The organism is Paenibacillus sp. UMB7766-LJ446 (assembly GCF_030226665.1).
GTDB classification, from domain to species: domain Bacteria; phylum Bacillota; class Bacilli; order Paenibacillales; family Paenibacillaceae; genus Paenibacillus; species Paenibacillus vandeheii.
Map to the genome: position 1 here is coordinate 115,344 of NZ_JASOYM010000007.1, position 115,343 is coordinate 230,686.

Consider the following 115,343-nt stretch of genomic DNA (forward strand, 5'->3'; position numbering starts at 1 on the left):
AAAAGCGATAACCGGTTTGGCGAAATAAAGCCCCTCCAGCGCGGTCATGCCGAAGCCTTCTTTGACCATGCTCGGAATAACCACCATATCCATGGCCGTATAGGCCAGTGATACGTTCTCTTCAAACGGCGTAAAGGTAAATCTGCGATAATAACCGGATTTTTTCACCCGTGATACACATTCGTCATAATACTTTTTGTCCGCTGATGTACCAATGATCCAGAAACGGCAGCGTGGATGGGTTTCACACAATTGCAGAGCCATATCTACAAAAGGTTTCAGACCTTTGGCATCATATATGAAGGAAGAGATGTAACCGATACAGATCTGCGATGACTTGAAACCAAGCTCTTTGCGCTTGCGTTCTCTCAAATGAACCCATCGTTCCGGAGCCGGCAAGGCCGGGTCCCAAGTTGGGGAAATCACGGTCAATTTGGAACTCATGCCTGCTTGCTTGAATGGCGCTACGGCACTTTCGGATATACCTATGATCCAGTCCGAGTAACGCCCAATCATCTGTACGGCTTCGTTTGTATGCTCATTCAACTCAATAATTTCGGTAATCTTCCAAATCACCGGAATTTGCAGAGACTTCGCTGCTACGGCAGGCATCACATTGACACAGGTATTCGTTAACACCAGATCAGGTGCAGTCTCCCGGATAAGGGAGACCACGTCCTGGTAAGCTGGCTTATGACGAAGCTGTTCTGCATCCGTTGCAATCCCCCGGTAAGGTGTGTACACACCGTGAAGCATCGGCAGGAAGCATACTTTGACCTGAATATCGAATCTCCGTGCAAGTCCGGCAAGCTTACCTTCCTGAGGAACCACGAGTACACAATCGAAGATGGAACCCATCTCTCTCATAAAATGAAGCAACAGCTTCTCCGCCCCCGTAATGCTGCGGGTGTTGCACACATGGGAAAACAACATGAGTTTGGGTTTAGTCGCCATGGCTGCACGGACCCTGAACACGAATATCCAGGGTTCTGTGCACACCTCCTTCCGGACAGGATTAAGGGAATATAATACTCAGCAGTTCGTTGATTCTTTTGCCATACGTGTGATCCTTCAATGTCCGTTCCAGTCCTCGAAGTGCAATCTCACGACGCTCTTTCTCATGATGGAGATAGTATTCAACCTTATCGAGCAGCTCCTGAGGGGAAGAGTAGGTCTCGATTTCCACACCCGGTTTATAGAAACGTGCCAGGTCATCCCGCGCATCGGTCAATTGAAGGGTTGTGGAAGCTGCGATTTCAAAAGTTCTCGGATTCGGGGAGGCTGGTGGAATTTTAACATGGTTGTTATTGACGGAATCGTCTTCGTGGGAGCGGTGAAGGTTGATGACAATTTTGGTGCCGTTATAGACATCGTTCGTTTCCTGCGGACTCATCCAGCGACCCAGTTCAATCTTCTCGCCGTAAGCAGCATAGTCAGGCAAGCGATCCCACCAGATGCCATTAAATACGGTATTGTGCGACATCAACTGTGCCATGATCGGATTGAAGAAATACACCCGGTTCCAGTAAGCCGAACCGATAAAGCTGACATCCCGGTGCAATGGAGATGGAGTAGTGATCGGGAAGTAATGGTTGGTGAATGCAGCAAAGGGCAGGTAGTGAACAGAAGGGCAGCCATTTTGTCGATACAACTCGACACAGTTCAGCTCCAATGTGAACACATGGTCAAAATGCTGTACTGTCTCAAGTGTCATATCCGTATAGTACGGATCATCCGTGAGCCAAATTGCTGTCCTAATGCCTGCTTGACGAATCGCATCCAGATGTTCCAACGGAATATCCATGCCATCCAGTACAAGCACCAGGTCAGGGTGGGTTTGCAGCGCAATTTCAGATACAGGCTGACGCGGGTCGGAAAGAGTTACCTGGGCAACCATGCCCTGCAATGTTGCCATGATGGCTTCATCCAGTGGGGAATATGGGAATCCTTTGCCCGAAGATACATACAGCACGTGAAGCTGCCGGAACGGCAATGGCTCCTGTGCACAATTGACAATATAGTTGGCACGGCCGCGCAGATATCCTTCTTCCTTGCCCGCATCATATCCGGCATGTTGCCCGTTTTTGCGTGCTTGGTCAGCCAGACTGAGCACTGGTGCATGAAACTTTCTCGTTTTACGGTGTTTGAGAGACATACCGCCACTCCTTTTATTTTTGGGATAGGGTTCTCTAACTCTGCTGTCCTGCAGAAAGAGATTTACACGTGCTCCAGCATCTGAGCGATACGACGGGTGAACGTATGCTGGTTCAACGTGGTGAGCAGCCCACGCCAGGCTAACGCTTGCCGTTCCTTTTCATGGTGCAGATAATATTTGATTTTATGCTGAAGTTCTGCCGCCGTTGTAAAGGTTTCGATGTCATACCCGGGCCGGTAGTAGCGTGGCAGATCTTGGCGTGCATCCGTAATCTGCATCGTGCCACAGGCGCTGATTTCATACGTGCGTGGATTAATGGAATGACCTTCAAGATGATGTGTATTGCGATTGTCTTCCCCGTTCTCGCAAGTCCGATGAACGTTAATGACGATTTTGGCTCCATTGTAATAATCCACTGTCGCTCCAGGATCAATCCAGCCTTCATGGATAAAATTGCCCAGGATGTCGAAGCGTTTCAGCCGGTTCCACTGGCTGCCGGCAATGAATACCTTTTTGTCCGCCAAAAAAGGAGCCAGCTCGTCGAACAGTGCAATTCGGTTCCAGAATCCGGTGCCGATAAAACAAATGTCATACTGATGCTGTGGTGCCGTACGTCTGGGTTGAAACATGCCCGGGTTCACTGCAAGGGGCATATAGATCACTCGACCCGCTCCATGTGCAGTATAGAACGGCACGGCCGCTTCCTCATGCGTGAACACGACATCATAATGCTGACAGATGGTTGTCGTATCTTCAGTAAAGTACGGGTCATCCACAAACCATACCGCTGTTCGAATTCCCAGTGCCCTTATGCCATTCACCTGCTCCAGATGATCGGGTGGGAATACGTGTAGTCCATTCATGACCAGTACCAGATCGGGCCTGTGCTGGCTGGCTTCCTGCAGCATGTTTGCCGGCGATCCGACAACACACTCACGAACCGATTGCTGCAGAGCTCCAATGACGCCTTCATCGATGGCATCGAATCCCTGTGGAATATACAGCACTTTCATATTTCGCACGGTCGGCTCAAACATCTGCACTCGCTCCATCATGGCCTGACAGCCGCCAAATCTGCGGCCTTCTACATATCCGCCACGGTAAGCCGTCGCCGCTTCTGTGGGCGGTCGGTGTCTTCGTTTTGCCACATCCTTCACCCTGTCTTCCTTCAGGAGATCCCATTGTCAGATTCTCCCCGAGATTGGTGTTCCCTCTAAAGGATATGCCCCGGGGTCAGATGCATCATGGACGGGTGTCCTGCAAGGCGCAAAATTGGCGTCTGCCCTCCACATCCGCCTGCACGGGCATGTCCGCTTTTGAGGCGATACAAATAACCCGGAGGGATCTGTCCCCCCGGGCAATCGTCATACACTGGGATGCATCTATCACTATTTAGAAAATGCACACCTATTCGGTTATTGCGCTTTGTAAGCCAGCTGATGTCCGTCCTCGAATCCCTTGGCGAAACCCGCGTTGAATCCCTCGTTGTACGCCTCGTTGTACCCCTGGCTGTAGGCGCTGTCCGGGTTCGGATCGGTAGGGGTAGCCGGGACGAACGGTTGTGCAGGTTTCACACTCCGGTGCCGTCGTACCGTACGTTTCTTTTTTTTGAGCCACGCACTGCGTCCTTTGAGAGTACGTTTATGCAGTACACGTTTGCCTTTGACCGCACGCAGTTTACGGATTTTGCGCAGACGGGCCCCCCGAGTAAGCAGAGCTCTTTTGGTTCTCAGACGTATTTTTTTCTTCTTTAACATGTCAACATTCCTCCTGTAGGTTCCGGACCATGCGTATCGCATATCCAGGGTCTTTGAGCCATGGCTCTCCAGGCTCCCCATGCTGGATTTGGGCCAGCCTTATCCCCGTAACCATCCGGGACATCTCCTCTTGATAACGGCTAAGTAGACGAATGTTCTCAGCCAGACTGCGGGCGGATACTTCCGAGTGGGCAGACACGCTGGCCACACTGTCCAGAATGCGGGCGAGCGCCTGCTGACTGTGTGCAATGGACTCAATGAGGGACAGTTTCGCTTCCTGCTCACGCCGCAACAGACTCATTTTCCGAGATCCCCCATATCCATACCGCCAAACATGCCACCGTCCATGCCGCCTTCTTCACCATCGCTCTGGACCAAAATGGCCTTCAGGTTGTTGCATAATCCGGTTTCCATTCGGGTCAGTCCTTCCAGTATTTCCACCAGCTGATCATGCATCTTGAGTGGCTCCGCCACCTGATCGCTATGCGTCAGAAAAGCTTCACCATTCAGATGATTAAGCGCCCAGTTCCTTACCTTCTCGGCTTCAATCGCCTTGGCCTCCAAAATCAGGGCAATATTCCACTGCATTTTGGCGGCTGCATCCAGCATCAGGATGAGGCTTTGTTCTCTGCTCATGTCCATTCACCCGCCTTTCGGGCTTATTCTTCCTCTTGATCCGCCATCTCCCGCATCACCTGGGTCAGTGTTTCGGCTACGGCTTCTTCCAGATCTGCCAGGCCTCCCAAATAGGAGATGATGCTTTTGTTGATTTGTCCTGAGCTGTCCAGCAGACCGTCAACGCCATCCAGCTCCGGTTCGATATCCGGCAAATGATTAATGATTTCAGACATGCGCACTGCGACTTGACGTTTGGCATCCAGTACACGTGCAACCTGCTGGTGAGAATGTGCAATATGTGTGAGTATTTCATCGATCTTGCTCTGCATGGTCCTCCTCCTTACCGTCACGGCCTGCTTTCACCCATAGAAAAACCCGGCCTATCAGCATTTGCCTGCTACAGCATATGCCGGGCCGGGATCGTCAGTTACTCCAGCTTGCGCCTATATCGTCAGATGACATAACTCCAATCGGATGAGTATCGGCTGAGGAATTGGCGGGTACGCTCCTGTTTGGGACGCACGAATACCTCCTCCGGTGTTCCTTCTTCCACGACGGAACCCCCATCCATGAATACAACTCGATTCGCCACCTCGCGGGCAAAGCCCATTTCATGGGTGACAACAATCATGGTGATGCCTTCCTTGGCAATGGATCGAATGACGGACAGCACCTCACCTACCAACTCGGGATCAAGCGCCGAGGTAGGTTCATCGAACAGAATCACTTCTGGATTCAATGCCAGCGCCCGAGCAATACCAACCCGCTGCTGCTGTCCACCTGACAGCATGCTGGGATACTCATTGATCTTGGCGGACAGTCCCACTTGTTCAAGCACACGTAAGGCTCGTTCACGAGCATCTGTTTTGGACATCTTCTGGGCAATAATTAACCCTTCGGTAACGTTGTCCAGCACTGTTTTATGTTTGAACAGATTATAATGCTGGAACACCATCGCCGTTTTTCGTCGTAACTGCACAATGTCATGTTTGCGCGCATGCTTGCAGTCTACGGTTAACCCGCTGATCTGTACCTTGCCCTCATCGGCACGTTCAAGAAAATTCACACAACGCAGTAATGTCGTTTTACCTGACCCGCTTGGTCCAAGAATGGCAACAACATCCCCCTGTTCCACAGTCAGATCAATGCCTTTCAACACTTCCTGGTGGCCAAAAGATTTGTGTATATTCGTCAGTGATATCATGACACCCCTCCTTTGCTGTACACGGCAACCCTGCGTTCCAGCAAAGCTGTAATTCGTTCGGCAATTACTGTCAGACCCCAATAGATTAATGCAGCAGCAATGAAAGCCTCCAGAAATTTCAGACTGACCGAAGCGACCACATCCGCTTTGCCGAGAATATCCATCTGAGACACGGTGAACGCCAGGGTTGATCCGTGCAGGAAACCAACAAACATGCTGCACAGATTCGGCAGAACTGCACCAACTGCCTGCGGTAAAATAATGCGTCTTATGGCCTGAGAGGTACTCATGCCCACAGCATGGGCAGCTTCCATCTGCCCGGTATCCACCGCCAGAATACCGGAACGGATAATCTCAGACATATAGGCTCCCGCAGTTAACGAGAAGGCAAACAGCACAAATACCAGAATCGGAATGGAAGACGATTGAAAAGCCCAACCGTACCGGGCAGCAAGCTTGTCGATGATCAGCGGAATTCCGTAATAGATTAGAAACAAGTGCATCAGCATCGGTGTACCACGGAAAAACGAAACATAGAAATCAGCGATTCGGTAGACCCATGGTACCTTATAGATACGCACCAAAGCAGTAACCAGACCCATGCCAAAGCCTGCGATCAACGGTACAATCGTAATGACGAGTGTCAGTGGCAATGCCTTTAGAATCTGGAAAAAAGAGGTGTAGATAAAGTTAAAATCAATAGACATTCGCTCACCCCGCTATTCGTTTCAGGCGTTCAGCTCTTATCGCTGGCCCACGGACTTCTTTTTTGCGTTCGTGACGCTGGAGTCTGCGTTCTGCGAGCGCAAATCCCTTTTCAAGTACAAGCACGATAACATAGTAGACGATCGATAGACTAATATACACTTCAAGTGCATGCGATGTAGCCGAGATCAGCGTTTGCCCCCTGCCCACCATATCCATGACCCCAATGGAAAAAGCCAGAGACGTATCCTTTAACGAACCAATCAACGTATTCGCCATATTCGGAAAAGCAACAATGAGCGCCTGCGGTACCACAATGCGTCGAAATGACTGAAACGTGGTCAAGCCCGCAGCATAAGCTGCTTCCGTCTGGCCCTTGTCCACACTGCGTACAGCTCCGCGAAAGATTTCCGCAAAGGACGCTGCATCACTGAGCGCATAAGTCACGATGACAAATACCAGCGGATCAGTTCTGGACAAATCCATACCTATGGGCTTGAGTAATTCAGGTAATCCGTAATAGACCAGAAACAATTTGATGAGAATCGGTGTGCCCCGCATAAAAGAGATGTACAGGGTCGCGAGCTGGCTCAGCACCGGAATCCGGTATAATCTCGGAACCGCCAGAAGCACACCGCCCGCAAGGCCAAGCACAATGGAACCACCCAGTACAATCAGTGTAATATGCAAATATCGCAGCAGTTCGGGGACAAAATCCAGAACCAATGACAGATCGAATGATTTACCCATAACCGTCGTTCACCTTTCTCAACACTATTCCTCAACCGTGTAATCGGCTCCCAGCCACTCTGTGCTCAATTTGCTTAATGTGCCATCTTCCTTGATTGATTTGAGCGCTTCATCAATTTTTGTTTTGAGCTCCTGCTCATCCTTATTCAGAATAAAATAGACTTTGGAATTGGACAGCGCTTCACCAACTGTTTTCAATTGGGCATCCACTACTTTATTCTGATAATCGATGGCAAACTGTGTACTGATGGTTGCATCCACCCGGCCTGTTTTGATCTGGGTATTCGTATCTTCCCCTGCTCCGGAATACACAATATCAATGACTTTGCCATTCGCTGCATTCCATTTTTCAGCCAATACAGCTGCATTACTTGTTGCGCCAACAATCAGCTTCTTCCCTTTCAGATCCTCGATGGATTTTACATCCTGGTTTTTCTCGCTGACTACGATTTTATTAGGAAAAATATTATACGCCTCGTCGTTAAAGAGGAACTTGGCCTGCCTCTCTTCATTCACTTCCATCTGGTGAGCGATCAGGTCTATTTTCTTCGTTTCAAGACTGAGCAGCAGATTTTTGAATTCCATCGTACTGAACTCAAATTCATATTCAGGCAATCGTTTATCAATCTCGCGAATCAGCTCTACATCGTATCCGGTCAGCTTGCCATTCTCATCAATAAAGCAAACATTCGGGAATTGAGTGCCTGTACCCACGATAATCTTCTTCACTTTATCTTGACCGGACGCAGATGCGGTATCCGATTCATTCGCTGCATTGCCTGAGCTGCAACCCGCCAGTACCACCAACATCGTAATGAACAGCAATGCTGTCCGGATTTTCCGAATCCCCCATTGATTAACCATTCCCGATCTCCTCCACAGGCTGTCATTTCAGCCAATATGATGTGTACTCCCATTCCTCATCTTTGATTTAACTAACCATTCACACTTGTATAGTCGGAGTTAGGTTGAACAAAGAATAGCACCCTATGTCATATCCAGGCAATATATATGTTAATAGGACATCCTGATAACGTTATAGAACTTCTCTATGCTTCACCAGCGATATGATCTAAAAGTAAAGCAAAAGAAGCGATTCACCAACCAGGTTGGGGATCGCTTCTACAATTCCAGATCACTTCATTTCAATTACGCATCTATCTGCGACTGGCCCATTTAATTTTACGAGCCACTTCTATACGCTGCAATTGCAACAATCCGATTCGTTCTTCAAACTTCTTGCGTTCATCCGTTGAATGGGTCGCGTGAATCTGGTGGCGGAGACCTGTCAGTTTACTGTTGATATAGTCAAATCTCATCCATAATTCTTCTTCAGGTGTGCGCTGCTCCGCTTCCGGCTGAAATATTTTGAGCTGGTGGATAAGGGACTGCTGCCATTCCTGGTCCTCGATTTGGATGGCAAAATGCAAAAGATCCAGATAGTCGTCAATTTGCAACGATATACCGCAATCAGATTTCGTATTCATTAGTCGTCTCTCCTTATTTCAGTTCTTGGCTGGAATCAGTCATTTCTATTTTACAGGATGGAGCATGCTTTAGGCGAGTCCTGAAACGAGTAAAATTGGAAAAAGTTTTGTCATTTTTACATATAGAAGCTTTCGATGGACTTATAGACAGATCTGATTCGAGAATTATATTCCAACCATCAATTTCATGATAAAATAACACCAAAATATTAAACCAACTTAACAGGTTGGAATAGATGATTTCCATAGAAGGGATTGATCGACCATGACCGAACAATACCGATTGGCTACGCTTGAAGATGCCGAACAATTGCAGGCGGTTACCGTGGATGCCTATGAGTCGATTCGGGCCCTGAACATTCCTTTTCCAGCCGGACACGCTACACTGGAAGTCATCCAGAATAATATTGTACAGCATGAATGCTATATTCTTGAAAAAGGGGGAGAGATCATTGCCACGGTTACCCTTGACCGAGCAGAAGATCCACAGCGGCAAGCCATCAGCCCTTATCCCTTCATCCGCTGGTTCGCGGTAAGCCCAGCGCACAAAAGCCAGGGTTACGGCTCCAAGCTGCTGGATTGGGTGGAGCAGCATATCATTCTGCAAAAGCTTGATGCTCCTGCCGTGTTTCTGGCAACGGCGACCCGACACCCCTGGCTTGCACCCATGTATGAACGGAGGGGGTACGAACCTTTTCACATCAAAACGGTACAGACACCTGAACGGCAGGAAGAGATTGTATTTATGGTCAAAACGCTGGACCCTTCGCGTTATAAGTCCCCTTCTGTACAAACCGGATAAGTAAAAAGCGTCTTGGATGAACGAAACCATACATGATATACGCGACTATCCCCGGCACAAATCATTCAAAAACCCGCTCCGAGGAAAGATTCCTCGAGCGGGTTTTGTCTTATTCACATGGATGGCTCAAATCATGCCTTGCCGTCACGCGGCTGTCTGGTTAATAGCAGCATGATAAACGAAATGATAATAATGGAGCCTGTCCAGGCCCAGGCCATCGTCTGATTGCCCGAATCGACAGCAACATAGATCGCAGTGGGTACGGTTTGCGTTCTGCCCGGAATGTTACCTGCAATCATGAGCGTAGCTCCGAATTCCCCTAGTGCACGAGCGAAACCCAGGATGAAAGCCGTCATCAATGCTCTCCCCGCAAGCGGAAGCGAGATATAACGGAATACCTGCCATTCATTCGCTCCTATGGAGCGGCCTGCATCTTCCAGATCCCGATCAATCCCGCTAAATCCGGATTTCATCGTCTGATATACCAATGGGAAAGCAACCACCACGGAGGCAATCACGGCAGCCCACCAGGAGAAAATGACAGGCGCGGAGAATATCGCTTCGATCCACTGTCCCAGCAGACTCTTACGACCCAATAACACGAGTAATATAAACCCGACCACGGTCGGCGGAAGCACGAGCGGAAGCATAAATACAGTTTCTAGAAAAATTTTTCCACGGAACGTAGTACGCGACATCTTCCAGGCCACAGCGATACCCGCCACTGCTGCAATTACGCTGGACAGCAGGGCAACCTGAAGGGAAAGACGAACCGGTGGCCAGAATACCGCCCAGTCTATTGCGCTCACATTCATTCCGGAATAGAGAATCCGTATTTGGCAAATACATCGAGCACTTCAGGGGTTTGCAAATACGTGTAGAATTGTTCCGCTTCTGTCCGGTGCTTCGTACCTTCAATAATCCCAACTGGATAATTGGCAGGTGTATAGCTGTTCTTGTCCACTTCAAATGCAACTTTCACCTGATCCGAAGTGAGCGCGTCCGTTTTGTACACAAAACCCGCATCCGCATTGCCTGTCTCTACATATTGCAGAACCTGTCTGACATCCTTGCCCTGCACAAGCTTGCCTTCCAGCTGATCCCATAGTTTGGCATTGGTCAGTGCTTCCTTGGCGTAGGTTCCTGCAGGTACACTATCAGGTATACCAATTGCGACTGTCTTGATGGAATCGGCCGTCAGATCCTTCTCACTTGTTACGGTATTCGAGTTATCCGCTGGAATAATGGCTACCAATGAATTTTGCAGCAAATTCTTCTGATCACCGGATGCAATCAACTTCTCGTCCACGAGCGCGTTCATATTTTTGGTCGCAGCCGATACAAAAACATCTGCTGGCGCACCTTGTTCAATCTGCTGTTGCAATGCACCTGATGCACCAAAGTTAAAGTTGAGTTCAATGTAGGGATGAGACTTCTCATAATTCGCCTCAATCTCCTTCATCGCATCGGTCAAACTGGCTGCTGCCGAGATCGTCAATTCCACTGTTTCCTGCGGATCGGTACTTTCAGTTGATGTACCCTCGCCTGATGCTGCTGGAGTTGACCCCGTTTGTTGTGTTGCTGTGGATGTATCTGTACTCTCCGTGCTTGCACCACAACCGGCCAATACGAGAGCCAGTCCAAGTGACATACTCCCCAACACATATCCAATACTCTTTTTCATCTACTTCTCCCCCGATGTTATGTTTAGTTATAACTAGATATAATTAATTATATTTCATTATACATAAGATCATTGAAATAGGAAGGTCGTCTTTGATGAACCCGTTGAAGAGCACGCCATATATACTGAATTCCGGTGGGTGAGTTTATACCCTCTGGCTGTTAATGGTATAGTACAAGAGACCACAGCGTTTATCAGTCATATAGGGATCAAAGAAATCTGGGGATAACAGCGATCGGAAGATTGTTCTGTCATCGAAGTGCCAGTGTAAATATTCATTAGTTGAGGTTATATAGTTATGATCTGCACCTTGAAGGAGGATCTTCACTGATGACGGAGGAGCAATCCTATACCACCGAAGAAATATCCAAGCTGCTCAAAATATCCAAACTGACGGTCTACGATCTGATCAAAAAGGGAGACCTCGTCGCTTATCGCGTCGGCAAACAAATGCGTGTTGACGCCACCGATCTGGAAGCGTATAAACAGCGCTCCAAGCAGCTGCAATCGCCAGCACACCGGGCCGCTTTGGATTCAGGTCAATCTCTTGAATCTGATTACGCGACAGGAACCAATCCATCTAATCCTGCCGTTCACTCCGCTGCAAATGTTGTTTCCTCTCCATCCAGAGGCACATTCGCCGCTTCATCTTCCATGACGGGCAACACTTCGTCAGCCCATTCGACTCGCCATCTGGTCATTACTGGACAGGATGTGAGCCTTGATATTCTCATGCGATATATGGAGAAACAAACACAGGATATTCGACCACTGCGTTCCTTCATGGGCAGTCTGGACGGCCTGATCTCCATGTACCGCGGAGAGTCTGATCTGGTCAGTACCCATCTGCTTGATGGAGATACAGGAGAATATAATCTGCCTTATATACGCAAAATCCTGATTGGCTGGTCTTATGTCGTCGTCAATCTGCTGACACGACCTGCCGGGCTGTACGTCCAACGCGGTAACCCGCGCGGCTTGCAGAACTGGACCGATCTGAAGCAGCCCGAGCTGCGATTGGCGAACCGGGAGAAAGGTTCGGGTGCACGTGTACTCCTGGATGAACAATTGCGTCTGCACGGTATCCCTACATCTCATCTGATCGGGTATAACGTGGAAGAAACCAGTCATATGGGCGTAGCCGCAAAGGTCAGTTCTGGCGAAGCCGATGTCGGAATCGGCAGCGAGAAAGCTGCACGACTTGTCGGTCAGGTTGATTTCATTCCACTTGTCCAGGAACGTTATGACCTGGTAATGCTGAAGAAACCGGGAAACGAAGCGTGGACCGAATCGGTATTACGTATTCTTCAATCAACGGAGTTCCGGCATGAACTGCAATCGTTTGAGGGATATGATGTATCTCGAACAGGTGAAATTTTATACGAGGTTTAGCGCGATTATACGTGGATTTCTCATGGGAATTAGGAAGTACAGAAAAAAAAACAAAAGAAACGCCTCTGATCTCTCTGACGGCGTTTCTTCTGTTTTCTTTCATATATATAAAATGAATTCCGTAGCCATCAGGCATGCTATCTCGACTTATCATATACGATGCGGGCCACCGCATCATGCTGATGGATGGACTCTTCATTCCTGCAATCCACCTTAAATTTGCGTACCCAATGCTTCTCATACAGATCTGCCGCCACCAGCCTGACGATATCTTCCACAAACCGCGGGTTCTCATATGCACGTTCCGTGACACGTTTCTCATCAGGTCTTTTGAGAACGGGATATAGGCAGCTGCTTGCATTGGATTCAGCCACATTCAGCAGCTCTTCCTTCCAATAGCCCGGCAAGGCTTCTTCCGGGTCGCCCTGCACCTGGATACGCAGTAAACCTCGCTGATTGTGCGCACTATATTCGCTGATTTCTTTCGAGCAAGGACATAACGTCGTGATCTGTATATGTAAACCCGTTCTTAGAACGGGGGATTTGCCAGCTTCCCAGAGGACATGAACCGTAGCCAAAGAATGATTTAGTCCAGACATACCGGTTACGGGCGCGGATCGCTCGTAGAACCAGGGATAGGTTACTTTCAGCTCTGCCTTCGGTTGATTCATCTGTTCGGCCAACTGTTGCGTCAGCGCAATCAGATCCGGAATCCGGTCACTCAATCCTTCACCGCGACTTTTCTGAAGCTGCTCCATCAAGCGGCTCATGTTAATGCCTTTGGATTCTCGATCCAGCGAAGTCGTCAGCCGAAAATTTCCGATGCTGGACAATTTCTCGGGATCTTTGGCGGAAATGACATCCAGAGGATACTTCACCTGATCAATACCGACTTGTTGCAGCTCAAACAGAAAATTGTTTTTGCTGTTCTGCAAATCCTGCATCTCTTCTTTTCGTACAGGCTTATCTCCCTGTATCGGGTCAACAGAGCCGAATAACCGCAAGCGCTCGGCTTTGTCCGGCATGATCAAAGCATCGCTCGCCACTCGGTTACTCCTGTTAACCAGCTGTCCCTTTTGCATTTTTCAAATCCCTCCCTCCATTACATATTTCCGTTACCGCTGCACCTTCATCGCCAGAACAAACCTGCCTCGTCCCGCTCAACCTGCTCCAGGATAACTTCAAAATCAGGACAAGGCTCAATGACGTCGACCACATTCCAGCTACTGTGATCACCTTTCGCATATACCTTCCACTGATTCGCTTCCCAGTAAAATCGGGCAATGGGCAGCTTGTCCCACTGATAGCGTTCCTCAGCAGGCCTTTCCTCGGTCAAAATCAGTTCATTGTTATTCAACTCATACGTTAATTTCACCATTGTTCGCAGGGGAGCCGGCACCTTCTCGTGAATATAACCGTCCAGCACCGACTGAATTCTCCGAATGGTAAACGAGTCCAGCATGGTGATCCCCCCTTTCCTCCACATCGTTACGCCATCCAGTTCCACACCCATGCAAGTACAAGTGCACTGCCCAGTGACGTTAGCAGCTGTCTGCCTGTCAGTTGTGCAGCAAAGGCTGCACCCAATTCCTTGCGTACGGTCCACATGGTCACCAGACATGCCGTTAACGTGGAAGCCAGATACACCAGGATAAATAACTGTCCGCCGCTCAAGTCTGCAATAAAGGAACCCTGATCCTGATTCAGTACCAACAACCCGTCTTTTCTTAAAATGGAAAATAAAATGCCGCCCGCGGCATCGCCCGGCAGATGAAAGATCGCGAGCAGCGGCGTAAGCGTGCCGGTCAGAACAGACAATACTCCTGTCTGCTCCAGTAGTGAGGCTACCACACAAATACCGATGAAAATGGGCATTGCCTGTATGAGAAACTGTTTCATCACAGATCTTACGCGCCAGCTTACGGAACGCCATGAAGGCTTTTGCACAAATGTCCGGTTCGCATGTAACGGGAGCGTATCATCCAGCCGATTTCGATTCCACAGACGGGTATGAAGTGCGCCCACAAGGACCAGGACAAGCATATAAGGAAAAAACAGCCATGGCTTGCCACCGGAACTGAATATCGATAGAGAAGCCCCAATCTGGTAGCTGCACGCCGAAGCGAAGGAGATCATTGAAACACAGGCCTTTCGAGTGCAGGAACTGCATGTACGACTCTGGAACACTGCCACAACATTGCAGCCAAAACCACTGAGGACCGGAATCAGATCCTTACCGTTCAGGCCGATTTTGCGCATCCACCCATCCAGCGAGTCGGTAATGCGATCCTTCAGTCCAGTCTCCTCCGTCACCGCAACACTGACGCCAATCAGGAATACGACCGGAAAAGCCCAGATAAAGGAATACAAGCCCAGACTGATCATGCCGTAATCTCCGAGCATCATCGCTTGTAGCGGATTCCATAATCCCACAGTCATCCGATCGAGTGGTTCAAGAATCCAGACATCCGCGAGTGGTTGTACCCAGCCGGAGAACAGATAAGCCACATATACCGGAACTGCAAATAATAAGATGAGTGCTGCCAAAGCCGCAAAACGCCCCCAAACCGTGTGTTCAAACATCGTTGTTTGCGGTTCGATCACAGGGGAGGCAGGCGGTGATTCCAACTGTGGATGCCTCTTCATCGGTCTGGCGGCAACGATCGCGCGGCATAACAGGCCTTGGGCGTTCCCGTCCATTTCCCTTGTATTGAAGGGCAGGACGGAAATCCCCAGGCCTTTACGGTAATAGTCAACCTGAGCCGTTAAACCCGGTCCGCATTTGTCAGCAAACGTAAGCACCAGCACAGCATTTTTGCCTGGGACATCCAGCATGCCGAGCAGTAAAGGCAGCTCCTGCACGACATCTGTGCCGCGTACCACCATGACAACCGTATCACCTGCTGCGAGTTGTTTTAGGGCCAGCATAGTCGTGACACTGTCATCCTTCAACCGGATTCCAGGCGTATCGACCAGCTCAAGCTGCTGTTCAGGCAGTTCTGCCCTGCGGACAGTCACCGTGGAGCCTCGAACATTGGATTCTTCGCCTGTATCTCTGCCCGTGAGGCCCCGAAACAGAGCCGATTTACCTGCAGATTCGAAACCGACCAGCACCACTTGACGAAGTTCTTCCGGCTGTTCCAGAACCGAATTCAGCATGTGCAATCTTCACCACAGCAAGACAGATCATCAAGAAACATGCCTTCTTTGCGATAGGTTTCCAGCGGAGTCAGATTGAGCCCGAGTCTCTCACCCATGGCCCCGGCCACAACTGCAAAGCGCTGTCTAAATTTATAAATGAAACAAAATTGGAGGTGCGCATGCATGACCTGTGGTCCGGTAATGAATAGTCCAGGGGCAATCGTCGATTCATCCGCTACTCCTAGTTGCAGCTGTCCCTCCTTGTTGCGCTCGACCAGGTTCTCAATCAGGTGTAAACTGCTGCGGAACCCCGTCGCCAGAACAGGAGCCTGAGCGGTCTTAAGCAAGTGTGATTCCCCGGAATCATTCTCACAATAGAGGACATAACCGCCCCGTTCATCCGGCTCAATCCACTTGACCTCATAGCCTTGCATCATTTGTATCCGCTGATCCATCATCGCCGTGCGCAGACGATCCTTCGTATAGGGGCTCAGCTCCACACTTGGATCACTGCTGCCCTTGGCAAGCCCGCGTCCGTTCCGATCGATTACCGTTACATTTTTCCCTAGTTTACACAGGTGAATGGCTGCATCCACGCCGCTCTCATAGCCGCCAACGATGACACATTCTTCTCCCTGAACTGCCGTCCAGCTGGAAAATAAACTGCTGTGCACACCATATTCGGCGCCAGGGAACGGGTCCAGTCTCGGGTACTGGAATTCACCGGCTGCCCAGACGACAAAGCGTGTGCGCAGTTGACCATTGGATGTCACAACCCGAAAGCCATTCTCTTCAGGAATCACTTCCGAAACGTCTACACCCGTCTGCACAGGCAATTTCTTAAACTGGCTCACCACCTGCAAATACTTCGCATACTCCACCCCTGTCGGATGTTCTGTTCCCAACGTATACGCTGGAGACGTATGCAGCGCTACGGCGTTCAGATCCATCATGCCATAGGCGTTGCTTGTAAACGAAGGGGTGATCAGACGCATTTCCTCCGGCCACGCGAGAAAAGTGGCCCCCACTTCACTCCGTTCCAGCACGGTAAAGCGGGACAGCCCCAGATCCTGCAGGACAGAGGCCATGCCGATTCCGGCTGGCCCCCCTCCAACAATCACGCAATCATAATCAAAAGGATCATTCATGCGTCTTACCAGCTGGACTTCGTGACGCCCGGAATTTGCCCTTGATGAGCCAACTCACGGAACACGATCCGCGAAACCTTGAACTTGCGCAAATACCCTCTCGGGCGGCCCGTCAGTTCACAGCGATTTTTCAATCGGGTCGGTGAAGCGTTGCGCGGCAATTTCTGCAGCGCTTCATAATCCCCTTTTTCTTTCAGTTCTAGGCGTATTTCTGCATACTTGGCGACGATGGCCTGACGTTGTTTTTCGCGTACTACTTTTGATTTCTTAGCCATGGATTCCAGCTCCTTAACGAATTTAATTTATACAACTTCAACGGGCCAAGGCAGCGGATTGTCGAAATGGCCCCAGTCGGCCTTCATTTCCTCATCGCTGAGCAGGCATTGGTCCAGTTCTTCTTCAATGATGGCACGTTCCATTTCAATCCCGATCATGACAAGCTCAGTCTGGCGGTCTCCCCATTGTGCATCCCACTTCTCCAGCACATCAGGCTCCGTACGCAAAATCTCTTCCTTGTCCGCTTCCGGCAGCGCCGCGACCCAATGACCTGCTGGACCGAACTGAATGGATGAACCCGCCTGACTCAGGCTTGCAGCCACATCCCCTTCAGCAGCCAGCCAGACCAGCCCTTTGGCACGAACCACTTCTTCCGGCCAGTAGCTCATGAATTCAGCCAGACGAGAAGGATGGAATGGTTTTCGGCGACGGTACACGAAGGAACCAATACCGTATTCCTCCGTCTCGGGTGTATGTGATTCTTTCTCCAGCTCTTGAATCCATCCGGCGGACATGCTTGCTTTCTCGAAGTCGAAGAGACCTGTATTCAAAATTTCAGACGGGTTGACCTGTCCGTTCACGGTCCGAATAATTTTGGCGTTGGGCTGAAGCTTGCGAATGATACCTTCAAGCTTGTTCAGCTCCACGTCTTCGACCAGATCACACTTGTTAAGCAACAGCACATCGCAGGTCTCAATCTGGTCAATCAGCAGGTCCACCACGTCACGGGTATCTTCGTCCCCTGTAGCCTGATTCCGATCCAGAAGGCTCTGTCCTGAAGCAAAATCCTGCCAGAAACGATTCGCATCCACGACCGTTACCAGACAATCCAGCTTCGCCAGACTTGTCAGATCAATACCCGACTCCTCGTCGGCATATGTAAAGGTCTGCGCTACCGGAACAGGTTCACTGATTCCTGTCGATTCAATCAGGATATAATCAAACCTGCCTTCATTCACCAGTTTTTCAATTTCCTGCATCAGATCATCCCGCAGCGTGCAGCAGATGCAACCATTGGACAGCTCCACCAGCTTTTCTTCAGTGCGCGATAAGGTCGCTTCCCCTTTTACCAGTGCAGCATCAATGTTTACCTCGCTCATGTCATTGACAATGACAGCGACCTTGAGCCCCTGCCGATTGTGCAGCACGTGATTCAGAACCGTCGTTTTACCTGAGCCAAGGTAACCGCTAAGAACAGTTACCGGAACTTGCTTTTGTGTCATGTGTATCTACTCCTTATAGTTGTGGTCATACGCCTCTGACCTTAATAGTAATTATTACGATTAACAACAATGACTATAATCCTGTTGAACGATGTTGTCAAATCATTTTTGTTTTTCTCGTGTGAGGTGGCCGCTTTGGTCACGGATCGTCTTCCGATCGCTGTTGTTTCCAAATTTCCTTAATTTAGTCTACTAAAGGTTAGAAATTCGGAGACAGCGTATGCTTTCGAAGCAGCTTTCTTACAGAAAGCTTTCAGGCGAACGCTACCGCTTCTTCAGATCGATTCCGTCCCCACCGCTACTGCCGCAAACCCCCGTCAAAAAAAGGCCTATGGCCTGTTTCCTGTAGCTTCGAATCATAATGATACGATTCCAGAAAAGTCAGTCCATACGCCTTTAATTCTTGTTTTTATATGTGCCATACAATCGTTACTATTAATCAGTTCGCCACCACAGATCTGGCCCTATTGCCTGCTTCCATTCGTTGCCTGAAAGTTACAACGAGAATCATGGCTGCAACGGATAACAGCGTACAGATCGTAAACATGGTGGAATATGAGCTTATTTGTACAATCAGTCCCATCGCAAGACCGCCCAGGGAGAAGCCCAGATCATACGAGGACATGAAAATACCCATGAGCACATATCTGGAATCGGCAGGCAGCACAAATGACAAATACGTGGTTAATGTCGGGTACAGCAATGCTACGGCAAAACCGCTGAACACCGCGGACAGGTACACTAATGAACCAACCGTCTCCAACATTGCGAGCAACAGGGTTCCCAGAGCTGCACACAGCAGCAAACCCGCCATCAGCCACGTATTCCAGCTACCGTCAGACGGTATTTTTTTGCGCAAAATGAATCTGCACAGAATGACCACCAGCCCCTGGATCGTTAAGAACACCCCTGCACTCGCCATTCCGGTCGATACCATATACAACGGAAGAAAGGTCGCCGTGGCTCCAAATACACAGGAAGCAAACAGCATGACCACACTGCTAATCAGCAGTGGTGTACTGCGCCAGATGCCGCCGAATGATCGCATCATATCACCCAGCGTATACGATTTATTCTGCACCGTGCTTCGGGGCAGATCCACGTTATAGCCAATCAGGAGTGGAAAAGCTGCCAACCCGATCATCAGCAAAGTAAACCAGATATCGCTGGCATTTTCCCAGATTTGGATGGCGAGTATGGGAATGACCAAGGACGGAACCATCGTGAAAAGGGTATACATGGACAGTCCCTGAGCCCGGTCCTTGTCCTCAAGCTTTTCCACAATGCCAGCCTGCATCGTCATGGAAAAGAACGCCGTCGCTACACCTTGCAGCGCCCGCAGCCACAAATACGTTTCCACACCAAACACAACAAACAACAGTAATGTTGCGGCATGCAAAATCAACAGCCACTTCATTACACGCAGCGGACCATAACGCCCCAGAAGCTGCGCCGCAAAAGGCCGTAGAAGCATACACGTAAACATGTACGCGCCCATCATCAGACCAATCTCAGCCTGGTTCAACCCTGCTGCTTCACTCCGCAAAGGGAGAATAATCGTCAAAGCCGAATTGGCGGCAAAAAATAAAAAGGCCAACAGATAAAACCGGATAAACGAAAAGGATACCGGATTTAATGTACCGCTGGTCGTGACAGAAGACTTCAAAACATGTCCCCACTTTCTAGTTGCGTTAACCCACAGACATATCTGTGACTGGTTTTCTTCGTTCATAGGCAAAAGCAATCATTACCGCTCCTAGGATAGCACAAATCATGTACATAAATGAATAGGAGGACAGATCAGCGATCGGTCCCATCAACACACCACCCAGAGATACACCCAGATCTGCTGTCGCAATAAATAAACCGATCAATACATTCCGATTCAGCTGTGGCAGCACAAAGGATAAATAGGTCGTTAACGTTGGATAGAGGATGGATTGAGCAATGCCCATCAAGATTGCCCCCACATACAGCAAGGCAGCCCCTCCAGTAATAGCCAGGCTGACACATTGTGCGGCTACTGCCAGCAGCAGCATTGTTCCCATGATAAAAGGGGCATGCCACCTGCCATCGGAAGGGATTTTTTTGCGTAACATGATCCGGGTCAACACAACCGTTCCCGCCTGAAGCATCAGATAGACACCTGCATTGCCGCTTGGCAATTGACTGGCGTAGAGGGGAATAAAGGTCGTAATTGCACCGAACACAACGGAAGCACTTAACATGAGTACACTGCATCTAAACAAGAATCGATTTTGCACTAACTGACGAAAAGAATGAAACATGCTTACGTTCTGTTCGGACGAATTCCCAGGAGGCTGCTCCTTGCTCTTGTCCATTTTGGCCGTATATCCGAAGACGCCTGTGCAGACGGCAATACCGATCAGGACAACTGTAAAATAATCCATACCGCCAGTTTGCCAGATCCCCAACGCAAGAACAGGACCCACAATGCCGGGGATATAGCTGAATAATGAATAATATGAAATACCCTGGGAACGGTCCTTCTCCGGCAAGGCATCAATAATGCCAATCTGCAAAGCCATCGAGAAGAAAGCCGTCGATACCCCCTGTAAAATACGAGCCACCAGATAGCCCCCGAGACCCGTAAACGTGTATAAAATCAGGGCAAAACCATTGATAATCAGAATAAAACGCAGCACTTTAATCGGCCCGCGCTTTTGAATGATCCGCCCGGCCCATGGCCTGAAAAACATGGTCGTAAACATATAAGCGCCCATAATCAGCCCAATGGTTGTACTGCTCGCTCCCAAGGATTCACCCTGCAAAGGAATAATCACATTAAGAATGGCATTTGCACTAAAATACAGAAGAACCAGGATGTACAAACGCAGAAAAGGCCAAGACATCGCTCCACTCATCTTTGGTCCTCCCTCTGGAAAGTAATTAAATAGGTTAATAATTTTCTGGCATAATCAGACTGAACATCCTTCAACTGCTTAATAGGTACCATTTCCTCAATCTGACCGTCCCTGAAAATAATAATCCTGTCACAAATATAGGCTGCCGCCTGAATATCATGCGTAATAAACACATAGCTCATCTGATAGAATTGCTTTAATTCCTTTAACAATCGCAGCACCTGAATTTGCACAGACACATCCAGCGAACTGATGGCTTCATCAAATACAATGCATCGGGGTTCTGTGGATATGGCTCTTGCGATACATACTCTTTGGGCCTCTCCACCGGACAGTTCATGTGCATATTTAAGCCTGTAGGAAGAATTCAACCCCACCTGATGCAGCAACCGATCCACCTTGCTTTTCATATCCGCTTCCACTTTTTTTTGAGCCTTCAGGGGCTCCATAATGGCTTCCTCCACCGTGAGAAATGGATTAATGGAGGACGCATAATTTTGAAATACGGCACTGATGCTGCCCATTCGCACACGGCGATTGTTCACGTTTTTTCCATCAAATAAAATACGACCGCGATCAGGCTTTTCAATGCCCAGGATCAAACGTCCCAATGTGGACTTGCCGCTTCCACTTTCGCCGATAATGCCGAGACATTCGCCTTGGTAGCATTCAAATGCCACGTTTTTCAAAACCTGCTGCTTTTGTTTGGAGAACAATCCGCCTTGTTTATAGGATTTTTCTATCCCATCCACCTTGAGCATCTGTATCCCCTCCCTGCATCAATTTCCTGAAATGATTGCTCAGCTCCAACCGGGTGGAAACCAAATATTGAGTATAGGCATGCTTCGGCTTCGTAAAAACAGACCGAATATCGCCGCTTTCGACAATGGCTCCGTCTTTCATAACCATCACTTCATCCCCAATTTTCTGAACCACACCGAGATCATGGGATATAAACAGCATGGAACACCCCATTCGTTCACGCAGTTGAATCAATTGTTCAACCACTTCATATTGAGAGATCGTATCCAGCGCCGTTGTCGGTTCATCCGCAATGATCAGATCCGGCTCCAACACGAGTGCCAATGCAATCATGATTCGCTGCAGCATGCCACCCGATAGCTGATGTGGATATTGATTCAGGATTTCCTGCGGATGCTTTAACATGACACTTTCCATAGCGCTAATGATCTTCCGTTCGCTGTCTCTGTTATTCCAGTCAAAATGCGTCTGGAGCGTCTCTCGAATATGGACGCCTATTACGGAAGACGGGTCAAAAGCGCTCATACCATTTTGCAGAATCATGCATATGTTTTTGCCTCTTCTTCGTCTCATTTCTTGTTCAGAAAGCTGGTTCAAGTCCTCGCCTTGGAAGAGAATCGTTCCGGATTGGCGAATCCAGGGTTTATTCAAACGCATAATGGACCTGCAGGTGACGGACTTGCCACTTCCGCTTTCCCCGACTATGGCCAGACAGCTTCCTTGTTTGACCTGAAATGAACTGTTATGAATAATGACCTTGTCCGTATTGGCATCCCAGACCTTCAAATGTTTAACCTCTACTGTATTCATAAACGTTCTTTCCCACCTCTTTTTTACGAAGCTTACCTTGGGAAGTCATTAATTTGGGGTCCAAAGCGACCTGAAGTGCATCCGATAAAAAATTAAAGGCCGAGACCACAATGACAATGGCTATTCCAGGTGCCAACATTAACTCCGGTCTGGAGAACATGACTTGCCTTGCCTCATTCAGCATCATCCCCCATTCGGCATGAGGAGCCTGGATTCCCAAACCCAGAAAGGAAAGCCCCGAGATCTGCAGCATCATCGAACACATGGAGCCGCTCGCAATCACTGCTATATCGGCAAAGGTAACCGGAACAATATGCTTGGTGATAATGCTAAGGCTGGCAATACCAGAGGCTTTGGCAAATTTCACATACTCCATCTCGGAGAACTGCATCACGGATGTCCGAATGACGCGGGCAAACCACGCCCATTTCATGACCACGAACGCTATCAGAATATGTTCAAGTCCTGGACCCAGAATACCGACTACAGCCAGTGTCATGACGTATCCCGGGAATGAAAGCATCACATCGCAAACTCTCATGATCCAGGCATCTGTCTTCCCCTTGAAATAACCTGCGATAAATCCGACGACAGCTCCGACCAGAACAGACATCATCAAGGCAACCAGCACCCATAGCACACTGGGACGAATGCCATAAATGAGTCTGGATAACACACATCTGCCGAGATGATCATTTCCTAGCCAATAGGTCCAGGAGGAGGAAGCATATCGAAGCTTCATGTTCACTTCCTCCGGGTCATGGGGTGCACACCAAGGGGCAAATATGCCCGCAACAATAATGATTACAATGAAAGCGAGCGATGTCATCGCGAGCTTGTCTTTGCTCAAATTTCTTAATAATCGCATCAGAGATCCTTTCTTAACCTGGGATTCATCGCCGCATTGATCACGTCAGAAATCGTATTAAACAGCACAAAGGTTACGGCCAATATAAGAACATACGCCTGAATAATCGGGAAATCCCGGCTGAGGATCGACCTCACACTCAACCTCCCAAGTCCCGGCCACGCAAACACATTTTCAATCACGACAGTGCTGCCGAGCACGATGGGGATCGCCATACAAAATATGGATACCGCCACTTGCAGCGAATTTCGCAAAATATGCAGGGTCACCTTCCGCTCACTTAAGCCGCTTGCCCTTCCGTAGAGCACGTAATCCTCATTCATGTTGCTTAACATCGAACTCCGAACCGTTCTGAAATAAATGCCTGTATAACTCACCGTAATCACGATGACCGGCAGAATGTAGCTCTTCCATGAGTCCATCCCGCTCGTAGGCAACAAGTCCAGCTTGACGGAAAAATACCAGATCAGGATGGCTGCAAGCCAGTAGGAAGGCATCGCGGTCAGGACAAACGAAATGCCTCTGACCGATTTATCAATCACTTTCCCTTCTCTCATGGCACAGATCACACCCAGAAGAATGGACAACCCGATAATGAACACCGAGGATACCAGCGTTAATTTTAATGTGTTCAGGAAAGCCGGACCGACCAGGGACCATACCGCTTCACCGGATACATACGAGCTGCCAAAATCAAACTGCATACAGGCCATCAACCAATTCACATACTGGATGACGAACGGCTTATCGAACCCCAATGCTTCATTGGTTTTCGCAATTAATTCATCCGTAATCTGAGGAACATCCTGTGCCTGTAATACAACTACAGCAGGGTCCAGAGGCGACAGATTAATGAGTACAAACGTTATAAATGAAATAACGAACAGCAAGGGTATGGCGAGCAATATCCGTTTAACTATATAACTTCCCATATCCATCCCCGTTCTATTTAAAATTCATTTGCTCAAATGGCAATTCATATTGAGTCTGTTTGAATGAGATTCCGTCCAAATTTTTGGGAGCAATGACAGTAACCCGCCCATTCGTAATTGGAATAAACACGGCTTCATCATGAACGATTCTCATAATATCAGCGTACAGGGACTGGCGAGATACCTCGTCTGTGGACACCATCACTTCATCAATTTTCTTGTACAGCTCATCCGCTTGGGCAAGGCCACTTGTTGTATGCTTGTAGGCGGAATCCGAAGTAAAGGCAGAGATGGTGCTCTGTGGATCGTACGCCAGTCCCCAGGTTTGGTTGAATAACAGATCATATTCCCCGGTTGCTCTTCTGTTCGCGATGGATGTGGATTCCTCTCCGACAATCTCCAATTGAATGCCCAATCCTTTTAAGGCATGCTGGATTAATTCTGCCTGTGTTTTTTGGGAAGACGAGTTGCTGTCATAATACAGGGTCATGGCTAGTTGCTGGCCGTTCTTTGTCCTCACTGCTTCCGTGTTTGACAGGGTCCAGCCTGCTTTTTCCAAAAGCTTCTTTGCCGTCTCCGGATTATACTCCCGCTTCTTCAACTCGACATCGGCATAATTGACGTTTGATGAGAATAAGGTATCCGCTACAGTCTGTGTTCCATTAAAAATATCATTGCTGATCGTTTCCCGATCAATCGCAACCCATATCGCTTCACGAACAGCCGTCTCGTGCACAGGGTTATCCTTTTTGCTGCTATTGGCGACGATCATATTTGTATTCATCGCTTCACTTCGGACCACCTGATAATCACCCGAGTCAGCCAATTGATTCATGGCTTCAACATCTATGCTGTCCGCGCCCCGGTCATCCGTGAACACAAAGTTGATTTCGCCCTTCTGTAATGCCAATAATGTCGTTTCTCCTGCTGGCAGAACCTTGGACGTAATTTTTTGAATCTCAGGTGCGCCCCCCCAGTACTCTTCATTGGCTTCAAACGTTGCATTCTCGTCGATTTTATGTCCGGTTAGCTTGTAGGGTCCTGTGCCGTGGTAGCCACTCACCCCGTCCTTTGTGCCCCCATTCTTGAAATCCTTCGGTGATATAAATACATAAGGTCTGGTCATGGACAGCTCTACCAGAGCTGGGTAATAGGGCTCGGAAAGTACCAGTTCGAATGTGTATTCATCTATGACGGTTGTGCTTACGATTTTGGTGGACAGCTTGATCCAGGCATGTTTTTCGGCATTCGCCTGAACCGCATCGATATTTTGTTTGACCGCCTCGGCGTTAAATGGCTCACCATCATGGAATTTCACATCCTGTCGCAAATGGAACGTATACGTTTTCCCGTCTTCGGCAATATCCCAGGATTCCGCCAGTAATGGCTTGATTCCATCGACCGTGTTTTCAACCAAAGATTCGTAAACCATCCCTTGTGCGGGCATGGAACCAGTGTACAGATGGGGATTCATATCATTAATATCCTTGGCGGATGCATATATGAGTTCAGACTTAACTTCGCTATTCGCTGACTCGGTTTGGGTGTTGGCACCCTCTTTTTGGCCGCATCCCCCAAGCACGGTAATAACAGATAATAGAAGCAATATAAAACGAAAACCACTACCCTTTTTCACAACATTTCCCCCTGATGATGAAAGATATATACAAGTTCACTTAGAAAATGTTACATCGTGCTACTCCGATTGCAGTACCATCTTCCGATCGCTCTTATCCCCAGATTTTTTTTGATTCCCTTATATAAAAGGAAAAATCCGGGGATAAAGGCGCACGCTTCGCTTCTTCAGATTGGTTCTGCACTCTCCGTTATGATGTAAAATTCAGGTTCACTTGTATAGATTGACATGTAATTAAACCTTGCTGTTCGCCAGTCCTAAGCAGATCATCCGAATGTCTTCATCGAAGGATTGAACGGTAAAGGCATCCGATAGATTCTGTTCGGGGTGAGCGCGAGCGACTTCTTGAATCTTCGCCTCATATGTGGCAATAAATGTATCAATGGTTGGGCAGCTTACCTGCAAATGTCTCGCAATGCCCTGAATGATTTTGATACGGTAATAATCCTCCTTGGGCATTCTGGGAATGTCCAAAGCTCCATCCTGATTGATGAACATCTTCCTGAAAGGAACGGCCGAAAAGTCAAAATACTTGCCCTCTGGACTCGGTTCCGAAAAGGGATCAATCAATAGCGAGGTGTATCGTATGTATAATAAATACTCTTGATGAAGGTCCTGCAATTGATTGAAATTATCGATATCCTGACGCGACAAACTCCCTAATCGTATCGGATAATTATCATCCGTCATGAATTGCAGCAGATTGACACCCTGGATACGAAGTCGATCCGTAATTGTCATAATTTCGTTCCACTGCGTCCGCATGTCCCGAATCAAATATTGGGTTACCGGACCTTCGGGATAGATTTTGTATACATATTTCCGAATGTCTGACGCTCCGAAAATGGCATCCAATGAAAAGTCATTCATGAACAGCGGCGGATGCACATATAAAGAAATATTTCTCGTTTCCGCCTCAATTGCAGATGGCATGACTTCCAGTACAATGCCCAATTGCTCGTACATCTTGCACAGTCTGTCCACATGTTCGGAAGGTGTTGAAGTAGAACCAATGTAGACCTTTTTCTTGACGCCTGTTGTAATCACATGATTGGACGGTTGGTCGTGCATCCAGCGGGTGTCCCCCAAATAGGTAGAGAAGCTGACAACTTCCGTGTCCGCATGTAGCTGTCTCACATAATGCTTTACCAGCAGGTTGGAACCAAAGGTGGGGGAGACCAAAATAATGCATTTCACTTGTTTGATGAAGTTGTCATTCATTTGTTTCAGTACATCGATGTAAGCATCAGTTGTCACGGCCAAAATAAGTGTATCCCATTCTCCTTCTATGCTCTCATATCCCCTAAACACCCGGTCAATGAAGCATTCACCCGCCAACGGTCGATGCTTTTCATTTTGAATGCTTGCCCCAATGAATCCGTCCGTTTGCCGAATGGCCTCAAAAAAAGATTCTGAACGCACCGATTCTCTTCCCACGATGCCTAAGGTGCAGCTGAATTGCTTTTTGAGCGTTACCGCCAGCTGAATGGATGCCGAACCTGTTCCAAGCAACAAGATTTTCTGAAATCCGCTCATATAAGCCTCCCTTTTCACAAGCTCAACCGAGCTATGCTTTTTGGTATAACGCAATATCGAACACATCATCCGGTCGCAGAATATTGTCGATCATATTCCATTTGCTGCTGTCAGTCTCTCTCATCGGATAGTTGAACAACGACTTTAACTGATTACCGTATCTCATGGCCACCACTACATGTTCATTCGTCAATGCATGCAATTGATCCAGCAGCTCATATTTATTGGCAACCGTGGAACTGAAAATGATATGCGTGGCTTCTTTTGTAAAAGCTAGGTCCTGCACTAATGTCCGCTGCAAATGAATGTTCAAGCCCGCACCCAGCTTCTCCACAACCTGCTTCCCGAGTGTAATGGCTTCATCGTCAATATCGATGCCGACTACCTTCGCTCCTGTTCGCTTGGCGATAAACAAAGGCGTCATCGGAAATGCCCCGGAGCCGATCAGCAGTACTTTGGAATCCGAAGTGACATAAGAGCTGCCAAACTCTTTTTCAATACATTCTTCGATGTTTCTGAAATAATCCGCGATTTCCACATCTCCGTCTTGCAGCTTCAATGCCCGATATTTCTCCATAATCGCCACACATCGTGCAGACTTGTCTCTCAGATCAAGGACAAGCTGATGCATGCTGCCAGATTCCTGACGATCGAGCTGTTCCCAGATTCGTTCATTTTGCTTGTCTGTTATAAACGTGGAGTAGTCATCGATTAAAGCCTCCAGCTCGGAGCTATGCTGAACCGTATGATCATATCTGCCTGCCAACTCATCGAATTTCCCGGAAAATTCACTCAAGCATGCTTGAAAATCAATCAATGTCTCCATTCCTTTTCCTCCTGTAACTTGTCATGGTCATGCATCTATAAATGCTTTGCCCTGTGCTACAATTCCAACAGATCCTTCGATCGTAATTCGTTCAAGCTCTGCTCCATTCCACTCAGCCATTACTTTAATCGCACCACCGGGCTGCTTGATATGCTGAACGATCTCCCCTTGCCTGCTCCATGCCAGATAGGCTCCCACGGAGGCTGTACCTGAACCGCACCCCCTTTCCCAGATCAGACTATCCAGCTGCGGGACAAAGATGAGCGGTGCCAGTTCTTCGGATCGGGAGTTGTATAATAAAATGCCAATCAGCTTATCCCCCAAGGTTAATCCGAGTAATCGCGCCAGCGCTTGTGCCCTCTTTCTCATCACTTCATCAAACGCTTCCACTTCAATAACGATATGAATGAACTCCCGATACCTCACGATCACCATATCCATGTCTGTTCCCTCATACTTGATCGTTCGCTGTTCAATCTGCTGAGGGACCGGCATCGTTACCTGACAGAAATACTCATTCTGTTGCTGTTTCTTCACCTGACAGCGGATTAATTGGTCTGTTCCCGAGACTTCCAACATGATTTCTGTAAACTCATACGATTCCAGCTCTTCTTCGGACGCGATGTACGCAGCCAAGGCCATGCAGGCATTCCCGCAGAACTCTCCCCCGGCCATTTCCAAATGGGCAGCCGCCTCCTGTTTTTTTGCTCCCCCAATGAACCCCACTTGTTCAGCGTACACATTGTCATAGGACATAATTTGGGCGGCAATGTGTGGATATGTCTCAGCCGGATGATCCGTTTTCACCAGAACCGTCATATTTTGCGTGGGATTGAACTTGATAAAATCGATCTCCTGTTTCATCGCAACCGCTACTCCTATTCTTGATATGGAATTAAGCCTGAGTTCACATTGCTATATAAATTGAACTAAAGAATATTTACACTTGCCACTCCGATGACAGAACAACCTTCCGATCGCTGTTATCCCCAGATTTTTTTGGATTCCCTTTTTAAAGGGAAAAATCCGGGGATAAAGGCGAACGCGCCGCTTCTTCAGGTTATTTCTGTCCTCTACGTTCATGTGTAAATGTTTAGTTAATTTATATAAAATAATATTAATAGTAATGATTACGATTATCAGTCGAGAAAAATATAGCACATCCCACTTGGGAGCGTCAACAAATATTTCCATATCAAAAAGAGAGCGTCACGACTGTCATTTTATGTTCAAACAGGAACAGAGCTGACGCATTTGCGTCAACCCTGTTTAGCCAAACGTATACAATTGGAGGTTCATCAGCGACTTCTAAAAGGCATAACGGATGCCAGCAATGCTTTTGCATAATCATTGGTAGCATCCGAGAGACGATTTCGTTCAAGCTCCTCCACAATCGTTCCCCGATAGAGAAAGAGTACCCGGTCACACAGATTCGCCACAGCCTGAAGATCATGTGCTACAAAGAGATAGGTCATGTTCATTTCATGCTGCAAAGTGCGCAGCAACTCCAGGATTTGCGCCTGGACGGAGACATCCAAAGAACTAAGTGCTTCGTCCAACACCAGAAATTTCGGGCGGGTTGAGATTGCGCGGGCGATACACACCCGCTGTAATTGCCCGCCACTCAGTTCATGAGCATACTTGTGCATCACCGCATGAGGAAGCCCCACCTTCGCAAGCAGGTCATTGACCCGGTCATCCAGATCCACAATATTACCAAGTGCAACCAAGGGTTCAGCTATGATATCCCGCACGATGAATTTGCCATTGACTGAAGACGTATAATCCTGAAAAACAACGCTTATTTTCCCTTTATTCTTCTTCATCCATTGGGAAACGGCCATCCCCTCAATCCGAACTTCACCTTGTGTTGGTTTCTCCAATCCAAGAATCAGGCGGCTTAACGTGCTTTTCCCACTTCCACTCTCACCAATCAGACCCAGGCATTCACCTTCACGGATCTCAAAATGAATATCTTTCAGAATTTCTGTTGTCTCTTTCCGAAAGAAACCACCCGATTTGGGATAGCTTTTGGACAGATGATTCACTTCGACCAGCATTACTGCACACCTGCTTCCATGGAAGCCTGAAAAGGCTCGGACAGCTTGATTCGGGTCTGGATCAGAAACTGTGTAAATTCATGCTGAGGATTCGAAAATACATCATTCGCCTTTCCTTGCTCGACGCATTCCCCATCCCGCATAACGATAAGATCATCCGCCAAATACTGCACGACACCCAAATCATGCGATATGAAAATGATGGACATACCCATCGTTTCGCGAAGCTGCTTGAATTGCTCAACAATCGCACGCTGGTTAATGGAATCCAGTGCGGTTGTCGGCTCATCGGCGATGATTATATCAGGTTCCAGCATCATGGCAATGGAGATCATTACTCTTTGCAGCATGCCCCCTGATAGTTGATGCGGATACTTTTGCAGCACCTGCTCAGGCTGAAGAATATGAACACGATGCAAAGCATCCGACGCCAGTTGTCTGGCTTCTTTTTTGGAGATTCGAAGGTTCTCTCGAAAGGTCTCCATCATTTGTTTCCCAATCGGTTCGAGCGGGTTAAACGCCGTCATTGCATCCTGTAAAATCATGCAAATACGCTGACCGCGGATCTTTCGAAGCTCTTCCCCGGTTTGCTGTAATAGATCCTTCCCCTGGTAAAGGGCTGTTCCACTAATTTCAAGCCAGGGAGAGGTCAATCCCAGAATGGCTTTGGTGGATAAGGACTTGCCGCTGCCACTCTCGCCCACAATGCCCAGGCAGGTATTGGTCTGCAACGCAAAGCTTAGATTTTGCACAATGGGCAGACCGGTTCTGGAATCAGTGATGGACAGATTTTTTACTTCTAACAAAGACATTCAACCGGCCTCCCTTCTTATGCATATAACTTTTCGGATTCATCGCCGCGTGCAGGCTGTCTCCCAAAAAGTTGAACGCAGCCACGACCAGCAAAATCGCCAATCCAGGCGCAAGCATTTGCGTTGGATGTGTAATCATTACATTTTTTGCATCATTCAGCATCATACCCCACTCCGGCGTAGGGGCCTGTACACCCAGACCAAGGAAGGACAACGCCGATATATTGAGGATGACCCAGCCCGTATCCAGAGTCGCAAAGACAGCGACTTCGCCTGAAACGCCAGGCAGCACATGTTTTCTCATAATATGACCCGTCCCGCATCCCGAGACTTTGGCAAAACGAATATAGTTCTTGTCCGTGTATTGAATAACTGTTGTACGAATCATCCGGGTGTACCATGCCCATTTGGCGATAATATTGGCGACGACGACATTTAGCAGGCCTGGACCGAGAATGCCGACAATCGCCAGAATCATCACTTCTGCTGGAAAGGAGAGCATCATATCACAGATTCGCATAATGACTTCATCCACCTTGCCGCGAAAATAACCCGATATGATCCCCAGCAGGGTTCCGATCGTAATTGTAATCGCGGTTGTAATTACTGCAAACAGGATCGTTGTACGAATGCCATAAAGAAGACGTGACAGATTACAGCGGCCGAGTTGATCTGTACCCAATGGATACTCCAGACTGATCCCTGCATATTTGTTCATAATGTCTAAACTCGTGGGATCATGCGGTGCGAACCAGGGTGCACCAACACCAGCGACGACCACAAGTGCGATCGTAATCATGCATAACACTGCCATTTTATCGGACACCAGGCGCTTCCAGAACATCATGTTACCCCTCCCTTCTTATCCGGGGATCCAGAGCTGAATTCAGAAGATCCACGAGTAGATTACAGACGACAAACATCACACCCATAATCAGAATATAGGCTTGAATAATCGGAAAATCCGAATTAAAAATCGCGGTGACGCACAAACGCCCAATGCCTGGCCATGCATAAATATTTTCCACAATGACCGTACCCGCGATTAACTTCGGGATCGACATCCCCAGCGCCGTAATCGATAATTGAAGGGAATTACGGAATACTTTCCAGATAATCGTCCGTTCCTTCAATCCTCTGACACGAGCGTATAACACGTAGTTTTCGGTTTTGTTTTGCACCATATTGTTGCGGATCAGCCTGACGTAGGTAGAGATGAATACCAGGGACAGCGTTACTGCCGGCAGGATAACTGAACTTGCCTGCTCCATGCCACTCGTGGGGAACCAATTCAGCTTGACGGCAAATAACCACATCAGCAGAATGCCAATCCAGAAACTCGGCATGGCTGTGCCAATAAAGACCAATGCACGCATCAAACGATCCACTAACCTATTTTCATAAATGGCACTGAGCACACCAATCAGAATACTTATCGTCAGAATGATAACGAGGGCAACAGCCGATAGCTTTAATGTGGCTGGAAGGGCTCGTGCAATCTGCTCTCCAACCGATTGTTGGTTGACATAACTAATGCCGAAATCCCCCTGAATGCTGCTGCTAATCCAGTCCACGTAACGGGTCAGAAACGGTTTATCCAAACCTAGTGTTTCCCTCATGGCATCCACCATTTCCGGTGTCGGCGTAACTTGATTCACCCGCAGCGCCACTTCAGCCGGATCACTGGTTCGCAAATGGATCAGAATAAATGCTAAAAATGAAATACCGATCAGCACGGGAATAATGGCTAATATTCGTTTTATGACGTACCTGCCCAAGGTGATCCTCCTCTCTACTTCATCCATATATAAGGAAACCTCGCTTCACAACTTCGCAAATGGAAGAGGATGAGCGAGGCTTCCTGACTTTCCTAATGAATTTTAAAAATTCCTGATTACTCTTCGAAGTACATCTTCTCAAACGGAATTTCGTATTGGGAAACGTTAAAGCCCACACCCTGAAGCGCCTTGATATGAACGGCTTTGGTAACCGAATAGGTCAGTGGAATATATACATTTTCATGATGAATATACGTTAGAACCTCTTTGTACATGTTTTGGCGCTGTTCCTCATTCTGCTCGACCATCAGGTCCGTAATCGTGTGATCCAGCCACTCTTTTTTCTCCAGCCCCAATTGGGCTTGATAATCGGCGTGGGATGGCACCCTCCAGGAAGAGACATACGTTTGCGGATCATACGGCAATCCCCAGGAGAGGGAGTACATCAGATCAAATTCACCCGTTTTCTGACGATCCAGATAAGCCTGCTTTTCCTCGCCAACAATGTTCAACGCTACGCCGACCTGCTTCAGATCGTTTTGCATCGATTCACTAATGGTCCGCTCCTGTGCATTATCCGAGTTGTAATAGATCGTTAGTTCAAGCTTGTTCCCATCCTTGTACCGATAGCCATCCGAGCCCGCAACCCAGCCAGCCGCCGTAAGCAGATCGCTTGCTTTGTTCATGTCATATTGCACGCCTTCAAGGCCCACATCAGCGTACGGAACCGAAGTGGAGAGCAACGTATCTGCTACTTGTTCCGTACCGTTCAGTATGCCTTCCGCGATGATTTGTTTATTAATGGCATACATCAGCGCTTCACGCACTTGGGGCTCCTGAGTTGCTGAGCGGTTGGTATTAAGAACGATCGCACGTGAGCCAACCGGATGACTGATGACCGTGCTGTATTTCCCTTGATCCGTCAACACTTTGAACGATTCATTGTCCACCATATCACCGTCCGAACCGAATAACAGGTCTACTTCTCCCTTTTCCAGGGCAAGCAGAATCGTTTGATGGTCAGGCATGACTTTCCACTTAATCATTTGGATCTGCGGTTTGTCTCCCCAGTAATTTTCATTGACCGTAAATGTCGCGTACTGGTCCTGCTTGTGCTCCGTTAAAATGTATGGCCCTGTTCCGGCATAGCTGCTGACTCCATTCGCAGTTGTACCGTCAACAAAGCTTTTTGGTGAGATGAAGCGAAACGGACGAGTTAACCCCAATTCCTCCAATGTCGGGTAATACGGGTGTTTCAGTACAATCTGGAACGTGGCGTCATCGATCACTTTCGTCTCCTTGATCTCGGCGACCAGATTCAGCCATGAGTTCTTCTCGACATTTTCCAGAACTGCATCGATATTCAGCTTCACGGCTTCGGCATTAAACGGTTCTCCATCCGAAAACTGAACATCCTTATGTAGATAAAATGTATATGTGGTGCCATCTTCTGATATATCCCACTTCTCTGCGAGTGCAGGCTTAATGCCTTCCGGCGTATTGATCACAAGGGATTCAAATACCATATTCTGTGCCGGCATCTCTCCCGCGTATAGATGGGGATTAATATCTCGGATATCCTTGGTGCTGGCAAAGACCAATTCGTCGTTGGAAGCTTTCGTGTTTTGTTGCGCCGTTCCTGCTTCTGTCCCGGAGCAAGCGGATAATACTAGCAGGAGCGAAATTAATAAAGCCAATGTGTAAACCTTGCGTGATGTATGCATGATTCCCTTCCTTTTCCCTCGTGAAGTAGATAAGTTGAAACCATAAACATTACACTTGGCCACTCCGAGTGCAGAATCATCTTCTGATCGCTGTTATCCCCAGATTTTTTTTGATTCCCTTCTCCAAAGGGAAAAATCCGGTGATAAAGGCGAACGCTTCGCTTCTTCTGATTGATCCCGCTCTCTTCGTTCTTGTGTAAATTGTTCAGTTCATCTTATAAAGTGATTTTAGTAATATCTTATATAAATGTAATGATTACGAATTATAATAGTAATAATTACGATTAGAATCGTAGCATACAATGTGAAGAACTACAACTACTAAATTAAAAATACGGAAATAGCAAAAAACGGTCACCTGATTGAGGTCACCGTTTTTTGCGTCCATTCGCGACTATATTGTATAAGTTAAAACTACTTACACTGCCACTCCAATAACAGAACAACCGTCCGATTGCTGTCATCGGTTATCCTCCGTTCAACTGCAACTTTTGCAGTGCCTTTTCAGCCAGCGCTGCCAAAAGATGTGCACCTAGCGGCAGCGCTCGTTCGTCCACATCGAATGCAGGATGATGCCACTCATGCGGACCTGACGTTCCGAGGAAGAGGAACAGACCCGGGACCTCCTTTTGGTAAAAGGAAAAATCTTCGCCCGCCGGAGATGGTATCGGTCGGATACTGTTCAGACCAATTTCACCTGCCACCTGCTCAGCCGCAGCAGCCAATGACGCATCATTGACCACGGCAGGTGGTCCCTGAATCCAGCGCACCGTAGCGCGTGTCCCGTAGGCTGCTGCAACACCGGCAACCACCTGGTTGAAGCGCTCACGAATCCGGGCACGCACCTTCTCGTCAAAGGTACGCACGGTGCCGTCCAAGATGGCTTCTTCGGGAATGACGTTCCAGGCGGTGCCACTGTTAATTTTGGTCACACTAATTACAGCGCTCTCCTGTGCTCCGACATTACGACTCACGATGGCCTGTAATGCAGTCACAATATGAGATGCAACCACAATCGGGTCAATGCCCGCTTCCGGCACTGCCGCATGAGTTCCGACACCCTCCACTTTAACCACAAAACCATCTGCCGCTGCGAGCAGCGCCCCTTCACGGATACCTACCGTACCAACCTGCAGATCCGGTTTGTTATGCAAACCAAAAACAGCCCGCACTTCAGATAGCGCTCCGCTCTGAATCACCTGCCGTGCCCCCGTCGCTTTCTCCTCCGAGGGCTGGAAAATCAAACGAACCTTTCCCGGCAGCCGCGACTCCCGCTGTTTCAACAATCGTGCAGCACCGATCAGAATGGCGGTGTGCGCATCATGACCGCAGGCATGCATCCGACCCGCCACTTGCGAAGCATACTCCAGCTTCGTTTCTTCCTGGATCGGCAGGGCATCAATATCTGCGCGCAATGCCACTACCGGGCCATCATCCTGCCCAATTTCAGCGATTAGGCCTGTTCGCAGCGAGTATTCATCAGCAATCCGCACGCCTTCCTTAACCAGCCAGCCCCGAATGGCTTCTGTCGTTTCGCGTTCCTCTCCGGATAGCTCGGGGTTACGATGCAAATGTCGCCGAATCGCGGTTAAGTGCTCTGCGAATTCTTCATCCTGCCCAACGTAAAGTTCATGCTTGCGGCTCTGTTCTGCTTGCGCTGCCTGTTTCTCAGGCTGTTTCAGATCATTGCTCACGACATTGCCTCCTTTTATCATCGTATGTGCCATGTAAGATGGATGAATATAATACACGGGTCACTTCGTTCAGCAAGTATGCTCTCTACCATAGTTATGCCTAACTAATCACCGCTTGCGCAGGTGTCGATTCAGTTGCGAATTCGCCCAGTCCCTGCTCATCCAGTGCCTCACGCAACAATTCAAATGAACGAATACGCTTGGCAAAATCACGTGTGGCTGTGGTAACCATCAGTTCATCCACGGCAAAATCCTGCTGAAACTTCGCCAGTGCCTGACCGACCGTTTCCTTTGTACCTCTCGTCACACTTGGCTCCAAAATCTCGATCCGATATTTCTCGTTCGATTGCCGCCCGAATTCTTCCGCCTGTTCTACGGAACCAACGGTTAATGCATTGCCATTCTCCAGATGGATCTTGACCAGCATATGTTCACTTGCCAGTCCTTCGGCTTCTTCCGCACTCTCCGCCACAATTAATGAGATAGCGAGGATGGCATAAGGCTCCCGCCCATGTGAGTGGTCGAATTGTTCCCGATAAGTACGCAAAGCCTCCTGAGCGACCTCCGTATTGCTATTAATAAACAATGAAAATACATACGGCAGTCCCAGTGCTGCCGCCATGCCTGCGCTATCTACACTTGCCCCAAGCACGTAAAGCTCGGCCGGGATTGCGGATACCGGTGCAGCGCTCAAGCCTGCCAAAGGATGTGTTTCGTCTTCATGCGGTTCATTATGAATGAACTGCTTAACCTGATTGATTTTATCTTTTAGGGAAGCGGCCTCCTGAATTCCTTGCTGTAGTGCCTGTGTGGAGCGAGGCAATCCCCCTGGTGCACGTCCAATACCAAGATCGATTCTCCCCGGGCCAAGCGCAGAGAGCACATTGAAGTTCTCGGCCACTTTGTAAGGACTATAATGTTGGAGCATTACCCCGCCAGAACCGAGACGAATCCGCTCCGTATGTGCCAGCAAATGGGAAATGAGCACTTCCGGTGAGGAGCCTGCGACATGGCCTGAATCATGATGTTCCGATACCCAGAAACGATGAAAGCCAAGCTGTTCTGCCCGCTGTACCAATTCAATCGTATGCCGAAACGCATCAATCGGCGTCTCCCCTTCGTAGATCGGAGTTTGATCCAATATGCCAACACGAATACCCATCACATTCTCCTCCTTCGATCATACCGAGCCTGACTTATTAAATCCATCCTGCTTCCTTAAACGACGCTCTATAGCTGCCGCAGCAGCTCCCCGAAAGGCTCTGCAAAAGGCGAATGTTCTTCTTTTAACGTAACGACGCTGATCTGCAGCGATACACCTGCAACCTCGTGCACCTGAATGGGAAACAGTTCCCGCTCCCGTACTTCCTTCTGCACCGTTAACCCAGGCAGAAATGCAATGCCTGCCCCCTGCATAACCAGTTTCTTCGCCGTTTCCGAATGATCGACATGATATGTAATATCCGGCGGATGTTCCAGCGAGTCAAAGGCCCGGTGAATGCGCAGCCAGTCCAGTGACCCACATTCGAAAAAGACGAGTCGTTCATTCCGGATGGCTTCCATACTGACATGCCCACGTTCTATAAATGGATGCCCTTTGTAAACGTAAAGCTGAATGGGGTCTTCATAAAAGGCAACCGTACGGATCGCCGGGTGCATGACCTTGCGTACAAACGCCAGATCAATCTCCTGACTGAGCAGCTTGGCGACCAATTGGTCTGTCGTTGCTGTCGTCAGCTTTATACTGACCTCAGGATAAGCTTCCTTGATTTTGGGCAGAAAGTCTGGAATGACATAGTTGGATACGGATACCGTACTGCCGAGTCTTAGTGCATCGGGCGTCGTACGGCGTTGCTGGATCTTCTGTCTGCCCTTCTGAATCACTTGCAGCACCTGCTGGGCGTAGGGAAGGAATTTTCTCCCTTCTTCCGTGAGCACAATCTGTTTACCCAGACGGTCAAACAATTTGCAGCCGAGTTCACGTTCAAGGGACTGAATACGAGCGGTGACAGAAGGTTGGGACAAAAAGAGTACCTCGGCAGCCTTATTGAAGCTTCCGTAATGATTGATATATACAAATGCTTCAATGTTCTCAATATTCATAAGCGCCCCCCGAATCCAGTTTATATACAAATTGAACAAAGAATATTTACGGTTTTTTCTGTCCTTTACGTTCTTGTGTAAATGTATAGTTCAATTTCTATATCTATTTATCCAATGAATTTACTTGGTTTTAGGATATCGTAATCCCATTCTTTTCCAGAGTCAATATCAATTCTTCCAGGGAACGATCCAATCGTGTCGTGATGTCTGCTGAAAGCACATATTTTCCGTCATCCAGTCGATCAATTCCCTGATCAACCGCATATACTCCGCCGAGAATATGTCTGCCGCCAAGTGCTGCCAGAACAGGCTTCAATGCATAATCGATAGCGAGCAGATGGGCGATTGAGCCGCCGATGACCAATGGAAGAGTCAGCTTGCCCCGCAGCCCTTCCTGTGGAATCAGATCCAGGAACAGCTTCAGCACGCCTGAGTACGATGCCTTGTATACTGGCGTTGCCACGATGACTGCATCCGAGGCTTCAACAACAGCGAGTGCATCGCGAATGAATGAGCTATCAAACTTGGCCTGCACCAGATCCTCCGCTGGCAGGTCAGCCACATGAATCACCTCAACGGTAATGCCCGCCTCTCTTAATTTATTGCTGCTGTACTCCGTAAGGCCTGTCAGACGTGAACGTTTGGAAGGCGCTCCGGCAATAATAACGACATGTGACATCATGATTCCTCCTTGGAATAGCGGTCAAGCCGCTCCTTTTATTTTGGGGTCAAGCCGATCGCGAATATCGTCTCCAATCAGATTAACCGCCAGTACAAACATGGTAATTGCGAGTCCCGGGAACGTACAGATCCACCAGGCAACCGTCAGATAACCTCTTCCTTGCGAGAGCAGCGCTCCCCAATCCGGAATCTCTTTCAACACGCCAAGTCCGAGAAAACTGAGCCCGGAGCCTGTCAGAATAGAGGTGCCCACGCCGAGCGTCGCCATAACCAGCAATGGTGACAACGAATGAGGCAGTACATGTTTCCAGAAAATACGGGCATTGGAGCCCCCAAGTGAACGTGTAGCTGTAATAAAAGGCAAACCTTTAACGGACATGACCTGCCCACGCATCACCCGTGCATACCCCGGAATGGAGGATACCGCAACAGCCAGTGCAATGTTTAGCAGTCCAGGTCCCAGTGCTGCAGCGACGGACAATGCCAGTAACACGCCTGGAACAGCCATCAGAATATCGACGGCCCGCATGGTGATGGTGTCCAAAACCCCTCCTGCATAGCCGGCAATAATGCCAAGGGCACTGCCCACAAGACCACCCACCAGCACCGAGGCAAATCCAATCAGCAGTGAATCCCTGCTCCCATACACAACTACACTGAAGATATCCCTGCCAAAATAATCGGTTCCAAACAGGTGCGCAGCAGAGGGAGCCTGCAGAATGGCATCCGTCATCATCTGAGTAGGATCATAGGGGGCAATCCAGCCCGGCACAATTGCACAAGTGACGGTAAATACCACAACCAGCACCGCTGCATAAAAGAATAAACGGGATACCGCGAATGAGACGCGGTGACGCAGGGGACGGCGACTCCACAGGCGTAAACGCCCTGTTCTGCCGGTCCAACCTTTTTTGTCACTCACCAATGGTTTCATGCTCATAAGACTCCTCCTTCCTCACTCGCGTCCAAATGTTTCAGACTGTTCCATCCGCCATCACGTTCATTACGTTCGGACTGCACGCCTAACTCTGGGATCAATGTACGCATAAGAGATATCCACCAGTAAATTCAACACGACATAGATCATCGCTGTGAAAAAGACTACGCCCTGCACGACAGGCAGGTCTTTGGCCATCAATGCATCCGCAATGATTCTGCCGATGCCCTGTCTGGAAAAGACTGTTTCCACCACGACGGTTCCGGCAAGCAGATCACCAATCAACATGCCGATGACCGTTACCGCAGGAATCAGCGCATTACGCAGCGCATGACCGTACATAATAGCTCGCTGTGAAAGACCTTTCGCTCGCAATGCTACGATAAACGGTTCGTTCACCACTTCCAGCATGCTGTTACGCACCATTCGTACGATGAAACCCGCACCGACGAGGCCCAGTGTTGCAGCAGGCAGCACCAATGAACTGAATCCGTCGGAACCCATCGCCGGGAACCAGCCGAGCTGGACCGAGAATAACAAAATCAACAGAATGCCGGTCCAGAAGGTTGGCATGGAGATGCCGAACAATCCAACGAGGCGGGCGATGAAATCAATCACGCCATTACGATGAATGGCAGACAGTACACCGAGCGTAATGCCGATGGTTATCGCTATGATTGAGCTGAGCGCGGTCAGCGCCAGTGTGGCAGGGAAATGCTCCAGTATTTTGGGCAGAACCGGGTCGGAATTGATCATGGATTTGCCGAAATCCCCACGCAGCATGTCTCCGAAATAGTTGGCAAACTGAATGTAAAACGGCTGATCCAGACCAAGCTGAACCCGCAGGTTCTCAATCATCTCGGGTGTTGCCGATGACGGGTCCAGCATGAGCAGGACCGGATCACCCGGCAGCAGATACATGATGCAGTACACCAGCACCGAAGCTCCAAAAATAACCAGAAGCGATGTAGCAAGTCTTGTCAGTATCGTTTGAACCATACCGGGTCGTCTCCTTCCTGTCTACATCATTGATGGTACGTGTTAGGGCTGAATCCGAACATCGTTAAAGAGCGGATAACCTAGTGAATCAAACTTGATGCCCTGCACCGATTTGGAAGCAGCCACCGTATAAGGGAACACATAGATCGGCAGAACAACAGCCTGATCGATCAGATACTGCTGAATCTGATTATAGATATCCACCCGTTTATCGGGATCAGTCTCCACCGCTCCTTGTTCCAGCAGCTTATCGATCTTCGGATCGGATAAGCCGGAAAGCGTCGGACGTTCACCTTCTGCACTCGTATGATAGAAAGCGTAAAGTGCATTCGGATCAGAGTTGACCTGGCTGTTGCCGTAGAGATCATAATCCCAGTTCTGATAGACGACCGTAGCAATGTCCTTCGTAATTTCCACTTCAACAGCTATACCCACCTGCTTGAGCTGCTGCTGAATAATCGCAGCAATGTCGTTACGCTTCTCCCGGTTCGGCGAACCGTCCACATAATGCAGGGTCAGCTTCTTACTATCTTTTTCACGAATGCCATCTGCTCCCTTGACCCAGCCTTGCTCATCAAGCAGCTGATTGGCCTTGTTAATATCCGGATGGATACTTCCTTCCAGGGAGGCATCGTAACCGAGAATTCCTGGAGACAGTGCAGACCACGCTCGTTCGTAATTGCCCAGATACAATGTCTTCACGATGGATTCCACATCTACCGCAGATTGCACCGCCTGTCTGACTTTCACATCATCCCAAGGTGCTTTGCGCAGATTGAAGAAGAGGGTATACGGCAAACCAACGGTATTCGCTTGCAGCAATTGCTGGTTCGGATCGTTCTTCAATGCAGCAATATTTTGCGGCGGAACGGTCTCGGCGGCAAGTACCTGCCTACTCTGTACACTGCCAATGCGCGTTGCTTCTTCCGGTACAATTTTGAACGTAATCGTATCCAAATGAGGGGCACCTTCATTTTCAACGGTTTCCGGAGCCCAGTTGTAGTCCTTGTTCTTGGCGACAACGATATCCGCATTTTCATCCCATTTCACGAAGGTATACGGACCGGTCCCTACCGGATTTTTGCCCAGTTGGTCACCGTATTTCTTGGCAGCTGCAGGAGACACAATCCCTAGCAGAGCCTGACTCAAGTTGCCGAGAAAGGCTTGCGAAGGCTGTTCCAGATTCACCTTGATGGTATATTCATCAATGACCTCCGAGGAGCAATACGGTCTGATCAGGGCAAGGGAATTGGCGGCTTTGGTGGCCGGATCGATCACCCGATCCAGATTAAACTTCACGGCTTCCGCGTTAAATGGTGTGCCATCATGGAACTTCACATCTTCACGTAGCTTGAACGTATAACTTTTGCCATCCTCCGATACACTCCACTCCTTGGCGAGCCAAGGTTTAATGGAACCATCCGGCAGCTGGACCACCAGATTGTCATAGATCGTCCGGATCGCACGTACGGTTACGGCAAGGCCACTTCGATGCGGGTCCAGCGTATCCGGAGATGTGGCGAGTGCGTAGGTCAGGTTCCCACCTTCTGCTTGCCCCGACTGCTCCCCACCGGAAGCCTGGACTGTACTGTTCGAGTTACTTGCCGCTCCGCAACCGGATAATACCAGCACCACTACTGCCGCCAATGCCATATATTTCATCCATGAGATAGACCTGTTCATATAGCTTCCCCCTCTGTGTATACAGGTGTCATTGATTCGTTGAAATATTGATTTACTAATTTACGCCTCGGTTCCGACTTGCTCCCGGGCAGCCGTGTAACGATTCACCGGAATTGGCACCCCGAGATTGCCACGCAATGTGTCATGCTCGTATTCGGTGCGATAGATGCCACGCTCTTGCAGAATCGGAACAACGAGCTCTACAAAATCGGACAATCCACTCGGCAGTTCGGAATGAATAATGAATCCATCTGCCGCTTCCGCTTCAAACCATTCCTGAATCTGGTCAGCCACCTGCTCCGGTGTTCCGAGGAATTTGCTCTTCGGTGTTGCAGCTCGCAGGGCTACTTTGCGCAGCGTCAATCCCTGCTCTTTGGCATCCCGCTTGATTTTGTCGGTACCGCTGCGGAAGCTGTTGCTGCCAATGCCATTCAGCTCAGGGAATGGCTCATCCAACGGATATTGGGAGAAGTCATGATGCTCGAAGAAACGTCCCAGATAGTCCAGTGCTTTATCGATGGTGACCAGGCTGGCAATTTCCTGATATTTCTGTTCCGCTTCCTCTTCTGTCCGTCCAATGATCGGATTAATTCCTGGCAAAATGACAATATCCTGTGCGGAACGTCCATAAGCAGCTGCACGGGTTTTGACATCCTTGTAGAAGGCCTGTGCATCCTCGATTGAATCATGTCCCGTGAAGACAGCATCCGCTTCCTTGGCAGCAAGAGTCTTGCCATCTTCCGAAGAACCTGCCTGAAAAATGACCGGCTGCCCCTGCCGTGAACGGGCAATGTTAAGGGGGCCCTGTACGGAGAAGAACTCTCCTTCATGATTGAGTGTGTGCAGCTTGGATGGATCGAAGAAAACACCGCTCTCTTTGTCTCTTACAAAGGCATCGTCTTCCCACGAATCCCACAGGCCTTTGGTTACCTGCAAATATTCCGTTGCAATCCGGTAACGCTCCGGGTGGGTTGGATGGTTGCTTTTACTGTAGTTTTTGGCTGAACCTTCAAGCGGGGAAGTAACGACGTTCCAACCGGCGCGGCCATTACTGATCAGATCAAGAGAACCGAACTGTCTAGCGACTGTGAATGGATCACTATAGGAGGTGGACAGTGTTCCAACCAGACCAATCCGTGACGTAATCGCGGCCAGGGCGGACAATAAACTGATGGGCTCAAATCGATTCAAGAAGTGAGGTATGGATTTCTCGGTAATATAAAGACCGTCAGCGATAAAAACGAGATCGAATTTGCCTTCCTCCGCTTTCAACGTCTGTCGTTTGTAAAACTCAAAGTTCACACTGGCATCCGGCTGAATCTCCGGGTGTCTCCAAGTCGTCATGCTGCCTCCTACACCGTGGACAATCGCTCCAAATTTCAAACTGCGCTGAGCCGTCATAACTATTCCGCCTTCCTTGGATTAGGATATATCAAGAAATTTTCTTAAGTCCGATCTGATATGGATTACGAATGAAAAACAAAAGTTAACTATTCCTATGAGTTTGGTCAGTTTTAATTTCACAAAGCTTATCACTGCCCCGCACATCGGTCAACAGCGTTACTTATAGAACTTTTCTATATAAGGATTGGATATCTGAATATGAGGATATGATGCCTTAAAAGTCCCGACTGCTGCAAACTGAAATGACAGCCTTCAGCAGCCAGCAGCCGGAAACTGCTTTATCAAAAGTTCCGCCACGTCCGGTCAGACTACTGCTTCATCGGGCTGGGCGAGAAGTTCCGCCAGTTTCTCCAGATCGGGCTCCAGCAATGCTTCATACTTGCCGTCTCCACCCACTTCAATGACAGGTACATGGCGAATGCCATATTTGGCTTCAAGCACATCCCTTAACACATCATTGCCTTGCACTTCGATGTTCTCGAAAGGCTGGTTGCGGGCCGTTAGAAATGCCTTGACCTCCCCGCAGAAATGACAGCCTGTTTTGCTCCAAAGCACTACTTTTTTCGATGTAGAAGACATCGGCATACCTCCTGATTGATTCATTGTCAGATCAGGATGGATCACCACCCAGACCATTAATTCCTATCTGTTAAATAAGAATTATGGCTATAAATGTACTCCTCACCTCTTCAAGCGTCAATGGATCTGCCAATAGAATAAACCTATAAGAGGATAGAAAGATTAAATTTTAAATTTGAAAAAAGTCGTTACATTTCATAATTCGTAATTTATGTAAAGTTCGGATGCGGAAAGGATGTATAGCGTAACGATACGCTGTACATCACATGCCGCATCATGCTGTCGAACCGATATACAAGGCTGCCGGACCCCGTCATTACAAATCTTCGTTCAAGAGCTGGGGAGAAGCAATGATGGGCCAGCCTTCTTCGATTGAACGCAGTTGGTTTGCAGATACATGAACGACATGCCCGGATTGCACGCCCCATCGTTCCGCAGCATAAGGGGTTACAAACCTCCTGCGTTTATTGCCACTCATCTGATACCACACATCTCGCTCATTCGTTGCGGCAATAATCATGCCTTCCTCCAGCGCATCGCGGTTGCCTTCAACCGGTTGAGCATGAACATGGCTTCTTGCAAAGGGCCAGCCCTGTACCTCACCCCCAGATACCAGTGGCTCACCTGCAGGTAAGCCGAGCAGGTCCGGTTTGGCAACCAGAACGGGAGAAATGCCGCGTGGAACGGGAATGTTCAGCTTGCGTCGCTGTCTATGCATCAGTCGGTAAACATCGCCCTTGATATCCGTGATGAAACAGCCCTCCGGGTAAAAGTCCGTGCTGCGTCTCAGCTTATGCATTACGTCGCTGCTGCCCTTGGTGGAAATGCGCTGTCGCAGGTCAGAGGAGTCCGTCTTACCAAGGGGTGTCGTGCTCTCCTGACCGGTCGACACCTTCGAATGCAGCGAGAGCCGTGAAGTTTCGGCAACGAGTGTATGGGGATCTCCCCATTTTCGAGTGTAAAACTGTTCGTTATCCTTATTCACCGCTACATAATCCTGTTCTTCCAGCGCCTTCATGCTTACACTTCCGTAGTGATGTATGAAGGCATCCCCGGCTACCGCCAGCCTGTATCCCGCCAACCTCGCCCGGATGATCCAGTCGTCATCTTCAAAATTACCCACAGCGTAGCCTTCATCGAGATAACCTACCCGCTCCAGCAATTCCCGAGAGAACAGCCAGCAGAATCCGACCAGCCTATCGGTCTCCCGATGCTTACCGGCATCCGGACGATTATGCTTCGCTGCAAAAGACCACATCTCCTCCACATCTGTGTACGGGACTTCGATCTGCTGATCTCCACCAATGTAATTGGTAACCGGGCCCACGACCCCCATCTCGGGATGACTGTTAAGACAGGACATCATGTTATCCAGCCAGCCTGGAGTGACCAGCGAATCATTGTTCAGCACGACAATGTGTCGGCCTCTCGCCATCATCAGTCCATGATTGACACCGCCGGCAAAACCGCGATTCTTATCCAGTGCAGCGACCCTTACCATGCCACCTTTGCGAAGCATGGCTTCCGCCGTGCCATCTTTGGACGCGTTATCCACAACAATAATTTCATAAGGCGCAGGTGTATGCTTTTCAATACTGGACACACATTGCAGGACATATTCGCGCTGGTTGTACGTCGGAATAATAATGCTTACCCCTTCGAATACCAGCCCGAATGAGCTTTCTCCCTGCCTCACGCCCTCATCATAGCCTCTACGGTAGCCCTGCTTATACAGTTTTGCGTTCTTGGCTGCCCGTTTGCCTGAGCCTTGACGTCTGGTTTTCCTTCCACTACGACTTCGAGCTGAGTGCAAAACAACGGTTTCAGATGACGCTGCTTTCCGCTGCTCTGAACGTCTGCCTGATGTGCTCATGTTGCTTCCTCCATTTCCCCTCATCCCAATGCGCGTTACGATGAACATCGCACCAGACCATCCATTAGAGCTGAAGCTCTCCTATAACCAATTTGTCAGCCAAATGTCCAAAATCGATGGCAACCCGCCCCAGCTCACCAGCGATTCGGCGACACAGAATGACGGCTGGAATTCCTGCCGCTACAAGAGCGATATCGAATGAATGCTCCGCAGTCTGCTGCATCACCCTCGGGATATCCGCAACCCCCTCCACTGCACCGATGATACCTGTCACATGAACGCCACGACCGTTCAACAACGCTCCGAGCTCAGCAGCCTGGCTTCCAATCAGCAGCACCCGGCGGCCATGTATCACGGGCAACAACAGACCCGACTGATGCAGGCTGTAGTTAATCGTGGAACTGGTCAGATTCAGACGGGACCAGTCAATGCCGAAATGCCTAAATACTGGAAATAACAGCCCTTGAAAAGTGGGCGCACGTGAGATGGGTACGCCTACCCAATCGGCGCCCTGAATGGCTTCCGCGAGCTCAGCGCGGATGTCCGGTGTGGAGCGTGGCACCCCTGCATAAGGCAGAAACGGTGCCAGCTCCTGCACTTGTTCACCTGGCAGCACCGTATCGGCTGCCAGGGTCAGCAGTTCGCCATCTCCGAGGCGAACGACGGACAGAGGGCGCTGCGCATCCAGCGCCCTCTGGATCTGGCCAGCCATCTCATGAGGGCTGGCCAGCCGGGTCAGGGTGGGCGCATACTGGCGGAATCCCGCCTCGATCAGATCTGCCGCCGCCACGGCAGGCAGAATATGATCAGGCGGGATGTGCTGCGCCACCAGCGCCTCCCCGCCCGCGAACACGCCGTCGCGGAAGCCCTCGGCGTAGCCGCTCTCGGGCGCTGCAGCCGGCTGCGCAGGCGCAAGTGCCCTTGCGCTGCCCGCATGCGCGGCAGCGCTTTCCCGCCCCGCGGGAGCGACACCACCGTGCCGGTGTGTCGCTTGCTGCGGTGCTGGCCTGGGCGCACGCTGCGCAGCCGTGCGCGGTTTGCGGCGGGCGCCTGCGGCACGCCCGCTGCGCGGCGCAGCATGCCCGCGGCCTGCAGCTGCGCGCCGGCCCGTTTTGGCTCGCGCCGCTTTGCTGCCACGGCTCACGCCTGCACGCTCGCCTGTTTTTGCTCGCGCACCTGCACTGCCCCGGGCTTCGCCTGCTTTTGCCCCTGTTCGTGCTCGCGCTCCTGCGCTCCCACGACGTCTTGCACTTTTACGCCCGCCGGCTTTGCCTTTCGGTTCTCCAAAAAGCTTGTGCTCTATTCCTGCGAGCTCCCCAGCTCTCGGCTTCAAGCCTTTGTTTCCCCATTCGTGATCTGAGCCCGCTTTGGGCTGCACTCCCACAAATACGTGCCAGGGTCCGGCATGACTGCCCGGTGTCTTCTTCCTACTCATGTTGCTGCGTTTTGCTGCTCTCACGGCATTCCCTCCCTTGGCATGCACGAGGAGTGCCGCCGCTGCACAAAGCGCCGGAGCATTCTTCCGGCTCCGGCGCAGGTTGTTCTGCTCTCAAGGGACCTCTCACAGCTGCAGCATCAGGCGCATATATTTTAGGGCAGTTGTCCCTTCATGCGGATGGCTGCTTCCTGAAGCGATTGGAACGTCCCAGCATCACTCCAATATTTTTGCAAAATATCGTATTCCAGTCCTCCAGCCGCTGCATAATGATTGTTCACGTCTGTAATTTCGAGTTCACCGCGTGCCGAAGGGGCAATGCGTTGAATAAGATTAAATACATGGTCATCATACATATATATGCCGGTAACACAATAAGAGGTCTTCGGATCGCTCGGTTTTTCCTCAATGTATGAGATTCGTTCCGGATGTTGTGGATCAAACACCGGCACCCCATACCGCCGTGCATCGTCCACTTCTTTAAGCAAAACACGAGCCGTACCCGCAGGCTGCTGCAAATACCGGTCCACATAAGGCTTCAAATCGTCGCTGAACAGATTGTCACCCAGCAGAACAACAAATTTTTCTCCAGGGAGGATGAACGAAGTCGCCAGATCCAATGCTTCAGCAATTCCGCCTGCTTTTTCCTGAATCCGATACGTGAGCTTGACGCCATGATCTGCTCCACCGCCCAAATAATCCGTGTATAAGCCAGCGGAATGTTTGTTGATGACAATCAATATTTCTTCTATGCCTGCCTGGCGGAGTCTGTCGATGCCATACATAATCATCGGGTGCTTGCCGACTGGAATCAGATGCTTGTTAATCAGCCGGGTCAGAGGATACAGTCGTGTTCCGGTTCCGCCTGCAAGAATTACACCTTTCATTCCACTATCCCTCCTTCATCGGATGTATCAATATATTTAAGGGGATCGACATGCCATTTGTTGATAAAAATGGATCGATTGCGCTCAAGCAACTGTTTCCATGCCACAGGATCGGTCTTCAGGAAACTCGCGCTGCCGCGATGATGTACAAGTACATCCCCGCATACCAGCAAACGATACCCTTTCTGACAGGCCCTGTAGCAATAATCGTCATCTTCATAGTGTCCCGGCGAATAGGCTTCGTCAAGCACACCAATGTCCTCCATCACACTTCGCCGAATGAGCATGCATAAGCCGACAATCCGTCTGACTTCCTTCCACCTGGAAGCATCAACTATATTGTTGGCAGCAGCCAGTTCCTGAAAATGGGCCATGTCCCGGAACTCCAGTTCCACCTGCTGGATTCCACTTGCATAGTTGGTCATCGGACCTGTAATGCCAATGTTGGCATCACTGTAGAGGGCAGCCCGCAAGTTTTCAAGCCAGCGGGCGGTAACCGTTACATCATTATTCAGCAGCAACAGCTCATCACCACAGGCTGCACGGAGCCCGGCATTGCAAGCCGCCGGGAAACCCCGATTATCCGGCAGCCGGACAAAACGAATTCGTTCCCGGGCACAATACGCTGCCGTTCCGTCAATCGAACCATTATCCACAACGATAATTTCATATGACGTATGAAGATCGGTATATTTTCGAATGGCATCGATACATGGCTTCAGCAAGTCCAGCCCGTTGTACGTCGGAATAATGATACTCGTCAGTGTCATCTGGCATTCCTCCTGTAGGCCACTTCGACACGGGAAATGGACTGGGCTTGTGACGTATTGCCGCCCATATCCAGCCAGGCTGCAATCGCCTCCAGATGGTCGCCGATGATCAATCGGGCCACTTCGTTGCCGCTGCCCGTATTGGTGGAACGCAGACGATTGGAACGAATGACATCGACTTGACTGGGCGCTGTCACTTTTAATCCGTGCTGAATGGCTAGACTTTGCGCCATGGGAGGAACGGCCAGGGCCTGTGGTTTTACGATCTGGATCATCCTGCGCGAGAGGGCATGGGGTACGGCCGTCAACGAATTGGAACCCAAATCCGAACGGTTCAGCACACGGTTGAGATATGCTTTGATCCGGCTCACTTCATCCTGGCGGGCAAATGGAGGCAAAAGGGATGAAAGATTATTCAGTGCCACATCATCCCCCCGGTCCACTGCATACAGAAACGGTGCGAGTTGCTCTGCCGGAACGACCATATCCCCATCCACAAAAAGAAGGGTCTCCGCCTCCGTCATCTTGGCCCCCAGTGCACGGCCTACATCATGTCCCGCCCGGTCAGGTTCATATATGAGCGTGATACCGGGCTGTTCAAGCACCTGCATTAGACTGTTGTCCGTTGTTCCATTCAATACCACAACGATATCCGTCAGCGGTAACCGTTTCAGTTGTACGAGCACTTGCCCCAGTGTAAGTTCCTCATTACAGGCACAGACAACCGCAGCGGCAGGTTTGTTAAGGGCAAGTGGTATGATATTTAATGGACGTCCAACCGCGTGAGCATAACCCTGAATGAATGCTTTCCCTGCCTGCATTGCAGCAGGATAGCCCCTTAGTTCCGCTGAAATCGCAGCCTCATGCTCCTGCCATGTCGAACGTACATGTTGCTCAATCGATTGCTCATTGTGCAGCGCCTTGCGTCCGGCCCGTTGCCCTGCGTTGAATGCTTCATGCAATACGGATTTTTTCGTTATCGATCTACTCGCTGCTGAACTCTTTAGCGGCGATTTAGACAGGCTCTTCCTGCCCATGGTTCTCGTTCTGTTCCTTGTTGTTCGTCTACCTGCTTTCCGTTGACGACGGACGCCCCCTGAACGCTCCTTCATTTCCTCACCTCCAGCATGTTGCCTCTTTTGACGAAGCCGCTTTCTTGATTTATGCAGCATGCTCACCTCGTCAGGCTACGAACACGCTGCAGATCGGAATGCCCTCCACGTGGGCCAAGCGTATCGGTTATCCACTTGATCGCTGTCAGATGATCATTCCATATCAATTGACTGAGCGGATCAGGTCCGCTACGTTTCTTGACTCGAACTGCATTCATTTTACCTACAGGCACATGATGGACAGCACGCACCTTCAACCCGCTGATAACCGCCTTTGCATGTGCCAACGGTGGAATCTCCAGTGTTTCCGTACCCATTACCTCAAGTGCCCTGCGACTTAATGCATGCGGAATGGCTGTCATGGAAGCCCCTTGCAGATCAGGTCTGGCGAGCATGCTGTTCAGCGCATGTTTGGCCTCTATCACAGGGTGAACAGGGGTGCGCGCCACCGGCCCGTTATAATCATTAAGTGCCACATCCGTTCCATCCAGAATCGCTCGCACATATGGCGCGAGATGTTCTGCCGGAATTAGAATGTCTGCATCCGTGAACAACAGCACCCTGCCACGAGCTGCCGCTGCACCGATTCTTCTTCCTGCATCGTGTCCCAAAGCTTCAGCATAACGAAGCACCTGTGCTCCTGCCCTTTTTGCCGCCGCTGCCGTTCCATCCGTTGAACCATTCACAATAACAAGCACTTCGGCATCACGGCATATACGCAGCGCCTGACGAACGACTGCACCAATGGTTCGCGCTTCATTCATGGCAGGTATAATGACCGAAAGCAGTGGTTTATGCGAGTTCGTCGAATCCTGTGCAAGTGTCTCTCTCATCGCATGCTCATCTCCGAATGCTGGCCATTTCGTTTGGTCCTTGGGTGAAATCACGTACGTATAGGCCTTTGTACCCTTTTTGTATGCAGATTTCAAACGGCGCTTCTTTAGTTGCGCTTTTCTTTGTGCCACATTCGATTTGGCTGCAACAAAAGCGGTATTGCCGCGTTTTTGCAACACAGTCACCTCCCGGGTGTACATCATCGGCATGCAAAGGGAGTACACGTTATTCTATGTATTCATGGAGCAGTGGAAACGGCGTATGTCCTTGAACCGAGCAGGTTCTGTCTGCCATCAAGCTCAGTCAATCCATTTATTCAGACAATATTCGTCAAAATATTCGAAATCCGCTACAGCTCCCCTACTTCAGACACAATTTCAAAAAAAATTTAAAATTGCATCTTTTCCAACCTTTTACATTGTGATAATATACGTTGCAAGAAGTATATTTACAAAAAAATCCTAAGAAAGAACAGGTGTTCCTTTCAATTATTTTCCCCTTCGGTTAATTGACCTTCGGTTAATTCTGCTCGCAGCAGGATGATTCGGGAGACTGTTTTAGCGTTTGCTGCATGTACCTTGAGAGGAGTGATGCCGTTCAAATACGTAATTCAGGTTTGGTTATGTGAACCCGGAACGAACACCCCGGCTCCGTAAGAACATCTTCTGCTTCGCAAGTGGACAAGACCCCTGGCTTCTGATTGAGGAACTACAATGAACGATTAAGCCTCATAGCTGAACCGGATAAACGGTACTCCTTTTCACCCAACCACAGGCATACAGGCTCTGCCGATTTTGTTCCTTATCGTTTCTTGTCATATTCCACATTTCAGATTCAGCCTCACCCTCCGCGCTGCCCAAGTTGCAGACGGAACTCCAACCGAGATTGGCATAATTATTTTTTTTCCAAAAAATCATATTGAGAATGGGAGAGTTTACTATGAAATTTGCTAAAGTTATGCCAACAATTCTTGGAGGAGCTCTTTTGCTCGCTTCCGTATCTTCTGCTGCTGCAGCTCCATTGTCTGATCAGTCCATTCCATTGCAGGCCCCATATGCCTCTGAGGAGGGTATCCAGTTGAACAGCGGCTCCGACGAAACTATCTTCAATTTCCTTGGTCAACAGGAACAATTCCTGAATTCCGACGTGAAATCCCAACTCAAAATCATTAAAAGAACGACAGACACCTCTGGTGTACGACACTTCCGCCTGAAGCAGTACATTAAAGGAATTCCAGTCTACGGTGCCGAGCAAACGATCCACCTGGACAAAACAGGACAGGTTTCATCCGCACTTGGTGATCTTCCACCGGTTGAAGAACAATCCATCCCTAATGACGGCGTCGCTGAAATCAGTGCAGAAGATGCCATCAAGATTGCATCGGAAGAAGCCACTTCCCGTGTTGGAGAGCTTGGCGAACCACAGAAAACCCCTGAAGCCGAATTGAACATTTACCACAATGAAGAGGACAACCAAACCTATCTTGTTTACATTACTGAAGTCAATGTGCTTGAACCAGCCCCATTGCGTACCAAATATTTCGTGAATGCCGTTGACGGCAGTATCGTATCTCAATATGACCTCATCAACTTCGCAACAGGAACAGGTACAGGTGTACTTGGTGATACCAAGACTCTTACAACCACCCAATCCGGCAGTACCTTCCAACTGAAAGATACCACTCGCGGCAAAGGGATCGAAACCTACACCGCAAGCAATCGCTCCACCATTCCAGGTACTCTCCTGACGGATTCCGACAATGTATGGACTGATCGTGCCGGAGTAGATGCCCATGCCTATGCTGCTGCCACGTATGATTTCTACAAAAACAAATTCAACCGTAACGGTCTGGACGGCAACGGTTTGCTGGTCAAATCCACGGTACATTACGGCTCCAATTACAATAACGCCTTCTGGAACGGAGTGCAGATTGTATTTGGTGACGGAGATGGTACAACCTTCACTTCCCTGTCCGGTGATCTGGACGTAGTAGGTCATGAATTGACTCACGGTGTCATTGAGAACACAGCCAACCTGGAGTACCGCAATGAGCCAGGCGCACTGAACGAAGCCTTCGCAGATATCTTCGGCAATACCATTCAGAGCAAAAACTGGTTGATCGGTGACGACATTTACACACCTAACATTGCAGGCGATGCACTGCGCTCCATGTCCAACCCTACATTGTATGGACAACCTGACAAATACAGTGACCGTTATACCGGAACAGCTGACAACGGTGGTGTTCATACCAACAGCGGTATCATCAACAAAGCATACTACCTTGCAGTTCAAGGCGGCACGCACAACGGTGTCACTGTAACCGGAATTGGACGCGATAAAGCCATTCAAATCTTCTACAGCACACTCGTGAACTATCTGACACCAACGTCCAAATTTGCTGCGGCAAAAACAGCTACCATCCAAGCAGCCAAAGATCTGTACGGTGCAACTTCTGCTGAGGTTACTGCAATTACCAAAGCTTATCAAGCCGTAGGACTGTAAGAATCCATTTGTTGTTGAACTCATATTCAATCGTTCAGGCACCCCTCATCGTCCGAACGGAGCAAGCTTATATATGAAAAAAAGCGGTGTCCCGGACAAATCCGGGAACCGCTTTTGTCTATTTGAACATGTGTACTCCTTCGTCCACAGTTGTCTTTGAAGATGAAGGCACATGTCCCGCACGCTTACACGGAAGGCCCAGCGGCAATCCATGATAACAATCCGTACGTGTGTTTGGAGCCTCCAGTACGTGACACTTCCAGTACAGCTTCATCTTCACTCTGGGAGAGCAGCGACACCTGAAATCCCCGATCATTACACATGGCTACAATCACATAATGCTCCGATATAAACGATTCCTCAAAGGCTACCGATACTTCCACACATTCTTCATCCTCAGGCAATATGAAAGCCTCCATACCGAACTGCTGCACGACAGGCTGACGGCTGACACTCCGTACAGGCTGGAATGCCAGATGTTTGGCCTGAACGGCTCCGGATTGCAGCTGCTCGCTGCCCACCGCTCCATCACACAAATGTTCCTGTGTAATCGATTGTTCACTCAATATAAACTCCGTAGTTCCACCGATCTCCTGTGACAATTCAAGCTGTGATTGCTGAGCCTGAACTATCTCCTCTGTCGTCACTGAAGCAGCTGCCAATGGCTCCCCAAGCTGGTCCGTTTGGGCTGCCTGCTCTTGTTGTCCCTCCAGCTCCTGATTCGATGTCTGGTAAATTTGTGTTTCCTCCAGACCAGCACCCGTCAGTGCCTCGACCAGGGCCTGTTGTGAAGGCTGTACTGCTTCGCCCTCTGTCTGAAGCAATGTTTCTTGTCTTTTGATCGCTGCCAGCTGCTCCAGCGTTTCTCCACTGAACTGGCGAATCGCATTCCATATCTCTTCGCTCAAATGCGCCGGGCCTACAATTCCCGCATTCAAGTGATTGGATGTAATGCTTTGTTCACTCAGTTTGCTGCCATCGATGGCGCAGTCTGCAAGATGCGCGGATGTTATCGCGCCGTCAGCCAATTTGCTGCCGTTTACACTGCCGTCGGCCAGTTTAGCACTCGTTACAGACCCATTTTGTAGATGGATCCCGCTTACTGCTTCCTCTTCCAGATGGGTTGTGCGAATACTACGTTCTTGAATATGATCAGCATGGATCGTTCCATCCAGAATATGCCGAGATTGCACACTTTGGTCTGCCAGGTGGATAGCTGATACCGCTCCTTCAAGCAACTTGCTGCCGTTTACACTGCCGTCGGCCAGTTTGGCAATTGTTATGGAACCATTGTGCAGGTGAATCGCACTTACCGATTCAGCTTTGAGGTGGGAGATCCCAATGCTGCGTTCCTGAATATGGTCCGCATGAATCGCTCTCTCTTGGATATGACGGGATTGCACACTTCCATTGGCAATATGGACCTCTGACACCGAATCTTCAAGTAATTTGCTGCCGCTCACACTGCCATCGGCCAGTTTGGCACTCGTTACAGACCCATTTTGCAGATGAACCGTACTGATTGTATCCTCTTCCAGATGGGTCGTGCCAATGCTGTGCTCCTGAATATGGTCAGCAAGGATTGCTCCTTCCTGGATATGGCGGGACTGCACACTTTCGGAAGCAATATGAATCCCCGACACTGTATCCTCGAGCAACTTGCTGCCGTTTACACTGCCATCAGCCAGTTTGGCACTCGTTACGGAGCCATTTTGCAGATGAACCGCACTTACTGCTTCCTCTTCCAGATGGGGTGTGCCAATGCTGCGTTCCTGAATATGACCCGCATGGATGGCACCTGCCTGAATATGCCCGGATTGCACACTTTCCGATGCGATATGAATCCCCGATATAGTACCTTCGAATAACTTGCTTCCGTTTATACTGCCATCCGCCAGTTTGGCACTCGTAACAGATCCATTTTGCAAATGGACTGCACTTACCGACTCCTCTTCCAAATGGAGTGTGCCAATGCTGCGTTCTTGAATATGATCAGCAAGGATTGCACCTTCTTGGATATGGCGGGTTTGCACACTTTCGTCTGCCATGTGGGCAGCCGATACTGCCCCTGCGGCTAATTTGCTGCCATCAACACTACCACTCGCCAGTTTGGAGCGTGTTACCGATTCATCCTGTAATATAATCGTACTTACTGCTTCTTCTTCCAGATGAGACGTACCGATGCTGCGTTCATGGATATGATGAGGAAGAATCTCACCATCTTGAATATGACGGGAATGTACAGCTCCTTGCTGCAGGTGAACCGCACTTGTCGACTCTGCCTGAAGGTGCAAACCACTGATCAAACCTGGCTGCAGATGAGCCGCTGTAATGGATAAAGGTGCCAGATGGTCTGTTTCGACAGATCCAGGTGCCAAGTGATGGGATGTGACTACCTGTTCAGCAATATGTTCCTCATGAATGATGTCGGGTTTCAGATGCTGTGAATTCACCACCCCCGTACCCAAATGATCCGATTTCACACTTCCATCAGCCAGATGAACGGATTCCACAGCGGATGGCTGCAGATGCTCGCTGCCTACAGTGGCCTGTTGTAATTCTGTCCCGGATACCGAGTCCGCTGCCAAATGGTCTGCTGTTACGGAGCCATGTCGCAGTTTGTTGCCTGTAATACTACCATCGGCAAATAATTCGGGTGAACGTACTTCCTCAGACAAATGTTCCAGTGAAACAGCATGCTGCTTCAGGTGATAACCGCGAATGGTTCCTGCTGGAATATGTTTGGCGTGAATGCTTTCTGCCATAATTTTGGAAGAAGTCACGCTGCCGTCTGCCAGTTTGGCTGACGTGACAGCAGAATCCGCCAGTTTATCCGTGGCCACACTCTCTGGTGATAGCTTGGGGGAGGTAATCGCATGATCTGTCAGATGAGGTGGAAAAATGGATCCGCCTGCCATCTGGGCTGAAGTTACACTGCCAGGAGCCAATTTGTCTGTTGTGACGGCTGCCCGTGCAATTGCATCCGTTTCAACACTGCCCGGCTGAAGATGAGGCATACCTACGGAATGCTCTGTCAGGTGCTCCGATTTCACTGCATAAGGTCTCAGGGCCTCGGAACCCACGCTGCCTGGAGCCAGATGTGTACCTGTGACTCCACCGCTCGCAAGATGCGACGATACGACGCTCCCCGGGGCAAGCGCTCTGCTGCTAACCGAAGCCGTTCCAAGTTTTTCTGTTGTCACACTTCCATCCGCGAGCTTGGCGTCTATAACTGCAGCATCCTGCAATTCATACGTACCTACAGCTGACTCTGCCAGATGCCGCTCAGATACCACGCCATCCGCGAGAGCATCTCCGGACACACTTCCGGCAGAGAGATGAGTAGCCTCGATGCTTCCACTTGCAATGTGAATGGAGTGAATTGCGGAATTGTCCACATGTACCGGCATAATTCCCCGGTTCGAAATGTGTTCCGCACGAATGGACCCTTTGGCAAGATGTTTACCCTGTACAGCTTCATCCGCGATTTTGGAAGAAATGACGCTCTGATCAGAAATTTTGGAGGCTGTAATCGACTGTTCCAGCAATTTAGCTGTTCCAACCGACTGGTCTGCCAGTTTGCTGCTGGTTACAGCGCCGTCCGTCAAATGTTCACTGCCTACTTCTCCGTTGCCAATCTGCTCCTTGCCAATGGCATAAGCGCGGATCTGGCTTGAACCGATGGAACCGTCCAGCAGATGTCTTCCGCTTAGCGAACCCTCAGCTAAATGTCTTGTTTGTATGGATCCATCCTCAATCTGGTCACTCCCAATACTGCCAATAGATAGTTGTGAACGACCAATCGCCCCTTCTGCCAGATGCATCTGTTTAACAGCACCTGCCTGAATATGGTGAGACTCGATGGATTGTTCTTCGATTTTGCTGCCTGTGACAGCACCTTCACGAATTTTGGATGTAGTCACCGCATCGTCAGCCAGTTTAGAGGTATGCACAGCTCCTCCCGAGAGATGCCTTGTATCCACGCCGCTAATCGCAATCTTGTCTCCAGTTACGGCATGATTCTTGATTAATTCTTCCGTAACCAGCATTCGGCTGAGATGTCTTGTGCCGATGGAACCGTCGGCAATTTTGGCTGAATCGATGACCTGGTTGCCAAGCTTCTGGGAAGTAATGCTGCCATCTCTGATTTTTTCACCGGCAATAGAAGCATTTCGTATTTTGTGACCTGACACGGAGCCGTCAATCAAGTGCTCTTCGGATACAGACGCTTCCGCAAGTTTAGCGGAAACAATTGCCCCGTCTGCAATGTGAATGCTGGTCACCGCATAATCCTGCAATGCTTCACTGCCTACCGCATCCGGTTTCGGCTTGGAGGCATCCACAGAGAAAGGAGCCAGTTTGCTCTCCGTAACAGCAAATTCACTCAAGTCGTCCGTGTAGATATAGTGTCCGGTATGACCCGGCATCTGGTTCTGGTTCAGGATCTCCAGCCGATCCCTGCTTGTGATTTCCTGCTTGTTGACGTCCTTTTCTTCTTCTAGAACATGCGGAGCCACGCTGCTGACCTGAATCTGCTTTTCCAGGCTATCTTGTGTCTCGACGACTTCCTCGTTATCAGACTCTACGGGTTCCGGCTTAATGATTTTGGCTACGATTTTTATGTCTTCCAGCTCGTTCGTTGTAGCAGGTAGCTCCGTTGATTCGAATAGGAATTCTTCTGATGCCTGAATGGCCCTCGAATCCCGTTTATTTGCATTCACGCGCGCTTCCCTATTCGAAGTGAAACCTGAGCTCATTGTGTCTGACCGTCGATTGGTCAGATCCAGTTCCTTAAATTTTGGACTCACATGCCGCAGTTTCGGCGTAGGAATCTTCTTATTGCCCTTTTTACTCATACAGCCTGCTCCTTCCTCTGACGTTCGTCTCCGGCATCATATGCTCCAGTCTGGGCATCTGCCACTGCAATTCATGACTTTTGCCAATTACAGTACGTGGATGTATAAGCTTCAAAATATGCGTTAACGGAATGCTGTCTGCTGAAATAGGCTGTACCAACTCACTTATGTAAGGCGGCTGTCCACGCCCCTGCCCCGGAAATGTCATACGATATCATGTAAGCATTTTGCATAAATCTATAGAATGCAAAGAGCTGGTATGAGAACTCATTGGTGCCTATCGAAGCATCATGATTCTGGTCTGCGTTATCGTGATATCCAACCAGGCGTTGACAGGCCGGCATTTCATGGATGGACGATCCATGGTCGCGATAACATTGAAGGAGGAACGGTCATGCTACAAGAAACGATCGGTATTCTGTTCGATTCACGCATGTACCGGGGGATACCGGCTGGAAGGACGGGTCAGGAATCACTCGCGAATGTTGAACAGGCAGCGGCCTGTTATGGATTAACTCCTTGTTTTTTGCGGCTGGAAGACGTGGATTCAGATAACAAAACCTGTATGGCTTATGTAAAAAAAGAGGGTATATACGTGCGTCAAAGGATGCCTTTGCCTTCCGTTATTCATAATCGGGCTCTCCAGCTTCGCCGTACGGAGCAGCACCAGGTGACCCAACTTCTGTTGCAGGGCATACAGGTATACAATGTTCGCAATCGATACCGCAAAGATCACATTCACGAGATACTTTATCAGGACCCCGGTCTCAGGCAGCATCTCCCCCGTGCGGTCAAGGCTACACCCGATTCTCTGGCCTATATGATGGAACATTACGATGATCTGGTGATCAAGCCATGCAGCGGAAGCATCGGTCACGGCATTATGCGGATATTCCAAAAGGATGGTCAATGGAAACTCACTTGTGAGACAAGAACTTCACGCAAGGGATGGGCTACCTTTCGACTGAATAAGGGACAACTGCCCTCAGCTACCCTTCGCCGTATTTTTCGTCATGCCTATCTTATTGAAGAGCGCATACCTCTGGTTCGTTATGAAGGAAGACCCGTAGATCTGCGGGTCTCGGTGCAACGTGGAGGTGACGGTTTGTGGGGAATCACGGGCATATTCGCCAAGGTAGCTCCGGCTCATACGTTTGTCACGAATATCGCCCAGGGCAGCAAAGTCATGACGCTGGCTGAAGCTCTTGGTTCGGAGGAATCCGACTGGCATCTACTAGAACTGGAGGACAGAATCAAGTCTGTGGGGCTCCGCATCGCACGGACGCTGGCTTCGAGCTTGCCACATCTTGCGGACCTTGGACTTGATCTGGGGATAACAGAGAACGGGCGGATTTATTTTATCGAATGCAACGGAAGGGATCAACGCTACGGTTTCCGAAAGGCCGGGATGACGGAGCATTGGAAGACCAGTTACCGACAACCGATGGCTTATGGACGTCTGCTGCTGGAACAGAATTCGCGCATACCGCGGCAACCTCAGACGTACGATAGGAGCCTATATTGATTTCGCGGGCATTCTGTGTCAATATTATGCAGAACGGCCGGTCCTGCCGGCCTTGAAGTTCGCACTAACCCTAAGGGGGATATTCATGGCAAAAACGCTGTTGCGGTTAATGACCGAGCTTTCTTCTCGCAAATGGATCTCCCGGACTGTGGGAGCCTTCTCCAAAAGCCGAGGAAGCAAGGCATTTATCCCTTATTTTGTCCGGACCTACGACATCCCTGTTCAGGAAGCTGAAAAAGACTGGAAGGAATATCGTTCATTGAATGATTTCTTTACCCGTAAACTTAAACCGGGCATGCGCCCGCTTGAACTTTCAGAACATGCATTGATCAGTCCGGTAGATGCCAAAATCACGGCAGCCGGTCCGATATCTGCTGGAACGCTCCTTAATGTTAAGGGACAAAATTATACACTTGCTGAATTATTAAACCACTCACCGCATCTGGAGAAGTACAAGCACGGCTATGCTTTTGTCCTATACCTCAGTCCTCGCGACTATCACCGCATTCATGCGCCTGTTAGCGGTCGCCGAATGGAGAGTGAACATATTAAGGGCAAGGTTTATCCGGTAAATGATTTTGGCCTGACCCATATGAAATCGGTGCTGAGTCGAAACGAACGGCTCATTACGTATATTGCCCATGATTTTGGAGAAGTTGCTGTCGTGAAGGTAGGCGCAATGAATGTGAGCAGTATACAGTACGCTGGTACGGATGTCAGTTCCTGGGCACAAGGCGATGATCTCGCATATTTTGAATTCGGTTCCACCGTCGTACTGTTGACGCAGAGCGGCACATTCGAACCGAAACCGGGCTTGCAGCCTGGTGATTCCGTCAAAATGGGAGAATTGCTCGGTCGGTTAAAACCCGTCAAATGAGCAATGAGCAGATGATTCCTGAATAACAGGAGTCATCTTTTTTAATTTCTGATACAGAAGAGATTACACGCAGAACATTTGCCTATATAAAAAGGTACTCGCAGCCGGAACACCTTTTTAGGGCAAAGTGTCCAGGCTATGAGTACCTTTGGCTGATCAGAGAATCCAATTATCTGCTTCAGATCTATGTAGAAGCCAAGATGACATCCGTTCTCATTCCATGTATACATGCAATACGAAGCTATGCTTCGTCATATTGGTTTTTCTGACCATTTCTTAAAACCATACGTCCTGCATTTCCTCTGCCGGTTTGTTGCGGCGCAGGCGGTTCCGGAAAAGATTAAAGCCCTTTATAGAGCATCCCCGGTTGCGGACCCGACGTTTTCCGTTCATCACAAGTTCCCCCTTTCGATCGTCTGGAATGCTACATACTTACCCCTGCTTCCCAGAATTGAAACGTTGCCATATTCCACCATACAAAGAGGCCCTATCGAATCTCAGACGGACTTTTGCCAGTATATTGCTTGAACTGACGACTGAAGAAAAAGATATCCCGGTACCCAAGGGCATCCGCCACTTCGGTCACATTCATGCCAGTATGCACCAGCAAATGCTCGGCCCGCTCAATGCGCATGCGAATGATATAGGATTGCACGGACGAACCAATCAATTCCTTGAACTTGATCGAGAAGTATCGAGGCGATAATCCAGCTCTGGCAGCGAGGTCTTCCACGCGATGTGTTATCCCCGGATGCTGGCGTACATAGTTAGCAACCTCCTGGATGACATCAGATAACTGGTTGCTCACCTTTTTCTCCACAGGAGTTTCCGTGTCCGCGCGCAGCAAATGAATCATCAGCTGTTTCAGAATCAGCCGACTTTCTTCCTCACGCCCATATACATCGGATAAGAACAGCCGTACATACCGAGCCAGCAAATGCTCGAATTCGACCGTTTCCAGTACTTCACGGTAGGACTGCGGAACATCATTAACGGGGATATCGACATCAAAATGAATATACGTAAGTACCAACGGTTTTTGCTTATTATGTGTTGCAGTAGGATGATCTCCTGGCCTGAACAGGAAACAGCTTCCCTTGCCCACTTCATATGGCTGATCGTTCAGCACCACGGTCCCCTCACCGCTCCACACGTAAAATAAGTCATAGTTTTGCATCGGTTTTTCCCGCTTCTGCCACTTCCATCCCGGTTCGCAGACAATTTTGGCGACGGCGGGCAAAATAACAAAAGATGACGGCGATGCCTGCAGCATGTCGCCACTCCCCCTTGAAAGTTAATCTCTTTTGCATAAGGCATCAATAATGATGCGATATGTGTATATATATGATTCCTGCTCCTGCTGGAGCGAAACGCCTTATTCCATTATACAGCGGAATTCACCGAAACGAAAATGTGCACTTCTCCCATGCTAACCGCATTCGTCTTATCCCCTCTTGAATCTCCTCTTTCTCCAAATGTGCAAAGCCAAAACACACTGCCGGAGGACCTGGAGTCAGTCGATAACGCACCGCATCACGAAATACGACACCTTCTTCCAGAGCCAGTGCTTTGAACCGTTCATAACTGTCGATACTCCCTTTCCAGGCAGCATAAATATGCAATCCAGCATCCCCAGGCTGCATGAGGAAAGGTTCCGGTAATTCCCGCTTCATCTCACTGACAAAAAAAGCATGCCGTTCCCCGTACAGACGGGTTAACCGTCTTAAATGGCGCAAATATCCTCCCCGGGTCATAAACTTCGCAAGTGCACGCTGCTCCAGAAGGGCAGGAGGAACCGGTTCGTACAGAGCTTTTGCGGCGATCAGTGGCTTCACCAGACCTGGCGGCAGAACCGCATAGCCCAGCCGGAAGGATGCAACCATCGTTTGTGAGAACGATCCAACATAGATGACCCGTTGTTCACGATCGAGTACTTTGAGTGGTTCAATCGGTCTGCCGCCCCAGCGAAATTCACTGTCATAATCATCTTCAATAATGACGGCATTGCGCTCAGACGCCCATTCAAGTATGGCTCTCCGTCTGTCCAAACCAAGGACTGCTCCGGTAGGAAACTGGCGGGTTGGGGTCACAAATAACGTCTGTGCCTCCCAACGCTGCGGAATAATTCCCCCGCTATCCACCTCCGCTGGAATAATCGTCCCTCCACAGGACTTCACTGCATGGGCAATCCCCTGATAACCCGGATTCTCCAATACAACAGCAGCTCCCTCCGGGATAAGCAGCTGTGCCAGCAGGGTGATGCCCTGCATGGAACCACTAAACAACACGATCTGTGATGCATCAGCCTGGATGCCGCGTGTCCATCTTAGATGTGACGCGATGGCCTCACGCAGCTCAAGATCTCCAGCAGTACCACTTCGTTCATGTGATCCACTGCTGCGATGAACGGCGGCCAAGGCACTTTTCCATTCAGCTTGCGGGAAGTGCTCGGCAGGCATACGCTGTACATGGAAGTTGATGACCGGTGTCTCCCGTTCAATAGATGACGGTTTTTCATTTTGATTATGAATATTCAGCATGCTCACCCGCTCTCCCCATGGAGAAAGTGGAAGGATTGCTTCCTGTCCCGCATGTTCCTGTGCCGTTAATGTGTCCGTAACAAAAGTCCCTCTTCCCCGATGTGCCCGCACATAGCCATCAGCGAGCAGCATGTCATACACCTGGGCTACGGAGCCGCGTGACATTTCATACTGACGTGCTAACTCTCGGGTGGAAGGCAGTCTTGTGCCACCAACCAGCATTCCTGCATGAATGGCGTCACGCAAAGCATGGTACAACGCCTCGTATTTGTAACGATGTTGAAGCTCGTATGAATCCATGGGCAGCCATAATTCCATCGTGCACCCCTTTTCCAAATAAATTGGTCTACTAAAGTGAATGTAAATTGGATCTTTTTATATGTCAATGCAGGTTCTATTGTTATGGCTAAGGTACAACGATCTAATACACATTGCCATTCAAGGGGGAACACCAGTGAGAAGAAAAGAATTCAATGTAGATGAAGAGCAGGAAATGATAACCTTTCTGGACCAATGCTCCTTTGGTTTTCTGGGAACGGTCAGTCCAGACGGGCAGCCACGGGTAACACCGCTAAACTTCATATATATGGACGGCTGTTTTTATTTCCACGGCAGTCTTGCCGGAGAGAAAATGAAGCAGATCAAACAGGATTCCTCGGTCAGTTTTACAGTGGCAGAAGAGTTTTCCCTGATTCCATCTTATTTCAGTGATCCCGAGCTGGCCTGTCCGGCAACCTCTTTTTTCAAAAGTGTAATGGCATTCGGTCAGGCAGAGCCGCTTCAGGATCTGGATATCAAAGGCAAGGTTCTGCAACGTTTCATGGAGAAACTCCAGCCGCAGGGCGGATATATCCCTATTGATGCAGCTGATCCCCGATACAAGGGACAACTCAAAGCTGTTGCTGTGGTCCGCATTGTTCCGGAACGGATAAGTGCCAAGTTCAAATTTGGACAGAACCTCACAGCCGAACGCTTTGATCATATTAGTGGTGAACTGGAGCAGCGTAACGAAGGAAGAGATGCGGAAACCGCAGAAATGATGCGAAAATACTGTCCTTTTCATCAGGAATAATACTCATTTTCTATAGTAGAATCGAACGAAAGAAGTGACATTAACCTAACTCAAAAAGATCTACAACAACGCGGTGAAGTGATAAAACTGTCATTATGCGTTATTTCCGTGACGGGGGGAAGGCAAGGTGTTATAATGTTAGGCAGTTGAATCACAAAGACTTGGAAGGATGAAAAGAATGAATCCACTGGCTGAACAGTTGAACGAAAGTATTCAGGCAGGCAGCAGTCACGTCTACTCCATGCTGTCGCAGCTCGGCAAAGAAATCTATTTTCCAAAAGAAGGTATCTTGAGTCAGTCTGCTGAAGCAGCGAGTCTGGCCAAAACCTACAATGCTACGATTGGTATCGCTCTGGAGGGCGGTGTGCCGATGCACTTAGCTGTTATTCAGGATAAGCTGTCTGCATACCAACCGAAGGATTTGTACCCTTACGCTCCGCCTGCAGGGAAGCCTGAGCTGCGGACCGTATGGAGAGACAAGATGCTGAAGGAAACACCTTCCCTTGAAGGTAAAACGTTTGGTAATCCGATTGTGACTAACGCATTAACTCATGGACTAAGTATCGTAGCCGACCTGTTCGCAGAAGAAGGGGACGCTGTTATATATCCGGATAAAAACTGGGAAAATTATGAGCTGACTTTCGGAATTCGCCGTCACGGCCAGTTGGTTCATTATCCCCTGTTCGATGATCAATTGAATTTCAACAGTGCAGGCCTACTCGAAGCGTTGCTTGCGCAGAAGGACAAAGGCAAAGCCATCGTGCTGCTCAACTTCCCGAACAACCCGACAGGTTATACACCTGGAGCTGAAGAAGCGGATGCAATTGTGGACACGATTCGTCAAGCGGCGGAGGCTGGTGTAAACGTCGTTGCTGTAACCGATGATGCCTACTTTGGTCTCTTCTTCGAAGATTCCATTCACGAATCCCTGTTTGGTAAACTGGCGAACCTTCACCCACGTGTCCTGACTGTCAAAGTTGACGGTGCCACCAAGGAAGAATTCGTATGGGGCTTCCGCGTTGGATTCATTACGTATGCTCATGAAGACGCTGCGGTTCTGCATGCACTGGAGCAGAAAACATTGGGTATTATCCGTGCAACCATCTCCAGTGGTCCGCATCCTTCCCAAACTTTTGTACTGGATGCGCTGAAAGCACCTGAGTTCGAAGCACAGAAGCTGGAGAAGTTTGAAATCATGAAAGGCCGCGCCAACAAAGTAAAAGCCATTCTTGATAGCGGTAATTACGGTGAGGTATGGGATTACTACCCGTTCAACTCCGGTTACTTCATGTGTCTGAAGCTGAAAGATGTGGGTGCAGAGCAACTCCGGACCCATTTGCTACAGAAATATGGCGTCGGTACCATTGCACTGGGTGAGTCCGATCTGCGAATTGCTTTCTCCTGTATTGAAGAATCCGGCTTGGAAGATCTGTTTGATACGATCTATCGCGGAGTTCTGGATCTTCAGACGAACTAGATCATATGCAGTAAAATGCTTATCTAAATAAAGAAGTCAGGAAACGAACTAGCTTGCGTTTCCTGACAAATATGAACATCCCTCTGTATCCTGATGAATATCTCTCGATACAAAGGGGTGTTTTGTGTTCACTCTGAAAACGCATGGCTGTCTGGGCCGGGGCAAATGCCCAAAACGATGATTTTGAAGCTGTACCGGGCAACGGCCCAATCAGCCTACCTCCACGGTACATAATATACGATGTACGCAAGGGCGTGCCTAACACCACTTGAAAGGGGAATGACCAATGTCTGGAGTTGTTGAAGAAACAAGAGGCGGTTATGGTTGCGGCGGTTTCGGAGGAGGATTTACAAATACAGGTGCCATTCTCGTTCTGTTTATCTTGCTCGTCATTATCACTAAATCGTTCCTCTGTTAGTCCATACGTCCTCAACATGAGTCGGAACAAGGTAAGCTGATTCTAATAGAAAGACGGGTATTCCGAGATACAGCTCGGAATACCCGTCTTTCTGTTATGTTTCAATAGAATTGCTGATCGGCATCGCCAATGGACGCTAACTGGCAGATGCTCGACCGTTCATTCATCCTCTTCTTCCTTCAACCACTTATTGCCCTGAGAACGTCGCATCAAATAGATCACCAGCGCGCCAAGGACCAATGCCGCTCCAGTCATGCCTAGTCCACTCACTCCCGCAGCGAGCATCGGCAGCCACATAAGTAAGGCAACCATTGCATGCAGATTCGAGATGAAGCCCAGCACCTGGGAACGACGACTCTCTCCCGAGATAGGATATATCATAATCCAGAACGACTCACTATGACTGCGGCGCAGCGCACCCAGTTGCACACCTGCAAGCAGCAGGAAGAACAGGTAGACACCTATACCGAAATAAGTGCCTGCCGTCCACCAGGACAACAACATTCCGAGTACGACCAGGCGTACAACAATCGAGAACACTTCAGTTCGGATAAATGTTTTGGTAATCAGATAGCGGTAAGCTTTCCCTGCATTCCAGGGGAGGCCACTCCCCCATTTGCTAAGCCAGCGGCGAGAAGTTACTTTCTGGCCTGATGAAGGTACATCGACAAACCAGCCCAACGTTCGCATCACTCGTCCAGCCTGGCCCTGCTCTACCTGGATAAGACGTTCCCATGAAACCCGATGTTTCAGAGGAACACGCAGGGCAACGATATAGACAACAGCCAGCAGCAGCAGGAACCAGATGCTGCGCTGTGGAGGCTGCCACAACCAGGCCGCAACCGCAAGCACAGCAAGTGCCCATCGGAGCAAACGATATCCTCTGGTTGCACCGATCTGCACCATGCGCAGCTCTTGCCATGCCCCATAGCTGGACAGCCCTTTCCACAGCAGCAGCAGCAGGATAAACCAGCCAAATGGCCTTGCATCCTGATCCGCTCGAACATAGAGCGGCCACAGCGTAATGAATATGAAGAGCATGCCCAGGGTTTTATAGATGATGCCACGGGCGAAGCTGTTCTTCAGATATTCGTGCATCCGATATTCCTGCGGACGTAAAAATACGATGTCAGCCGGATGCAGATATGTACGATAGCTGCTAAACAGCACCAGTGGTGCCAGCAACAGCAGCGTAATCCAGCGAATCGGGAATCCCGCCGGAATATGCTGTACAAACGATGTATACCAGGCGGAGAACGCAATGACGAGAAATAAGAACACCATGGCTACGCCGCTCTGAATGACATAACCCAGGTAAGGAAGAATTCCATTCCAGAATCCCGTGCGTCTTTGCTTCCATAGCTGCTTGAGATCCATGCTTAATCCCTGCCCTGTACAAGGGAATAGAACATATGCTCCAGCGTGGCATTCGATTCCCCGAATTGAGTACGCAGCTCATTCAGCGTCCCTTGAGCAATGACCTGTCCCCGGTGTAGAACAATGAAACGGTCACAGTAATTTTCAATGGTGGACAGAATGTGTGAACTGAGCAAAATGGAAGATCCCGACGCTTTCATTTCGAGCATGAAATCAAGCAAAGAGCGGATCCCAAGTGGGTCAAGTCCCAGGAAAGGCTCATCAATGATGTAAAGTGGCGGACCTGCCACAAAAGCACACATGATCATGACCTTTTGCCGCATACCCTTGGACAGGTGGGTGGACAGACTGGTACTTTTCTCATTCATGCGGAACAATTTCAGCAGCTTCTCCGTACGTTGTTTGAAATCAGCCTCCGAAACACCGTATGCTCTGGCTGTAAACTCCAGATGCTCCATGACCGTCATTTCGTCATACAGCTCGGGAGATTCCGGTACAAAGGCCATGGCAGATTGATATACCTGTGGATCTTCGTCCCGCTTCTTGCCCATGACCCGCACTTCACCCTGCTGAGGGGTCATTAACCCTAAAATATGCTTCATCGTCGTACTTTTGCCAGCACCGTTTAATCCGATCAGTCCGACCATCTCTCCACGTCCAACTTCCAGATCGATGCCGTGGAGGACCGGCCGCTTGGCACTGTATCCTCCGCTTAGCCCGTTGATTTTCAATACGGGCGGTTGAACGTTTTCCATCTATCCCTGCACCTCTTTCGTCAGGTTTTATTCTTCAGCGTGTGGCTCTTTGCCTTTGCTCCATTTGGGAGCGCCCTTGTTCTTGCGATCCTGGTCCCGTTCTGTTCTGCCTGCATTGCCAGCTGGCTTGCCACCCGTCGGGCGTTGATTCGATACAGCAGCTCTGGCGCCACCATTGCGGCTGGCCTGACCAGGCTTACGATCCCGGGACTGCCCTGGTTTTCTGGAGAAGGAATGCCCTTCAGGCCGCGTATCCGGGCGCGGATCAGCCTCGAGCACTTTCCCCCCGAACAATACACGTTCCGGCAATTCGATTCCAAGTTCCCGCGCAAACTTGCGCATAATGAAAATTTGCGTTTCATCCACGATCGACAACACGATGCCGCTGCGACCCATGCGGCCTGTTCTGCCTGCGCGGTGAACATAGTGTTCCGAATCAAATGCAGGGTCATAGTTAATGACCATCGGCAGACCTTCAATGTCCAGTCCTCTGGCTGCGACCTCGCTCGCGATCAGCAGTTGCAGTTTGCCATTGCGGAAAGCGGATAGCACATTGCTGCGGGTCACTTTGTCGGCGTCTCCATACAGCGCAGCTGCAGAGAAGCCCAGATGATTCATTTTCGCTTCAACCTCGCCAATATCCTCGGTAGCATTCACAAAGACGATGGCACGATCCGGGTTATATTGTCTAACCAGACGTCGCAGCATATCGATTTTGTTACGGTTTTCTTCCACAAAATAAAAATGCTCAAGTCCCGCTGCGGTTGCCCGGTCCGGTTCAATACCGATCTGTACCGGCTCTTTCATCTCCCGCTTCGCGAGTCCAGCGGTATGTTCATCGATCGTTGCGGACAGGAAAATGAGTTGACGGTCGCGCAGGGCACTGCGTAATACGAAGTCCACGTCGCTTACTCCGCCGAGCTGAAATACCTGGTCTGCCTCGTCAATAACGATTGTGGAGACGTTGTGCATTTTCAGCTTTTTCAGCGTGATCAATTCCTTCAGTCGTCCTGGCGTTCCCACAACCAGTTCGGGATGTTCACGCAGCTTTTCGATCTGACGTTTTACCGCTGCACCGCCAATGAGTCCCAGAACGCCGATTTTACGTTCTTCTCCATACCGCTGTGCCTCGCGTACAATCTGCATCGCCAGCTCTTGCGTCGGAGCTATAATGAGCTTCTGTGTGCCTTTCACATCACTTTTGATGGATTGCAGCAGTGGCAGCAGATAGGCGAGCGTCTTGCCTGTTCCCGTCTGAGATTTTGAAACCACATCGCGACCTTCCAGAATAACCGGTATCGTCTGTGCCTGCACCGGTGAAGGTTCGTTGATGCCATGTCTGGCGAGTATAGCCTCAAGATCCTGTTCTACGCCAATTGAAGCAAATGTTTGATTCGTCATGTATGTCCATCCTTTAAATTTATTCGTTTTGATGCTCTAGCCCTGCTTGTACTAATATAACCGAAGCCTGTCATCACATTACCTTTCATTATATGCGAAAAAAGCCTGCGGACCAAATCTTATTCACGAAACATACCTTTACAGACAAAAAAAAGAAAAGCCCCTCGGCGGAGCCCTTCTTTCATCCGATATGTGATGCCCACTGTTGCATCTTACTTCTGATTCATTACACCGTGCGACAGCCTGTCAGCAAGACGCGGAAATAGCTGATACAGCCACACACCAGCCGAAGCCAGTCTGGGCAGATTCACTTCTTCCTTGCGCTTCTTCATCGCCCGGATCATATGCCCCGCAACCTCTTCCGGCTTCAGCATCATCCAGCGTACATTATTAACATAGTTACCGGAGGGATCCGCCCGTTGGAAGAACGGTGTATCGATAGGTCCGGGATTAATGGTCGTTACCGTGACTCCGGATTTGCGAAGTTCCTGGCGCAGGGCATTGCTGAAGCCAAGTACGGCATGTTTGGTCGCCGTGTATGAAGCGGATTTTGCAGTTCCAATCTTGCCAGCCATGGAAGCTACATTTACAATTTGTCCTCTGCCTCGTTGCAGCATCTGCGGCAACACTGCCTTGGTGCAGCGGACAATGCCCATGTAATTCACGTCCATCATCTCATCGAATTCCTGCACAGACATATCCGTCATCGCCGCAAATTTTCCGTAACCCGCGTTATTCAGCAAAATATCGATTCGTCCGTATTTCTGCAACATCGCATTCACGGCTGTTTGAACCTGCTCATCATTCGTTACATCTAATGTGAGTAGTTCGTGTTGCCCTTTCAGCGAAGCACCAATCTCCTCCAGCTTGTCCCGCGAGCGGGCAGCCAGAATCGGGATGGCTCCTTCTTCTATCAGCATCTGCGCACAGAGCGCACCAATTCCGCTCGACGCACCTGTGATAAAAACAACCTGATCTTTCAGCATACCCGATGTCCTCCCGTATTGAACACATATTGCCCCTAGAGGCGTATGGTTCTATTCTACGAGATCATCACTTGAATATCCATCTCACCAATTCCGTCCATCAGCAAAGGAATGCTCAACGCCTTCGTTGCACTAAAGGAAGCCACATATTCAGAATTCATCACTTGTGGAGGTGTAATATCAACAACGACACCCTGATTAGACAGGATGGTACTTGCATTGCCGCTAATCATATTGCCAAGTTCCGAAATAGCACTTTTACTCATTTCGTCCATTTCTGTAATGACAAAACCGCCCATCATGGCAGAAACAATTTTCAATGCAACCGACTCTTGTATTCCAAACACAATGTTTCCGCTCAGTTGTCCAGTCATTCCGATCACGATCCAGACATGGTCTGCAATGTACTCCACATTTTTCACGCCAAGACTCCCGGTGGAAGGCGAAACCTGGATGAGCTGTTCGAATACGTTCCGTGCGGATTCCAGGAAAGGATTAATCACTTCCGCTTTCACTGTCTAATGTCCCCCTTACACTGGGTTATTGGTCACACACCAAAAGTCCCATATTCAATAAATTTATTATACTTTATCACGTACAAGAATTCACCAAGAATTCGGTAAGGCATGTGTAATATAATTTATCGTCATCCGCGGGGGAAATGTTTATAGCTGATTCTAGCGAAAAAACAAGGCTTTTCGCATCTGTTGCAAAAACAATTGCCACGGAGGGGCATGGCAAAAGGTATTTAGGACTTTTTTACTGTTTCTTAAAATATTAAAAATTTTATTTTCTTGAAATAAAATTAATTTCTCGTTCTTATGGACCTCCCCAAATCCATGATGTTCCCTTCATTGCCCTGCTGTCCTGAATCACCTATAATTTAAGGAACGCAAGCAATGACCAGTTACGGGATTCCACTATGGATAGACAGAAGACATTTTACGTGCAAGGAGGCCATACATGAATATCAGTCAACTGGAGACGCTGATTACGATCTCGAAAACGATGAGTTTCCGCAAAGCCGGAGAACTTCTAAATCTGACCCAGCCTGCCGTTTCGGCCCAGATCAAAAGCCTGGAGGATGAATTCAGGACCGTTCTTGTTGATCGTAACCAGCCGGTAACCCTCACCGATCGTGGACAGGTGTTTCTGCAACATGCCGAACGTATGCTGGACATCGTGGGTGAGCTGAAACAAAAACTGATGGATCTCGATGAGACCCCTCAGGGACATATCAGACTCGGCACAACGACGTCCATTGCCATTCAGATTTTGCCACGGGTGTTATCTTACTTTCAGGATCAATTTCCACTTATCAAGACCAGTATCCAATCCCTGCCCTCCTCACAGATCTATACCCAGGTCGAGAATGGTATGGTTGATATCGGTATCGGTTATCTCACGGAGCGTAATCCTAACCTGAATACGTCCGTGCTGTATTATGATACGTTCGAACTTGTAGTGTCTCCATTCCATCCGCTGGCGAAGCAAAAGCATGCTGCGGTGGATGTCCTGCGCAGTACACCTCTGATTTTGCTATCCCCGGATACGGTGGGGCGCCGCTTTACGGAAGGCATTTTTAAGAAACATAACATTGAGCCCAATATCGTCATGGAGTTGTCGAGCAGCGAGGAAGTGAAGCGGATGGTTGAGATCAATCTCGGGGCAGCCGTCATATCCAAACAATCCGTTGCCCATGAGTTGCGGCAAGGCACACTGCGCATGATTCCACTCAGTGAACTGGAGGTCAGTCACCCTGTCGGAGTCATTTACAAATCAAGTCGTTATCTCAATTCGGCCATGCAGCAATTCCTGAGCGATCTCAAAGGCATGCCGGAGACCCAGTTCATCAGTTCAGAATGATAAATGAGCCATGAGAAAGGAAGGATTTCCATATGAAATTTGATCTTCACACCCATCATTTTCGTTGTGGTCATGCGGACGGCAATATTCGAGACTATATTGAGGCAGGTATTCAAGCTGGACTTCAGGTCATCGGTATCTCGGATCATACACCTTACTTTGGCAGTGACGCAGAGCAGGCTTTTCCCCGGATTGCGATGGGCAAGTCGGAATTGCATCATTACGTGGAAGAAGTACTTGCTCTGAAGGAAGAATACACAGGCAAAATTGATGTGCTGCTTGGCATCGAATCCGATTATTTCCCTATTCATGCCGAATTGTATCGCAGTACGCTGGGGCAATATCCTTTTGATTATATTATTGGTTCAGTTCATCACACGGAAGATGTCAGCATATTCAACAAAACCCGCTGGAATGGTTTAAGCGATGCACGTAAGGTGGAAGTGAAAGAAAGTTATTATGCATTGATTCGGCAGTCAGCCCGAAGCGGCATGTTCCAGATCCTTGGACATATTGATGCGATGAAAGGAAATTATCCACCTTTCTCGGACATTATCGCGGATCAAGCCGTTGACGAAACGTTGCAGGTCATTGCAGAATCGAACGTGGCCATTGAAATTAATACGTCGGGTAAAACCAAGCTCAGTGGTGGCTGGTACCCGTCAGATGCCATTCTGGAGCGTGCGCATCATTACGGAGTGAAGGTGACCTTCGGATCGGATGCCCACAAACCACAGCGTGTTGCCGATGAACTGGATGACGTTCGTACACGTCTGCAAGAGATCGGGTTTACGGAATGGGTATACTTTAAACAGAAACAGATGCAAGTTGTACCGTTTTAATCATATAGCATCACAATAAAACCCTCATGGCGTGAATCAGCACGCTGTGGGGGTTTTCGGTTTGTTTCCTAATAAAAAAAATGGACCCGCAAACAGCGGGTCCCAACAGCATTATCTATTATCAAAAAGGGGGTCATGAGATAAGTTTACCCGCTGTCTGTTAGAGTTCAATTGCAGCTATATTTCATTTGTGTAACAAATGATTGAAGTTCGTTTCAACCCTCTGCTGTTTCATTTTATTCTATGTTACTCGTGCTTGTCGGATACCAACGTTTGCAGGCGATTTTCCCAATGAGAACGGACATGCTGTTCACGACACAGACTATACACCTTAACATCCAGCAGAGTATCCGGCGTCTCACCATCCTCATGATTCAAAACAAACGAGGGCAGGGTTCGTTCATAACTCATGCCGCTCTTGCAGAGCACTCGTTCGGATGAAACATTTGCCTCGTAACAGCGGGCTTCCACTTTGGACAAATTAAGCTCGGCAAAACCGAATTCCAGCAAACGCTGTACTGCCTCAGTCGCGACTCCCTTGCCCCAGCAGGACCTGTTCAAGATGTATCCGATCTGTGCGGTACCATTCTTGTCATTCCAATGTTGGAATGAAGTGATGCCAATGATCTGCTCACTGCCTTTCCAGCAGATGCCGTAATGCAGTGAATCCAGCTTGGCGCTGCTGCTGCGAATCTGATTCAATAATCGCCGAGCCCGGATTGGCGTGGGCTGACTTCCCCTGTTTACATAACGGATCACCTGTGGGTCGGAAAACAGCTCCGACAACGTGCTGTAATCACTCTGACGTAATGATCGAAGAACAAGGCGCTCTGTCCACAAAGCAGGCAATCCTTGGCCCAGCATTTTTCGGGTCAGCATGACAATCGCTCCTTTTGCCTAACGGGTTCTAGTCCGGTAAGACAAGCATGCTCTGAGGATGATCCGGCGCAAATAGAATACATGGATAAACGACGATACATCAATATACTCAACTACACTCCGCTCAGTAGCCCGAACATTAGTATGCCAATTCATTACAGCAATTTATTCCTGAAATCACTAATCCGTTTGCAGCCCGCGATAGACACCTGTGCGAAGCTCTCGGATATAGAAATCAAGTGAGGGCACCTGGGCCTGCTGAGCAGTCTGTACTTCCTGTTCAATATCATAAGGTACCCTTACAAATTGAAGGTTGAATGGCGTGTTCCGATCACTGCTGTTCTCTCCTTCTAGAATACAGTATGAAGCCTGGGTCAAATCAAGCGGGTTACCCACGCTGCCTGCATTGAACAACATTTTCCCATTCAGAAATTGCAAGAATGCGTTATGCACATCCCCATATCCTACGACATCCGCCACACCGAGCTCAGGCTCGTCTGCCGGAGGATCAAACATGGCTAACCTCTTCCCAATCTCATCCCACGGCTGTACGCGGTGATATACACTTTGGGGAGATGCATGCACCAGGCGGATCTTCCGACCACTCAGCTCTAATTGGTGGCTAAACGGCAAGCTCTTCAAATATGTCAATCGCTCCTTACCCAGCCGCTTCGCTTGCCAAGTGAAATTCTCATTGTCCGAATTAACCGCAACCAGCTCATCCCAGTTGCCACGGATGACTTGCTCACATGTCTCTCTTACCAGATCCACAACCTGTACCGGGTCCGGTCCCTTGCCAACGAGGTCGCCAAGACAAAAGATTCGCTTCAATCCGCGACTCCGAATATCGTTTAATACCGCTTCCCAAGCAGTCATGTTGCCATGAATATCGGATACAATCGCAATTCGTTCCATCTGGCTAACCTCCCTCTATGCTCTATATTCTTTATGTTGTTAACCCTTTAACTCAAAAACAGTCAATTCCGGCCTGCACAAAAAGCGGATCGGAAGTTGGGTCATGCCAAAGCCACGGTTCACATAGACTGGCATATGCTTATCCCCTGCGTAATATAACCCTTGAATATACTTGAGTGAACCTCTCGGTGTAGTCAGCGCCCCAATCCAGGGAAAACGCACCTGCCCGCCATGACTGTGTCCGGAGAGCTGTAGTCCGAAACCGTAAGGTGCTGCAATGTCTGCATAATCGGGCTCATGCATAAGCAGCAGTTTCCAGACCTCTCTACTCAATCCCTTGATTGCTGCAAGAGGATCAGGTCTGCCCGTAAGCGCGTCATCCAACCCTGCTATCGCAATACGTGAATCCCCGCGTTCAATCAAAACATGGCTGTTTCGGAGCAACGTGAATCCGGCCTCCTTGAACATCAGCTCCACTTCATGCTGCTGCTGGCCACGATAATCATGATTCCCTAATACGGCATATTTGCCATACTTCGCTTGCATCGAGGCAAGTACAGGAATACATTCACGCATCGGTTCTGCTTCCCGTTCAACCATATCTCCGGTAAAACAAATCAGATCAGGCTGCTGTTCCCGTATCGTTTCAGCCAGCTTCTCCATTTGTTTCAGCCCCGTATGGAATCCAAGATGAGCATCACTGAACTGAATCACACGCAGTCCCTCGAATGCTTTTGGAAACTTGGGTAATTTCAATTCAACGTGCTTGATTTCCAAATGACGCGGCTCCCATAACCAGGCATATCCTCCTGTGAGCAAACTGGCACTCGCCGTCATCAAGATCATGCGCAGCAAAAAACTGCGCCGGGAGGGATCGTGATCCTTTTCTTCTCCAGGGAAAATGGGGTTCTCCGAATCAGATCCATACTGTGAGCGCCGGGGCGGCGAGATCTTGCTGCCCTCACGCGGTGTTTCTCCCATGCGTCCCCCTCCTTCTTCCGCTCCAAATCCATCTCCTTAGTATACCATATTCTGCATGACTAGCCCGGTTCCTCTGAGTATACAGAAAAAGAAGCCGTGTTCTTGGGCTACAAGCGCCTAGGATCACGACTTCTTCTAATGGTGCAGATTGAAGTTCTGCATTTTATATGACTAGATTACACGCCCAACCAGCGTTTGAACATGTGTTTGGTCGTTTGTTTGTTCATTTCGGCAATGGAAGTAGTCAATGGAATACCTTTTGGACAAGAGCGCACGCAGTTCTGCGAGTTCCCACAGCCCTCAATACCTCCATCTTCCATAAGTGCTTCCAGGCGGTCATCAGCGTTCATCTCTCCTGTTGGGTGAGCATTGAACAGACGTACCTGAGAAAGAGCAGCCGGACCGATAAAGTCTGTTTTTTCATTCACGTTCGGGCATGCTTCGAGGCATACACCACATGTCATACATTTGGATAGCTCGTAAGCCCACTGACGCTTCTTCTCCGGCATCCGCGGACCTGGACCAAGGTCATAGGTACCATCAATCGGAATCCAAGCTTTAACCCGTTTCAGGGCGTTAAACATCCGGGTACGGTCAATGACGAGGTCACGAACCACCGGGAAGGTTTTCATCGGTTCGATGCGAACCGGTTGTTCGAGCTTATCAATCAGGGCTGCACACGCTTGACGCGGTTTGCCGTTGATGACCATGGAGCATGCTCCACAGACTTCTTCGAGACAGTTCGATTCCCAGCAGACCGGGGCAATAGACTTGCCCTCCGTATTAACCGGGTTCCGTTGGATCTCCATCAGGGCGCTAATAACGTTCATGCCGGGACGGTACGGGAGCTCAAACTCTTCGTTGTACGAAGATGACTCCGGGCTGTCCTGACGGGTGATGATAAACTTGACGGTTTTTTGGGCTGTAGCTGTGTCCGCCATATCGTTGTCCCCTCCTTTGGTGACGATGATTGATTGCTGTTGCGTAAAGTGACGTTTTGAGCACGGCAGGCGCTCCGTCAACGGAATGTCCTTCCGACCGCTGTTGCTCCCCCAATTTTAGTGAAAGAATCTCTATTGAATAAAATGGGGTATCAAAGGCGGGCGCTTCGCTTCTTCAGGACATTTCCGTCTCCTCCGCTACGTCGTGCTTATGGAGTCACTTTACTGAAAGTTGCAATAATTCATTCTGGTTGGCAGTAACTTTGAGAAGCTTGGCGAATGCTTCGCTTCTTTAGTATTCTTCTGCCTGCTCCGTTTTTAACTTTATTAATAGGCCAAAATTTTGCTTTACTTAATCCTTCGAGTAGTCCCGGATCCGTGGTGGGATGAGGGAAACGTCTACAGGCTCGTACGAAATTTTTGGACCTTCCTTCGACCAGCTTGCGATCGTGGTTTTCAGGAATTCCTCGTCGTTCCGTTCAGTGAAGTCCGGTTTGTAATGCGCTCCGCGGCTTTCGTTACGCAACAGTGCGCCCAGAGTCATCGCTTCTGCCAGTTCAAGCATGTTCCACAGCTGACGGGTAAATGCCGCACCCGGGTTGTTCCAACCGGAAGTGTCGTACATATTGATTTTGCCGTAACGCTCTTTCAATTCCTTGATCTTGCCGATAGTGGCTTCCAGTTTATCGTTGTAGCGTACAACGGTCATGTTCGCTGTCATCCATTCGCCAAGCTCTTTGTGAATGACATAGGCGTTTTCACTTCCCTGCATGTTCAGGATGCCTTCATACTTATCGGTTTGGCGCTTAGTATAACCATCGAATACGGAAGAACTGATATCTGCGGACGATTTTTTGAGTCCTTTGATATATTCAACCGCTTTCGGTCCAGCCACCATACCACCGTAGATTGCCGATACCAGAGAATTCGCACCCAGACGGTTCGCACCATGATATTGGTATTCACATTCACCGGCTGCGAACAGTCCTGGAATGTTGGTCATTTGGTTATAATCTACCCACATGCCGCCCATGGAATAATGGACTGCCGGGAAGATTTTCATCGGAATTTTGCGCGGGTCATCACCCATGAACTTCTCGTAGATCTCAATGATTCCGCCGAGCTTCACATCCAGCTCCTTCGGATCTTTGTGTGACAAGTCGAGGTATACCATGTTCTCGCCGTTCACGCCGAGGCCCATATCCACGCAGACGCTGAAAATTTCGCGCGTCGCGATATCACGAGGAACAAGGTTACCGTATGACGGATACTTTTCTTCAAGGAAGTACCAAGGCTTACCGTCTTTATACGTCCAGATCCGTCCACCTTCACCACGAGCCGATTCGGACATCAGACGCAGCTTGTCGTCGCCTGGAATGGCTGTCGGGTGAATCTGAATGAACTCACCGTTCGCGTAATTTACACCTTGCTGATACACCGCACTTGCAGCAGTACCTGTATTGATAACCGAGTTGGTTGTTTTACCAAAAATAATGCCAGGGCCACCGCTCGCCAGAATAACCGCTTCTGCCGGGAACGTTTGTACCTTCATCGTTTTCAGATCCTGTGCTACAATCCCGCGGCAGGTGCCTTCGTCATCTACAACAGCCTGCAGGAACTCCCAGTTCTCATACTTCGTAACGAGACCCGCTGCTTCCCAGCGACGTACTTGCTCATCTAACGCATAGAGCAATTGTTGTCCTGTCGTTGCACCGGCAAACGCTGTACGGTGATGCTTCGTGCCGCCGAAACGACGGAAATCAAGTAAACCTTCCGGTGTCCGGTTGAACATTACTCCCATCCGGTCCATCAGGTGAATGATACCTGGTGCTGCTTCACACATTGCTTTGACCGGAGGCTGATTCGCGAGGAAGTCGCCGCCGTATACCGTATCGTCAAAGTGTACCCACGGGGAGTCGCCCTCACCCTTGGTATTTACCGCACCGTTGATGCCGCCTTGGGCACATACGGAGTGCGATCTTTTAACAGGAACCAGTGAAAATAAATGAACATGGACTCCGGCTTCAGCCGATTTGATCGCCGCCATCAACCCCGCGAGACCGCCGCCCACAATAATTATATTAGATGATGCCATTGCTGTTCACTCCCTTATAATTCAGCATTTAAGTCTAAATGCTTAAATCAGAACTGTCTTAACTGCGTCAATCATTGAAGTCGCTACCTGGAAATCCATGCTCCGGAAAGCAAGCAGCGATACAATAAACATGATGGCTACGATGGCAAACAAGCTCATGCAGATGTAGGAAGATACACGCTGCGCACGCGGACCGACGGTAATCCCCCAGCTAACCAGGAACGACCACAAGCCGTTAGCAAAGTGATAGGATGCCGCAACCACACTGATCAGATATAAAATAAACGTCACCGGATTCATCACGATGTCATGTATGACACCGCCAAGCTCTTCGTGTGTAACGTTCCCCAGCGCAACCTGGAAACGAGTCTCCCAAATGTGCCAGATAACGAACACAAACGTAATAACACCGCTGACGCGCTGCAACGTATAACGCCAGTTGCGCTCGTTGCCAAAACGTCCCACGTTTGGCTTGGCCTGATAGGCAATGTATAAACCATATACACCGTGATAGAACAGCGGCAGCCAGATGAGAAGCGTTTCAAGAACAATGACGAGTGGCAGACTGTTCAGAAATGCAACAGCACCGTTAAAGCCTTCTTTGCCGCCTTCAACTGCCGAGAAGTTCGTCACCAGATGCTCAACAAAAAACAGACTGAGCGGAATGACGCCAAGCAAGGAGTGCAGCTTTCTGGAGTAAAACCCTTTCATAAAATGTCGATCCCCTTTCGCTAAATACAACGTTTTCATAAATAATTTCACATATCATGACACAAACCTTCCCCACGGAAAGGTTCGACAAATTGTTCCGTTTTCTTCAGGTGTGAACAACTTGTGTCACGGTTCATGTTACTCCTTTTTTTCTTATAAGGGAATTGCAATATAATTATTAAATGTTATAACCTATAGGTATAAGTTATAAACATCGGTCGTGCAGGCCATACAACATGGAGAAATATTTGACAAGGAGATGCCTCACGCAAAGTACCTTCATTAGAAAAGAGGTTAGTGCTCATGTTCGAGGAATTAAACGCATTTGCGGCGGTTGTGGAGCAGTCCAGTCTGAACCGTGCATCGAAATTGCTGAATCTTTCACAGCCCGCACTATCACGCAAAATCGCCAAATTGGAGGATGAACTCGGGGTGGCGCTCTTTCATCGCCGTGGTAAACGACTCGAATTAACCAGCGTAGGTCAGGTCGCCTACACTTTCGCGATAGAGCAGAAACAGCAGCAGCAGAAATTTCTGACCATGCTGGCGCAGTATAAGGACGAAGAGCAGAGCTCAATTACGCTTGGGGCCAGTCTGACGACACTTCAAACTACATTGCCTCCGCTGGTTAATGCCTTTATGGAGAAACATCCAAATGCGGAGATTAAGCTGGTGACAGGAAAAACGCATGAAATTGTCTCTTTTGTCCGGGATAAAAAAGCGGATGTGGGCATCGTTGCGTCTTCTATTAGCGAGGCCGGTCTGAACTGTGTGCCGCTCTTCGATGATCATCTGGAGCTGGTTGTACCATTGACGCATCCATTGTCCGGCAAGGAGGCCGGAATGGAGCATTTGCAGGACCTGCCGATGATTACGTTCTCCAAAGGGACATGGTACCGCAAATTAACCGACGACCTCTTCCAGCGCTGCGCCGTGATGCCGGATATTCGCATGGAGATTGATTCCTTTGAAGCGATTGTCCGCCTTCTGCCTACCTGCAAAGCCGCAGCACTGCTTCCCAAGTCATATCTCCGCCCTCAATTGCTTGCGGATAATGATCTCGTCTCTGTATATCTGCCTCAGCTGCAACAGACACGGCGTACGACCTGCATGATCTACGGGGAAAAGGAAAACCTCAGCCAAACCTCCAGACAGTGGGTCAGGGAAACGGCTGCGCTCTTTACAGCAAAGGCGCCGCTGCCCTCACGGAGGACTACGACGCCTTAGCATTTATATATTAGCTGAGCTCCACGCTCAGCAGTCATCTTTCCGTTTCAAGGAATCAGCTCTCCTGGCTGATCACTTCTTCCTCAAACCGATCAATGTCATCATTCATACCGATAATGACCATAATGTCACCCATCTGGAGCGAGTCCAGTGCAGTCGGGGCAATAATGACCCCGGCTTCCTTTTGCAAAGCTACAATGCTGCAACCAAAGCGCACTCGTGCATTAAGCGTGGATAGCGTTTTATTATGCAGACAGGCTGGAACCTTCATCTCCACAATACTGTAATCATCGGACAATTCGATATAATCCAGCAGATTCGGGGTAACAAGCTGGTGGGCAACCCGGATTCCCATGTCACGCTCTGGATAAACGACACGATCGATCCCCAGCTTGTCCAGTGCACGTCCATGAAGAACCGAAATGGCTTTGGCCACAACCGTTTTCACACCGAGTTCCTTCAGTAAAATGGCAGTGAGAATACTGGTCTGGATATCCGCCCCGATGGCAACGATACAGCAGTCAAAATTGCGGATACCCAGGGAGCGCAGCACTTCCTCATCCGTCGAATCCGCGACGACGGCATGGGTGACCAATTCACTCATGTCATCGACGACTTCTTCATTTTTATCGATACCCAGCACTTCATATCCAAGTTCCATTAATTCCTGTGCCAGGCTGGAGCCAAAGCGCCCAAGCCCAATCACCGCAAACTGCTGTGTTTTCATTGTTCTTCACGAACCCCTTATCCAATAATCATTTTGCCTTCCGGATACCTGTACAATTCTTTACCCTTTTTCTGTCCAAGTGCATACGCGAGTGTAATCGGCCCAAGACGCCCTGCAAACATGGTGAAACAGATCAAAATCTTGCCGATCGTGGTCAGCTTCAGCGTAAGTCCCATAGACAAACCAACCGTACTAAAAGCTGATGTCGTCTCAAATAAAATCGTCAGAAAACTGCTGTCTTCCGTTGTACTGAGCACCATCGTAACCGCGATAATCATCAACAGTGCAAGGAGCGTAATCGTCAATGCTTTGAAAATCCGTTCCTGTAAGAGCCGGAACCTGAAAAAGACGATATCTTCCCTCCCACGAATCATTGCGACAACAGCCCCGATCATAATCATAAAGGTGGTCGTTTTGATCCCGCCTCCTGTGGAACCTGGAGAAGCCCCGATAAACATTAATATAATGATGAAAAATTGCGTTGCCTGCCTCAGCCCGGCGATGTCTAACGTATTAGCACCAGCTGTTCGCGGCGTGATGGACTGGAAAAATGAACCCAATATTTTGCCACCCCAGTTCAGGCCACCTAATGTACGGGGATTGCTGAATTCAAATACAAAAATAACCAGTGCACCAAATACGATTAACAATCCTGTCGTCAGCAGCACCACCTTAGAGTGCAGTGACAGCTTCTTCGTCCTCCGATACTCCACCAGATCAGACAGAACAACAAAGCCAATGCCGCCGGAAACAATCAGGAACATAGCTGTAAAATTGACGAGCGGATCATACACATACCCGGTTAAGCTGCGGAATTCTCCAAACATGTCGAACCCAGCATTGTTAAACATGGAGATGGCATGCCAATATCCATAATATATTGCCTGCCCTAGCGGCATATCAAACGACCAGCGAATGGCAAACAGTGTGCCACATATGCCTTCTAGTATGAGCGAGTAGACTACAACCTTTCGAATAAGGCGGACGATCCCTTCCATCGTGCTCTGGTTCATCGCCTCTTGTAAAATCAAGCGCTCACGTAGAGAGATGCGTCGTTTGAATGCAATGGCCACCAGTGTGGACATCGTCATAAAGCCGAGTCCGCCAATTTGAATCAGGATTGCAATCACGACCTGCCCCAGCGTCGAAAAGTGAGTTCCCGTGTCCACGACAACCAGCCCTGTTACACAGACTGCTGAAGTCGCGGTGAAGAGCGCATCAATAAAAGGAAGGCTGACCCCGCTTCGACTGGATGCCGGAAGCATCAGCAGAAGTGTCCCAAGCAATATAATACCTGCGAACCCGAGGACCAGAATTCGGGGTGGCGATAGCCGCATCCATTGTACATTCATTTTCACTTGAGTATCATCCACCTCTGCCAAAAAGAAAATGACTCCACGACGTGGAGCCTTTCTCCGAAGCGCTTTTCCATAACGCTCTTCGTTATACCCAAGCACTTGGAAAGCTCCATTTCGGAGCGTAAACATGTATGAATTATCGTTGAATCACATAACATTAGGTTGGAATACATTCTATTCGTTCCCTTGTTAGCCAAAAGACATGCGGAATATTGGACATTTGATTCAAAATTATAAGCGCTGAGGCGTTTGTATACAAAACGATTTTTGTGTAAATAGCATCGAATTCCGTCAAAAAGGGAAAAACTCAGATATGGCGACGGATAGATCAGATTGTTTCGATCATTTTCATTCGTTTTCATGCATTTGCACCGCTTCTCGTTTCACCATTGGCATTCGGGGCTTGGGCTGTGCTATCTTTACTTTAATATCCATATTAATAAAGGAGGAACAATATTAAATGAATCCCTTAGGGCAGCCTTTGGTACTCAAAGCTAACTTCAAGCGTTTAGGGTTGCTTGCGGCGATTGGCCTGATTCTGTTTTTTGTTTTTCAAATCTTCCCTGCCACCTCATCGCAAACGACTGATATCCAGTCTACATCCTTCATAAGCAAGGAGAAAGCGGCGGAGTCGGCACGATCTTTTGCAGCTTCTCTACCCGATTATACCCTGCCGACGAAGACTGGAAACGAGTTGGTGACCTACCAAACCCATTCCGATATCTATGGGTATATGGCCAAAACCAAACAGTTAGAAACCTATAATAAGAAATGGGAAACAACCTATCCTTACGATGTGTACCGCGTTCGTTTGCCCGATCAGGACAAAGGCGGTTATTTGAATGTTGACGTACATATGAGAACAGGAAAAGTGGTCGGCTTCAAACGTGAGCTCCCTTCTTCCCTGTATGCATCCATTGAGGCTGAGCAGGACAAAAGTAAAGTGAATGCTGCCCAACGTTTAGCCGAAGATAACCTTTCTTTAAATGAGAAAGAGCAGCTAGCCACTGGTGTACTTGGCGAATTCGGGTATAATGTACCGAAACTTCAGCTGGACACCCGTGAAGAAGAAGCGGGACTGAAATACACGGATAATGAAAAGCAAATTGGAGATTCCAAGCTGGAACTAAACTTTACGTTTGAAAACGGAGCCGTCCGCTCCTTTGAATCGGTCTTCTCGGTCCCTGTCTCCCATACCGATTATGTACAAAATCAGACCCGCCAAGCCAACTGGATGACTTACGGTGGTTATGCTTTTCTGACCTTTGTGCTGGGCGTGCTCGCGATCATCTACAGTATTCTGACGAGAGCACATACGTCGTTCAAACGCGGAATTGTCTTGTCCCTGGTGTACTTTGCGGCTTCCGTGATTGGCACACTGAACATGATGCCGCTATTTCAGGCGCAAGGGCTATCGAACTTTATGTTGACCTTCCTAATGGTCATGCAGGCGGGGATCACGCTGGTCATGAGTGCAACCATCTATCTTTCGCTCGTTGCCGGTGACGGCATGTGGCGCAAAATCGGACTGAATCCTTGGCCTCGAGCCAAAGAGCCCGGATACGGAAAATATGTGCTGCACAGTATGTATACAGGTTACCTATGGGCCTTAATTCTGCTGGGCGTGCAATCTGTACTGTTCTTTATTTTGGAGCGGAGTATTGGAAGTTGGTCGACAACATCGGCTGATCAGTCCACGTACAACATGAGTTATGCCTGGATCTTCCCGATTATGGCCTGGATGGCCGGGATTGGTGAGGAAACAGTCTATCGTTTGTTCGGAATTCGCATGATGCAGAAGGTAGTACGCAATACGTTCATTGCCTGCCTCATCCCAACATTGATCTGGGCACTGGGCCACACCTTATATCCAATCTATCCGGTCATTACACGTCCGATTGAACTGACAGTCATTGGACTCTTGTTCAGTCTGATCATGCTGCGGCACGGCTTCATTGCCGTTGTATTCGCACATGTTATCTTTGACAGCCTGCTGATGGGGCTCAGCCTGATCTTTATGGGTGATGTGCTCAACATCTCCGCCGGACTCTTCTGGATTGTACTTCCGGGGATCGTTGGTTATGTCATTTACAAATTTAATCCAAACAAAAAAGAGAAGCCGTATGTTACGACTCCTCATCACGAAGTGCTGCAATAATCTGATTCGCAAGCTTGTCACCAATAGATAGAGGCCGGAAGTCTTCGACGCTGGCCTCTTTTATTTTGCGTAAAGAGCCAAAATGCTTCAGCAGCAGCTTGCGCCGCTTTTCACCGATCCCTGGAATAGCATCCAGACGGGAAGTCACCATCGATTTTCCGCGCTGCTCCCGGTGGAACGAAATTGCAAAACGGTGGACCTCTTCCTGAATCCGCTGCAACAGGTAGAACTCTTGACTGTCACGTGGCAAGGAAATGACTTCCGGCGGATTGCCGATCATTAGTTGCGAGGTTTTGTGCTTCGCATCCTTCACCAAACCACATACCGGAATAAACAATCCCAATTCATTCTCCAAAATGTCCACGGCGGCCGAAATCTGGCCTTTGCCTCCATCGACAACAATCAGGTCAGGCTGGGTCAAGTTTTCTTTCAGCACCCGCTCGTAACGGCGGCGGATAACTTCTCGCATCGTTTCATAATCATCTGGCCCTTCTACCGAGCGCACTTTATACTTGCGGTATTCTTTCTTATCCGGTTTGCCATCGGTAAATACAATCATCGCCGATACCGGATTGGTTCCCTGGATGTTTGAGTTATCAAACGCTTCGATCCGGCGCAGCTGATCCAGGCCAATCCAACGTCCCAAGCCTTCCGAGGCCTTTGAGGTTCGCTCTTCGTTGCGCTCGATCAGACGGAATTTCTCCTCCAACGCTACGCGTGCGTTATCTACCGCCATCGTAATCATCTGCCGTTTCAACCCACGCTGCGGGATGTGGACTTTGATTTCAAGCCATTCCTGCAATGCAGCTGCGACCTGAGAAGGATCTTCGAGGCCTGGGGACTGTTTATCAGCCAATACATCCGCCTCAGCAACAGCGTTGTCCTGAATGACCATCGAAGCTTCTTCTGAATCTACCTCTGGCTGGATATCTCCATAAGATGCACGGGATTCGGCAACACGTGGCTCCATAGTTGAATCTTGTGTTAACCGTGCTGTCTGTTCTGACTCAGCTGTCACGGCCGCAGATCGCGCTCCATCAGCATCAGATACAGCATCCTCGTTGACTTCACCATCTTCCAGATTCTTCGGCATTTCCGGCAGTAAAATTTCTTGCGGCAATGCTGGATTATCACTATAGTACTGGGTCACGTAAGACATAAAATCACTGTATGCCTCACCGTAAAACGGGAATGTTGATACGTGACGTTCGATCATTTTCCCTTGACGCATATATAGAATCTGGACACACATCCAGCCTTTATCAATGGCAAAACCAAATACGTCGCGGTCTCTGGCGTCCGCCATCGTAATTTTCTGTTTTTCCATCATCGCGTCAATGGCGATAACCTGATCCCGAAGCTCTTTGGCACGTTCAAAATAAAGGTCCTCAGCCGCTTCCTGCATTTTGCGCTGCAAATCCTTCTTGATCTCTTCATGCCCGCCGCTCAGAAAGGAACTGATCTCCTGGGAGATCTCATCATACTGCTCCTTGCCCACTTCTTGAACACATGGAGCCAGACACTGACCCATATGGTAATACAGGCAAACTTCCTTTGGCATTACGCCGCATTTGCGCAGCGGATACATCCGGTCAAGCAGCTTTTTCGTTTGGTGTGCCGCATACGAGTTCGGATAAGGTCCGAAGTATTTGGCTTTATCTTTGAGCACACGCCGGGTCACTTCGAGCCGGGGATGCTTTTCATTCGTAATTTTAAGGTAAGGAAATGTCTTGTCATCCTTGAGCAGCACGTTATACCGCGGCATATGTTTTTTGATCAGGTTACACTCCAGAATGAGCGCTTCCATGTTACTGCCAGTAACGATATATTCGAAATCACGGATTTCGGACACCAGGCGCTGGGTCTTCCCATTATGACTGCCGATAAAATAAGATCTTACGCGATTCTTCAGCACTTTGGCCTTACCTACATAAATAATGGTACCTTCACTGTTTTTCATCAGGTAACAGCCAGACATGTCGGGCAGCAAGGCCAACTTGTGGCGGATCTGCTCCAGTGCCTTCTCCTGTTCCTGCACGTTTGTAAGGAATTCATCCATAATTCGGTGGGTCCTCCTTCCTGAAAAAAGTATAAATAAAAGGTTACACTGTACCACTCCAATTGCAGTACCATCTTTCGATCGTCATTTTCCTCGGATTTTCTATGAGTTCCTTTCTATTTTAATTGAACTAAAAGATATTTCACACTGACACTACGATGACAGAACAACCTTCCAATCGCTGTTATCCCCAGATTTTTTCGATTCCCTTTTTTCAAAGGGAAAATCCGGTGATAAATGCGACCGCTCCGCTTTTCCAGGTTTTTTCTGTCCTCTCCGTTACTGTGTAAATAATTAGATCCAATAATATATAAGGGAAAAGTCTTAGAATAAATGGGAACGCTGCGCTTCTCCAGATGGGTTCTACACTCCACGTTATCGTGTAAAAACAATTATACTTTATATTGTCCTATATAAAAGGTTTCGACGCAAAACGCCCCCGGCGCATAACCGGAGGCGTATGTGTAAGCCTGGTAACTTATTGGTGTTTTGCGATAATTCCTTTGAGAGCATCTTTCGAGTTCAGACCAACCACTTTATCAACTGGTTGACCGTCTTTGAAGAAGATCAAAGTTGGAATGCTCATTACGCCGAAGCGGGAAGCAGATTCCGGATTTTCGTCCACATTGACTTTAGCAATTTTCACTGCATCGCCAACTTCAGTGGACAGCTCTTCCAGGATTGGAGCGAGCATTTTACAAGGACCACACCAAGGCGCCCAAAAATCAACAAGAACCGTTCCTTCGCCTTCGACTTCAGCGTTAAAGGATTGATCGGATACGTTAACAATAGCCATGAAATTGTCCTCCTTATATATACTTACGGTTTATTTTAACCTGTAACGTCGTGAACGACACTTCCAGTATAACACAGGTACTTTAAACTTGTGAAATGAACGCATCAATGTTCATCTTCCCAACATCAAATCTTCACAATTGAAGAACTTGGCAGGATCACTGCAAAATCTTTACAAACGCTTTCTTTTCCAAGTATACTAAAATTACTCCGGGCTTCAGCTCCCTGTAAGGGCAAGCTGTAATCCCCATAAGGAGGCAATACCATGGATGCAAATGTGCGAATCAACGACCCGCGTGAACATGTGAACGAGGAACCCCGTAACGATCTGTTTGATCTTATAGCGGGTGTTACTGGCATGGCCGGCCTGATGACGGTCATCTTTTTCGGAATGGTTATCTTCAAATTTATTACCGAATAGGATCTTCAGGCTCCACGCAGGCCAGAAAAGCCCGGTTTTCGCAACAATGCGAAAGCCAGGCTTTTTTTGGGACTCGACTATATGTGTAAAAATAATCAGATAAGATCGGTGACATAATAGGGATTAACGTTTGCCCCGTTGATTCTCACCCCGAACCGAGATGACATCCACAAACGGACGAATCCGGTCCATCAAACGCTGGCCTTTGTTCATTTCCTCGCCGTCCCTGCTGGTGAAGCTAAGATGTTTCTCCAGCCCATCCAAGTTGTAGTTGGACGTATAAAATGTAGGCTTGCGATTCATACGATAATTCAGAATGGAACCCATCACATGATCCCGAACCCATGGGTTCAGATTCTCTGCCCCAATATCATCAAAGATGAGCAGATCACAGCTTTTCAGAATATCCGTCGTTTCCTTCAGCTTGTTTCCTTCACTGATCATGGATTTCAGATCCTCCACAAAGTCAGGCATGTAGATAATGACACCGGTGTGGCCCACAACCGCGAGTTCATGAAGCAGATAACACATTAGAAACGTCTTGCCCGTTCCAAATGATCCTTCCAAAAACAGTCCTTGCGGAGACAATCCATTCTCCTTGGTCTCGTTAATATAACGCAGAACCTGGTTCACCGCCGGAGCACGCATCCGATCCTTGCCCATAATCTCCACATCGTTATATCCTGCATTGAGCGCACGCTCGTCCACATAGAAACTGCGGATTCTCTGCTTGATAACATGCTCGTTTTGCCGGGCGATATGTTTGGAACAAGGTGCTTTTTTATCTATAATTTCGGGTTTACCGTTAAAATGCTCTACTTCCAGTTTGCAAAAGTGACCCTGGAAATCGTTAGGACAGTTGTCGAGCCCCGGACAATTCGCACAGTTCTTCGAATCTTTGGCATACTGATACAGCTTGCTCAGATCGGTAATAAGCTGTGCATCTTTCAGTTCAGGATGACCTGCGCGGAATTCGCGTACGTACGGATCTTCCATCAATTCCGCCGCAATCCGCCGCGACTGTTCACGAAAGGAAGGATTCAGCTGCTGAAGCAGTCCTCCCAAGGATTCCATGGCTTCAAGCCTCCTTAATAGTTTCAATATAGAATGAACAATTGAATTTTACGATGACCATCATGATGGCAGGGTAACCTTCGATCGCTTTGTAATGCTACTGTTCATTCTATATAAACTTGAGGAATAACTCAACATTTTCAGCTGGAAAAAACATTATCCATTCGATGACAGTCCGTTGAACTCCAGGTAGACTCTACACGAAGAATTGATCCGATCACGCTTGCCAAATTAACGACGCAACCCCACCGTAACAATCTCGCAAGGTCCCGCCTGCAAAGCCCATTCCTTGCTAATCATAGCAGCCGAGGATTCATTTATAATAGAAGCATTCAGCTTGCCTGTCTCTTCCTCCAGAATGTTGCTCTGATATGCGTCTGCCAATGCTTGCGGGATGGACTCCGAAGCAGCAAATTTCAATTCCGTCGTATTAGATCTCATGTTATACCAACGTAACATCAGATCACCCGAATCCTCGTTCACCTTCAGTGAAGAAAACGCAAGACCGTCCCCTTGCCACTCAAACGGTGTGTTGCTTGGCGTCAGGAAACCCGGGTGTACGTCCGTCTGAGCCACAGTCCATGGAATCTGGAACTGGTAAGCTTCAATGTATGCTCCGGAGGTAGCTCCGTTCCCGTCATGAGGGATGATCTCCAGCTGGAAGGAATGCTCTCCGAGACACTGAGCTTCCGGTGTCGGGAACAATCCCCAGTCTCCAAGCTCTCCCACCGCACGAAGCAATGTCACGGCAATCGTATTCCGTCCATCCTCAAGAACCTCATATTCATTCAGACCCAGATTGGCTACAACCAATCCAGCCTGATCCTCGCTCACATCAACAAAACTTTGCTGATGCTGAGTGTTGCTCGGATTCTGCCATTCCGGTGCAGGCGTATTATCACGAGCAGCAATTTCGAACATCGAGTCCACGTGATGAACAGCCGCTGTCAGATCCGTCGGGAAGAGTGCTCGCACCCGATGATCCTTCGCCTGATTGTTGAAGGTTGTTTCGAGCTTGACGCCTTTTCCACTGCGACTTAAAGACACAATGGTTCGGATCTTCAGCGTAACCAGTTCCTTGGAACGTTGCGCTTTGCGATGCGGGTAATAGATCAGTTCCCGCTGCTCACGATCAAGCACTTCGTCAGCGGATTCAGGAATCTCCCAATGATGAACAATTTCGTAGGATGCTCTGTAAGACGCATCTTCGATGACCCGAATCTCTGCCTGAAGATCCTTCGTGGTCAATGCCACTTCGTTCTCCGGCTGTTTGAACATGTACTCATTGCCGATATCGCCGACATTTTCATACACGCCAAGATCCTTGTACGTCCGGCCTGTCCGTTTATCCGTAAGTGCAAATGAGCCATTGTCTGCAATATTTACGATCAAATATTCATTTTCCATGCCACGTTCACCACGCAGCAGTGTAGTTGAATTCGCATTGGTATCTACAGACTCCCCAGCAACAGCATTTGAATCAATCGCAGCATTGCTGTTCATGCGAACCAAAGCATACGTCTTCAGGCCAAGTGCAGGCACGTTCCCTGCTTCAAACGTAATGCTGACCCGACGGCAGCTATAGGGCTGACGGAATCGGTCATCCGGCAGATCATATCCGAACTGCAGACCCAAATCCTCTACCGTACAAGGAACTGGTTTACCTTCTTCATCCACCAATATACGGCCTGACAGGTCAATGGCGTTCATTTTGGCAGCCATATCCTCCAATGAGAAGCCTTCACGGAAGTACAGACGGGCCGCATCCAGTTCTACCTGAACCACACCGCTGCGCTCCCATCCCGATGTATTAAACACAACCACAGGCCGTGCTTCTTCACCATAGCGTTCAAAGGTTGAAGTATCTACCGCTGTTGCGATTTGGCTGGTGCTATCCTCAATCAGGGCCTCAGCGACATGACGGCTCTTATCGAAGCGTGTGACCATCTCGCGATGCACCTCGTCTACGCTACAGCCACAGATGCTGTCATGCGGATGATTCTGCATCAACGTTTTCCAGGCATAAGTGAGTTGATCATGAGGATAAGGATGACCTAACAGGTGCGCGAACGAAGCCAGTGGCTCAGCCACCTTTTCCAGCATGGCCTGTCCCAACTGGTTCATCTGTTTCAGATAAACGCGAGCCGAAGCTGTGTTCACCAGAGTGCCCCAGCCGTCGGTACGTTGACTGCGCAGCTCTCCTTTTACAACAGACAGCTCTTGAACCGCAGATTCTTTCAAGGCTGACAGATAGTCAGGGAAGTTGGAGTGAACAAACTCGATATCGGGATACAACTGTTCAGCCATACGGATGGCTTCAGGCAGATCCTTCTGAATCGGCTGGTGATCACATCCGTTCATGTACAGCAATTCATTTGTCGATGCATATTTCTCTGCGTCTGCGAGCTTGGTTTCCCAGAACTTGCGAGCCGAAGCTTCGTCCACCGGAACCTCATTCCCGTTGGAGTACCAGTTGGCAAATAAAACACCGAGCACCTTCGATCCATCCGGGCCTTCCCACATCAGCTCTGAGAAACTGGATTCGTATCCAGCGTCAGACACTGTGTTGTTGAAGCCCGTTGGCTTCACACCCCGTCCGAAGAAGACATTATCGATGCCCGATTGCAGCATAAGCTGTGGTGTCTGTCCCACCAGTCCAAAGGTATCGGGGAAATATCCAATCTTTGAAGGTGTCCCGTAACGCTTTGCATCCCGATGCCCGACCTGCATATTACGTACATTCGCTTCACCACTGGTCAGGAAGGCATCTTGCAGGATATACCATGGTCCAATGACAATTCGTCCATCACGTATATGCTTCTCCAGCCGTTCCTTCTGCTCAGGTCGAACCTGGAGATAGTCCTCAATAATGATGGTTTGGCCGTCCAGGTAAAAACTTTTGAAATCAGGGCCCTGATCGAGCTGATCCAGTAATGAATCCACCAGTTGAACCAATCGCATATGGTGCTTCTCATACGGCAGATACCATTCCCGATCCCAGTGCGTGTGAGAAATAATATGTGCTCTCTTTGACTTGCTTGTTGGTTTGGTCATTGAATTATTCCCCCTCTACCTCTTGTTGTACAATCTCTACCTCATCCGGACGATACACGGCTTGCAGCTGTCCGGCAGCATCTGTGGCAAACAGCACAGAACGATTTTTCTCCAACAGGAACGTATACAGAACTCCTGTACGCTTATCTCTGACTTTCACCTCATGATCCCAAGCGAATTCTGACACGAATACGTACAGATTTCCTTTCGGGAAGCTTAGCTTCCGGCCATAAATCCCTGCCAGATCACCGCCAGATACCCATTCCAGCTCATGTTCAATGCCAGCCACTTCTGACGCATATCGATACAGGTCTGCCAGCGGCTCATCCCGGCCATTCAACTCCAGCGGCAGCGGACTCCAGATCAATTTGCCTTTGCCTAATGGCAGTAATACTACTTCATCAGGTGTATGATTCTCCGCATGAAGCAACGTTTCCTTTGCCACCTCGGCAATCCGGCGACGACCATACGTGACGCGGTGATTCACCCCGTTAATATTTAGCATTTCTTCTCGCTGTACGTTGCCCAGACTGCGCTCGCCTACAAGGTGATCTGCCCGTTCACTTCTCTTCCAATAGGCATCCAAACCGAGCGGTCCGGTAATAAGCAGCGTAGCTCCTTCCTTCTCCGCGAAGTTCAGCAGCTCGCTTAACGCACCGTTGTCCATGTTGTGCGGACTCGGAACCATGATCAGCTTCGGTGGCTGCTGCTTCAAAGCTTCCAGATGATACTCGGATACAGCCCGGAACGGCAGCTTTAACTCATAAGCCATCACACGGGTAAGTTTCGTTGTTGCATCGTAAGCAAGGGCACGGTTCGAGAAGTCGTTGGAATACGGGAAGACTACTACAACTTCCTCCAGCTCACGATCGGTAAACAAGTCTCGAATCTGTTCCATAAATCGTCCATAGTCATAAGACACATCGGCCTCAGGTTTTTCCGTACCGTCCGCTCGCAGCGCCCCGATATGAGATTCATTGGCATTATCCATATAGAAGTTGGTATTCCAGATCCACTGCACGGCTCCGGCACCACCTGTTGAGAAGGCATAAGCGTATTTACGCTCCAGAATGCTGTGAAGCTCTTCCTCTGTGCGTTTGGCCCGGCCATCCGGCGTTTCCACATACATGATGCCTGTCTCCTGAATGAGATTCGGTTTATGTGGTGTTTTGGCAAAAATACCGTCCCAGATCAGATCATCGTTGAGCCACCAGGAATGCACCGTTGTATAATCCACTTCCTGTTCATAGAAGAACGGTGAAGGCCGCTGTGCTCCAAGAGCTTCATCCTGTCCAACGGTAACCAGGTGATTAGGAACGAGATCCTTGATTGTGCCTACAAGCTCTCTCGCCCAAACATTATGCATCTCCATCGAGAAGAGACAGTAATCGAGCCAGCGTGTTCCTTTTTTAGCCTTGTGCATATCCTGAACATCGAAATTGATCTCTTCCGGCTCTGGAATGACTGCTGCCGTAAAGTCCGGGAGCTGCTTAGGTGACATGTTCCATGCCTCCTGCAGCGCTTCAATCGTCTGATGACGCTGCTGAAGCCACTCGATAAATGCCTGCTGCTCATACAAATCTCGTGCCGAACGTGGACCATTCGAGAATATGCGCACCGGATCAAACATCGACGGTTCATTAATCAAATCCCAGTCCACATGTGTGGAATGTCTGTGACGACTGACAATGCTGCGGATGAATCGTTTCTGTGCATCTACGCTCTGCGGGTCCAGATACGGATTCGTTCCTTCCCACGTCTCAGGTGTAAAGGAGAAAAAGGTAAACGTCACTTGAAGGCCATGCCGTTTTGCCGTTAACAGGAACGCATCAATGGCGCGCAGTACATCCTCGGACATGTGTCCATCCACCTGCATCATGTTGCGATAGGCAGTCCAGATCCCGGTCCGAATCCAGTTAATGCCCGCTTTCGCCATCTGTGCCATATCCCGATCCCACACATCTGCATTGGGCAAGAACAGAAATTTCCGTGCTACGTCAGAGGTCATGTAGGTCATACCAACAACAGGCAGTGGACGCCCGTCTTTGATAAAATAATCTCTGCTGCGTGTAATAACTTCACCTTCTGCCAACAAGGCCGCGTCTTGCCCCCAGAAACCCTGCCGCAGTATACGAACTTCTCCATCTGGTGCCTGAACACGACTCACGATGCGGTACAGCCCGCTCTCGATTGAAACCGGAAGAAGAATGCGTTCAAAACGCTGCTCGCCGGAAATTTCCATCTCCAGGTGATGATTCCATACCTTCTCTACCGTGCCATTGGTGCGATTCTCCCGTTCAACCGTCAAATAAAACGTCCACACCTCAGGCTCACTTCGTCTGCTGCCCGCACGCTGTAGAATTTGAGTTTGGAGAATCAGTGAAGCTCGTTCACCCGGTTCATACGAAGCATAGTTCGGCTTCAGAGATAGCTCGGTCACACCTTTGGCGCAATACAGTGCCCAATTCACCATTTCAGCTGCTCCGTTCTGTTCCCAGAAGGTAGCTGTCAGAGGCAAATGCACAAACAGCCAGCGTGAACCGGCAAACGTACTGCGGGAGTTTTCCCACAATACGATCGGGGCAGCGATGCTACGACCATCCTTGCTGTAGCCACGGAGCAGCGGAGAAATCTGCGTGCTCATCGGACCTGAAGAACCCATCTGATGTGGCAAATCACTTGTTTTGGTTGTATGGGGTACCAGATTCCACGTATCCGCACTCTCGAACATCCCTTCCTTACCTGCAAGGAGTGGAATATCTTCGGATGAATTTAGTGAATCCACTTTGGCTGCGGATACCTGTAACGCCTCATGAATGTATAGTTCCTGATGATACGCCGTTTGTTCCGACTCGGAGACCCATGCCCCGTTCTCCTGACGAACAGGACGTTTGAAAGGTGCGCCACCAACGCTGATCAGGCTTCCGCCCTGATGAAGAAAAGCTGAAATTTCAGTCCAAGCCGATTTTGGAAAATAGGGTGCATGCAGATTCACGAAACACCCTTCACCTGCCGCCCTGCTCAAAACCGAAGCCAATTCATCCGCGCCTACAACGATGACTTCTTCGGATGTTTTCCATAAATCAAGAGCATCTTGCGATGGCAACGTGCCTTGCACCGGAAACGCTGGATCAGAGAAAATAATCAGCTTGGTTCCCTTCACCTGTGCGCTACTCATAGCAGGCCATCCTTCATGGATTTATAGACCAGCTGGGAGAACAGGCTGTTGGACCAGGCAAACCATTTTCTTGTGAATATCGTCGGATCATCGGCATGGAAACCTTCATGCATATACCCTGTATCCGCATCTGTTGCTTCCAGCATCCGAATAATCTCCAGCTTCTCTTCAGCAGACTGGGCCGTTAACCCCTGCATGGACAGACCCATATGCCAGATGTAGTCCGGCGGTGTATGCGGGCTGCCGATTCCTTTGGCAACTTTGCCTTCATAATAGAATGGATTCTCTTTGCTGAGCGCAAAACGTCTCGTATTCTGATAGATCGGATCATCCGCTGTGACATAGCCAAGGTAAGGAATGGACATCAGTCCCGGTGTACCCGCATCATCCATCAGGCAGTAGTTGCCGAAGCCATCGGTCTCATACGCGTAGATCGGTCCAAATTCAGGATGACGGTAAATCCCGTAAAGCTGAATACCATGATCTACTTCAGCTTCCAAATCCTTAAGCTCCTGTAGAAGTGCCATGTCACGGAATACCCACTCCGCGAACTCCTGCATATGACGCAGGGCAACAACGGCAAACATATTGCCAGGGATGTTGTAGTGGAAATCACATGCATCATCACTCGAACGGAATCCAGACCAGATCATGCCTGTGTAATTGACGGGCATACCTCGTCCATTATTGCGGATTGAATCCGTAGCAATGCCGTTATTGCGGGTAAAGCTATATGGTGATTGCTCCATGTGATGCTGCTCCACGCGGAACAAATCCACGATTTTGAGCATTGCGGCTTTGAAGCTGGAGTCAAAAATATCCGTCAATTCGGTTTCTTTCCAATATAAATAAGCCAGACGGATAACAAAGCACAGGGAATCAATCTCGAATTTGCGCTCCCATACCCAAGGTGACATCTCCGTCACGTCGGTTGTGTTCCAGTGCCAGTCATTGGCTGTCTCATTGAAGGCATTGGCATACGGATCAATATGAACGTACTGGATGTGGCGCTTGATCAGACCGCCAATGATCCGTTGCAGATCTGCATCTTCCTTCGCAAACGGAATATAGTGCACCACTTGCTCCACGGAATCACGCAGCCAGGAAGCGGGAATATCGCCCGTGATGACAAAGGTCGTGCCGTCATCCATTAATTTCGTTGTCGTTTCAATCGTATTGGGAAAACAGTTCTTGAATAGCTGAAGCAGCTTCGGTCGATGCGCCAGCTTCTGCTCCGCTTCTTCCATTACAGCCTGAACGGCTTGTGGCAATGCAACAGGTGGCATCGGTATTTTGGGTAGTCTGAATTGTTCCATGAATGAGTGCACTCCTTAAACAAATTGAATGGTGTAGCCATAGCAAGATAAACCCATTAACTGTACACTAGGACACTACGATTGCAGTACCATCTTCCGATCGCTGTTATCCCCAGATTTTTTTGATTCCCTTCTCCAAAGGGAAAATCCGGGGATAAAGGCGAACACTTCGCTTCTCCATCTGGTTCTGCACTCTACGTTTTCGTGTACATGGTTTAGTTCATCTTACATAGCTCAGAGTATTTCAAAAAGGTTTACCGTAGTAGCACGGTTTTTATTTCGTAAGGTTTAAAGGACAAAGTAATCTGACCATTGGTACTGGCCAGCGGTTCGCCTGCATCTTCCAAAGCATTGGAGTGATAGGCTTGCTCAAATGCATGCGGCCATTGTAGCGTCACCCGTTCCCGTATGCCTGAAGATTCATAGAAACGGAGTACTGTACCGTGTCCTCCCTCAGCTGGTTTGACCGTATCCAAGATGACATGGCTGCCATCGAATTTAATCCATGCTCCAGTTGGCGGCCGTACACCTTCGTTCTGGTCCATCTGATGCACTGGCACTTCATGATTCAATTCGGCTGCCTGACGCACGGTATGTGCACTTCTCCAGTCACCTTCATGTGGATACAGGGAATAGGTGAAGTGATGTTCTCCAAGATCCGCAGTCCGGTCAGGCCATCTCGGTGCACGCAGCAAGGAGAGGCGAATCGTGCTTCCCTGTACGTCGTATCCGTATTTGCAGTCATTAAGCAAACTGACGCCATATCCGTACTCCGCGACATCTGCGAAGCGGTGTCCGCACACTTCATACTGAGCTTGCTCCCAACTCGTGTTGCGATGGGTCGGACGCTCCAATGCACCGAATGGAATTTCATAGGTTGCTTTGGAAGTCACTACATCGATCGGGAAGCCTACTTTGAGCAATTTATGATCTTCATTCCAGCTCACATGGGTCTTGAAATCGATCCGTCGATGGTCATGATAGAATATAACGTCCTGCGTGATTTCCGACTGATGGATTTTCCAGCGGAAGCGAATTACATCCTTCGTCGTGCCTGCCAGCACCAATTTCTTCTCCACAAGCTCCGCTTCTCCAGCAACCTGGGCCTCATAACGGCTGTCGATATCCCAGGCATCCCAAAGCGTCGGACGGTCATGGAAAAATTGAAATTGATTGCCGCGTTCACCCGGCTTCAGGATCTCGCGTTCTGCTGTCTTGTCCCACAAGCGGGATATCTCGCCTCGATCGTTAAACTGCACGTGGTAATACGCGGTTTCCCATGTATCTGTAAAGTTCTTTTGGCCAGCAATGCTCGCCATTTCCCGTACATTCGTTTCTCTTGCATTTTCCGGTACAAGCCAAATCGTCTTATGCCCAAACGCTGGAATGTCGGTTACCAGGATCGAAATTTGTCCATCCTCCCGATCCATTCGCAAACGCTGGCCCTCTTCATCTATGACGTAACGATCAAATCCATCATGCATTTGAAGTTGAATGACTGCACTTCGAGTCCAGCCGAGGCTGTTGAACACAACGTAGGGAACAGAACCCTCAGGCCCCTGCGTGTTAATCTCCTTCGTCAATGCCGCAACCCCTTGATTCAATCCTGCTCTACCTAACTCAAATACCCGAACATACTCCTCATCCGAAGTTACATAGGATTCCGTAATGGCCGAACCAGGGATAATATCATGGAATTGATTCAGCAAGATCAGCTTCCAGCCATCATGCAGGGAAGAGCGTACTTCCGCTTCCTGCTGTGCATCCATATGCGATAGTGCAAGGGTGTTCCAGAGCTCCGCTTCACGATAAAGCACCTCAGCCTTCCGGTTGTTGCGCTTATTGCGGCCATGAGTCGTATAGGTACCCCGGTGAAGCTCCAAATACAGGTCGCCATGCCATTTCGGAAGATCAGGCTGTGCCTTCTCGATTCCGGCAAAAAAGGCTCCGGCCGTGCTATACCCATTCTTCGGCTGTCCCACCATCAACTCCGAACGATCCACATACTCCAGCATCTCTCGTGTTACGCCACCACCGCCGTCGCCATGCCCATACAGAAGCATATGCTCAGGATGCGCCGCTTTCTCGCGGTAAGACTGCCAATGATCATGAATGTCCTTCGGCAGCGTGTGCTCGTTGACACCATGATTGAGATAAGACAGGATAGCCGTTCCATCAATGCCTACCCAGTGGAAAAGGTCATATGGGAACACGTTCGTATCATTCCATCCGAGCTTGGTCGTCATAAAGTACTCGACATTCCCATGCTTCAAAATCTGAGGCAGGGAAGCACAATAACCAAATGTATCTGGCAGCCACTCAATCCGGGATGTTTTGCCGAACTCCTCCATATAAAAGCGCTGACCGTATAACATCTGACGAATCAGAGATTCCCCGCTCGGAATGTTCAGATCCGGCTCAACCCACATACCGCCAACCAGTTCCCATCTTCCTTCGGCAATGCGCTTCTTCACCCGTTCATACAGCTCCGGATCATGTTCCTTCAGAAAAGCATAGAGCAAAGGCTGGCTCTGTGAATAAATATAATCGGGATATTCATTCATAAGTGCATCCACCGTGGAGAATGTACGACTGGTCTTCCGCACCGTCTCACGTACAGGCCATAGCCAGGCAATATCGATGTGCGATTGCCCCACCATATGCTCCAAGCCTTCGGCGTTTCCACCAATCTCACGCACTTCATGAATCAATCTTTCTTCGATACTGTAGATGCCATTTCCCTGCTTGACAGCCTCTTCAGTCAGACCAACAAATTGATCCATCGCTCGATAGATCGCTTCCAGCAGGCGCACACGGCGGAAATCACTTTCTGGAAGCAGCACCGCGGAATCACGCACAATCGTGACCGTGTACATCAGGCTGCGGACAGTTTCATTCGGTCGCACCAACAAACTGTGGATCGATGTAATCGGCGGCTGAATAACCGCTTGCTGATTTAATGGATCAACAGGCTCAGGCACCGGATCAAATAACTCAATCTCAAGGTCGGGCTGTGCCCCGATTCGGGAAGGATCGAGTGTTACATACGTATGATTGCGATCCAGCCCCTGATAGGAGTGTCCATTCACCCGCAGCAAGCCTTCTCCACCGGATTCAAATACAAGTCCGTAAGGTTCCTTCTGCCAGGAGGCAGGAACTTTCAGACGAGTACGGAAGAAATAAGTCGTTCCCTGATCGCTCGGGAAACGATCTAATCCCTCTCCTTCCGGATAGGCCTTCTGATCTTCATATTGTCCTGGTACTTTATAATAAGCGCGAGTGATGTCCCAGCTGCGCAGCTCCATTTGCTCCAGCCACTGACGTTCGGATAACTCGCGAATAAATCGTCTGATGCGTTCCATTTCCTTACGCCCCCTCTACCGTCAGCTCGGTGAACTGCGTATCATTCACATGTCTTCCGATATGAATATGGAATTGTCCTGGCTCAACGACAGGCGTGAGATCACGACCGATATATTGCAGCTGCTCCGCTCCAATATGGAAGGTTACAGTCTGCGTCTCTCCGGGTTCCAAATTCACTTTAGCAAACCCCTTCAACTCCTTGGCTGGACGAGCCACTCGGCTGACCAGATCGGATACGTACATCTGAATAACTTCTGCACCTCTGCAAGCCCCTGTATTGGTGACATTCACGGATACGGTAACCGTCTCGTCTGCTGTCATCGATTCCGTACTCAGCTTCAGCTCGCTGTAATCAAACGTAGTATAACTAAGCCCATATCCGAATGGATAGCGAGGCTCCAAATCCTCTTCCAAATATCGCTTGCCGCGTGATCGTTTACCATTGTAGTAGACCGGTAATTGACCCACATGCTTCGGAATGGAGATTGTCAATTTGCCGGACGGATTCACATCGCCAAATAAAATGTCCGCAATGGCATGTCCGCCCTCCTGGCCTGGATACCATGCTTCCAGAATGGCATCGGCATGTTCATCTACCCAAGGCTCGGTAATCGGACGACCGTTAATATAAACAATGACAAGTGTTTTGCCGAGCTTGTGAATCTCTTGAATCAGCTCCAGTTGTACTCCCGCAAGACCAAGCGTCATACGGTCAATACCTTCCCCGCACTCCATGTCATTCCATGAATTATCCGACACATTGGAAGCACCGGTTTTCAGATCGATCGTTCCTTCACCAAAATCACGGGCGCTTGAGCCGCCAACGACCATGATGACTGTATCGGCTTGGCGCGCAGTTTCTATCGCGTGCTCGAACCCTTCCCTTGAATCGCCCTTGATGCGGCAACCCGGTGCGTAGAGCACTTCGACTTCACCATTCGAATTTCCATCAGAGCCTTCCCCCGAATGCCCACTCTTACTAACGGCAAGCTTACTGCGGATGCCATCCAGCACCGTAGCCACTTTGGATTTCGGTTGGGGAGATGTATAATCGCCCAACTGGTTGTAGGCTTGGTCTGCATTAGGACCAATGACAGCAATTCGGCCTGCTGTTGCCGCCGACAGAGGCAGAGCTGCAGCTTCATTTTTAAGCAAGACCACACCTTCTGCAGCCAATTGGCGTGCCAGTTGAATATGCTCTTCACTGCCAATGACTTCTGCCGCTCGATCAGCATCCACATAAGGCTTCTCGAATAGTCCCAGCTTGAATTTCAGCGCCAGCACGCGGCGGACAGCCTGATCCAGTACATGCATTTCAAGCTTGCCTTCCGAGATCGCCTGCACCAGATATTGTCCAAACATCTCACCGGACATTTCCATATCAATGCCTGCCTGGATGGCCTGTACGGATGCTTCCAATCCATCGGTTGCCACATCATGCCCATTGGAGAGCATGTTGATGGCTCCACAGTCCGTAATGACCAGACCGTCAAAACCCCAATCTTTTCGCAAAACATCCTCCAGCAATTCCGTATTAACCGTACACGGGATGCCGTCGATTTCGTTATAGGCCGGCATAATGGATTGAGCGCCTGCTTCAACAGCTTTTCGGAACGGATACAGATCTACTTCCAGCAGTTCACGCCAGCCCATGTGCACCGGTCCCGCATTGCGTCCACCTTCCGAGCTGCCATAACCGACAAAGTGTTTCAGTGTAGCCGCTACCGCATCCTCTTGGTCCAAACTTTCGCCCTGAAGTCCTTGAACGGATGCAACAGCCAGTTCGCCAATAAGGTATGGATCTTCTCCAAAGCATTCCTCGGTACGTCCCCAGCGTGGATCACGTACAACATCCAGTACCGGGGAATACGTTACCGCACCGCCCTGAGCACGCGTCTCACGGGCAACCGCCCGGCACATATCACGGTACAGGTCCACGTTCCAGGTACTGCCCAAGAGCAGGGGAACCGGATAGACTGTACCGTCAATCGCCATATGTCCGTGTGAGCATTCCTCTCCGATCAGAATGGGAATCCCCAGTCTGGAATGCTCTACAGCATGACGCTGAATGAGGTTTACGGCTTCTGCCCCTTCTCTGGCAGACAGTCCATTTTCAAGCGTAACACCCGTCCATGGATCTGCACGAAGCGCACCATACAGGGAGCCTACGCCCCCGTTTTCCACCTGCTGCTTAAAGGATTCATTCAGCGTGATGTTTCCCTCATCATTCGTATAGGTCTGCCAGCCAAAGGGCTGGATGAGTTGACCCGCTTTTTCCTCCGTCGTCATTAAGCTCAGCAGATGTTCTACTCGCTCTTCCACCGATTTGCTTTTATCCTTATATATCATCATCCTTCGATGCCTCCATCTGTAGAAGTGATTCGGTTACTCTTTAACGGCTCCGACCGTCAGACCCTGTACAAAGTAACGCTGGAAGAACGGATAAGCGAAAATAATCGGCAATGTGGCGAGAACCACCATAGCCATCCGTGAAGTATCCTGCGGAATGGATTGCATCGCCGCCAGACTCATCGAGCTGTTCGCCGAGTTCTGCTGGATGAACTGGATGCTGGATTCGATCCGCATCAGCATGGATTGCAGCGGTACGAGGTTCGGATTATCGATATATAACAGCGCATTGAACCAATCGTTCCAGTAACCGAGCGTACTAAACAAACCGATCGTCGCCAGCCCCGGCAGAGACAATGGAATGACAATTTTCAAAAACGTATAAAATTCTCCGGCTCCATCGATTTTTGCCGATTCAATGACCGCATCCGGTACACTGGTTGAATAGAACGTACGCAGGATCATGATATAGAAGGCATTCATTGCAAGTGGCAGGATCAGTGCCCATAAGGTATCTTTCAATCCAAGAAGCTGGGATACGACCATATAGGTTGGAATCATCCCGCCGTTGAACAACATGGTCAGGATGGCAAATATGGAGAAAAATCTCCGATAACGGAAGCTCTTGCGGGAAATCGCATAGGCGTACAATGACATTAGAATTAAACTGACAATGGTACCCAGTACCGTGACCAGAATAGTTACCCCGTACGCTCGCAGCAGCGTATCTCCACTCTGCCAGACAAACTGATAGGCTGCGAGACTCCACTCCGCGGGAATAAGTCGGTACCCGTCACGGGCCAGTACCTTCTCGTCCGTGAGCGAGATGATGACCACAAACACAAAAGGAAATACACAAATTAAAGCGAATAGACCCGCTATGATGTTCATAATTACGTTCCAGCCATTGGATACATGATGGAAGTCGCGTTTTTTTACGAGTTGAGCCACAGTGGTTCACTCCTTTCCCTTATCCTAGAATAGGCTGCTATCTTTATCGATTTTGCGTACAACATAGTTGGAAATGATAACAAGTACAAAGCCCACAACGGATTGATACAATCCGGCAGCTGTACTCATGCCAATCTCACCGCTCGTTTTCAAGCCGCGATACACATACGTATCAATAACATTTGTGACAGAATACAACGTACCTGAATCCCTCGGAACCTGATAGAAGAGACCAAAGTCGGCATAGAAGATACGGCCAACGGCCAGCAAGGTCATAATAATGATGATAGGGGATAGCAATGGAATCGTTATATTGCGAATCTGCTGCCATTTGTTTGCACCGTCGATCATCGCTGCCTCATACAGTGACCGATCAATCCCCAGGATTGAAGCGAGATAGACGATGCTGTTGTACCCGATGGTTTTCCATAAAGCGACGAACACCAGGATATACGGCCAGTACTTCGCTTCCGAATACCACTGAATCGGCTCCACGCCGAACCATCCAATAATTTGGTTCAACATCCCCCGGTCCATGCTCAGGAAGCTGAACGCGAAGTATCCAACAATGACCCAGGATAGAAAATACGGTAGGAACATACCTGTCTGATACAATTTGGCCAACCGTTTATTAACCAGCTCCGAGAGCAGAATTGCCAAACCTACAGCGAATACCAGCCCCAGAACAATAATGGCGATGTTATAAAAAAGCGTATTGCGGGTAATAAGCCAGGCATCGTTCGTGCTGAACAGGAATTTAAAGTTATCCCAACCCACCCATTCACTCTTCATCAGACTTGCCCAGAAGCCTTCGCGGCTAAAGCGATATTGCTTAAATGCTGCTACTGTACCCACCAATGGCAAGTAGGAGAAGAAGAAGAACCAGATGGCGCCTGGCAGCACCATGAACAGCATGACTCGGTTTCTAATCAGATTTTTCAAAAATGCGGTCATATGGAGATCCTCCTTCAGGCTTGAATGAAAAAGGATCGGGCGCAACAAGCAGCGGCCCGATCCCTGAATTTACCCTTACTTATTTGCCGCTCTCCAGGCATCAAGCTGGGTTTGGGCTTCAGCCATCACTTTTTCAAGTCCGGCTTGATTGAACTTCTCAATCACTTGCTCCAAATTGTTCTCTGGGTCCAGCGTACCTGTCATCAATGCGGCCCAGTATTGCTCTTTGACATTCTGTACGGCAGTCAGTTCCGACGACACGTTACTTGAGTCAAAGTTAAAGCTCAGAATTGGAGAATTTACACCCTCTGCATTAAACTTCTTGAACTCATCCCATTTGTTATCCGGGTCATTGTTGTTCAGATACAACAACATGTTGTTACCAAGGGAGTAAGAAGGCATATCGTAGTTTTTGGATTCAGCCAAATTTTCCATGTGCGTGTCATCCACTTTTTTGTAGTGAACGCCCTCAATACCGGAATCAACCATATTGCGCAGCACTGGATCTGTATTCAACAGGTTCAGGAACTCCATTGCTTTCTCCGGATATTCGGAGTTGGCTGAGATAGCCATAATCGAACCTTGTACAGACGTGTTCGTGATGATCGCGTCACTCGCTGGTGTGGAAACTACCGGATATCCGTAACTTGCCGACCATTGATTGTCCGCGAGCGGTTGTGTCTGTGCACGGTCCAGGAACCAGTTGCCTGATGTAGTCAGGTCGTTGGTCGAACCTGTTGTTGCAGCCTCTGGCGATACATAACCAGCTTTGTAGTACTTGCTCATCGTTTTGAGAGCTGCTTTCATTTCCGGAGTATCCAGAATGTTCACAATCTTGTAATCCGTTGTATCCAGTTTGATTGCCATTGGCAAATTCTGAATGACGTAGTCATAAGGGACATAAGGAACGAAATTTTTATCCATTCCAAATGGAGTCACGCTTGGCTCATTTTCCTTGATTGTTTTGAGCAAAGGCTCCAGACTGTCTAACGTACGAATATTGGAGATGTCCATTTTGTATTTTTCAAGCAGCGTTTTGTTGAAACGCCATACCTCTTGTTGAGGCAGCTCCTTGTTAGCTGGAATTCCGTAGTTGTGTCCGTCTACTTTTGAACCGCTCAGGAATGCAGGATCAATGGTTTTAATGAGATCCTGTCCGTATTTAGGGAGCAAGTCATCCAGTTCCAGGAATGCACCCTTTCTGGCGTTTTGAACATAATCGAATCCGCCGGATGAAGTAAACAGAATGTCCATTGGCTCGCCGGATGCCACGTTAACTTGCATCTTTTGCGGATAGTCACCCCAGTCAACCATCTTCATCGTAACTGTGGCATTGATTTTTTCTTTGGTGTACTTGCTGACTTCTTCCATCACTTTATTAACATCTTTCTGAGGAGTACCGATGGTATACCAGATCAGCTCGACAGGATCCTCACCTGCTCCCCCTGATTCTGACGCATCCTTGCTTCCTCCACAGGCGCTAAGAACAAGTGTAACCGCCATCAATAATGCAAGTACGAGAGAAAAACTTTTTCTTTGTTTACTCATTTCCTTGATCCTCCCTTTTCGTGTTCCCTTTAGCTCTACAAACTAACTGCTTTAACCTTATCGAATGAAAGCATTTTCAAAAAGAAGATAAACTTAAGTTTTCGAGGTACAAATTAAAGAGAAATCAGTACGAATTCATTAATTAGTACCTATTTGAATAAATCGCTTACATAAAAAAGATATGCTGAGTAACATTTGGCACCAACGCACTGCATGCCCTTCTGTCCTCAGAATGTCTCATCCATGTCAGTCCAATGGTCCAATTGATACTCCACTGGAAATTATCCAAAAACCTTAAAATCGGTAGGTGATATTCCCACATATTTCCTAAACTGTTTATAGAAATATCCTGTCTCCCAGTACCCGACATTCCTTGCGATCTCATGTACTTTCAGATTCGAATTGCGCAGCTGTTCCTTGGCACGTTCAATCCGGTATTTGTTGATATATTCGGCAAACGTCTCCCCCGTCTCCTTATGGAACAGTTGTCCCAAATATACCGGATGAAGATGATAGTGAGCACCCAGCAGCTTCAGGGAAAGCTCTTCTGCGTAATGTTTGTCAATATGTTGAAGCACCTGGTTGACGATTGGATTCTTCAGATCCTGAAGCAGAGACTGAATCGTCTCCGTACCCACCTGCTGCAACGCCTGCACGAGTTCATCAAAGGTTCCGCTGTCCAGCACAAGACGAAGTCCACGTTGGTAAATGGCGGATTCATCCGAATGTTTGATACCCTCCAGCTCCATCTTGAAGCGAATGACCACTTCCAATGCGATGTTCTGCAACTCAGCCGGAGTGACCCCGTCGCGATGCTGTTCAAAATCAAGCCGAATTCGCTCAGCAAGCAGCTCTGTATTGCGAGACAGAATGAGCTTCGCGTACTCCTTCCAATCAATGGAGAAGGAAGAGGCAGAGCTTCCGCATTTGTCCAAGATGGCATGATCAATCACTTTAAGGTCGGGATAGATCATCACATACTGGAGTGCCTTTTTTGCCTCCTGATAGCTTGCAGGAGCATGGTGAAGTCCGCGCTTCAGACTTCCTGCCCCAATCAGAACAGTAGGATGTGTCTCACACAGCGCAGCGGACAATGCCTCAAGACAACCCATAAACTCCTTTTTCTCGTCCTCGCCTGCATGCACATTAGCAACCATGACGATATCTCCATCGATGTCATGAAATATATTCACATAGGACTTATCCTTCAGCATTTCCTCCACTCGCTCGAACATGCCGGATGTTTCCCCTTTTGCTCGCAATACAGCTACTGCAACATCTGGTGCATCCAGCGAAAGGTTCAAGAACTGTGCTCGTTCCTCGAATTCCGTAGCCGCGATCTGTCCCGTCAGCCATCGGTGAAGAATATTGTCTTTCAGAATTTGAACACCATAAGCATCATCCGTTTGAGGAGACAACGCATGGTCCAGCTTCGAAGCCGTATTGCGAAGCGTCGATTCCAACTCTTCCACATTGATCGGTTTGAGAAGGTAATTTTCGATGCCCAGCTGCATGCCTTCTTTCAGATATTCAAACTCATTGAAACCACTAAGAATAATCACCTTGATATCAGGCTGCACTTGCCTTGCTGCCCGAATGAGATCCAGACCATTCATGAAGGGCATGGATATATCCGTAATCAGAATGTCAACAGGCTGCGCCGACAAGGCGTTTAAAGCGGCCTGTCCATTGCCGGCATGGCTCACAATTTCCATATCAAATGACGACCAATCCAAAATATCGTACAACCCTTCAATGATGAACGGTTCATCATCCACAATAAATACCTTGTACATATTAAATACCTGTCCCTTCTGTATGAGGATAACGTACCCTGATTAGGGTTCCTTCTCCGAGTGTACTCTCGATCGTGATGCCGAATTCCGGTCCATAGAGGAAACGCAAACGGGTGTGCACGCTTCGCAGTCCGAACATCTGGCCTGATTCTTCCGGACGTTCCAGTTCTTCGAGAATTTCAGTCAGACGTGCAGGTTCAATACCTTTGCCATTATCTCTGACCTCAACCTGCAACACATCATCCAGCTCTTCAACAACGATCGATAATTGATTATCCGAACGTTCTGTCTGGATGCCGTGCACCACATAATTCTCAATGATCGGCTGCAGGGATAGCTTGACCACCGGATGTTGATTATGAACGGGGTCCAACTGAATCGAATACATGAAAATGTCCTTATACCGGATTCGAAACAACTCCAGATATAAACGGCAAGCTTCCATCTCATCCTTCAGTGTATAGTTTTTCTTTTGCTGAACGAGGCTCTTGAATAACACGGATAAACTGTAAATCATCTCTCCGACATCCTTCGCCCCCTGAGAGATTGCCCTCATCCGAATGACCTCAAGCGTGTTATAGAGAAAATGGGGATTAATTCGAGCCTGGAGTGCAACCAGTTCAGTCTCCTTTTGTTTGATCTCGGCTTTGTAGACGCGTTCAATATACTGATTAAGTTCATCCAGCATATCATTGAAGCTGTGCGAGATCTGTCCCAGCTCATCGTCACGGGTATCATCGATGCGCGCTGTCAGATTTCCATATTTCACCTTTTGCGTGAAACGAATGATTCTGCGGGTACGTTTGGCAAAATTAATAATGAAAAATGCCGGAACCAATACCGCAAACAGGATACATATGATGCTAATCGAAACGATAGTATTCCGAGTACCTGCATAGGCCTCGGCCATCTCATCCACAGGAACCGTGCCAACAACCACATACCCCTGATCCGCCGAGACAAACTTGTTCACATACATGTTCCGTTCCTTTTTCATCGAATCCATGTCGGTCTGATCAAACAGGGAATCGGCCACCTCTATATATGGGTACTTCTTGCCGTAATAGTTACTGTTGGAATCAAACAATACCGTACCTTTAGCTGACAGCACCACAATCTCTCCCTTGAGGTTACTTTCATAGCTATCGAGAGCATTGCCAATGCCCGCAGAGTCGAAGAAAACGAGGAACTGTCCCAAATTTCGAAGGGTCTGTGTATTGTTGATGGGCACACGAATCGCATACAGCGCCGGGTCCCATTGATTGATTTCTTTACGTATCCAATAGTTTGGCGCGCTAATATTCGGTGTCTCCATCGCCATCACGTCAGGAATGTAGGAATGAGCCACATTGGTATCCAGCTTTCTGAACTGTTTATGTTGGTTGAAGGTGGATAGATCCTGCTGCTCTGCACTATATAACATCACTTGATTGATATCCGAATTGCGATCCATGATGTTCTGAAAATGTTTCAATACATCAGCTGAGTAATCATCCTGATTCGCATAATAGCCATTTGTCAGATGCTGTACATACTCGGCGTACGTGTGATTCATCAAGTAGGTAATATTGGCTGACAGCGCCTCATTCTGATGCATGTCCCTTACCATGTTCTGCACCGATTCATACTGCTGGTGAATATAACGGTCGACACTTTCCATGGCCGCTTTCTGGATCGCCAGCTCTCGGCGAATCGTGGCGTCGGACACGGACAGGAAAATGATATAGGACAATGTAATAATCGTTACAATTGATATCATGGAGAAGATGAACAGCATCTTCATAAACATATTATTTTTAAAGAAATTTTTGTAAACGCTAACAATTTTCAAGTCGCATGTTCCCCCCGATGCTGTTTTCCTGTCTAAAGTATATCATCTGCCTTCTGACATTAACTTGTCACCCGGAACTTTTCTTTAGTTTATACCTGTGTTTCTTTAATTTCGCCCTAATTACGTCCTGGATTTTGCCATTGGCCAGCAGAATCCAGTCATAACTGGCAGATACTCAGATTACACCATACGCCAAGGAAAAGGTCATGGTAAAGGATGGAAAGCATACTATCCTACAATACGCCGTTCATTCCACCAAATATCCGACCCAAAACATTAAATAGAAAACAAACCATTTATTTTCAATATCAATCGTTAATTTATAACACGTTCACTGACAACTGATGTCGACGAATCTCAATTGGGATCGTCTTCATGATGTTTGGCGATATGGTATGCCATTTCCTGAATCCGCCGCTTCAGCTCTAGTGGTTCCCGAATGCGAATGGCCGTACCGAATGACATCAGATATGTCGGAAGGTACTTGTTCATTTTCGGAACATCGAGCAGGAACCGTGCCTCCCGATCGGTCCGTTCCGTCAAATAGTGGCGCAGATGCCAGTGGCCGCATACCGCATTCAACGTGTCAGGCTCTCCCTCGATGCGTATCACTGCCAGCGGGCCATCCGCCTCCCGTCTCTGGTTGGACTGTTCGCCAAAAAAGGAGGAAGCAGAGAAACGCTCCGGCTTGTCAAACCTCGCCTCAGTTGCCTCCAGCCGCTCAATACGGTCGACGCGAAACGTCCGCATCGCCTGTGACCGATGGCAGAACGCAACAGCGTACCAATCGTTTCTGTTATACGCTAACCCATACGGATCAACTTCACGTTCGCTGACCTGTTCCGCGTTTGCTTTGCGATAGGTAATCCGAACTGTTCGCCCGTCATTTGCCGCCTGTTCCAAGTCCCGCAACAACGGAACGACTGAAGGCGGACGCGCTGAAGAAGCCACATCCAAGCTGCTCGTCTGGCGGGATAGATCGTAGCGTTGCTCCTCGTGTAGTCCGTTCTCCACCTTCTTCAACGCCAATTCAAGTTCCTGCACATACGGATAGCCAGCGCCTTGGGCAAATTTGAATGCATCCACAAGCGCCTTCAACTCTACGGAGTTGAAGAACAATGGCGTTTCTTTGAAACTTTCCAGAATACGAATGCCACCATCATGGCCCGATTCTGCAACGACCGGCACGCCACTGGCGCATAACGCGTCGATATATCGGTACACCGTGCGGACGCTGATCTCCAAACTGTCCGCGATTTGCGCGGCGGTGAGCTTTCTTCCGGATCGAAGCATCCAGAGCATGGACAGCATATTATCCCATTTCGCCATCGGGAGTCCTCCTCTTTTCCTTGAGTGAATATAACTCATCTACACCTTGTACCATTACGTAAAAAATGATCATTTAGCAAAAAAGGCGAGTCTCCCTGATTTAGGGACTCGCCTCTTGGTTCTATATTATGAAAGTTATGAAGTTCCCTTTTGTTTGCTTGCCTGCATCTGTTGGGCAAACCTCATCATCTCTTCGAACTCTTCTTCGGACACTGCATCGCCTTCGGCACCTATGTCTTGTACAATCGGAATTTCGGGTTTGGCTTTGGTTCCTTTGCCGTATGTACGGGAACGGGTTCCAGCTGCACCAGCAGCCTGCTTGCCTTTGACCTTGGCTTGGTCACGAATGTACTGTACCGCCTTCTCGTAGGAATTCACCTGCTTGAGCAGCATATTGGAGGCAATGGCCTCAACGAAGTTACGGTTAATTCTTTGCTCACCGCCGGACACAAGCAATGCCATCAAATAGTGAATCAGTACATTAATCACTTCACCAGGCAGCTTGTAGCTGAGGTCGATTTTCTCAAAGATGTCCACCAGATTGTCCGGTACGGCACCAGGGAAAAACGTCTGAAGCAATCGGGTATAGGGCTCATTACGCAGCATCATATTGTATTGATGAATATCACACTTGGTCGAAAATTGCGGAGGCACTTCGACGTAGTATTCCATCTGTACCACATGTTCGACAGGCGGTTCACCGGAGTCCTCTTTCCGCTCAGGCTCCTCCATGTGCTGTCTTAGGGCAACAACCTTCGCTGCCTGTACGGTCTGCTGCTCATGTCGCTTCTTGGTTTGTCTGAACTGCAGGCTCGCCTTGTGTTGAAGATCATCCAGCACGAGCTGCCCCTGTGGGTTGAAGATATCATCCTCATCCAGCAAACGACACACATCCTGTACGCTGAGATTGAATTTGTTCACCACATAATTCACAATGCCGAGCTGTTCATGATCGAACCGTAATTGCTCCACATGACGACGATTGACCGACTCACGCGGAAAACGCAATATAATGTCGGCATAATTCAGGCTGTTCTCTTCGGCTGCCCCATTGAGCCCGTTGCGCTGTGCCGAAGTTGACACTTCCGACAAGGCCTGTTCCAGTTCGTAATCAATGACATGGGTGTTCAATTCAAATATGTCGTAAAAAGGAACGGAAATATTCTCTTTATTCGCTGCTGGGTAAGGCGCGTCACCACTCTCTATCGCCGAAAAACCGGAACGTAGTGAAAGTACGGCGAACTTGCCGATTTTGTCACGAAGCAGCAGTGTCAAATGCTGTGTGCGGAAAAATTCTGCCGGGGAGAGCGGGGGCTGCAGCTCATATTCGTAAATGTAATCGTCATTTTCCGGAATATACAGCCGTGAAGTCTGCAGTAATCCCACGGCTTCCAGCTTGGATGCCTGCTCCACCAAATACTTGCGTCCTTTCTCACTTGGCTCGAGTCCAAGCGTCATGAACAGCCTCCGTTGCTGTTCAAGTGGCGAATAACCGACCTGTTCACCGGGAAGATGCTGAAACAGCAGTCGATACAAGCCAACCGCAAAGGCACCTACCATTGGCTGATACGCTCCGGTAAGCATACGGTCATCCAGGGCGCTAAGTCCAAACTCCCTGTACACGCAGTAGCGATGATGTTCAGTATAATGATGCAAATTCTTCATGCGCATAGCTTGATCTCCTTCTCCCCAAAAGTATGTTTATCTATTCTATCATAAATGTCGGATCCTCAAATGTTCAAAAACAGGTAAAAAACGGACCTGTTCTCGTTCCGTTTCGTCCTAGGTCGACAGCATTCACGTTTTCGCAGAGTTGCTAGATTACTATAAAAGCTACAGCCATAGAAAACAAGTAAATCTATGGAGAAATGTTATCCAGATATATATGAGACATGTCCGAAAAATAATGCACACTTTTTTGCTGCATGGCAAAAAGCCTTCCCTTTGCGCTCGTAAGCGTTTACGACAAAGGCAAGACCTTTACGGACAATGCAGCCCAGCATTTGCTGCCCTCTGGCTAGCTGATTAAAACATTTTGTACCCGCCGAGACGAAGTTTGCGAATGGCCCAGCCACTGATGACCGCTCCAGCAAGTCCAGCTATGCCCGTCATATAGTCAACAATATGGAAAGAACCCAGATGCGACATCAGCGATGCCGTATGATCCCATAAGGAATACACGACAACAGGCAAAATAACAATAATGAACAAATAGGAAGGAAACCAGGTTGTCTTCATCAGCATATTCAGAATGAAACCGATACCAAACATCATAACGAAAAATAACACCATCAAAACCAGCACAGGTATAAACTGCATCGGGTGACGTTCACCTCTTCTTTCACTGACTCGGGTTTCTCTTACTACGGATAGTAGATAGTGTACCGCAAAAAATGTGGCGAAGCAACGAACTTTCTGGACAAATTTCCCTATAATCAGCTTCACTTCATTTGCCCTTCTGCTTCCTGTTGGGATACAATAAAGACGATAACGCATTCAACCGTCCCTTACCGGATTTGGAAATATACATTGCAGGAGGAATACAATTCATGAACGAAGCCGCATCAACACTGGAGGGCTGGTACGCCCTGCATGATTTTCGCTCGATTAACTGGGCCGCCTGGAAAGCAGCCGATGATGAGGAACGTGCCGTAGCACTGGACGAGCTGGAGGAATTCTGGAAAGAATGGAAGGAAGTCGAGAATTCCTCCCAAGGGAGCACAGTCGTGTATACGGTTGTGGGCCAAAAAGCTGACCTTGTCATGATGCATTTGCGTGAAACGCTGGAAGATCTGAAGGCCGTTGAGAATGCCTTCAACAAAACGATGTTTGCCCAGTACACGACCAAATCGTATTCTTACGTCAGCGTAGTGG

97 protein-coding genes (2 of these 97 cut by a window edge) are annotated in these 115,343 nt (G+C 48.9%); 14 read left to right on the forward strand and 83 right to left on the reverse strand.

Features of this window, described 5'->3' with window-relative positions; all coding sequences use genetic code 11:
• The 12 genes from QP794_RS18320 to QP794_RS18375 all read right to left on the reverse strand — a co-directional run.
• On the reverse strand, positions 1-975 hold the 5' portion of the coding sequence (locus tag QP794_RS18320) for a glycosyltransferase family 4 protein (protein WP_285078394.1). It extends 648 nt beyond the left edge of the window; 975 of the gene's 1,623 nt are visible here — the first part of the coding sequence; it begins with the start codon at positions 973-975; its stop codon lies off the left edge, out of view.
• Positions 976-1,015: 40 nt separating this feature from the next.
• Entirely contained in the window at positions 1,016-2,155 is a 1,140-nt protein-coding gene (locus tag QP794_RS18325) for a CgeB family protein (protein WP_285078396.1), read from the reverse strand.
• A gap of 62 nt (positions 2,156-2,217) precedes the next feature.
• Positions 2,218-3,312, reverse strand: a complete 1,095-nt coding sequence (locus QP794_RS18330) for a CgeB family protein (protein WP_285078398.1) — start codon at positions 3,310-3,312, stop codon at positions 2,218-2,220.
• 258 nt (positions 3,313-3,570) lie between these two features.
• On the reverse strand, positions 3,571-3,912 hold the full coding sequence (locus QP794_RS18335; protein ID WP_285078400.1) for a hypothetical protein: 342 nt from the start codon (positions 3,910-3,912) through the stop codon (positions 3,571-3,573).
• 1 nt (position 3,913) lies between these two features.
• On the reverse strand, positions 3,914-4,213 hold the full coding sequence (locus QP794_RS18340; protein ID WP_094938316.1) for a hypothetical protein: 300 nt from the start codon (positions 4,211-4,213) through the stop codon (positions 3,914-3,916).
• Positions 4,210-4,548, reverse strand: a complete 339-nt coding sequence (locus QP794_RS18345; protein ID WP_024632559.1) for an alpha-helical endospore appendage domain-containing protein — start codon at positions 4,546-4,548, stop codon at positions 4,210-4,212. Before QP794_RS18345 ends, QP794_RS18340 begins: the two co-directional genes overlap by 4 nt.
• Before the next feature lie 23 nt (positions 4,549-4,571).
• On the reverse strand, positions 4,572-4,859 hold the full coding sequence (locus QP794_RS18350) for a hypothetical protein (protein ID WP_024632560.1): 288 nt from the start codon (positions 4,857-4,859) through the stop codon (positions 4,572-4,574).
• Positions 4,860-4,981: 122 nt separating this feature from the next.
• A complete protein-coding gene (locus QP794_RS18355) occupies positions 4,982-5,734 on the reverse strand; it encodes an amino acid ABC transporter ATP-binding protein (RefSeq protein ID WP_285078403.1) in 753 nt (250 codons plus the stop codon).
• A complete protein-coding gene (locus tag QP794_RS18360; RefSeq protein WP_285078404.1) occupies positions 5,731-6,441 on the reverse strand; it encodes an amino acid ABC transporter permease in 711 nt (236 codons plus the stop codon). The genes QP794_RS18355 and QP794_RS18360 overlap by 4 nt, the downstream gene beginning before the upstream one ends.
• Before the next feature lie 4 nt (positions 6,442-6,445).
• Entirely contained in the window at positions 6,446-7,189 is a 744-nt protein-coding gene (locus QP794_RS18365; RefSeq protein WP_285078405.1) for an amino acid ABC transporter permease, read from the reverse strand.
• A 24-nt stretch (positions 7,190-7,213) separates the two neighbouring features.
• On the reverse strand, positions 7,214-8,053 hold the full coding sequence (locus QP794_RS18370; protein WP_285078406.1) for a transporter substrate-binding domain-containing protein: 840 nt from the start codon (positions 8,051-8,053) through the stop codon (positions 7,214-7,216).
• Positions 8,054-8,346: 293 nt separating this feature from the next.
• Positions 8,347-8,676: a hypothetical protein gene (locus QP794_RS18375; RefSeq protein ID WP_285078407.1), complete on the reverse strand. Its 330-nt coding sequence runs from the start codon at positions 8,674-8,676 to the stop codon at positions 8,347-8,349.
• A gap of 265 nt (positions 8,677-8,941) precedes the next feature.
• Between QP794_RS18375 and QP794_RS18380 the strand changes: the two genes are divergently transcribed.
• A complete protein-coding gene (locus QP794_RS18380; RefSeq protein ID WP_285078408.1) occupies positions 8,942-9,478 on the forward strand; it encodes a GNAT family N-acetyltransferase in 537 nt (178 codons plus the stop codon).
• 131 nt (positions 9,479-9,609) lie between these two features.
• On the opposite strand, the gene modB is transcribed toward QP794_RS18380, so the two are convergent.
• The gene (gene modB / locus QP794_RS18385) at positions 9,610-10,293 is read right to left on the reverse strand and encodes a molybdate ABC transporter permease subunit (protein WP_285078409.1); all 684 of its coding nucleotides are present in this window, start codon (positions 10,291-10,293) and stop codon (positions 9,610-9,612) included.
• The gene (gene modA / locus QP794_RS18390; RefSeq protein ID WP_285078410.1) at positions 10,290-11,162 is read right to left on the reverse strand and encodes a molybdate ABC transporter substrate-binding protein; all 873 of its coding nucleotides are present in this window, start codon (positions 11,160-11,162) and stop codon (positions 10,290-10,292) included. The genes modB and modA overlap by 4 nt, the downstream gene beginning before the upstream one ends.
• A 330-nt stretch (positions 11,163-11,492) precedes the next feature.
• On the opposite strand from modA, the gene QP794_RS18395 reads away from it, so the two are divergent.
• Entirely contained in the window at positions 11,493-12,554 is a 1,062-nt protein-coding gene (locus QP794_RS18395; RefSeq protein ID WP_285078411.1) for a substrate-binding domain-containing protein, read from the forward strand.
• 137 nt (positions 12,555-12,691) lie between these two features.
• Here the strand turns inward: QP794_RS18395 and folE2 are convergent, their stop codons facing one another.
• The 36 genes from folE2 to QP794_RS18575 all read right to left on the reverse strand — a co-directional run bounded on the left by folE2 (position 12,692) and on the right by QP794_RS18575 (position 52,138).
• Entirely contained in the window at positions 12,692-13,636 is a 945-nt protein-coding gene (folE2, locus tag QP794_RS18400; RefSeq protein ID WP_285078412.1) for a GTP cyclohydrolase FolE2, read from the reverse strand.
• Positions 13,637-13,683: 47 nt separating this feature from the next.
• On the reverse strand, positions 13,684-14,016 hold the full coding sequence (locus tag QP794_RS18405; RefSeq protein ID WP_179132716.1) for a DUF3024 domain-containing protein: 333 nt from the start codon (positions 14,014-14,016) through the stop codon (positions 13,684-13,686).
• Between the two features lie 26 nt (positions 14,017-14,042).
• Positions 14,043-15,713 (reverse strand): nucleoside recognition domain-containing protein, encoded by a 1,671-nt coding sequence (locus QP794_RS18410; protein WP_285078413.1) that lies wholly within the window; start codon positions 15,711-15,713, stop codon positions 14,043-14,045.
• A complete protein-coding gene (locus QP794_RS18415) occupies positions 15,707-16,843 on the reverse strand; it encodes an NAD(P)/FAD-dependent oxidoreductase (protein WP_285078414.1) in 1,137 nt (378 codons plus the stop codon). The genes QP794_RS18410 and QP794_RS18415 overlap by 7 nt, the downstream gene beginning before the upstream one ends.
• A 5-nt stretch (positions 16,844-16,848) precedes the next feature.
• Entirely contained in the window at positions 16,849-17,118 is a 270-nt protein-coding gene (gene rpsN / locus QP794_RS18420; protein ID WP_285078415.1) for a 30S ribosomal protein S14, read from the reverse strand.
• Between the two features lie 27 nt (positions 17,119-17,145).
• The gene (locus QP794_RS18425) at positions 17,146-18,342 is read right to left on the reverse strand and encodes a GTP-binding protein (protein WP_285078416.1); all 1,197 of its coding nucleotides are present in this window, start codon (positions 18,340-18,342) and stop codon (positions 17,146-17,148) included.
• A 439-nt stretch (positions 18,343-18,781) separates the two neighbouring features.
• A complete protein-coding gene (gene cntE / locus QP794_RS18430) occupies positions 18,782-20,008 on the reverse strand; it encodes a staphylopine family metallophore export MFS transporter CntE (protein ID WP_285078417.1) in 1,227 nt (408 codons plus the stop codon).
• 25 nt (positions 20,009-20,033) lie between these two features.
• Complete coding sequence (gene cntE, locus QP794_RS18435; protein WP_285078418.1) at positions 20,034-21,227, reverse strand: staphylopine family metallophore export MFS transporter CntE; 1,194 nt, start codon at positions 21,225-21,227, stop codon at positions 20,034-20,036.
• Positions 21,224-21,988, reverse strand: coding sequence for an ABC transporter ATP-binding protein (locus QP794_RS18440; RefSeq protein WP_285078419.1), 765 nt, complete (start codon positions 21,986-21,988; stop codon positions 21,224-21,226). The genes cntE (QP794_RS18435) and QP794_RS18440 overlap by 4 nt, the downstream gene beginning before the upstream one ends.
• Complete coding sequence (gene cntD / locus QP794_RS18445; protein WP_079347587.1) at positions 21,954-22,799, reverse strand: staphylopine uptake ABC transporter ATP-binding protein CntD; 846 nt, start codon at positions 22,797-22,799, stop codon at positions 21,954-21,956. Before cntD ends, QP794_RS18440 begins: the two co-directional genes overlap by 35 nt.
• Entirely contained in the window at positions 22,780-23,667 is an 888-nt protein-coding gene (cntC, locus tag QP794_RS18450; protein ID WP_285078420.1) for a staphylopine uptake ABC transporter permease subunit CntC, read from the reverse strand. The genes cntD and cntC overlap by 20 nt, the downstream gene beginning before the upstream one ends.
• Positions 23,667-24,599, reverse strand: coding sequence for a nickel/cobalt ABC transporter permease (gene opp1B, locus QP794_RS18455; RefSeq protein WP_285078523.1), 933 nt, complete (start codon positions 24,597-24,599; stop codon positions 23,667-23,669). The genes cntC and opp1B (QP794_RS18455) overlap by 1 nt, the downstream gene beginning before the upstream one ends.
• A gap of 13 nt (positions 24,600-24,612) precedes the next feature.
• Complete coding sequence (gene cntA / locus QP794_RS18460; protein ID WP_285078421.1) at positions 24,613-26,235, reverse strand: staphylopine-dependent metal ABC transporter substrate-binding lipoprotein; 1,623 nt, start codon at positions 26,233-26,235, stop codon at positions 24,613-24,615.
• Between the two features lie 234 nt (positions 26,236-26,469).
• Positions 26,470-27,771, reverse strand: coding sequence for an opine metallophore biosynthesis dehydrogenase (locus QP794_RS18465; protein ID WP_285078422.1), 1,302 nt, complete (start codon positions 27,769-27,771; stop codon positions 26,470-26,472).
• Positions 27,772-27,802: 31 nt separating this feature from the next.
• Entirely contained in the window at positions 27,803-28,597 is a 795-nt protein-coding gene (locus tag QP794_RS18470) for a methyltransferase domain-containing protein (protein WP_285078423.1), read from the reverse strand.
• 27 nt (positions 28,598-28,624) lie between these two features.
• Complete coding sequence (locus QP794_RS18475; protein ID WP_285078424.1) at positions 28,625-29,461, reverse strand: histidine racemase CntK family protein; 837 nt, start codon at positions 29,459-29,461, stop codon at positions 28,625-28,627.
• A gap of 434 nt (positions 29,462-29,895) precedes the next feature.
• Positions 29,896-30,657: an ABC transporter ATP-binding protein gene (locus QP794_RS18480; protein WP_285078425.1), complete on the reverse strand. Its 762-nt coding sequence runs from the start codon at positions 30,655-30,657 to the stop codon at positions 29,896-29,898.
• Positions 30,657-31,469 carry an ABC transporter ATP-binding protein gene (locus QP794_RS18485; protein ID WP_285078426.1) on the reverse strand — a complete coding sequence of 271 codons (813 nt, stop codon included), beginning with the start codon at positions 31,467-31,469 and terminating at the stop codon, positions 30,657-30,659. Before QP794_RS18485 ends, QP794_RS18480 begins: the two co-directional genes overlap by 1 nt.
• The gene (opp1C, locus tag QP794_RS18490; RefSeq protein ID WP_285078427.1) at positions 31,432-32,316 is read right to left on the reverse strand and encodes a nickel/cobalt ABC transporter permease; all 885 of its coding nucleotides are present in this window, start codon (positions 32,314-32,316) and stop codon (positions 31,432-31,434) included. The genes QP794_RS18485 and opp1C overlap by 38 nt, the downstream gene beginning before the upstream one ends.
• 1 nt (position 32,317) lies before the next feature.
• Complete coding sequence (gene opp1B, locus QP794_RS18495; RefSeq protein ID WP_024632588.1) at positions 32,318-33,247, reverse strand: nickel/cobalt ABC transporter permease; 930 nt, start codon at positions 33,245-33,247, stop codon at positions 32,318-32,320.
• Positions 33,248-33,363: 116 nt separating this feature from the next.
• A complete protein-coding gene (gene nikA / locus QP794_RS18500) occupies positions 33,364-34,944 on the reverse strand; it encodes a nickel ABC transporter substrate-binding protein (protein ID WP_285078428.1) in 1,581 nt (526 codons plus the stop codon).
• 494 nt (positions 34,945-35,438) lie between these two features.
• Complete coding sequence (locus QP794_RS18505; protein WP_285078524.1) at positions 35,439-36,554, reverse strand: amidohydrolase; 1,116 nt, start codon at positions 36,552-36,554, stop codon at positions 35,439-35,441.
• A gap of 211 nt (positions 36,555-36,765) precedes the next feature.
• Positions 36,766-37,827 carry an LLM class flavin-dependent oxidoreductase gene (locus QP794_RS18510; protein WP_285078429.1) on the reverse strand — a complete coding sequence of 354 codons (1,062 nt, stop codon included), beginning with the start codon at positions 37,825-37,827 and terminating at the stop codon, positions 36,766-36,768.
• A gap of 68 nt (positions 37,828-37,895) precedes the next feature.
• Positions 37,896-38,768 (reverse strand): LysR family transcriptional regulator, encoded by an 873-nt coding sequence (locus tag QP794_RS18515; RefSeq protein WP_285078430.1) that lies wholly within the window; start codon positions 38,766-38,768, stop codon positions 37,896-37,898.
• A 130-nt stretch (positions 38,769-38,898) separates the two neighbouring features.
• The gene (gene ssuE / locus QP794_RS18520; RefSeq protein WP_285078525.1) at positions 38,899-39,447 is read right to left on the reverse strand and encodes an NADPH-dependent FMN reductase; all 549 of its coding nucleotides are present in this window, start codon (positions 39,445-39,447) and stop codon (positions 38,899-38,901) included.
• 24 nt (positions 39,448-39,471) lie between these two features.
• Complete coding sequence (locus QP794_RS18525; protein WP_285078431.1) at positions 39,472-40,389, reverse strand: ABC transporter permease; 918 nt, start codon at positions 40,387-40,389, stop codon at positions 39,472-39,474.
• Between the two features lie 63 nt (positions 40,390-40,452).
• Entirely contained in the window at positions 40,453-41,385 is a 933-nt protein-coding gene (locus tag QP794_RS18530) for an ABC transporter permease (RefSeq protein WP_285078432.1), read from the reverse strand.
• 42 nt (positions 41,386-41,427) lie between these two features.
• Entirely contained in the window at positions 41,428-43,068 is a 1,641-nt protein-coding gene (locus QP794_RS18535) for an ABC transporter substrate-binding protein (RefSeq protein ID WP_285078433.1), read from the reverse strand.
• 60 nt (positions 43,069-43,128) lie between these two features.
• On the reverse strand, positions 43,129-44,469 hold the full coding sequence (locus QP794_RS18540) for an LLM class flavin-dependent oxidoreductase (RefSeq protein ID WP_285078434.1): 1,341 nt from the start codon (positions 44,467-44,469) through the stop codon (positions 43,129-43,131).
• Between the two features lie 306 nt (positions 44,470-44,775).
• Positions 44,776-45,051 (reverse strand): glutaredoxin family protein, encoded by a 276-nt coding sequence (locus tag QP794_RS18545; protein ID WP_024632598.1) that lies wholly within the window; start codon positions 45,049-45,051, stop codon positions 44,776-44,778.
• A 316-nt stretch (positions 45,052-45,367) separates the two neighbouring features.
• Positions 45,368-46,924: a glycosyltransferase family 2 protein gene (locus QP794_RS18550; protein ID WP_285078435.1), complete on the reverse strand. Its 1,557-nt coding sequence runs from the start codon at positions 46,922-46,924 to the stop codon at positions 45,368-45,370.
• 64 nt (positions 46,925-46,988) lie between these two features.
• Positions 46,989-48,359, reverse strand: coding sequence for a GT-D fold domain-containing protein (locus tag QP794_RS18555; RefSeq protein WP_285078436.1), 1,371 nt, complete (start codon positions 48,357-48,359; stop codon positions 46,989-46,991).
• Positions 48,360-48,514: 155 nt separating this feature from the next.
• Positions 48,515-49,246, reverse strand: a complete 732-nt coding sequence (locus tag QP794_RS18560) for a sugar phosphate nucleotidyltransferase (RefSeq protein ID WP_024632601.1) — start codon at positions 49,244-49,246, stop codon at positions 48,515-48,517.
• Positions 49,243-50,016 carry a glycosyltransferase family 2 protein gene (locus tag QP794_RS18565; RefSeq protein WP_285078437.1) on the reverse strand — a complete coding sequence of 258 codons (774 nt, stop codon included), beginning with the start codon at positions 50,014-50,016 and terminating at the stop codon, positions 49,243-49,245. The genes QP794_RS18560 and QP794_RS18565 overlap by 4 nt, the downstream gene beginning before the upstream one ends.
• Positions 50,013-51,128, reverse strand: a complete 1,116-nt coding sequence (locus QP794_RS18570) for a glycosyltransferase (protein ID WP_285078438.1) — start codon at positions 51,126-51,128, stop codon at positions 50,013-50,015. The genes QP794_RS18565 and QP794_RS18570 overlap by 4 nt, the downstream gene beginning before the upstream one ends.
• 62 nt (positions 51,129-51,190) lie before the next feature.
• Positions 51,191-52,138, reverse strand: coding sequence for a glycosyltransferase family 2 protein (locus tag QP794_RS18575; protein ID WP_285078439.1), 948 nt, complete (start codon positions 52,136-52,138; stop codon positions 51,191-51,193).
• Positions 52,139-52,901: 763 nt separating this feature from the next.
• Between QP794_RS18575 and QP794_RS18580 the strand changes: the two genes are divergently transcribed.
• Positions 52,902-54,467, forward strand: a complete 1,566-nt coding sequence (locus QP794_RS18580; RefSeq protein ID WP_285078440.1) for a M4 family metallopeptidase — start codon at positions 52,902-52,904, stop codon at positions 54,465-54,467.
• Positions 54,468-54,652: 185 nt separating this feature from the next.
• Here QP794_RS18580 and QP794_RS18585 read toward each other — a convergent pair whose 3' ends face one another.
• Both QP794_RS18585 and QP794_RS18590 read right to left on the reverse strand, forming a co-directional pair.
• Entirely contained in the window at positions 54,653-59,323 is a 4,671-nt protein-coding gene (locus QP794_RS18585) for a WIAG-tail domain (protein ID WP_285078441.1), read from the reverse strand.
• Positions 59,316-59,531 (reverse strand): hypothetical protein, encoded by a 216-nt coding sequence (locus tag QP794_RS18590; protein WP_024632607.1) that lies wholly within the window; start codon positions 59,529-59,531, stop codon positions 59,316-59,318. The genes QP794_RS18585 and QP794_RS18590 overlap by 8 nt, the downstream gene beginning before the upstream one ends.
• Positions 59,532-59,717: 186 nt before the next feature.
• Between QP794_RS18590 and QP794_RS18595 the strand changes: the two genes are divergently transcribed.
• Positions 59,718-60,848 (forward strand): YheC/YheD family endospore coat-associated protein, encoded by a 1,131-nt coding sequence (locus tag QP794_RS18595; RefSeq protein ID WP_285078442.1) that lies wholly within the window; start codon positions 59,718-59,720, stop codon positions 60,846-60,848.
• 85 nt (positions 60,849-60,933) lie between these two features.
• A complete protein-coding gene (gene asd / locus QP794_RS18600; protein WP_285078443.1) occupies positions 60,934-61,725 on the forward strand; it encodes an archaetidylserine decarboxylase in 792 nt (263 codons plus the stop codon).
• 487 nt (positions 61,726-62,212) lie between these two features.
• Here the strand turns inward: asd and QP794_RS18605 are convergent, their stop codons facing one another.
• Both QP794_RS18605 and pdxR read right to left on the reverse strand, forming a co-directional pair.
• Positions 62,213-62,998 (reverse strand): AraC family transcriptional regulator, encoded by a 786-nt coding sequence (locus QP794_RS18605; RefSeq protein ID WP_285078444.1) that lies wholly within the window; start codon positions 62,996-62,998, stop codon positions 62,213-62,215.
• 124 nt (positions 62,999-63,122) lie between these two features.
• The gene (pdxR, locus tag QP794_RS18610; protein ID WP_285078445.1) at positions 63,123-64,583 is read right to left on the reverse strand and encodes a MocR-like pyridoxine biosynthesis transcription factor PdxR; all 1,461 of its coding nucleotides are present in this window, start codon (positions 64,581-64,583) and stop codon (positions 63,123-63,125) included.
• A gap of 136 nt (positions 64,584-64,719) precedes the next feature.
• Here pdxR and QP794_RS18615 point away from each other — a divergent pair, with 136 nt between their 5' ends.
• From QP794_RS18615 to QP794_RS18625, 3 genes are all read left to right on the forward strand, one after another.
• Positions 64,720-65,337, forward strand: coding sequence for a pyridoxamine 5'-phosphate oxidase family protein (locus QP794_RS18615; RefSeq protein ID WP_285078446.1), 618 nt, complete (start codon positions 64,720-64,722; stop codon positions 65,335-65,337).
• A gap of 178 nt (positions 65,338-65,515) precedes the next feature.
• Entirely contained in the window at positions 65,516-66,814 is a 1,299-nt protein-coding gene (locus tag QP794_RS18620; protein WP_285078526.1) for an aminotransferase class I/II-fold pyridoxal phosphate-dependent enzyme, read from the forward strand.
• Between the two features lie 286 nt (positions 66,815-67,100).
• Positions 67,101-67,232, forward strand: a complete 132-nt coding sequence (locus QP794_RS18625; RefSeq protein WP_218671893.1) for a YjcZ family sporulation protein — start codon at positions 67,101-67,103, stop codon at positions 67,230-67,232.
• 159 nt (positions 67,233-67,391) lie between these two features.
• Here QP794_RS18625 and QP794_RS18630 read toward each other — a convergent pair whose 3' ends face one another.
• The 5 genes from QP794_RS18630 to QP794_RS18650 all read right to left on the reverse strand — a co-directional run bounded on the left by QP794_RS18630 (position 67,392) and on the right by QP794_RS18650 (position 72,266).
• Entirely contained in the window at positions 67,392-68,609 is a 1,218-nt protein-coding gene (locus QP794_RS18630) for an ABC transporter permease (RefSeq protein ID WP_285078447.1), read from the reverse strand.
• A 2-nt stretch (positions 68,610-68,611) separates the two neighbouring features.
• Positions 68,612-69,364, reverse strand: a complete 753-nt coding sequence (locus tag QP794_RS18635; RefSeq protein WP_079347644.1) for an ABC transporter ATP-binding protein — start codon at positions 69,362-69,364, stop codon at positions 68,612-68,614.
• Between the two features lie 27 nt (positions 69,365-69,391).
• Positions 69,392-70,765 (reverse strand): DEAD/DEAH box helicase, encoded by a 1,374-nt coding sequence (locus QP794_RS18640; protein ID WP_285078448.1) that lies wholly within the window; start codon positions 70,763-70,765, stop codon positions 69,392-69,394.
• A 212-nt stretch (positions 70,766-70,977) separates the two neighbouring features.
• The gene (locus QP794_RS18645; protein WP_285078449.1) at positions 70,978-71,751 is read right to left on the reverse strand and encodes an SDR family NAD(P)-dependent oxidoreductase; all 774 of its coding nucleotides are present in this window, start codon (positions 71,749-71,751) and stop codon (positions 70,978-70,980) included.
• 56 nt (positions 71,752-71,807) lie between these two features.
• Positions 71,808-72,266, reverse strand: coding sequence for a chemotaxis protein CheX (locus tag QP794_RS18650; protein WP_024632618.1), 459 nt, complete (start codon positions 72,264-72,266; stop codon positions 71,808-71,810).
• Positions 72,267-72,714: 448 nt separating this feature from the next.
• Between QP794_RS18650 and QP794_RS18655 the strand changes: the two genes are divergently transcribed.
• Positions 72,715-73,617 (forward strand): LysR family transcriptional regulator, encoded by a 903-nt coding sequence (locus tag QP794_RS18655; RefSeq protein ID WP_024632619.1) that lies wholly within the window; start codon positions 72,715-72,717, stop codon positions 73,615-73,617.
• A gap of 32 nt (positions 73,618-73,649) precedes the next feature.
• Complete coding sequence (locus tag QP794_RS18660) at positions 73,650-74,459, forward strand: histidinol-phosphatase (RefSeq protein WP_285078450.1); 810 nt, start codon at positions 73,650-73,652, stop codon at positions 74,457-74,459.
• A 246-nt stretch (positions 74,460-74,705) separates the two neighbouring features.
• On the opposite strand, the gene QP794_RS18665 is transcribed toward QP794_RS18660, so the two are convergent.
• The 6 genes from QP794_RS18665 to QP794_RS18690 all read right to left on the reverse strand — a co-directional run bounded on the left by QP794_RS18665 (position 74,706) and on the right by QP794_RS18690 (position 80,981).
• Positions 74,706-75,338 carry a GNAT family N-acetyltransferase gene (locus QP794_RS18665; RefSeq protein WP_285078451.1) on the reverse strand — a complete coding sequence of 211 codons (633 nt, stop codon included), beginning with the start codon at positions 75,336-75,338 and terminating at the stop codon, positions 74,706-74,708.
• Between the two features lie 180 nt (positions 75,339-75,518).
• Positions 75,519-76,253 (reverse strand): metallophosphoesterase family protein, encoded by a 735-nt coding sequence (locus tag QP794_RS18670; protein WP_285078452.1) that lies wholly within the window; start codon positions 76,251-76,253, stop codon positions 75,519-75,521.
• A 39-nt stretch (positions 76,254-76,292) separates the two neighbouring features.
• Positions 76,293-77,234: a metallophosphoesterase gene (locus tag QP794_RS18675; RefSeq protein WP_024632623.1), complete on the reverse strand. Its 942-nt coding sequence runs from the start codon at positions 77,232-77,234 to the stop codon at positions 76,293-76,295.
• 176 nt (positions 77,235-77,410) lie between these two features.
• Positions 77,411-78,175, reverse strand: coding sequence for a succinate dehydrogenase iron-sulfur subunit (gene sdhB, locus QP794_RS18680; protein ID WP_285078453.1), 765 nt, complete (start codon positions 78,173-78,175; stop codon positions 77,411-77,413).
• A 352-nt stretch (positions 78,176-78,527) separates the two neighbouring features.
• Entirely contained in the window at positions 78,528-80,270 is a 1,743-nt protein-coding gene (sdhA, locus tag QP794_RS18685) for a succinate dehydrogenase flavoprotein subunit (protein ID WP_024632625.1), read from the reverse strand.
• 42 nt (positions 80,271-80,312) lie between these two features.
• A complete protein-coding gene (locus QP794_RS18690) occupies positions 80,313-80,981 on the reverse strand; it encodes a succinate dehydrogenase cytochrome b558 subunit (RefSeq protein ID WP_024632626.1) in 669 nt (222 codons plus the stop codon).
• 303 nt (positions 80,982-81,284) lie between these two features.
• Here QP794_RS18690 and QP794_RS18695 point away from each other — a divergent pair, with 303 nt between their 5' ends.
• Complete coding sequence (locus tag QP794_RS18695) at positions 81,285-82,208, forward strand: LysR family transcriptional regulator (protein ID WP_024632627.1); 924 nt, start codon at positions 81,285-81,287, stop codon at positions 82,206-82,208.
• Positions 82,209-82,263: 55 nt separating this feature from the next.
• On the opposite strand, the gene QP794_RS18700 is transcribed toward QP794_RS18695, so the two are convergent.
• The gene (locus tag QP794_RS18700) at positions 82,264-82,935 is read right to left on the reverse strand and encodes a potassium channel family protein (RefSeq protein ID WP_024632628.1); all 672 of its coding nucleotides are present in this window, start codon (positions 82,933-82,935) and stop codon (positions 82,264-82,266) included.
• 17 nt (positions 82,936-82,952) lie between these two features.
• Positions 82,953-84,287, reverse strand: a complete 1,335-nt coding sequence (locus QP794_RS18705; RefSeq protein ID WP_483311927.1) for a TrkH family potassium uptake protein — start codon at positions 84,285-84,287, stop codon at positions 82,953-82,955.
• A 466-nt stretch (positions 84,288-84,753) separates the two neighbouring features.
• Here QP794_RS18705 and QP794_RS18710 point away from each other — a divergent pair, with 466 nt between their 5' ends.
• Complete coding sequence (locus QP794_RS18710) at positions 84,754-86,451, forward strand: CPBP family intramembrane glutamic endopeptidase (RefSeq protein WP_285078454.1); 1,698 nt, start codon at positions 84,754-84,756, stop codon at positions 86,449-86,451.
• Here the strand turns inward: QP794_RS18710 and uvrC are convergent.
• Both uvrC and trxA read right to left on the reverse strand, forming a co-directional pair.
• Positions 86,420-88,510, reverse strand: a complete 2,091-nt coding sequence (uvrC, locus tag QP794_RS18715) for an excinuclease ABC subunit UvrC (protein WP_285078455.1) — start codon at positions 88,508-88,510, stop codon at positions 86,420-86,422. The two genes, QP794_RS18710 and uvrC, sit on opposite strands and share 32 nt — an antisense overlap.
• A 478-nt stretch (positions 88,511-88,988) precedes the next feature.
• On the reverse strand, positions 88,989-89,306 hold the full coding sequence (gene trxA / locus QP794_RS18720; protein WP_017692451.1) for a thioredoxin: 318 nt from the start codon (positions 89,304-89,306) through the stop codon (positions 88,989-88,991).
• A gap of 264 nt (positions 89,307-89,570) precedes the next feature.
• On the opposite strand from trxA, the gene QP794_RS18725 reads away from it, so the two are divergent.
• Positions 89,571-89,726, forward strand: a complete 156-nt coding sequence (locus QP794_RS18725) for a YqzM family protein (protein WP_094937839.1) — start codon at positions 89,571-89,573, stop codon at positions 89,724-89,726.
• Between the two features lie 123 nt (positions 89,727-89,849).
• On the opposite strand, the gene dnaI is transcribed toward QP794_RS18725, so the two are convergent.
• The 14 genes from dnaI to QP794_RS18795 all read right to left on the reverse strand — a co-directional run bounded on the left by dnaI (position 89,850) and on the right by QP794_RS18795 (position 114,788).
• The gene (gene dnaI, locus QP794_RS18730; RefSeq protein ID WP_024632632.1) at positions 89,850-90,800 is read right to left on the reverse strand and encodes a primosomal protein DnaI; all 951 of its coding nucleotides are present in this window, start codon (positions 90,798-90,800) and stop codon (positions 89,850-89,852) included.
• 231 nt (positions 90,801-91,031) lie between these two features.
• Positions 91,032-93,854, reverse strand: a complete 2,823-nt coding sequence (locus QP794_RS18735; RefSeq protein WP_285078456.1) for an alpha-mannosidase — start codon at positions 93,852-93,854, stop codon at positions 91,032-91,034.
• Between the two features lie 4 nt (positions 93,855-93,858).
• Positions 93,859-97,032, reverse strand: a complete 3,174-nt coding sequence (locus QP794_RS18740) for a beta-galactosidase (protein ID WP_285078457.1) — start codon at positions 97,030-97,032, stop codon at positions 93,859-93,861.
• A complete protein-coding gene (locus QP794_RS18745) occupies positions 97,029-98,348 on the reverse strand; it encodes a glycoside hydrolase family 125 protein (RefSeq protein ID WP_285078458.1) in 1,320 nt (439 codons plus the stop codon). Before QP794_RS18745 ends, QP794_RS18740 begins: the two co-directional genes overlap by 4 nt.
• 254 nt (positions 98,349-98,602) lie before the next feature.
• Positions 98,603-101,710, reverse strand: a complete 3,108-nt coding sequence (locus QP794_RS18750; protein WP_285078459.1) for an alpha-mannosidase — start codon at positions 101,708-101,710, stop codon at positions 98,603-98,605.
• 4 nt (positions 101,711-101,714) lie between these two features.
• Positions 101,715-104,063 (reverse strand): glycoside hydrolase family 3 N-terminal domain-containing protein, encoded by a 2,349-nt coding sequence (locus tag QP794_RS18755; RefSeq protein WP_285078460.1) that lies wholly within the window; start codon positions 104,061-104,063, stop codon positions 101,715-101,717.
• A gap of 33 nt (positions 104,064-104,096) precedes the next feature.
• Entirely contained in the window at positions 104,097-104,951 is an 855-nt protein-coding gene (locus QP794_RS18760; protein WP_236642230.1) for a carbohydrate ABC transporter permease, read from the reverse strand.
• A gap of 84 nt (positions 104,952-105,035) precedes the next feature.
• Positions 105,036-105,965 carry an ABC transporter permease gene (locus tag QP794_RS18765; protein WP_024632639.1) on the reverse strand — a complete coding sequence of 310 codons (930 nt, stop codon included), beginning with the start codon at positions 105,963-105,965 and terminating at the stop codon, positions 105,036-105,038.
• Positions 105,966-106,040: 75 nt separating this feature from the next.
• Complete coding sequence (locus tag QP794_RS18770; RefSeq protein WP_285078461.1) at positions 106,041-107,513, reverse strand: ABC transporter substrate-binding protein; 1,473 nt, start codon at positions 107,511-107,513, stop codon at positions 106,041-106,043.
• Between the two features lie 281 nt (positions 107,514-107,794).
• On the reverse strand, positions 107,795-109,309 hold the full coding sequence (locus tag QP794_RS18775; RefSeq protein WP_285078462.1) for a response regulator transcription factor: 1,515 nt from the start codon (positions 109,307-109,309) through the stop codon (positions 107,795-107,797).
• Between the two features lies 1 nt (position 109,310).
• Positions 109,311-111,140 carry a sensor histidine kinase gene (locus QP794_RS18780; RefSeq protein WP_483311925.1) on the reverse strand — a complete coding sequence of 610 codons (1,830 nt, stop codon included), beginning with the start codon at positions 111,138-111,140 and terminating at the stop codon, positions 109,311-109,313.
• A gap of 357 nt (positions 111,141-111,497) precedes the next feature.
• Positions 111,498-112,469 (reverse strand): helix-turn-helix transcriptional regulator, encoded by a 972-nt coding sequence (locus tag QP794_RS18785; RefSeq protein ID WP_285078463.1) that lies wholly within the window; start codon positions 112,467-112,469, stop codon positions 111,498-111,500.
• A 135-nt stretch (positions 112,470-112,604) separates the two neighbouring features.
• The gene (locus tag QP794_RS18790; protein ID WP_024632645.1) at positions 112,605-114,140 is read right to left on the reverse strand and encodes a replication initiation and membrane attachment family protein; all 1,536 of its coding nucleotides are present in this window, start codon (positions 114,138-114,140) and stop codon (positions 112,605-112,607) included.
• A 354-nt stretch (positions 114,141-114,494) separates the two neighbouring features.
• Entirely contained in the window at positions 114,495-114,788 is a 294-nt protein-coding gene (locus QP794_RS18795) for a YuiB family protein (RefSeq protein ID WP_024632646.1), read from the reverse strand.
• A 230-nt stretch (positions 114,789-115,018) separates the two neighbouring features.
• Between QP794_RS18795 and hemQ the strand changes: the two genes are divergently transcribed.
• Positions 115,019-115,343, forward strand: the beginning of a protein-coding gene (hemQ, locus tag QP794_RS18800) for a hydrogen peroxide-dependent heme synthase (protein WP_285078464.1). Its footprint extends 422 nt past the window's final position; 325 of the gene's 747 nt are visible here — the first part of the coding sequence; it begins with the start codon at positions 115,019-115,021; its stop codon lies off the right edge, out of view.

Coding starts and splice junctions, on each gene's coding strand:
- QP794_RS18745 (WP_285078458.1), bottom strand. CDS start 98,348: ATGGAACAATTCAGACTACCCAAAATACCGATGCCACCTGTTGCATTG.
- QP794_RS18795 (WP_024632646.1), bottom strand. CDS start 114,788: ATGCAGTTTATACCTGTGCTGGTTTTGATGGTGTTATTTTTCGTTATG.
- dnaI (WP_024632632.1), bottom strand. CDS start 90,800: ATGGAATCCTTGGGAGGACTGCTTCAGCAGCTGAATCCTTCCTTTCGT.
- QP794_RS18325 (WP_285078396.1), bottom strand. CDS start 2,155: ATGTCTCTCAAACACCGTAAAACGAGAAAGTTTCATGCACCAGTGCTC.
- QP794_RS18525 (WP_285078431.1), bottom strand. CDS start 40,389: ATGAGCATGAAACCATTGGTGAGTGACAAAAAAGGTTGGACCGGCAGA.
- QP794_RS18640 (WP_285078448.1), bottom strand. CDS start 70,765: ATGACGAATCAAACATTTGCTTCAATTGGCGTAGAACAGGATCTTGAG.
- QP794_RS18545 (WP_024632598.1), bottom strand. CDS start 45,051: ATGTCTTCTACATCGAAAAAAGTAGTGCTTTGGAGCAAAACAGGCTGT.
- QP794_RS18735 (WP_285078456.1), bottom strand. CDS start 93,854: ATGACCAAACCAACAAGCAAGTCAAAGAGAGCACATATTATTTCTCAC.
- asd (WP_285078443.1), top strand. CDS start 60,934: ATGGCAAAAACGCTGTTGCGGTTAATGACCGAGCTTTCTTCTCGCAAA.
- sdhA (WP_024632625.1), bottom strand. CDS start 80,270: ATGGCATCATCTAATATAATTATTGTGGGCGGCGGTCTCGCGGGGTTG.
- cntC (WP_285078420.1), bottom strand. CDS start 23,667: ATGCGATTATTAAGAAATTTGAGCAAAGACAAGCTCGCGATGACATCG.
- QP794_RS18365 (WP_285078405.1), bottom strand. CDS start 7,189: ATGGGTAAATCATTCGATCTGTCATTGGTTCTGGATTTTGTCCCCGAA.
- QP794_RS18535 (WP_285078433.1), bottom strand. CDS start 43,068: ATGAACAGGTCTATCTCATGGATGAAATATATGGCATTGGCGGCAGTA.
- cntE (WP_285078418.1), bottom strand. CDS start 21,227: ATGAGTGGAGCGATGTCTTGGCCTTTTCTGCGTTTGTACATCCTGGTT.
- QP794_RS18710 (WP_285078454.1), top strand. CDS start 84,754: ATGAATCCCTTAGGGCAGCCTTTGGTACTCAAAGCTAACTTCAAGCGT.
- folE2 (WP_285078412.1), bottom strand. CDS start 13,636: ATGCAAAAGGGACAGCTGGTTAACAGGAGTAACCGAGTGGCGAGCGAT.
- QP794_RS18345 (WP_024632559.1), bottom strand. CDS start 4,548: ATGAGCAGAGAACAAAGCCTCATCCTGATGCTGGATGCAGCCGCCAAA.
- rpsN (WP_285078415.1), bottom strand. CDS start 17,118: ATGGCTAAGAAATCAAAAGTAGTACGCGAAAAACAACGTCAGGCCATC.
- QP794_RS18690 (WP_024632626.1), bottom strand. CDS start 80,981: ATGAAAGGGTTTTACTCCAGAAAGCTGCACTCCTTGCTTGGCGTCATT.
- QP794_RS18480 (WP_285078425.1), bottom strand. CDS start 30,657: ATGCTGGTCGAAGTGAATCATCTGTCCAAAAGCTATCCCAAATCGGGT.
- uvrC (WP_285078455.1), bottom strand. CDS start 88,510: ATGGATGAATTCCTTACAAACGTGCAGGAACAGGAGAAGGCACTGGAG.
- QP794_RS18565 (WP_285078437.1), bottom strand. CDS start 50,016: ATGACACTGACGAGTATCATTATTCCGACGTACAACGGGCTGGACTTG.
- QP794_RS18595 (WP_285078442.1), top strand. CDS start 59,718: ATGCTACAAGAAACGATCGGTATTCTGTTCGATTCACGCATGTACCGG.
- modB (WP_285078409.1), bottom strand. CDS start 10,293: ATGAATGTGAGCGCAATAGACTGGGCGGTATTCTGGCCACCGGTTCGT.
- QP794_RS18350 (WP_024632560.1), bottom strand. CDS start 4,859: ATGCAGAGCAAGATCGATGAAATACTCACACATATTGCACATTCTCAC.
- QP794_RS18560 (WP_024632601.1), bottom strand. CDS start 49,246: ATGAAAGGTGTAATTCTTGCAGGCGGAACCGGAACACGACTGTATCCT.
- QP794_RS18675 (WP_024632623.1), bottom strand. CDS start 77,234: ATGGGAGAAACACCGCGTGAGGGCAGCAAGATCTCGCCGCCCCGGCGC.
- QP794_RS18550 (WP_285078435.1), bottom strand. CDS start 46,924: ATGAGCACATCAGGCAGACGTTCAGAGCAGCGGAAAGCAGCGTCATCT.
- QP794_RS18440 (WP_285078419.1), bottom strand. CDS start 21,988: ATGCTCAAGGTGGATGGGATAGAAAAATCCTATAAACAAGGCGGATTG.
- pdxR (WP_285078445.1), bottom strand. CDS start 64,583: ATGGAATTATGGCTGCCCATGGATTCATACGAGCTTCAACATCGTTAC.
- QP794_RS18760 (WP_236642230.1), bottom strand. CDS start 104,951: ATGAACATCATAGCGGGTCTATTCGCTTTAATTTGTGTATTTCCTTTT.
- QP794_RS18360 (WP_285078404.1), bottom strand. CDS start 6,441: ATGTCTATTGATTTTAACTTTATCTACACCTCTTTTTTCCAGATTCTA.
- QP794_RS18645 (WP_285078449.1), bottom strand. CDS start 71,751: ATGCTGAAAGATCAGGTTGTTTTTATCACAGGTGCGTCGAGCGGAATT.
- QP794_RS18755 (WP_285078460.1), bottom strand. CDS start 104,063: ATGATGATATATAAGGATAAAAGCAAATCGGTGGAAGAGCGAGTAGAA.
- QP794_RS18415 (WP_285078414.1), bottom strand. CDS start 16,843: ATGAATGATCCTTTTGATTATGATTGCGTGATTGTTGGAGGGGGGCCA.
- QP794_RS18380 (WP_285078408.1), top strand. CDS start 8,942: ATGACCGAACAATACCGATTGGCTACGCTTGAAGATGCCGAACAATTG.
- QP794_RS18785 (WP_285078463.1), bottom strand. CDS start 112,469: ATGGCGAAATGGGATAATATGCTGTCCATGCTCTGGATGCTTCGATCC.
- opp1C (WP_285078427.1), bottom strand. CDS start 32,316: ATGATGTTCTGGAAGCGCCTGGTGTCCGATAAAATGGCAGTGTTATGC.
- QP794_RS18355 (WP_285078403.1), bottom strand. CDS start 5,734: ATGATATCACTGACGAATATACACAAATCTTTTGGCCACCAGGAAGTG.
- QP794_RS18510 (WP_285078429.1), bottom strand. CDS start 37,827: ATGGGTATTCGTGTTGGCATATTGGATCAAACTCCGATCTACGAAGGG.
- QP794_RS18775 (WP_285078462.1), bottom strand. CDS start 109,309: ATGTACAAGGTATTTATTGTGGATGATGAACCGTTCATCATTGAAGGG.
- opp1B (WP_285078523.1), bottom strand. CDS start 24,599: ATGGGAAGTTATATAGTTAAACGGATATTGCTCGCCATACCCTTGCTG.
- QP794_RS18635 (WP_079347644.1), bottom strand. CDS start 69,364: ATGGAAAACGTTCAACCGCCCGTATTGAAAATCAACGGGCTAAGCGGA.
- QP794_RS18335 (WP_285078400.1), bottom strand. CDS start 3,912: ATGTTAAAGAAGAAAAAAATACGTCTGAGAACCAAAAGAGCTCTGCTT.
- QP794_RS18410 (WP_285078413.1), bottom strand. CDS start 15,713: ATGCTGAATTCGGTTCTGGAACAGCCGGAAGAACTTCGTCAAGTGGTG.
- QP794_RS18705 (WP_483311927.1), bottom strand. CDS start 84,287: ATGAATGTACAATGGATGCGGCTATCGCCACCCCGAATTCTGGTCCTC.
- QP794_RS18700 (WP_024632628.1), bottom strand. CDS start 82,935: ATGAAAACACAGCAGTTTGCGGTGATTGGGCTTGGGCGCTTTGGCTCC.
- QP794_RS18790 (WP_024632645.1), bottom strand. CDS start 114,140: ATGCGCATGAAGAATTTGCATCATTATACTGAACATCATCGCTACTGC.
- QP794_RS18530 (WP_285078432.1), bottom strand. CDS start 41,385: ATGGTTCAAACGATACTGACAAGACTTGCTACATCGCTTCTGGTTATT.
- QP794_RS18605 (WP_285078444.1), bottom strand. CDS start 62,998: ATGCTGCAGGCATCGCCGTCATCTTTTGTTATTTTGCCCGCCGTCGCC.
- QP794_RS18620 (WP_285078526.1), top strand. CDS start 65,516: ATGAATCCACTGGCTGAACAGTTGAACGAAAGTATTCAGGCAGGCAGC.
- QP794_RS18375 (WP_285078407.1), bottom strand. CDS start 8,676: ATGAATACGAAATCTGATTGCGGTATATCGTTGCAAATTGACGACTAT.
- QP794_RS18465 (WP_285078422.1), bottom strand. CDS start 27,771: ATGAGCGGATTTCAGAAAATCTTGTTGCTTGGAACAGGTTCGGCATCC.
- trxA (WP_017692451.1), bottom strand. CDS start 89,306: ATGGCTATTGTTAACGTATCCGATCAATCCTTTAACGCTGAAGTCGAA.
- QP794_RS18590 (WP_024632607.1), bottom strand. CDS start 59,531: ATGACATTTCCGGGGCAGGGGCGTGGACAGCCGCCTTACATAAGTGAG.
- QP794_RS18665 (WP_285078451.1), bottom strand. CDS start 75,338: ATGCTGACCCGAAAAATGCTGGGCCAAGGATTGCCTGCTTTGTGGACA.
- QP794_RS18740 (WP_285078457.1), bottom strand. CDS start 97,032: ATGAGTAGCGCACAGGTGAAGGGAACCAAGCTGATTATTTTCTCTGAT.
- QP794_RS18475 (WP_285078424.1), bottom strand. CDS start 29,461: ATGAAACAGGAGATCGATTTTATCAAGTTCAATCCCACGCAAAATATG.
- QP794_RS18660 (WP_285078450.1), top strand. CDS start 73,650: ATGAAATTTGATCTTCACACCCATCATTTTCGTTGTGGTCATGCGGAC.
- QP794_RS18770 (WP_285078461.1), bottom strand. CDS start 107,513: ATGAGTAAACAAAGAAAAAGTTTTTCTCTCGTACTTGCATTATTGATG.
- QP794_RS18765 (WP_024632639.1), bottom strand. CDS start 105,965: ATGACCGCATTTTTGAAAAATCTGATTAGAAACCGAGTCATGCTGTTC.
- QP794_RS18540 (WP_285078434.1), bottom strand. CDS start 44,469: ATGACGGCTCAGCGCAGTTTGAAATTTGGAGCGATTGTCCACGGTGTA.
- QP794_RS18725 (WP_094937839.1), top strand. CDS start 89,571: ATGGATGCAAATGTGCGAATCAACGACCCGCGTGAACATGTGAACGAG.
- QP794_RS18405 (WP_179132716.1), bottom strand. CDS start 14,016: ATGCTGGACTCGTTTACCATTCGGAGAATTCAGTCGGTGCTGGACGGT.
- QP794_RS18750 (WP_285078459.1), bottom strand. CDS start 101,710: ATGGAACGCATCAGACGATTTATTCGCGAGTTATCCGAACGTCAGTGG.
- QP794_RS18340 (WP_094938316.1), bottom strand. CDS start 4,213: ATGAGTCTGTTGCGGCGTGAGCAGGAAGCGAAACTGTCCCTCATTGAG.
- QP794_RS18470 (WP_285078423.1), bottom strand. CDS start 28,597: ATGGAGACATTGATTGATTTTCAAGCATGCTTGAGTGAATTTTCCGGG.
- QP794_RS18485 (WP_285078426.1), bottom strand. CDS start 31,469: ATGTCTTTGTTAGAAGTAAAAAATCTGTCCATCACTGATTCCAGAACC.
- QP794_RS18630 (WP_285078447.1), bottom strand. CDS start 68,609: ATGGATCTCAAGCAGCTATGGAAGCAAAGACGCACGGGATTCTGGAAT.
- modA (WP_285078410.1), bottom strand. CDS start 11,162: ATGAAAAAGAGTATTGGATATGTGTTGGGGAGTATGTCACTTGGACTG.
- ssuE (WP_285078525.1), bottom strand. CDS start 39,447: ATGTCACATGTCGTTATTATTGCCGGAGCGCCTTCCAAACGTTCACGT.
- sdhB (WP_285078453.1), bottom strand. CDS start 78,175: ATGGCGGACACAGCTACAGCCCAAAAAACCGTCAAGTTTATCATCACC.
- QP794_RS18670 (WP_285078452.1), bottom strand. CDS start 76,253: ATGGAACGAATTGCGATTGTATCCGATATTCATGGCAACATGACTGCT.
- QP794_RS18625 (WP_218671893.1), top strand. CDS start 67,101: ATGTCTGGAGTTGTTGAAGAAACAAGAGGCGGTTATGGTTGCGGCGGT.
- QP794_RS18425 (WP_285078416.1), bottom strand. CDS start 18,342: ATGACACAAAAGCAAGTTCCGGTAACTGTTCTTAGCGGTTACCTTGGC.
- QP794_RS18655 (WP_024632619.1), top strand. CDS start 72,715: ATGAATATCAGTCAACTGGAGACGCTGATTACGATCTCGAAAACGATG.
- QP794_RS18555 (WP_285078436.1), bottom strand. CDS start 48,359: ATGAGTAGGAAGAAGACACCGGGCAGTCATGCCGGACCCTGGCACGTA.
- QP794_RS18585 (WP_285078441.1), bottom strand. CDS start 59,323: ATGAGTAAAAAGGGCAATAAGAAGATTCCTACGCCGAAACTGCGGCAT.
- cntD (WP_079347587.1), bottom strand. CDS start 22,799: ATGAATACAGTAGAGGTTAAACATTTGAAGGTCTGGGATGCCAATACG.
- QP794_RS18570 (WP_285078438.1), bottom strand. CDS start 51,128: ATGAAGGAGCGTTCAGGGGGCGTCCGTCGTCAACGGAAAGCAGGTAGA.
- QP794_RS18395 (WP_285078411.1), top strand. CDS start 11,493: ATGACGGAGGAGCAATCCTATACCACCGAAGAAATATCCAAGCTGCTC.
- QP794_RS18515 (WP_285078430.1), bottom strand. CDS start 38,768: ATGAATATTGAGAACATTGAAGCATTTGTATATATCAATCATTACGGA.
- QP794_RS18580 (WP_285078440.1), top strand. CDS start 52,902: ATGAAATTTGCTAAAGTTATGCCAACAATTCTTGGAGGAGCTCTTTTG.
- QP794_RS18695 (WP_024632627.1), top strand. CDS start 81,285: ATGTTCGAGGAATTAAACGCATTTGCGGCGGTTGTGGAGCAGTCCAGT.
- QP794_RS18370 (WP_285078406.1), bottom strand. CDS start 8,053: ATGGTTAATCAATGGGGGATTCGGAAAATCCGGACAGCATTGCTGTTC.